Here is a 109,704-nt window from a genome sequence, read left to right as displayed (position 1 = left end):
GACCGCAACATCGCGCTCGTCGGCCGGGTGATCGACGGCATGCCCGCGTTCTCCGCACGGCCACGCGGAACGGGTGGGGGGCTCGGGCTGTACGAGGATGCGAAGGATTATATCGCGATCCGCCGCATCGCGATCGCGAGCGATCTGCCGGCGAGCGAGCGGCCGTCGTTCCAGTACCTCAAGCCAGCCGCACCCGCGTTCGCGCAGACGCTGGAGGCGCGCGCCAATCGCGGCCTGCCGTTCTTTACCGTGCCGGCCGGCGCGGCGGACCTGTGCAACCTGCCGGTGCCCGTGCGCAAGACGCCGGCGCAGTAGTCGCCTCGCGAACGGCGCGGGCGTGGCAAGCCTTCGCAGGTGCAACCGAACGGTAACGCCGGCGTCATGTAGCCGTCGCACATCCCGCCTAGCGCGCCCCCAACGAACATTGGGGGACGCCAACGATGATGAACAAGACCGCGCTTGGCGCGCGCGCCGCCGCGTGTGCGATCGCCGCCGCCAGCTTCGTGCCTGCGCTTGCACATGCCGAATCGCCTGCGGCACCGGCGGTCGATGCGCCTGCCGCCGCCGATGATGCGGGCGCGCCCGACATCGTCGTCACCGGCGCGCGCGCCGGCCAGCGCAAAGCGGTGGCGGAGAAGCGCAACGCCGACAACACGGTCGAGGCGCTCTACGCCAACGACGTCGGCAAGCTGCCCGACCAGAATGTCGCGGAGGCGGTGCGCCGCCTGCCGGGCCTGTCGGTCGCCAACGATCAGGGCGAAGGGCGCTATGTCATCATCCGCGGCATCGACCCCAATCTCGTCAACGTCACGCTGAACGGCCAGACCTTGCCCGCGCCCGAGCCCGATGGCCGCCAGGTGAAACTGGACGATCTGCCCTCGGCGATGATCCAGTCGGTGGTCGTCTCCAAGTCGCTGCTGGCGAGCCAGGATGCGAATGCGATCGGTGGCGAGGTGGCGATCCGCACGCTCACCGCATTCGACCGCGACCAGCGCTTCTTCCTCGATGCGCGCGGATCGGCGGGGTGGAACAAGATGAACGGCAAGACGCCGTGGGAGGCCGATGGTCAGGTCGGCGGCCGGTTCGGCCCCAACGAGGAATTCGGCGCGGTCGTGTCCGCCAACTACTCGCGCCGCCCGATCGAATCGGAAAATTTCCAGGGCTCCGAGGCGTACAGCGCCGCCGGGCTGCCCGACCAGAACGGCCTGCGCGACTATAACCTCGTGCGCGACCGGCTCGGCATCGTCGGCAATTTCGACTATCGGCCGTCGGACAACGTGAAGCTCTACATCCGGTCGAGCTATTCGAAGTTCACCGATCACGAGACGCGCGATCAGAACCGCATCGGCAGCGAGACGGGCATCGTGCCGACCGGCGCCACCACCGGCAGCTTCAAGGCGACCGGCACCATCCTCGTGCGTCGCCGTGAGGAGAATGACAATACCAAGTCGGTGACGCTGGGCGGCGAGTTCAGGGTCGGCGGCGGCACGCTGGAGGCGTCGGGCGGCTATACCAAGGCGGTGAAGACCGACCCGACCCGCAGCGAGTTCACCTTCACGACGCCCAAGAACGGGTTGACGGTCGATTACGATCTCGCGAGCGATCCCTATACCTTCACCGCGCGCGCGCCCGGCTTCACCGACCCGAGCAAATATACGCTGAGCAAGTATAATCTCGATCGCCGTCAGGCGTCGGAGGAGATGTGGCAGGGCCGCGTCGATTATACGCTGCCGATCGCGCTCGGCGATGACAGTTCGATCAAGATCGGCGGCAAGTATCTTAATCGCAAGAAGCTCAACAATCAGGACAAGACCGACTGGAAGGCCGGCAGCACCGTGCTGCCGCTCACCAGTTTCGGTTATGTCGGCGATACCGGTTTCTACGACGGGATGTACACCTTCGGCCAGCGTATCGATTATTACAAGGCGCGCGCCTATGTCGAGGCGAACCCCTCGACGCTGAAGGTCGATGCTGCCGGCACGCTCGCCGATTCCTTGTCGAGCGATTACGATGTGCGCGAGAGCATCGTCGCGGGCTATGCGATGGCGACGCTGAAGTTCGGGCCGGTCACGATCATTCCCGGCGTGCGCGTCGAACACACCGAGGATACGACCAAGGCCAAGGTGGTGAACGACGCTTCCAAGCTGACCGACGGCTACAACAGCTTCGGCAAGAAGCGCTACACCGACGTGTTTCCCGGCCTCAACGCCAAGTGGGACATTGGCGAGAATGTGCTGATGCGCGCGGCGGTGACGACCGCGATCGGCCGCCCGAACTATCCCGATCTCGCGCCCTATGTCGTGGTCGAAGACGATACCGTGCCCGGCATCGCGCTCGGCAATCCCGATCTCAAGCCGTACAGGTCGGTCAACCTCGACACCTCGCTCGAATATTATCCGAGCCCGGAGAGCGTGTTCTCGATCGGCCTGTTCTACAAGCATATCGACAATCCGATCTACACCAGCAACGCGCGGCTGACGAACGTCACCTATGAGGGCGTGACCTATGCGGCGGCGGACGTGTCGCAGCCGATCAACGCCGACAGCGAAGTGGTGTACGGCATCGAACTGAACGCGCAGACGCAGTTCACTTTCCTGCCGGGCGTGCTGAGCGGGTTCGGCGTGTCGGCGAACTATACGCATGTCGAGGGCCATGCCACCGCGCCGGGTATCCGCAGCGGCGACATTCCGCTCGGCTTCCAGTCGCACGATATCGGCACCGCGCAACTGTTCTACGAGAAGTACGGCTTCGCGGCGCGCGTGGCGTACAGCTACCGCTCGGCCTATCTCGACCTGCTCGGCGGCAGCGCGGCGAGCGACGAATATACCGACAACAACGGCCAGCTCGACGTGCACGCCAGCTATCAGATCACGCCGATGGTGACGGTGTTCGCGGACGGCACCAACCTGACCGACGCGCCGTGGCGGCGCTACATCGGCAGCAAGCAATTCCTGGTCGAACGCGAGCGCTACGACTATTCGCTGCGCGGCGGCGTACAGTTGCACTTCTAGCGATTGGATACAAACCCGTTCATCTCGAGTAGCTGTCGAGCGTGTCGAGACAGCGTATCGAGAGACCTGTCGATTGTCTCGATACGGCTTCTCGACAGGCTCGAAGCCTACTCGACACGAACGGACGATGAGGACTGAGGGGGCATAGAATGGTGCATCGGTTCAAGGTTGCTCTCGCGCTTGCAGTCGCTGGCATGGGCACGTCCGCCCCCGCGAAAACCACTCCCGCGCTGAAGCTCGAACGCGTGGTGCTGATGATGCGCCACGGCGTCCGCCAGCCGACCAAGGCGCCGGCGCTGCCGGTGAGCGTCACGCCCGAACGCTGGCCCGACTGGGCGGTGCCGCCGGGCTGGCTCACCGCGCACGGCACCGTGGCGGTAACGGCGCTCGGCACGGCCGATCGTACCGGGCTGGCGGCGGCGGGGCTGCTGCCCGCGAGCGGCTGCCCGGCGGCGGGATCGGTCGCGATCGTCGCCGACAGCGACCAGCGCACCATCGCCACCGCCGATGCCTGGGCGCAAGGCTTCGCGCCGGGCTGCACGCTGCCGAGCGAGCACAAGCCGCAGGATGTCGACGATCCGGTGTTCTCGCCCTTGGGCAACGGCAGCACGCTCGATCCGGTGGCGGTGGACGCGGCGGTGCGCGCCGCGGTCGGGCCGGGTGGACTCGCCGCGCTCGACCGGCAGTACGCGCCGTTGCTGCGCAGGCTCGACCGCATCCTGTGCGGCGGCAGGAGCGCGTGCGGCGTCACGCAGGCGCCGACCGGGCTTGCGCAAGCCACCGCGACCAAGCGCCCCAAGCTGACCGGTGCGCTCGACGTCGCCTCGACGGCGGCGCAGGTGCTGCTGCTCGAATATGCCGATGGCAAGCCGATGGCCGATGTCGGCTTCGGCCGCGCCACCGCTGCCGATGTGACCGCGCTGTCGGCGTTCCATGCGCTCGAATTCCGCGTGCTGGCGCGGCCGCTGCCGGTCGCGCGCGCCAATCTCGCGCGGATCACGCCGACGATACGGTCCGCGCTGACCGATCCTCATGCGCCGCGCGTGACATTGTTCTCCGGGCACGACACGCAGGTCGCGAATCTGGGCGGCTTGCTCGGCGTGCACTGGACGGTGCCCGGTTACGCCGGGGACGATCCCGCACCGGGCGGCGCGCTGGTGATCGCGCAACTGCGCGACGGCGCGGGCAAGACGTTCGTGCGGGTGAGCTACCGCGCGCAGCCGCTTGAGGCCTTGCGAGCGGGCGGCGGCGCGCCGGTCGAGCAGGTGTTGAGCGTGCCGGGGTGTGGGCAGGTGTGTCCGGTCGACACGTTTCTGGCCGTGCTGGGGCAGTAAGGCCGACGCCCTGTCACCGTTCGTGCTGAGCGTAGTCGAAGCACATGTCGCAGGCGCTCCGCTCTGGGCACGCACTTCTTCGCTCAGTGCGAACGGATGGAGCGGCAGCCGCCGGTTGCCTGGAGCACGCCCGCCGCAAGACTGGCATCGTGCCGCCCGAGCCGCTAATCCGGCCGCCATGAACGGACCCAATCGCCTGCGGCTGGATAGCGCCGCGCTCGTCGCCAACTGGCGCGCCCTTGCGGCGCTGAGCGGCACCGCCTGCGGCGCGGCGATCAAGGCTGACGGTTACGGGCTCGGCGCGGTGGACGTGGCGAAGCGGCTCGCCGAGGCGGGGTGCCGCGACTTCTTCGTCTCGAGTTGGGCGGAGGCCGAGGTACTCGCGCCGCTCGGCCTGCCGGTGGCGGTGCTGCACGGCGTCCGCGCCGAGGACATGCCGCGCGCGCGCGAAGGGTTCGCGTGGCCCGTGCTCAACACCGACACGCAGGTCGCGCGCTGGCGCGAGGCGGGGGGCGGGCGCTGCGACGTGATGGTCGACACCGGCATGAGCCGGCTCGGCATCGCGCCCGCAGCCGTCTCGGATGGCACGCTCGACGGCTTGGAGATCGGCACGCTGATGAGCCACCTCGCCAGCGCGGATGAGGATTCGGCCCTCAACGCGCGCCAGCTTGCCGCCTTCACGGCGCTGGCCGGCACGCATACCGCAGGGCGCATGAGCCTCGCCAATTCGGCCGCGATCGGTATCGGGCGCGACTATGCGTTCGATCTCGTCCGCCCCGGCATCGCGCTGTACGGCGGCGTGCCGCGTGGCGAACTGGCGGGCGTGGTGCGGCAGGTGGTGACGCCCGAGGCGCAGATCCTCCAGCGCCGCACGCTCCAGCCGGGCGACGTGATCGGCTACAACGCGCTGTTCACCGCCGACCGGCCGACCGAAGTCGCCATTCTCAACCTCGGCTATGCCGACGGCTATTGGCGCGGCTTCTCCGAGCGTGGCTCCGCCCGAGCGGGCGGTGCGCGCCTGCCGGTGCTCGGCCGCGTGTCGATGGATCTCACCGCGATCCGCGTCGATGCCGCGCCCGATCTCGCCGAGGGTGACTGGGTCGCGATCGATTATGCGCTGCCGGAGGCGTCCGCGCTGTCGGGCATGTCGCAATATGAGCTGCTGACCGGGCTCGGCCGCCGTTACGATCGGGTGTGGAGCGCATAAACAAAGGGGCGCTCCCGCAGGAACGCCCCTCGTTTGACTCAGGCCGGGCGGCTCAGCGTTCGACGCAGACCGCGATTCCCATGCCGCCGCCGATACAGAGCGTGGCGAGGCCCTTTTTGGCGTCGCGCTTCTCCATCTCGTAGAGCAGCGTCGTCAGCACGCGCGCGCCGCTCGCGCCGATCGGGTGGCCGATCGCGATCGCGCCGCCGTTGACGTTGACCTTCTCCGCATCCCAGCCGAGCTCCTTGCCGACCGACAGCGCCTGCGCGGCGAACGCCTCATTGGCTTCGATCAGGTCGAGATCGGCGATCGTCCAGCCGGCCTTTTCCAGCGCGCGCTTGGTGGCGGGGACCGGGCCGATGCCCATGATCGAGGGATCGACGCCCGCCGACGCCCAGCTTGCGATCCGCGCCAGCACGGGGGCGCCGCGCTTCTCGGCCTCCTCGCGGCTCATCAGCACCAGCGCAGCCGCGCCGTCGTTGAGGCCCGAGGCGTTGGCGGCGGTGACGGTGCCGTCCTTCTTGAACGCCGGGCGCAGGCCCGACACCGATTCGAGCGTCGCGCCGGCGCGGATATATTCGTCATCGGCGACCACGACGTCGCCCTTGCGGCCCTTGATCGTGACCGGCGCGATCTCGTCCTTGAACCGCCCGCTCGATTTCGCCGCTTCGGCGAGGTTCTGGGAGCGCACTGCGAACGTGTCCTGCTCGGCCCGGGTGATCTGGTACTGCTCGGCGAGGTTTTCGGCGGTGATGCCCATGTGATACTGGTTGAACGCGTCGGTGAGACCGTCCTTCACCATCGTGTCGACCAGCGCGAGATCGCCCATCTTTTGACCCGCGCGGATCGCCTGCGCGTGCGCGGACATCGACATGCTTTCCTGACCGCCCGCGACGACGATCGTCGCGTCGCCGGTCGCGATCGCCTGCGCCGCCAGCGCCACCGCGCGCAGCCCCGAGCCGCACACCTGGTTGACGCCCCAGGCGGGCACCTCCTTGGGCACGCCCGCCGCCATCGACGCCTGACGCGCCGGGTTCTGGCCCTGCGCGGCGGTCAGCACCTGGCCGAGGATCACTTCCGACACGTCTTCACCCGCGACGCCCGCCTGGGCGAGCGCTGCCTCGATCACCTGACGGCCAAGCTCGTGCGCGGGCACGGCGGCGAACGCGCCGAGGAAACTGCCGACCGGCGTGCGCTTGGCGGCGGTGATGACGATATCGGTCATTATCTTTGGCTCTCCGGTAGGTGAACGGTCGTTGCCGCGCTATTTAGGGCGGGGCAGGGCGCTTAGCCAGCCCGCAAGCGGCTCCCACAGCTCGGTGCGGCGGCGGCTGCCGACGATCATGCCGACGTGGCCCGCCGCGACGTCGTGCCGGTCGGGCAGATCGGCGGCGCTGGCGGCGGGAACGATACGGTCGTTGCGCGAGACGAAATCGATCGCGGGGCACTCGAGCCTTGCCGGATCGGCGACCGTACCGCCCACGCGCCAACCGCCGCTGCCCGGCAGATCGGCGGCAATGAAATCCTCCATCAACTGCCGGCCTGCGGCATAAGGCAACGGCGCGCCGCCGTTCGCCCAGTCCTCGATGGCGATGAACGCCTTTTGCGCGGCGCTGCCCGGCTCCATGCGTGCGAACATCTCGTATTTGGCGATCGTCTTGGCGGGGTCGAGCCGCCAGAAGCCGGTTTGCAACACCTCGATCGGGACCAGCCCCATCAGTTCGCAGGCAGGCTTGGCGGCGTTCCACAAGGCGGCGATGTCGCCGCGCCCCCGCCCGAAACCGGCAAAGCGCCACGGCGCCGCGATCAGCGCCAGCCCCGCCACGCGTGACGCGCAGGCGGCGGCAAGCGCCATCGTGCCGCCCAGGCAATAGCCGGCGAGCACCGGTGGCTCGCCGTAGCGTTCGGTCACTTTCGCGATCAGCGGCAGCAGCAGCCGTTCGACATGCTGCGCCACATCCATGCCGCGATCGCGCGGCGGCGGGCTGCCCCAGTCGACCAGCAACGGGCGCACCCCTTGCGTGGCGAGCCATGCGAGCAGCGACGCTTCCGCCGAAAGATCGAGGATCTGCGCGCCGTTGATGAGCGAGGGCACGACGATGAGCGGACGCACACCCGTTTCTCTTGCGCCGTAATCGCGCAGCCGCACGCGGCCCTTGCGAAAGCGCGCGGGCTTGGGACGGCGCGCCCGCCCACGCGGCGCCTCCTGAAACGCGCGCAGGCCCGCCAGTGCTGCGGCGCGGCGTTCGGGCGATTCCGCGGTTTGCGCTTGCAGCATTTCAAGGAATAGCGGCAGCGGTCGCGGTCCGTGTTGCGATGCAGTAACGAATGGTGTTAGACGCGGATCAACCACTTGGGCGCGGAGCCTTTCGTCATGAAAAAACACAATACGGGCGATGGCCCGGCGATCATCAAGAAGTATGCGAACCGCCGGCTCTATAACACCGAAACCTCGTCCTACATCACGCTCGAACACCTTGCCGCGATGACGCGTGAGGGGCGCGACTTCAAGGTGGTCGACGCCAAGACCGATGAGGACATCACGCACAACATCCTCACCCAGATCATCATGGAGGAGGAAGCGCGCGGCGAGACGATGCTGCCGGTCAATTTCCTGCGCCAGTTGATCGCGATGTACGGCGATTCGATGCAGGCGATGGTGCCGGGCTATCTCGAAGCGTCGATGGACAGTTTCCGCCGCAACCAGCTCCAGTTCAAATCGGCGGTGGAGGGGGCTTTCGCAAACTCCCCCTTCGCCGAACTCGCCAAGCAGAACATGGCGATGTTCGAAGCGGCGACGCAGGCGTTCAAGCCCGGTGCGGCCGGCGCACCCGCCGCTGCCCCGGCCAAGCCGGCCGAAGGCGCCACCGCCTTGAGCAAGGACGAGGAAATCGCCGCATTAAAGGCGGAGCTCGGCAAGCTCAACGAAAAGATCGACAAGCTCGGCGACTGATTTCAGTAGAACTGGCGCAGCGTGACCGGCCGCTGCCGGCCCGCGCAGTCGGTCAGCCGCACGGTGCGTCCGGGGGTTGCCACCGGCCAGCGTGCCATATCGCTCGTGCCGTAACCTGCGCCGATCGCGGCACCGTCGACCGAACAGATCGCGTCGCCTGCGCGCCAGCCTGCCTGTTCGGCCGGGCTGCCGCGCATCACATGCAGCACGCCGAGCCGGGCGGGCTCGACGGCAAGCAGGAAGCCGCTGGTCGAGCGTAGCGGCGGCCGGTCGACATCGCGACCCGGCGCGAGCACCATCCGGCCGGCGCTGGGGTCGAGCAGCACGCGATAGCGTTGCAGCACCTCCGACCCGAGTCGCCCCGACACGTTGGCCGCATCCGCTAGACCGTGCGTCTCGATGCGCAGTTCGACGTTGCGGATCTTCAGCGTGCCGCTGCGCACCTCGGGCAAGATCGCGAGGTCGGCCACCACGGCACCGCCGAGCGCATGATCGAGCGTCGTCGTCCTGGGTATGTCACCAAGGCCCGCCGCCGCCGCGTCCGCCAGGGTGAGGCCGGTGCCGTCGCCGGTATCGACGACGACCGCGCCGATCCGCGCCTGAGCGATCGAGAGTTCGGTGACGTAGAAGCCCCAGTCGCTGACGATTCGCAGCGGCGTCGCGGTGCCGCGAAACGGTAGCCGACCGGACGGCAGCAAGCGGAAGCGGTGCGCGTCATAGTCGATGTCGAGCGCATAAGGCGCGGTCAGGTCCGCGCCGACGAGGAGGTCGATCGCCGCGCCGCCGGTCGCGTCCGGCGGCAGGTCGACCACCGCGAGCCGTGTGGCGTCGTGCGTGAACGATCCGAAACCTACGGCGTGCTGCTCCGTCGAGGCCGCCGCGACCCGTCCGCTCACCGTCAGCGCCGCCGGCCCGGCCTGCACGGACAGTTTCGCCGCGGCGGCAAAGTCGCTCGACACGGTCGACGTGGTGACGCCGGTATCGAGGATCGCGCGCACCGCACGGCCGTCGACCCGCGCGTCGAAACGGATCTGGTTGCCGGGGGTGAGCGTGAACGGCACCCACCGGGCATCGGCGTCCGCGATGGGCGCGGGCGCGGTGAGCAGCAGCAAAGCCATGATCGTTGCCATGTCGTAACGATACCCGAAACAGGTGGCGCGCGAAAGATGGAGAGGCGACGGTTGCGGTGTGTGCCATGCTCTTTCACGCGGCGGTGCGACATGCCGCCTGTGCGCCGTAGCGGCTTTGCGTCTGTCATGAAACTGTCAGAAATCCGCGATTTTCAAGGTTTTTTTGCCGCCGCGTTTTTTCGCCTTGAAGCCCAATATACCCCTGCCTATATTGCGGTTGCGTGGCTTCGTGTCCCCCCTTTCGCGAGGCCATGCGATACGCTTTCAGCGTATCTCCTCCCTGAACCTTGGCCACCGCGTGCTCCGCACGCGGTGGTTTTTTTGTGCGCGCCGGTTATTCCGCGGCGATCGCGGCAGGGCGGGGCAGTGCCTCGTCGGTGATCGCGGCGACGATCCGGCGCAGCAGCGCGGCGGTGCCGGGCAACCCCGGCCCCGGCTGGTCGAGCGCCGCATCGAGGTACAGCGTGCGGTCGAATTCAAGCTGGATCGCGAAGATGCCGGCCGCCGGATTGGCATGCGTCTCGATGATGTGCCCGCCCGCATAGGGTGCGTTGAGCGCGACCGGCACGCCGGCCGCCGCCGCCTCGGCTTCGATCCGCGCGATCATCCGCGCCGGTGCGCTGCGGCCGAAGCGGTCGCCGATCACCAGCCGCGCGGCGTCGCGGCCGAGCGAGGGCATCGAATGCACGTCGAGCAGCACCGCCATGCCGAAGCGTGCCCGCGCCGCCGCCAGCATGCCGGCCAGCGCGGCATGGTACGGGCGGTGATCCTCGACGATGCGCGCCGCGACCTCCGCGCCATCGAGCTTGCGTCGCCAGATTTCGCCGATCGCGCCGGTGCGGCGGGGAATCAGGCCCAATCCGCCGCGCAGCTTGGCCGACGGTGTGGGCGAGGTCTTGGCCGACACGCCCGAGTCGATCGCCGGATCGCGCTCGCTTTCGCTGCGGTTGAGGTCGATCCAGGCGCGCGCGCGGCGCTGCACGATGGTCGGCTCACGCCCGCGCGCCGCCAGCGCCACGGCGTCGATATGCCGATCCTCGAGCGCGGCGAGCAGGTTGAGCGGCGCGCGGATCGCCGCGCGCATCGCCAGCGGATAGTCGCGCCCGGCATGCGGCACCGACAGGATCACCGGCCCCGCCGGCGGGTCTGCGTCGAACAGGTCGAAGGACGAAATCGGCTGCGCCATCGCAGGCAGACTAAGGCCGGGCACGAACCACCGCAATCGCGGCGATGCGGCTGGAAAATGTTAAGGGCTTTGCGCATAGATGCGGGTCTTGAGTTTTGGCGAGACGCGATGATCAGGATCTTGTTGGCGGAGGACGACCGCGTGATGCGCGAGTATCTTACGCGCGCATTGGAACGCTCCGGCTATGCGGTGAGCGGGGTCGATCGCGGCACCGCGGCGATCCCGCTGCTCGAAACCGAGCATTTCGACCTGTTGTTGACCGACATCGTCATGCCCGAGATGGACGGCATCGAACTTGCGCAGCGCGCGGGCGAGATCGCGCCTGATCTGCGCGTGATGTTCATCACCGGCTTCGCGGCGGTCACGCTGAAGGCGGGCAAGACCATGCCGCAGGCGCGCGTGCTGTCCAAACCCTTCCACCTGCGCGACCTGGTGAACGAAGTGGATCGCATGTTCGAGATGGAGCGCGCGAGCGGCGGCTGATTTTTCGTGACAAGCCCGCTTGCGCGAGGGGCAAACCCTCGTTATTGGGCGCGGCTCGCAAGGCTTACGGGCCAAGCGCGTGGGCGTGTAGCTCAGTGGTAGAGCACTGTGTTGACATCGCAGGGGTCGCAAGTTCAATCCTTGCCACGCCCACCATTAAAAGCCCCGCCGGCCAGCAGGTCGGCGGGGCTTTTATGTTCAGGCGCTTCGCTGCCGTGCTGAACTGCGTAACCTGCATCAAGACAGGCGCTTTCCTGCGCCGCGCCGAGGAACCCTGCCGACCGGCACCGGTTCTGCGCGGCAGGATGACACGGAGGCGGCGGGGATGGACATAGCGGCGACATCGGCGATAGAGCGGATCGCGCGGGTGCTGGCGGCGCGGCGGCTCAGCAGCAACGCCGATGGTGTCGATCCGCATGCCGCCGGCCCGGTCAGTACCGCATGGCGCGATCACGTCGAGGATGCGGCTGCGGTGCTCAAGGCAATTCGCGAGCCCGATGCGCAGATGGAGCGCGCCGGCGATATCGCGGTGTGGCAGCGCATGATCGCCGCCGCGCTCGACGGGCACGACGCATGACGGTGCGCTGGCCGGCGCGGCTGTGGCTGGTGCGGCACGGGCAGAGCGCGGGCAATGTCGCGCGGGATCTGGCGCATGAAAGCGGGCTCGCGCGGATCCCGCTCGAGATCCGCGACGTCGACGTGCCGCTGTCGCCGCTCGGCGAGGAGCAGGCGCGTGCGCTCGGCCGCTGGTTCGCCGGCGGGGCGGGGCCGGGGCGTCCCGAGGTGATCCTGTGCAGCCCCTATGCGCGTGCGCAGGCGACCGCACGGCTGTTCCGCGAATCGGGCGGCGCGGCGGCGGACGAGGCGATCTGCTCCGACGAGCGGCTGCGCGAGAAGGAGTTCGGCATCCTCGACGGACTGACCACCGGCGGCATCGCGATCGAGGAACCGCAACAGGCCGAGTTCCGCCGCCTGCTCGGCAAGTTCTACCACCGTCCGCCCGGCGGGGAGAGCTGGTGCGACGTGATCTTCCGCCTGCGCGCATTGCTCGATACCGTGTCGCTCCATTACGGCGGGCGGCAAGTGATGATCGTCGCGCATCAGGTGGTGGTGCTGTGCATGCGCTACATCATCGAGAATCTGTCGGAGGAGGAGATCCTCGCCATCGACCGGGCGGGCGACGTCGCCAATTGCTCCGTCACCGAATATGTCCACGATCCGGCGCTGGGGCGGGACGGTGGCCTCGCGCTGGTGCGCTACAACGTGACCGCGCCGCTTGCGGTTCAGGCCGGCGCACATGTCACCAGCGATCCCGATGCGATGATCGGCGCGCGCGGATGATCGCGCTCGATGCGGCTTGGCGCGCGGCGAACCCGCTCCCGCAACCCGATACCGTCACCGACAAGAATGCGCGCGGGCGACTGTCGATCGTCGGCGGGTCGCTGCGCGTGCCGGGCGCGCTGCGGCTGAGCGGCGAGGCGGGGTTCCGCGCGGGGGCGGGCAAGGTGCAGCTTGCCACGGTCGCACCGGCGGCGTTGCCGCTCGGCATCGCCATGCCCGAGGCGGCGGTGGTGGCGCTGCCCGCCAACGATGCTGGCGAACTGGGTGACGCCGCCTGCGAGGACATCTGCGCGATGATCGGCCGGTGCGACGCACTCGCGATCGGGCCCGGCATGGGAAGTGGCGCGGACGGCGGGCCGATCCTGACCGCGTTGATCGAGCGCGCACCGCGGGTGCCGCTGCTGCTCGACGCGGCGATGCTGCGCTGCGCGGGCGCGCATCATGCCGCTATCAAGGCGCATCCCGGCCCGATCGTGCTGACCCCGCACCCAGCCGAGATGGCGGCGATGATGGGCTGCGACGAGATGCCCGCAAGCGCCGCGCTGGCCGAGGAAGGCGCGGCACGGTTCGGTGCGACGGTCGTGTTGAAGTCGGCCGAGACGTGGATCGCGACACCCGGCGCGCCGACCTTGCACTATGCCGGCGGCGGCCCCGGCCTTGCCACCGGCGGTTCGGGCGACGTGCTCGCCGGCATCATCGGCGGGCTGCTCGCACGCGGCGCGCCTGCGCAGGTGGCCGCGGGCTGGGGCGTGTGGCTGCACGGCGAGAGCGGGCGCGACTGCGCGAGGCGGCTCGGGCGGATCGGCTTCCTCGCGCGCGATCTGCTCGCGGTCATCCCGCGGCTGATGGACGATGCGGAAACCCCTTCGTGTTAGCGCCGCCGGGCGTAGCGACGCCGCTGCCGTGGATCGCGGTAGCCCCCGGATCGCGCTACTTCGTCGACGAGCGCGGCGCGGCATGGACGCCGATCGGCCAGAACGATGCGATCAGTTGGCCCGAACTGGCCGGGCTGTTCCGCCGCCGCGATCTGCCGGGCGTGGAGCGGCACCTGCGCTGGCTTGTGTCGAACGGCGTCACCTGTCTGCGGCTGATGCTCGAATATGCGCAGGTGCGGCACCGCTATTTCGAGCGTCCGGCCGGGCGATTCGTGCCGGCGATGGTGCAATTGTGGGACGATCTGTTCGCCATGTGCGAGCGGGTCGGGCTGCGTATCCTGCTGACTCCGGTCGACACCTTCTGGATGTGGTTGCACTGGCGGCACCATCCCTGGAACCTGACGCAGGGCGGTCCGCTCGATCACCCGTCGCGGCTGCTGTTGTGCGGCGACACGCGCGCGGCGATCAAGGCGCGGCTGGAGTTCGTGGTGCGGCGCTGGGGCGGGTCGGGCGCGCTGTTCGCGTGGGATTTGTGGAACGAGATCCACCCCGCCCAGGCGCAGGACAGCGCCGACCAGTTCGGCGCGTTCATCCACGATCTGTCGTGCCACGTCCGCAAGCTGGAGATGCAACTGTACGGGCGGTCGCACCCGCAGACCGTGTCGCTGTTCGGGCCGGAGTTGATCCTCAAGCCGCATCTCGATCTGCGCGGGCCGATTTTCCGCCACCCGGACCTCGATTTCGCGAGCATCCACATCTACGCGACCGGCACGATCGACCATCCGCGCGACACGGTGCGCCCGGCGCTGGCGATGGGTGCGGTCGTGCGCGAAAGCCTCGCCGAGATCACCGACAGCCGCCCGTTCCTCGACACCGAACACGGGCCGATCCACAGCTTCAAGGACAAGCACAAGACGCTGCCCGAGCCGTTCGACGACGAATATTTCCGACACATGAGCTGGGCGCACCTCGCTTCGGGCGGCGTGGGGGGCGGGATGCGCTGGCCCAACCGCCACCCGCATGTGCTGACCCACGGCATGCGCGATGCGCAACGTGCGATGGCCGCGTTCCTGCCGTTGATCGACTGGACGCGGTTCGCCCCGCGCAACCTCAACGCCGAAGCGAGCGCGCCCGGCTTCCATCTGTTCGCCTGCGCCGACGACGATCAGGCGGTTGCGTGGATGGTCCGGCGGGGCGGTCGTAATGCGCAGGGGATGGTGCCGCAGGACCTGCCGCCGCGCGCGGCGTCGGTCACGCTGCCGGTCGATGGCGAGGCGGAGTGGCGGGTGCGCCTGTTCGATACGCGCAGCGGCGCGGTCAGTGGCGAGCAGCACGTGCGTGCGCGTGGTGGCGCGCTTGTGGTGGCGCTGGGCGCGGTCGGCGCCGACATCGCGATCACGGCGCAGCGGGTGCGCTGAAGACGACAAACGCATGATCTATGTTAAGGCGCTGGTTTCGAAGCGCTTTTCTGGAACCGGCGCGTGACGGCGGAGTTTTGAACTCTGTTCATTCGTCAGCAAGGTTCTTTTCATGAACGATCAGCGCATCGACACATCTTCTTCCCCCGTCGATGCTGTTCGTGAACCCCGGAATCTGCTGCTTTGCTTCAGCCATCTGCGCTGGAATTTCGTCTTCCAGCGGCCGCAGCATCTGATGAGCCGTTTCGCGCGCGACTGGCAGGTGATGTTCTGGGAGGAGCCGCATTATGGCGCCGCCGAGCCGGCGCTGGTCACGACGCCGTGCCCCAAAACCGGCGTCGTCGTCGCGGTGCCGCAGTTGCCGTGGGGCATGGATGCGCAGGCGGAGGCTGCGGCGCTGCGCGGGTTGCTCGACGCCGCCATCGCCGAACGTGCCGCCGCGCAGGTGCTGCGCTGGTATTACACGCCGATGATGCTGCCTTTTTCCGAGCATGTCGCGGCGGAATGCGTCGTGTATGACTGCATGGACGAACTCGCCAACTTCAAGGGCGCGCCGCCGGAACTGCTGCCGCTCGAACAGCGGCTGATCGCGCGGGCCGATCTCGTCTTCACCGGCGGCTACAGCCTGTACGAAGCCAAGCGCGACCGCCACGCGAGCGTGCATCCGTTCCCCTCGGCGGTCGATGCGCGGCATTTCGCGGCGGCGCGCTTCGATGGCGTGACGCCTGCCGATCAGGCGGCAATTCCCGGCCCGCGTCTCGGCTTCTACGGCGTGGTGGATGAGCGCATGGACCTCGCGCTGCTCGCCGCCATTGCGGATGCGCGGCCCGACTGGTCGCTGGTGATCGTCGGCCCCGTGGTCAAGATCGGCGAAGACGACCTGCCGCGCCGCGCCAATCTCCACTACCTCGGCGGCAAGACCTATGCCGAGCTGCCCGATTACCTGCGCGGCTGGGACGTGGCGCTGATGCCGTTCGCGATCAACGAGGCGACCCGCTTTATCAGCCCGACCAAGACGCCCGAATATCTCGCCGCCGGGTGTCCGGTCGTCTCCACCCCGATCGCCGACGTGATCCGCCATTATGCCGCGATCGACGCGGTCTCGATCGCGGATACACCCGAGGCGTTCATCGCCGCGTGTGACGCGGCGCTCGCGCTGGGCGATCGTGACGCGTGGCTTGGTCCGGTGGATGCGATGCTCGCGACGATTAGCTGGGACGCGAGCTATGCGGCGATGGCCAAGCTGATTGCCGGGGTGATCGCCGACACGGCGCCACGCGGCGTGGTCGCGCCCGCGATCTGGACCGGCGAGCGGCCCGCTGCCTATGACGCGATGATCGTCGGCGCAGGCTTTGCCGGCGCTGTGATGGCCGAGCGGCTGGCGGCGGATGCGGGCAAGCGCGTGCTGGTGGTCGATCGCCGTCCGCACATCGCCGGCAACGCCTTCGACCGTCATGACGACGCGGGCGTGCTGATCCACCAATATGGCCCGCACATCTTCCACACCAACTCGGCCGAAGTGTTCGACTATCTGTCGCGCTTCACGCGTTGGCGGCCCTATGAGCACCGCGTGCTCGCTTCGGTCGGCGATCTGCTCGTGCCGATGCCGATCAACCGCACGACGCTGAACCTGCTTTACGGGCTCGACCTCCAGACCGAGGCGGATGCGGCGGCGTTCCTCGCCGCGCGTGCCGAGCCGGTGGAGGTGGTGCGCACGTCCGCCGACGTGGTGATCTCGGCGGTGGGCCGCGATCTCTACGAGACTTTCTTTCAGGGGTACACGCGCAAGCAATGGGGCATGGACCCGTCGGAGCTCGACAAATGCGTCACCGCGCGCGTGCCGACCCGCACGGACACCGACGACCGCTATTTCACCGACCGGTTCCAGGCGATGCCGGCGGAGGGCTATACGCGCATGTTCGAACGGATGCTCGATCATCCGAGCATCGATCTGCTGCTCGGCACCGATTACGAAACCGCCCGCGCCGCGCATCCGCACACGCATCTCGTCTTCACCGGGCCGATCGACGAGTATTTCGGCCACCGTTACGGCAAGCTGCCGTACCGTTCGCTGCACTTCCGCCACGAGAGCGTGGACGCCGTGCAACATCAGCCGGTCGCGGTCGTCAATTTTCCGGCCGAGGACGTGCCCTACACCCGCATCACCGAATACAAGCACCTCACCGGGCAGGTGTGCGATCGGACCAGCATCACCTACGAATATCCGAGCGCCGAGGGCGATCCCTATTACCCGATCCCGCGCGCGGAAAATCAGGCGATGTACAAGCGTTACGAGGCGCTGGCGCTGGCCGAAAGCGACGTCAGCTTCGTCGGGCGGCTTGCCACCTACCGCTATTACAATATGGATCAAGTGGTCGGGCAGGCGCTGGCGACCTATCGGCGGCTCGCCACGCGCTGGGCGGCGCGCGACGGCGTCGGCGAGCCCGAGCCGCGCGCGACGCAGGCCGCCTGAAGCGTCAGAGCGGCGTTCCCGCCACGCAGCGATCGAGTTCGACGGGATCATGCGCGCAGATCACGTCGAGCCGCGGGCGTTCGGCGATCGACAGCGTGCGCAGCCGCGCCTGGTTGGCAAGCCGTTGTTCGCGGCTGACCTCCATCATCGTCTGATAGCCCCGCAACCCCGGCGTGCAGCGCCGCCGCGCCTCGCGCATCTCGCCCCGGTAGAAATAGGCGTCGCCGGCATGGAGCAGCCAGCGGTCGCCGCGATCGATCGCCACGCCGGCATGGCCCCAGGTGTGGCCGGGCAGCGGCACGAGCAGGATCTCGGGCGGCAACCCTTCGAGCCCGCGCACCGCGTCGAAGCCGAACCACGGTTCGCCGGTCGCGCCGTAGCGCTTCCAGTTGCCGATGCCGTCGATCTGCGCCGGGCGATAGCGGTTGCGTGCGACGAAGCCGGTGCGCGGCCCCGTCGCCTCCTGGAACTCGCGGTCGAGCAGGTGGACGCGCGCGTTCGGAAAATCCTCCAGCCCGCCGGCATGGTCGAAATCGAGGTGGGTCAGCACGATATGACGCACATCGTTTGCGGAATAGCCGAGCGCCTCGATCTGCCGGATCGCGGTTTCCTGCTCGCGTAGCTGGATGTTGAGCAGGCCGCGCATGAAGCGGGTGATCCGCGCCGGCGGCGTGTGCGGGCGGTGCACATCCTTGAGGCCGTAGCCGGTATCGACGAGGACAAGCCCGCTCGCGTCGGTTTCGATCAGCAGACAGTGGCAGACCAGATGCCCCAGCACCCCGGCGCTGCGCCCGTCGAACAGCGCGCCGCCGACGGGGCAGTCCGTACCGCAATTGAGATGGTGAATCCGCATGAGCAACTCCCGCGTTCGTGCCGAACCGCTCAACCGCCGCATGACGGGCGCGTTCCGGGCCGTAACCTGCATCAAGACGATTGTCGGTGCGGCCATCGACTTATCTTGCGCGATAGCCGGCTGATCCTGCTCAGGCGCAGCGGACCGCAAGATAAACTTGCATCAATCGCGGCGTTATTTGGCGGGTGAATTGAACGCTATCGCTTTGGACACGTTGACTGCGCACGACACGGTTTCGGGAACGAAGACCATGAACCTTGCAGATCATTTCTGGGCGATCCTTCTCATCGGCGGACCCGTCGTGCTCGTCGTCGCGCTGGTCTGGGCGCGGCTCGCCAACCGCAAGGTGGATCGACGCGACCCTCGTTCGGAAGGGAGCAGCCGCCAACTCTATCGTGAACTCGATGCAGAGGCGCGAGAACACGACGGCCCGCCAGCACCGGCACCGGCACCGGCACCGGCGCCTTTGCCCGCCACCACCGGTGAGCAGCCGAGCCCGAACCTCTCGACCGAGCATCAGCGCCCGGGCGATGCCAAGCGTCCGTCCGACCAGCTCGATCGCGGACAGCCGCCGGCCGCCGATGATGGTGGACGCAAAAGCTCGCTGACGCGCGACACCTGATGGTCGACCGCACGTACGACGTGGCGCTGGTGCTCAGCGGCGGCAACGCGCTGGGTGCCTATCAGGGTGGTGCCTACCACCTGATGCACGAACAGGGGATCGAGCCGGATTGGGTGGTCGGCGCATCGGCAGGATCGATCAACGGTGCGATCATCTGCGGCAACCCGGCCGCGCGGCGGATCGCGCAGCTTCAGGCGTGGTGGCGTGTCGCGGCATCCGGCACCGACCGCCGGGCGCGTGACGCGGATCCGTTCGATCAGGCGCGGCGGACCGGCGCTGCGCTGTGGACGATGGCGACGGGGCGGGGCGGGCTGTTCTCGCCCCGGCATCTGTTCGGGCCGTTGTGGAACCCGTTCGGCAATGCCGAGCCGTCCAGCCTCTACGATACGACGCCGATGCGCGCCTCGCTGGAGGAGGCGATCGACTTCGATCTGCTCAATCGCGGCACGCCACGCTTCTGCGCGACCGCGGTGGATGTGGAGAATGGCGAGGACGTCCTGTTCTGCACCGGTGCGCACCGCATCACTCCCGATCATCTCCGCGCCAGCAGCGCCTTGTTGCCGGCGTTCCCTCCGGTGGAGATCGACAGCCGGTTGCTCGCCGATGCGGGCATCTCCGCCAACCTGCCGCTCGACGTGGTGCTGGGCACACCGCCGGCGCGCCCGCTGCTGTGTATCGCGCTCGACCTGCTGCCGCTGCGCGCACCGCGCCCGCAGACGCTCGGCGAGACGGTGGTGCGCATGCAGGATCTGATGTTCGCGACGCAGAGCCGCCGCGCGATCGCGGCGTGGCAGGCGATCCATGCCCGAAACGCCGACGCCGGAGCACCGGGCATCACGCTGCTGCACGTCGCCTATTCCGGCGCGGCGCGCGAGGTGAGCGGCAAGGCGTTCGACTTCTCGCCCGGGTCGGCCGCCGAGCGCTGGCGCGCCGGCTATGCCGATCTCCGCGCGGCCCTCGCCGCCCTGCCTGCTCTGGAGCCGGTCGTGCCGGGCCTGTCGGTGTTCGCGCTGGACGGGCCGGACCGCACGCTGGCGAAGGTCGAAGCGCGCCTCGCGCCGATGCCGCTCTCCGCCACCATGCCAAGGACCGCAACACGATGATTCACCTCGGCGAGGTTTTGAAAGCAATCGGTCCCAATGCGTCGATCGTGTTCGCCGCATGGATCTTCATGGGGTTCCTGCAACAGCGCTACGATGCCGCGATCGACCGCTACCGCGAGGCGGTCGGCGATTTCCGCTCCAACGACCATGAGGACGAACGCGCCGGCAACCTCAAGGATCAGATCCTCACCTATCTTCAGCGCTGCCGGCTGATGGGGTGGGCGACGTTGCTGGGGCTGATCGCGGCGATCCTGCTGATCGGTTCGCTGATCTTCGGTGCGCTCGACGTGATCGTGCCGCACGTCCCCGTGATCGCGGTGGCGGGGGTGGCGACGTCGCTGGCGGGGTTCGCGCTCGTCATCCTCGCGGCGATGCTGGTGATCGGGGAGGGCTGGATCGTCCACCGCCAGTTGCGCGACGAACTGCGCGACGTGCCGGCGCTGGCGGACCATGCCGGTCCGCGCGGCGGCGGTATCCGCTAGGCGCGACTTCCCCGCTTGCCGCCGCCGTCGCCGACGCTAAACCTCTGCGCGGCAGGGGAGGCGTGCATGGCGACGACGGCAGGAACAGCGGAGGCGGAGCGGCAGCCGACCCGGGGCGAGATTCAACTCGTCATCGCGGCGTCGTCGCTCGGCACCGTGTTCGAATGGTATGATTTCTTCATCTACGGCACGCTCGCCAAATATATCGGGCAGGCGTATTTCCCGACCGGCAACCCCACGGTGCAGATGCTGCTGACCTGGGCGGGATTCGCGGTCGGCTTCGGGTTCCGGCCGCTCGGGGCGATCCTGTTCGGGTTCCTGGGCGATCGGCTCGGGCGCAAATACACGTTCCTCGTCACCATCACGCTGATGGGGCTGGCGACGGCGGGGGTGGGGCTGGTGCCCGCCAGCGTGGCGATCGGCCTTGCCGCGCCGCTGATCGTGCTTGGCTTGCGGATTCTGCAAGGCCTCGCGCTCGGGGGCGAATATGGCGGCGCGGCGATCTATGTCGCCGAACATTCGCCGCCGGGCAAAAGCGGCTTCTACACCAGCTTCATTCAGGCGAGCGTCGTCGGCGGCTTCATCCTCAGCCTGATCGTCGTGCTCACCGCCAAGGCGCTGATGCCTGCCGACGCCTGGGCGGCGTGGGGCTGGCGCGTGCCGTTCGTGTTCTCGCTGGTGCTGCTGTCGATCTCGCTGTGGATGCGGCTGAAACTCGCGGAGAGCCCGGTGTTCAAGGCGATAAAGGAAAGCGGCGAGACCGCGACGAACCCGTTCGTCGAGAGCTTCACCTTCCCCGGCAACCTCAAGCGGCTGTTCGTCGCGCTGTTCGGCATCGCGGCGGGGCTGACGGTGATCTGGTACACCGCGATGTTCAGCGTGCTGGTGTTCCTCGGCACGATGCGCGTCGACGATACCGCCGCGCAGGTGATCGTCGGCATCGGCGCGGCGATGGGGCTGGCGTTCTTCATCCTGTCCGGCCGGCTGTCCGACCGGATCGGCCGCAAGACGCCGATCGTGGTCGGCTATGCGGCGACGTTGCTGCTGCTGTTCCCGATCTACTGGCTGATCGGCAGCGCGGCCAATCCGGACCTTGCCGAAGCCGCACGGCATGCGCCGGTGGTCGTCTCCGGGCCGCACTGCAAATACGATCCGTTCGCCGCAAAACAGCCCGATGCGTGCGGGACTTTGCTCGACTATTTCTCCAAGGAGGGCGTGCCCTATCGCAAGGGCCATACTCCGGTGACGCTGGTGCTGATCGGCGGCGAGGCGGTGCGCGATACCAGCCCGGCCGGGATCGACGCGGCGCTGACCCGCGCGGGCTACCAACTCGACAAGGTGGTGCCCTCGCCCGGCAATACGCTGCTGCTGCTCGCGGGTATCCTCATGCTCGGCGCGCTGGCGGGGCTGACCTTCGGGCCGGTCGCGGCGCTGCTGTCCGAGATGTTTCCGCCGCGCATCCGCTATTCGTCGATGTCGATCCCCTACCATATCGGCACCGGCTACTTCGGCGGTTTCCTGCCGTTCATCAGCCAGTATATCGTCGCGCGCACCGGCAACCCCTATTCGGGCCTGTGGTACACGATGGCGGTGGTGGCGATGGCGCTGCTGGTGACGATCTGGGGCCTGGGCGAAACGCGGACCGGCGCCGCGCAGGTCGACTGAGTTGCGGTAGCCCGCGCCGCTCCCTAGATCGGGCGGCAATGGATGATCCGCAAACCCCGGTCGCCGCAGCGACGCTGGTGATCTTCCGCGAACGCGCGGACGCCGCGCCCGAGCTGCTGATGGTGGAGCGCGCCAAGACGATGGCGTTCGCGGGCGGCGCGACGGTGTTCCCCGGCGGGCGGGTCGATCCGGGCGATCATGCGCTGGCGGCGGCGTTCGCGGGCGATCCCGAGGACATGGCCGCGCGTATCGCCGCGATTCGCGAGACGATCGAGGAGGCGGGGGTGCCGATCGGCCTTACGCCGATGCCCGATGCGACCGCGCTGGCCCGGCTGCGGGCGGCGCTGCACGGCGGGACGACGTTCGGCGCGGCGCTGCACGCGGGCGGCTTCACGATCGATCCGGCCGTGCTGGTGTCGTTCGCGCGCTGGCTCCCCACGCACCGCAAGCGGCGGGCGTTCGACACGCGCTTCTACCTCGCCGTCCTGCCCGCCGAAGCGCCCGAGGCGGTGGTCGACGCGACCGAGAATGTCCGCCTGTTCTGGGCCAGCGCCGCCGCGACGCTGGCGGATGCCGATGCGGGTCGCCAGCACGTCATCTTCCCGACGCGGCGCAACCTCGACCGGCTGGCGCGCTACGCCAGCTTCGCCGAGGCATGCGCGGACGCGGCCGCCTTTCCGGTCCGCACCGTGTTGCCGTGGATCGAGGATCGCGCCGGCGTGGCGCACCTCTGCATCCCCGACGATCTCGGCTATCCGATCACCGCCGAGGCGGTATCGCGCGCGTTGCGCGGCTGATGCACACCCTCCGCAGCGCCGCGCTGGCGGTGCTGATCGCCGCGCTGCTGCTGGTGGTGATCCTCGCCGCGCTGGCGGGCTTGCGCACCAAGCCCGAAGATCTCCCTTGGACGCCGCTCCACCTCAACCAGCCGGTCGGGCTGTTCACCGGCCGCAAGCTGGCGGGGCTGCGCGACACGCCGCCGAAATGCGAGGCGTTGCTGACCGAGGCGGGTGTGCGCTTCGTCGCGGCGCCGCCGGTGCGCGCGGGGGCGTGCGGCTATGCCGACGGATTGCGCTTCGCGGGCGACGGCGCGTTTCGCATCACGCTCGCGCCGGCCGCGCCGGTGATGGCCTGCCCGGTCGCGGCCGGCTTGGCGATGTGGACGTGGAACATCGTCCAGCCCGCCGCCCAGCGCTATCTCGGCGCGCCAGTGGTCGCGATCGAGCAGCTCGGCACCTACAATTGCCGCCCGATCCGTGGCAGCACGCACACGCTGAGCGAACATGCCAGCGCCAGTGCGATCGACGTATCGGCATTCCGGTTGGCCGACGGCACGCGCATCACCGTCAGCGACGACTGGCGGGGCGACGGCCCGCGCGCGACCTTCCTACACACCGTCCGGAACGGCGCCTGCAAGCTGTTCGCGACGGTGCTCTCGCCCGAGTACAACGCCGCGCACCACAATCACCTGCATCTCGACCAGGCCGCGCGTGGCGCAACGGGCTGGCGCGCGTGCCGGTAAGGTAGCGGATCAGTTGCGCAGTACGCTCGGCTCGACCTTCTCGACCCACTTCGGATAGAACGCCGGCTGCCGGTTCGACCAGCCCGATGCGGTCGCTGCCGCCTCGCTGATCGACTGGAGCAGCTTGCGCCGCAGATCGGGGTGCAGGTGGGGCAGCGCCGCCGCCGAGCAGAACGCGGCAGGCAGCCACGGCCGCACCTCGGCGCCAATCAGCCGTTCGTAGAGGAAGCGGTATGCCGAAAAGGTCGTCAGCCGCCCCTGACCGAGATCGAACGCCGTCACCGTCATCAGCGGCGCGAGGAACGGCTCGATCGCGTCGAGCCCGCTGTCGTCGGGGATCATCGCGCGAATATCGGGAAGGCGGGCGTAGAGCCGCGCCTGTGCGCGAATGCTGGCCGCTTCGACCACATCGCGCGACCAGCGGCTCATCGCATCGTCACGATCGAGCCCGATATCGAGCGAGCGGCGCACATAGCGCTGCGTCGCCGACGCGAACCCTGCGAACTCCTTCATCTCCGCCAGCGTCATCGCACCATTTGCCGGCTTCATGCGCGCACCCATAACCCACCCCGCTCAACCGTGTTGATCGGGGTAAGATGCGCTCGCTTGGTTAACACCGCGCTTAACGCTTCGTCGCCCGATATTCACATCGCATCATGAAAGCTGCTGCGATGCAACAAAGGTTGCGACAAACCGTGGCCGACCCGTAATCATACGGTAACGGAAAGAGCGCTTTTCCGCCCCCGCGGCGGTGCTGCGGGGGCGAAAGCGGGTTCAGGCGGACTTTTCGGCCTGCAATTTTCGCTCGGCATCCTCATCGTATCCGGACGATACCGGAGGCGCGTCGCTGCTGCTCGGTTGCGACGTGGAGGGCGGGTCGCTCGCGTCCATCGACTCGTCCAGCCCGCGATCGAGCTTGGCTTCGGGGTTGGCCGGATCGCGTTCGAGTCGGGCGACGATCGACTGATCCTGTCCCGCATCCTGATTGGGGTGGTGTAGCGGCGTGTCCGTCTCTGTCGTTGCGTCGGGTGCCTTGTTGTCCTCGGTCATGGCCATCCTCCTGGCTGTTACGGGGGTAGAACGGCCGAACCGGGGCTTGCGTTCCTGCGGTTCAATCGTCGAGCCGCACGACCGAGACGTGCTGATGGTTGAGCGTCGCGCGCCCGAAGATCGTCATGAAGGCGATGTCGGTGGCGTCGCGCCCGACCGCGATCCGCACCAGATCGCGCGCGCAGGCCATGCCGGTCGCATCGGCGAGCCGCCACACGCCGTCGAGCCATAGTTCGGCGACCGCATGAAAGTCGGGCGGCGACACGTCCGGCGCATAGGCCGACACGCAGCGCGCCGGAATGCCGCCCGCGCGCGCCAGCGCCACGAGCAGGTGCGCATAGTCGCGGCAGACGCCGTGGCGGCTGGCGAAGGTGGTGAGCGCCGTGGTCGCGCCGGTGCTGCTGCCCGGCTCGTAGCTGAGGTGCTCCGCCACCCAGTCGACCAGCGCCGCCGCCAGCGCACCGCCGCGCAAAGCACCGAAGGTCTGCATCAGGAAGCCCTCGAACTGATCCGACTCGCAATATCGACTCGGCAGCAGGTACGGGATGGTTTCGGCCGGCAACAGCCGCGGCGCGGTGTCGCCGAGCGTGGCGAGGTCCACGTCGCTGCGCGTGAGCGCCACCGTCGCCTGATAGGTCGCCTGGAACCAGCCCTCCGCAAGCGTCCAGCAGCGCTGGCCGATGCCGTCGCTGCCCGGCGTGGCGCGCAGCGGCTCGCGGCTGGTGACGACGAGGCTTTCGTGTTCGAGGATCTGGTCGTGAATTGCCGCCGCCTCGACCAGCAACAGCGTGTCGAACGCGCCGTCGATCGCATAGTCCAGCTCGACGTGGATCTTGAGGCGCATGGAGGGTCTTTCGCGGACAGACGAAAAGGCCCGGCAGGTTTCCCCGCCGGGCCTCGCTTGAGGTTGGTTGCGTCGTGCGGCTTAGTTGCGGTTACCGAACAGGCGCAGGATGAACAGGAACATGTTGATGAAGTCGAGGTACAGGCTCAGCGCCGACATGATGATCGTGTGCTGCTCGGCGCCGGTGCCGGCGACCTGCGCGTACAGGCTCTTGGTGCGCTGCGTATCGTAGGCGGTGAGGCCGGCGAAGATCAGCACGCCGACGAAGCTGATGACCAGCTCCAGCGGGCCCGAGCGGAAGAACATGTTGAGCAGGCTCGCCACGATCAGGCCGACCAGACCCATGATGAGGAACGTGCCCATCGCCGACAGATTGCGGTTGGTGGTGTAGCCATAGAGGCTGAGGCCGCCGAACGCCGCCGATGCCGCGAAGAACGCCTGCGCGATCGCGATCGGCGAATAGACTAGGAAGATCGTCGAGAGCGACAGGCCCATCGCCACCGCGAAGCCCCAGAACATCGCCTGCATCGCGCCCGCCGACATGCGGCCGCCGCCGAAGCTCATGCCGAACACGAAGCCGAGCGGGGCGAAGCTGATGACCCACTTGAGCAGGCCCGGGCCGCCGAACACCTGCGCGGCCATGCCGCTGGCGACGAAGCCCAATGCGACGATGCCGCTGAGCAGGACGCCCGAGAGCATGTAGTTGTAAACAGACAGCATATAGCGCCGCAGACCCGCGTCGAACGCGCCTGCGCGCGCCGCCGAGTCCGCCCCGAAGGGGGAGGCGCTGGGACGGGGATCAGACCAGTTGGCCATTGCAATTCATCTCCTTGACCGGCCAGATGCCGGACTGCACATGCGAATATCGGCTTTTGCGTGGGGGTTTTCAAGCAAATCCGCGTGATTCCGATGTCGTTGTCTTCTGTTAATGACGTGTTGCCATGCACAGACTTTTTGTTGCTCTGCGTCCGCCGCGCGCGGTCCGCGCCCTGCTCGCCGAGACGATGGAGGGGGTCGCCGATGCGCGCTGGCAGGACGACGATCAGTTGCATTTGACGATCCGCTACATCGGCGAGGTCGACCGGCGCATGGCCGAGGACGTTGCCGTCGAACTCGCTCATGTCCACGCCGACGCGATCGAGGCCGCCGTCGCGGGCGTCGGTGCGTTCGACCGGCGCGGGCGGATCGACGCGCTATGGGCCGGACTCGCGCCGCACGATGCGCTGGCGGGGCTCCACCGCAAAGTCGATCATGCGCTGGTACGGCTCGGCCTGCCGCCGGAGGGGCGCGCCTATCTGCCGCACATCACGATCGCACGGTTGCCGCGCACCGCCGATCCGCGCGAGATCGAGACGTGGCGCGCCGCGCACGCCGGCCTCGCCAGCGCGCGGTTCCGGATGGAGCATCTCGTGCTGTTCGAAAGCACGCTCGGCAACGACGGCGCGCGCTACGACACGGTGGCGCGCTGGCCGCTCGGCTGACGCGCGGCGTTCAGTTGGTGGGCTGCTCGACCGGGGTCGGGCTCGGGTTCAGATAGGGAAGCAGGCGCACGCGCGGGAACACGTCCTCGAGCGGCTTGGTGTCCGGCAGGATATACACCACGCCGCCCTTCTTCTGGAGCAACGGCACGACCTGCTTGGTATAGAAGCTGGTGCCGACGTTGATGCAGCCGAAGCTGATGCGGTTATCGTCGGGGGTGGGGGAGAGCAGCCGCGCGACGCGGTGCTCCTGTTTGTGGGTGGTGATGACCGCATGGAGCGCCACCGAATTGGCATAATCGACCCACAGCACGCGGGTATGCCCGAAGGCGCGCCCAAACTTTGCGACGAAACGCCCCGCCGGTGTTGTGCGCTCGGCCGGGCCGATCTGTTCGAGCGACTTCGCGCCGACGCCGGGCGTCGAATCATCGCCGACGCCGATGCCGATCAGCACGGGCGTCTGTCCGACCGGCTCGCCATTCGCCTTGAACAGAAACAAGGTCGCGTTCTGCTTGTCGATGACGATGTACGGGAGCTTGCCGTTGTCATGCTCGGCCGCGACCCAGTTGAGGATGCGTGCGGCGGCTTCGGACGGTGGCGCGACGACGACCGGCGGCTTGACGGCTTGCTTCGCCTTGTCGGCCTTTGGCTTGCCGGCTTTCGCCTTGGCTGAGGCTTTGCCCTTGGGCGGCGTCTTGGGCTTGGCCGCGGCGGCCTTCGCCTTGGCGGGAGAGGGAACGGGCGCCGCCACGGCCGAAAGGCCGGGCGACGCCAACATCGCGAACATCACCACCGGCAAGCCGGTGCGACGCGCATTACCAAACAGCTTCGTCACCATGTCAGCCGTGTGCAACGAAGCGTCCCGTCAATGCAATCGCGTTCAGTACCGTGTGACGATCAACCGCGCGGCCGGCGGGCGCGCCGCTGCTGCTGCTGCTGGATCTGCTGGTCGAGACCATCGACGCGACCGTTGAGCTGATCGATGCGCTGACCGTTCTGCTGCGCCTGGCCGGCGGCGGCCTGCGCCTGGGCGAGCGCCTGGCCCGAAGTGCCTTCGACGGTGTGCAGGCGGCCATCGATGCCGTCGATCCGCGAGTTCACGGTGGCGATCTGTTCGTTGACATATCCCTTGGTGGCGCAGCCGCTGAGCGCGACGGAACCGAGCAGGATCAGGGCGGCTGCGGCAGTCTTTGAAGGCATTACGGGCATATACTTACCTCACACGTCGTTGGAGACGCGCCAGCCAAGCGCAGTCGTTACGGCTTGGCAATTTCGAAAGGGTGAGATGTGCGTCGAATGAGATGAAGAACCTTTCATGCATGGGAATCGCGGAGTCGCAGGCCGCTTGACGAACCCGCCGCGTGGCCCAATGCTGCACCTGCAAACATAAAGGGGTAGCGCAATGGCCATTCGCCGGACTCGATTCGTAACCGCGCTGCTCACCGGCGGCGCGCTGCTGTTCGGGGCGGCAGCGCCCGCCGTCAGCAAGAAAGCACCCGCCGATCCGGCACGCGCGATCCACGAGAAGCTGATCGTGCTCGACACGCATTTCGACACGCCAGCCAACCTCGGCCGCCCCGGCTGGAGCATCATGGACCGCCACACGGTCGAAGCCGATGGCGATCAGGTCGATTATCCGCGCATGGTGCAGGGCGGGGTGGATGGCGGCTTCTTCGCGATCTACACGCCGTCGGGTCCGCGCACGCCCGAGGGCGACCGCGCCGCGCGCGATTTCGGGCTGCAACGCGCGGTACAGATCCGCGAGATGGTGGCGAAGCACAGCACCGTGTTCAGCCTCGCGCTCACCGCCGACGATGCGATGGCGGCGGTCGCGGCGGGCAAGCGGTTCGTGTTCATGAGCATGGAGAACGGCTATCCTTTCGAGGGCGACCTCTCGCTGATGCGCACCTTCCGGGGGCTCGGCGTGACGATGATGGGGCTGGTCCACTTCAAGAACAACGATCTCGCCGATAGTGCGACCGACACGCCCGAGTGGCACGGCCTGTCGCCCAAGGGCAAGGAAGCGGTGGCGATGGCCAACCGGCTTGGCGTGGTGATCGACGTCAGCCACGCTTCCGACGATGTGCTGCGGCAGGTCGTCGCGCTGTCGAGCGCGCCGATCATCCTGTCGCATTCGGGGATGCGTGCGATCCACAACCACCCGCGCAACGTGTCGGACGACGACGCCAAGCTGGTCGCGGCCAAGGGCGGGGTGATCCAGGTCAACGCCTATAGCGGCTATATGGTCGATCCCCCCGCCGCGAGCCCCGCGCGCGATGCCGCGCTGAAGGAGTTGATGGCGAGCTACGAGCATGCCGACACGATGACGGTCACTGAACACCGTGCGCTGGTCGCCCGACGCAAGGCGATCGAGGCGCAGTTCCCCGCGCCGCGCGCAAACTTCGACATGTTCATGGCGCATCTGCTGCATGCCATCAAAGTCGTCGGCATCGATCACGTCGGGATCAGCGGCGATTTCGACGGTGGCGGCGGGGTGGACGGCCTCAACGACATCACCGCCTACCCCAAGGTGACGGCGGCGTTGCTCAAGGCGGGCTATGCTCAGGCGGACATCGCCAAAGTGTGGGGCGGCAACGCGCTGCGCGTGCTGCGTCAGGCGCAGTCGCTCGCCGATCCCGCGCTGTTGCCCAAGGTGCCGGTGACGAACTGACGCGGGCGCTGCGCCTCCGGCCCGTTCGCCGGGGGCGCAGCCGTTACGGCCGGTCGAGCAGGTCGCGTACCTTGGCCGCCAGCGTGCGATAGGTGAACGGCTTGGAGATCAAGTCCACCCCGGGCTCCAGCCGCCCGTCACGCATGATCGCCTCGCGCGTGTAGCCCTAAGGTGAACAGCACCCGGATGCCCGGCTGCGTCACCCGCGCGCGTTCGGGATCGAGCGTGAAGGCGCGAAGACGTTCTTCTACGTGCGCGGCGCCTCCCGCGCGCGCGGGCTTGCCGCTGCGATATTCGGCAAGGCGCCGCAGCAACGGCTATGGGTGGCCGCGATGGAAGGCATATCCGCGCGCGTGCGGGCCGCCGGCGGTTGGGCCGGCACGCCCGAGCGTCACCACGATTTCGTGCCGATGCGGTAGGCGCGCGGGGCCCCAACCCGGACGTTATTTCAGGAACGGCTTGCCCTGATGCGCGACGAGCAGATCGTGCATGTCCGACGCGTGATCCTCCTCATCGGCGAGGATATGTTCGAGCATGATCCGGGTGGTGGGATCGTCGTCACCGAAATAGCGGATCAGTTCCTGATAATGCTCGATCACCAGCCGCTCGGCGATGAGATTGTCCTTCAGCATCTGCACCAGATCGCCGCCGTTGCCATATTCGGTGGCGGAGCGGCTGGCGAGGCCTTCGGGGTTGAGGTTGGGCACGCCGCCGAGCTGGTCGATCCGCTCGGCCGCGGCGATCATGTGCTTGTGCTCGACCGAGGCGTGCTCGGCGAATTCCTCCGCCACGCTCTTGCTGTCGATCCCCTCGGCGGCGATCGCGTGCATCTGGTAGCGCAGCACGCACACCAGCTCGGTCGCGACGACGGTCTGGAGCAGTTCGATCGTCTTCTCCACGTCGCCCTTGTACGACGGCATCACCGCGCCGTCGTCGAGCGACTGGCGCGCGCGGGCGCGCAGCGTCTCGACGTCGGAAAGGAAGGCGGTCTTGGTCGGGGCGGCGGTGGCCATCGGCATGCTCCTGTAAGCGGGTGTCGCGGCTGGGACGCCCGGCCACGGCGGGTAGTTCCACCAGCGAATCATTCTCAGCGCGGGGCTCGTGGGGGAACCTCTTGCGCCGCCGCTCGTCCAACGGGTGTCGCTTCGTACTCGTTGCGTAACGAAGTGCCGCTCACACGAAGGAGAACCGGATGTCCGCCGCCACGGACGCTTTGCTTTTGCCCGCCCCGCCGCGCACTCTGCTCGAGTCCGCCACCCTGTTTCTGGATTTCGACGGGACTTTGGTCGATATCGCCGACCGTCCCGATGGCGTCGCGGTCGATCCCGCGCTCGCCGATCTGCTCGCCGGCCTCGCACGTCGGCTGGGCGGCCGCGTCGCGATCGTCAGCGGCCGCTCGATCGCGCAGCTCGACGCGTTGCTCGGCCCCGTCGCGCAGACGCTCGCGGTGTCCGGCAGCCATGGCTGCGAGCATCGTTGGCACGGCATCTCCGCGCATCCGGTCCGCCCGCAGAGCCTCACCGACGTGGCCGAGGCGATGCGCGCGGCCGCGGCAGCCCGCGACGGCGTGATCGTGGAGGAAAAGAGTTTCGGCGTCGCGCTGCACTTTCGGCTCGCGCCCGCGTTCGAGGCGGAGGCGCTCCTTCTCGCCGAGCGGCTGGCGGCGCGCCACGAACTCGCCACGCAGCATGGCAAGATGATGGTCGAACTGCGCGTCCCCGGCAGCGACAAGGGCGTCGCGGTCGCGCGGCTGATGAAGCGGCCGGAGATGGCCGGAACGGTGCCGGTCTTCATCGGCGACGACCTGACCGACGAGACCGCCTTCGTGGTGGTGCGCGAGCAGGGTGGCCACGGCATCCTCGTCGGGGCGCCGCGCGCGACCGCCGCCGACTATGGCCTGCCCGATCCCGCCGCCGTGCGCGGCTGGCTGGGTGAGATCGCCGCATGACCGCAACGCTCGATCTGTGGCCGATCGGCAATTGTCAGGTGTCCGCGCTGGTCGATCGGGCCGGTCGCTATTCCTGGGGGTGCGTGCCGCGCGTCGATGGCGACCCGGTGTTCTGCTCGCTGCTCGATGACGCGCCAAAGGGTGGCGAGAGCGGCGGCGAGCATGCGCGCGGTTTCTGGGAGATCGACCTCGACGGCACCGTCAGGACCACGCAGCACTATCTGCGCAATACGCCGATCCTCGTCACCCGGCACGAGGACGATGCCGGCAACGCGATCGAAGTCGTGGATTTCTGCCCGCGCTATGTGCGCCACAGCCGCACCTACCGCCCGGTCGCGTTCGTGCGCATCGTGCGGCCAGTGGCGGGCAGCCCACGCATCCGCACGCGACTGCGCCCGGCGCGTGACTGGGGCGGCGCCGATGTCGAGACGACGCAAGGCTCGAACCATATCCGCTACCTCAACAACAAAATGACGTTGCGGTTGACCACCAATGCTCCGGTCGGCTGGATCAAGGAGGAACGGCTGTTCCGCGTCGAGCGGCCGCTGTACTTCTTCCTCGGCCCCGACGAGAGCTTCACCGGCGAGATTCCCGCGACGATCGAGATGATGCTCGAACGCACCGCCGACGAATGGCGTCACTGGGTGCGCGGGCTGGCCACGCCGCTCGAATGGCAGGAGGCGGTGATCCGCGCGGCGATCACGCTCAAATTGTGCCAGCACGAGGAAACCGGCGCGATCGTCGCCGCGCTCACCACTTCGATCCCCGAACATGCCGACAGCGGGCGCAATTGGGATTATCGCTACTGCTGGATCCGTGACGCGTATTACACCGTGCAGGCGCTCAACCGGCTCGGCGCGCTCGATGTGCTGGAGGGGTATCTCGAATATCTCCGCAACATCGTCGACGGTGCGGGGGAGGGCGTGCAGGGTGGGCATATCCAGCCGCTCTACGGCGTCGGCGGGGAGGCGACGCTGGAGGAGCGCGTTGCCACCGGCCTCACCGGCTATCGCGGCATGGGGCCGGTGCGCGTCGGCAATCAGGCGTACGAGCAGATCCAGCACGATGCTTACGGCCAGATCATCCTGTGCAACGCGCAGGCGTTCTTCGATCAGCGGCTGTTCCGTATCGGCGGCGTCGAGGATTTCCGTGCGCTGGAGACGGTGGGGGAGCGCGCGTGGGCGGTGTACGACAAGCCCGACGCGGGCCTGTGGGAATTGCGCACGCGCAGCCACGTCCACACCTATTCCGCCGCGATGTGCTGGGCGGCGTGCGACCGGCTCGGCAATGCCGCCGGCGCGCTCGGGCTGGAGGAGCGCCGCCAGTTCTGGTGCGGGCGCGCCGCTGAAATGCGCGCACGGATCGAGGGCGCCGCGTGGCGCGCAGACGTGCGGCACCTGTCCGCCACCTTCGACGGCGACGATCTCGACGCGAGCCTGATCCAGTTGCTCGATCTGCGCTTCCTCGCGCCCGACGATCCGCGCTTCCTCGGCACGCTCGAAGCGGTCGAGGCGGGCCTCAGGCGTGGATCGAACATGCTGCGCTACGATACCGAGGACGATTTCGGCCTGCCCGAAACCGCGTTCAACGTCTGCACCTTCTGGCTGATCGAGGCGTTGCAGGCGACCGGCCGCACCGCCGATGCGCGCGCCTTGTTCGAGGAGATGTTGGCGCGTCGCACCGCCGCCGGGCTGTTGTCCGAAGACATAGATCCCGCAAATGGCGAATTGTGGGGGAATTATCCGCAGACTTATTCGTTGGTCGGGATCATCAACTGCGCTGTCCTGCTCAGCAAACCGTGGAGTTCCGTACGGTGAGTCGTCTCGTCATCATATCCAACCGCGTCTCCGCGCCGAGTGGCGGGGGTGCGCAGGGTGGCCTCGCCGTCGCGCTGTCCGCCGCTTTGCGCGAAAGCGCCGGCATGTGGTTTGGCTGGTCGGGCGAGGAGACCGAAACCTTCACCGGCAACATCAACTTTCAGCGCAACGAAGGCGTCGCCACCGCGACGATCGACCTCGAAGCGCAGGATATCGACGAATATTACAACGGTTTCGCCAACCGGACCTTGTGGCCGCTGTTCCACTACCGCATCGACCTGGCGGAATACGAGCGCGGCTTCGCGGGCGGCTATGCGCGCGTCAACGCACGCTTCGCCGACACGGTCGCACCGCTGATCGAGCGGGACGATCTGGTGTGGGTGAACGACTATCACCTCATTCCGCTCGGGCGCGAGCTGCGCGCGCGGGCGTGCCGGAACCGGATCGGCTTCTTCCTCCACATCCCCTGGCCGCCGACCCGGCTGCTGCTGTCGCTGCCGAGCCACCGCGAACTGGTCGAATCCTTGTTCGCCTACGACGTGATCGGCTTCCAGACCGAGGATTCGCTCGATGCGTTTCGCGACTACGCGCGCACGCAATTCGGTGCGGAGATCGACGCCGAGGGAGTGATGACATACGAGGACCACAGCGTCCGCCTGATCGCCGATCCGATCGGCATCGACACCGCCGACTTCCGTGCCAGCGCGACCAGCGACGTCGCGCGCGAGCGGTTCGCGCGGATGCGCGAGAGCGCCGACGGGCGCACGATGATGATCGGCGTCGACCGGCTCGACTATTCGAAGGGCTTGCAGGAGCGGTTCCTCGGCTACGAGCGCTTCCTGTCCGCCAACCCGGAACAGCACGGGCGCGTCTTCCTCCTCCAGATTGCGCCGCCCTCGCGCGGCGAGGTGCAGAGCTACCAGGAGATCCGCGCAACGCTCGATTCGCTGTCGGGTCGGGTCAACGGCGAGTTTTCCGACGTGGAATGGGTGCCGATCCGCTACGTCAACAAGGGCTATCCGCGCGCCGAACTGGTCGGCATGTACCGCGCCGCGCGCGTCGCGCTGGTGACGCCGCTTCGCGACGGCATGAACCTGGTCGCAAAGGAATATGTCGCCGCGCAGGATGAGGACGATCCCGGTGTGCTGATCCTCTCGCGCTTCGCGGGGGCTGCCGAGCAGTTGACCGACGCGTTGCTCGTCAACCCGCACAGCCCCGAGGAGGTGTCCGACGCGATCGCCACTGCGCTCGCGATGCCGCTCGCCGAACGCAAGGCGCGCTGGCGGGCGATGATGGACAATATCGAGCAGCAGGACGTGTTCTGGTGGCGCCGGCGCTTCACCGACGTGCTCGAGGCGGCGTCGCATCAGATGGCGGAGGATTGAGGCGGGCGAAGCGCGGGCGCGATCTGCTCCAAAACGGGATAGGTATTAACCGTAAGTCGTGGTGGCCGGAATCGTAAACGGCGCGTTAACACTTCGCCATGCAGACATCCTATCGCCTTCCCGCCCCGGCGCCGCGCCATCCCTTCCGCCAATCGATCGCGCTCGCGCAGGCGCTGGAGGCACGGCGTAGCGAGGACACCGACCTGAAGCTCTTCGTGCTGAGCTTCACCGCCTTTTTCATCTGTTTCTACACATTCATCTTCTGACGGCGCGCGCCACGATCGTCACCCCCAGCGTGCGCCGGGGTGACGATATCGCCCGTATCCGCGCCCACGCCTGAGGCGCTCTAGTCGCAGGCGAGGTGCAGTTTCCACGCGAGCAGCGCAGACACCGGCGACATCGCCGCCACCACGAACAGCATGTTCTCGGGCGTGATACCCGTCAGCGCGAGCCCCTGCACCAGCAGCGCGCCGACCACCATCGCGCCCGAGTTGACCACGTTGTTGGCCGCTACGGTGCGCGCGGTCTGGTCCTTTGTGACGGTCGTCGTCAGGAAAGCGTAGAGCGGCACCACGAACATGCCGCCGGTCACCGCGATCGCCATGAGCACAGCGACGATCAGCACGCCGTGCGGCGTTTCAAGAAAGGTCGGCAGATCGTAGAGCGTGCCCGCCGCCGCATGCGGGAAGGTGCGCGTCAGCAGCGAGAAGACGACGATGCACGCGCCCATCGCCAGCACGCAGAACGGCCCGTATTTTGCGGAAGTCTTGCCGCCGAGCATCGCGTTGATCGCCACCGATCCGATCGCCACGCCGACCGAGAACAAGGCGATCACGAAGGTCGACACCTGCTTGTCCGCGGTCAGCACGTTCTTAACCAGCGGCGGGAAGATGATGATGAGGATCGCCCCCATCGTCCAGAAGAAGCTGATCGCGCAGATCGACAGGAACAGGCGCGGGATGTGCATGGTCGCGTTGATGAGCCGCCACGACGAGGTGAACGGGTTGAAATTGACCTTCAGTTCCGGCCCCATGCGCGGCGCGGCCGGCACGAGCAGCCCCATCAACCAGCCCACCCCCGCGACCACCAGCACCGTGATCGCGGTGCCGCGTACCGACAGCAGCCCGGCCGCCACGGTGCCGATCAGGATGGCGAGATAGGTTGCCGCCTCGACCAGTCCGGTCCCGCCGAGCACCTCGTCGTCCTTCAGGTGCTGCGGCAGGATGGCATATTTGATCGGCCCGAAGAACGCCGAATGCACGCCGAGACACAGCACCGCCGACAGCATCATCGCCATGCCGAGCGTCGTCATCCCCGAACTCGCGATCAGCAGACCGCCCGCACCGAGCAGCATGATGCCGACCTCCGCCGTTTTCACGATGCGGATGATGCGTGCCTTGTCGTGCGTGTCGGCCAATTGTCCGGACAGCGCGGACAGCAGAAAGAACGGGATGATGCCGATCGCGGTGGCGAGTGCGTTGAAATTCTGTTCGCCCGACGGATTGTGGTAGATCTGGTAGGTGGCGAACAGCACCATCGCGGTCTTGAACAGGTTGTCGTTGAATGCTCCCAGAAACTGCGTCGTGAAAAGCGGCAGGAATCGGCGCTCCTTCAGTAAGCCGAGCGCGTTGAGCATGTTAGGGTCCGTGGTCTGTGGATGGCGAAAAGATGGCAACGCATAGACGAGCGCGCAAGGCAGCGGCAACCCGCTTGTCATCCGGCGTTCATGCGCAGCGCCTTTCGCCCGGCGCGTGGCGGGGCTAGAGACGGACGATGCTGACGTTGCCCAATCTGCTCACCCTGTCGCGAATCGTCGCGGTGCCGCTCCTTGTGTGGGCCTTGTGGTGGCCGGCGTGGAGCACCGGCTATGCGATCGGCTTCGCGCTCTATTGCCTGATGGGCATTACCGATTATTTCGACGGCTATCTCGCCCGCGCGCAGGGTACGGTCTCGAAACTCGGCATCTTCCTCGATCCGATCGCCGACAAGATCATGGTCGCGGCCGTGGTGCTGCTGCTGGTGGCCGATCACGACATCGCCGGGGTGAACCTGATCGCCGGGCTCATCATCCTTTTGCGCGAGATCGCGGTGTCGGGCCTGCGCGAATTCCTCGCGCAGTTGCAGGTGTCGGTGCCCGTATCGCGGCTCGCCAAGTGGAAGACGACCTTGCAACTGATCGCGCTGGGCGGGCTGATCCTTGCGGGGGCGCTGCCGGGCTGGCCGGTGCTGCACCTGTTGAGCCTGATCGCCTTGTGGGGGGCGGCGGCGCTCACGCTCATCACCGGCTGGGATTATCTCCGCGTCGGCCTCAAGCATATGGACTGACGATGACCGAGATCCTCTATTTTGCCTGGGTGCGCGAGAAGATCGGCACCGGCGCGGAAGTCCTGGACGTGCCCGAGGCGGTGGCGACCGTCGCCGATCTCGTCGCGTGGCTGGCCGGGCGCAGCGCCGGCCATGCCGAAGCGTTCGCGGAGCCGGCGCGGCTGCGTGCAGCAATCGACCAGCGGTTCGTGCCGCTCGACGCCAAGCTCGGCCGCCCGCGCGAGGTCGCGATCTTCCCGCCGGTGACGGGCGGATGATCGCCGTCACGGTCGATCCGGGTGCGATCGAGGTCGGCGCCGAACATGCCGCCATCGCCGCGAGTGGGGCCGGGGGGATCGCTACCTTCACCGGCATCGTCCGCGCCGACGACGGGGTCGCGGCGCTGACGCTCGAACATTATCCCGGCGCGACCGAGGCGGCGCTGGTCGCGCTCGCCGAGACGGCGGTCGCGCGCTGGGATCTGATCGGCGTGCGCATCACCCACCGCGTCGGGCGAATGCTGCCGGGCGATCTGGTGGTGTTCGTCGGCACCGCCGCGCGCCACCGCACCGCTGCGCTTGAAGCATGCGCCTTCCTGATCGACCGGCTCAAGACCGAGGCGCCGTTCTGGAAGAAGGAGACGCTGAGCGGGGCCGAGCGCTGGGTCGAGCCGCGCGACAGCGATGATGCGGCGGCGGCGCGTTGGCAGTCCTGAAACGCGAAAGGCCCGCGACCGCCGGGGCGGTCGCGGGCCTTCCGTCGCGTCTTCGTGCGATCAGCCGAGCTTGGGCAGCAGCACGCCGTTGACGACATGCACGACACCGTTCGACTGCATCACGTCGGCGGTCTCGATATAGCTCTTGTTGCCGTTCACGTCGGCCAGTTCGATCACGTTGTTGTTGACCGTCACCTTGAGCGGCTCGCCTTCGACCGTGGTCAGCGTGGTGCTGCCGCCGCCGGCCTGCGCCTGCGCCTGAAGCTGTGCGATGGTGATCTTGCCGGGAACGACGTGGTAGGTCAGCACCTTGGTCAGCGTCGCCTTGTTGGCGGGCTTCATCAGCGTGTCGACCGTGCCGGGCGCGAGCCGCGCGAACGCGTCGTTGGTCGGCGCGAACACGGTGAAGGGGCCGGGGCCGGACAGCGTCGAGACCAGGCCGGCCGCGGTGGCTGCCTTGACCAGCGTCGACAGGTTGGGCGCGGCGCTCGCGTTGACGGGGATCGGCTTGGTCGCATCCATCGCCGCACCGCCGACGGTCGGGTTCGGCGCGGCGGGCGTCGCAGCCGAGGGCGCGGCGCCGGGCGTCGTGGCGGGGGCTACGGGCGTGCCGGGTGCGGTCGGTGCGGTGGTCTGCGCGACGCCGGCGCCCGCGATCATCAGCGTGGCGATCGCGGCGAGGGAGGCTTTGGTGGTGCGGATCATCGGGTTCTCCTGAGTGTTTCGGGCCGCGCCGATGCGGGCGCTCGCCTGAAATACGGATCAGGGGCGAAATGGTTTCTCGTTAATCGACATCAATGTGACTCGGCGAGCGCGTCGGCGAGCAACTGGAAGTCCTTTTCCCGCGGGGAAGCGCGCCGCCATACCAGCGCGATCTTGCGCGACGGGTTCGCAGCGGCAAGCGGCCGCGCGACGAGGCTAGTATGGTCGAGAATGCCGGCGTCGAGCGCCATCTCGGGCAGCATCGTCACGCCGAGCCCGTTGTCGACCATCTGCACGATAGTGTGGAGCGACGTGCCGAGCATCGTCGCCTCCGCGCGCAATTCGGGCCGGTTGCACGCGGCGAGCGCATGGTCCTTGAGGCAATGCCCGTCCTCCAGCAGGAGCAGCCGCGTCTCGTCGATCGCATCGGCGTTGACGCCCGCGCCGCCCTTGCCGATCTCCGCTTCCGGCCCGGCGAGGAACAGCCGGTCTTCGAACAGCACCTGCGACGAGACTTCGCCGCACGCATAGGGCAGGGCAAGCAGCACGCAATCGGTGCGGCCGTGGTTGAGCCCCTCGCACGCCTGCGCGCTCGCTTCCTCACGCAGGAACAGGCGCAGTTCGGGATAGTCGCGGCGCAGGCGCGGCAGGATGCGGGGCAGCATGAACGGCGCGATCGTTGGGATGACGCTCATCCGCATGTCGCCCGAAAGCGGCCGCCCGGCGGCGCGCGCCATATCGCCAAGCTCGTCCGCCTCGCGCAGCACGCGCCGCGCCTTCTCGGCGATGCGATCGCCGAGCGGCGTGAAGCGCACCACACGCCGCGTGCGCTCGACCAGCACCACGCCGATCAGCGTTTCCAGTTCGCGGATGCCGGCGGACAGGGTGGACTGCGTGACGAAGCACGCATCCGCCGCGCGGCCGAAATGGCCGTGGTCCTGCAACGCGACGAGGTACTGGAGCTGTTTCAGCGTCGGGAGATAGGTGGCGACCAGGGTGCTGCTCCGTCGATCAAATGTGAACGCCCTAGCCGAAAACGTCGCCCCGGCGAAGGTCGGACCGGCTGGGTGTCGAGGCGAGCGGCGAGCCGATCGCGCGGCGCCCCGGACGGCCAACCTCGTCACCCCAGCGCACGCTGGGGTCTTGTGCGTTGAAGGGGTGCGGCCACCGCGGAAGACCCCAGCGTGCGCTGGGGTGACGTGGGGCGGTGGGCGCTCTCGTCATCGCCGGTTCTCCCGCGTGCGCGGGAGCACGGCGTCGCGGGAAACCGCCCCGGCCTGCGCCGGAGCGACGTAGGGGTTTTACTCCGCCGCGACCAGTTCCTGTTCGGCGGCATCGACGGGTTCGTTGCGGATCAGGTAGTCGAACGCCGAGAGGGCCGCCTTTGCGCCATCGCCCGCCGCGATCACGATCTGCTTGTACGGCACCGTGGTCGCGTCGCCTGCGGCGAAGATGCCGGGGCGCGAGGTCTCGCCGCGATGATCGATCTCGATCTCGCCGCGCGGGGAGAGGGCGACCGTATCGCGCAGGAACTCGGTGTTCGGCACCAGCCCGATCTGGACGAAGATGCCTTCCAGTTCGACCTCGTGCAGCGTGTCGTGATTACGATCCTTGTACACCAGCCCCGACACCTTCTCGCCATCGCCGATCACTTCGGTGGTGAGCGCCGAGGTGATGATCTTGACGTTGGGCAGGCTGGCGAGCTTGCGCTGCAATACCGCGTCCGCACGCAGATCGGCGTCATATTCGATCAGCGTGACGTGCGCGACGATCCCGGCAAGGTCGATCGCGGCCTCGACACCCGAGTTGCCCCCGCCGATCACCGCGACGCGCTTGCCCTTGAACAGCGGGCCGTCGCAGTGCGGGCAATAGGCCACGCCCTTGTTCTTGTATTGCTCCTCGCCGGGAACCCCCATCTGCCGCCAGCGCGCGCCGGTCGACAGGATCAAGGTGCGCGTCTTGAGGCTCGCACCATTGGCGAGGCGCACTTCGTGCAGACCACCCACTTCCGTAGCGGGCACGATCTTCTCCGCGCGCTGAAGGTTCATGATGTCGACGTCGTAATCACGGACATGGCGTTCGAGATCGGCGGCGAATTTCGGCCCTTCGGTGTGCGGAACCGAGGCGAAATTCTCGATCCCCATCGTGTCGAGCACCTGCCCGCCGAACCGCTCGGCGGCGACGCCGGTGCGGATGCCTTTCCGCGCTGTGTAGATCGCCGCGGCCGCGCCGGCGGGGCCGCCGCCGACGATCAGCACGTCGAAGGGCGCCTTGGTCTTGATCTTCTCGGCGGCGCGCGTCTCCGCACCGCTGTCGATCTTGGCGACGATCTGCTCCAGCTCCATGCGGCCGGATGCGAACGGCTCGCCGTTGAGGTACACGGTCGGCACCGCCATGATCTTGCGTTCGTCGACCTCGGCCTTGAACAGCGCGCCGTCGATCGCGGTATGCTTGATGCGGGGATTGAGCACCGCCATCAGGTTGAGCGCCTGCACCACGTCGGGGCAGTTCTGACAGGTCAGCGAGAAATAGGTCTCGAAGGTGAAGTCGCCGTCGAGCGCCTTGATCTGCTCGATCAGTTCGGCCGCCGCCTTCGACGGATGCCCGCCGACCTGGAGCAGCGCGAGTACGAGGCTGGTGAACTCATGCCCCATCGGCAGGCCGGCGAAACGCACGCCGATGTCGGTGCCGGCGCGGTGGATCATGAAGCTCGGTTTGCGCGCATCGACGCCGTCGATCACCGCGATCTTGTCGGAAAGGGCGGCGATTTCCGCGAGGAGTTCGCCCATCTCGCGCGATTTGGCGTCGTCACCGAGCGAAGCGACCAGTTCGATCGGCTCCCGGATGTTGACCAGGTATGCCTTGAGCTGCTGCGTCAGATTTGCGTCGAGCATGGGGGAAATCCTCAGGTGTTTACAATAAAATGGCCCGGGGCAGACGATCGTCCACCCCGGGCCACGTGCGACCCTTCAGGGGCTATCGGTTAGATCTTACCGACGAGATCGAGCGAAGGAGCGAGCGTGGTCTCACCCTCTTCCCACTTGGCCGGGCACACTTCGCCGGGATGCGACGCCCAGTATTGCGCGGCCTTGATCTTGCGCAGCAGCTCGGCGGCGTTGCGGCCCACGCCCTCGGGCGTGATCTCGACGAGCTGGACGACGCCATCGGGGTCCGCCACGAACGTGCCGCGATCCGCGAGGCCGACGCCTTCACGCAGGATGTCGAAGTTGTTCGAGATCGTGTGGTTCTGGTCGCCGAGCATGTAATAGTTGATCTTGCCGATCGCGGGCGAGGTGTCGTGCCATGCCTTGTGGCTGAAGTGCGTGTCGGTCGAAACCGAGTACACTTCGACGTCCATCTTCTGGAGCGTCGGGTAGATGTCGGCGAGGTCTTCGAGTTCGGTCGGGCACACGAACGTGAAGTCAGCCGGATAGAAGAAGAACACCGACCACTTGCCCTTCACATCGGCATCGGTCACGTCGACGAACTTGCCTTCCTTGTACGCGGTCGCGGTGAACGGTTTGATCGTCTTGCCGATGATCGACATGCAATATTCTCCTTTGCAGTGAACGAGACGGATATAGGCAAGGCGCCCCGGTCGGGGAAATTGGGAAGTTCGTTCTCGTCGATCGAGTAAAACGATCAATGCAGAGATATTGAGTGATCCGACGCGATCAAGGGTGGCGCGGCGTAGGGGGGATACATGCTGCGGAAGTACCCTCGGAGCGCCGCTCCCCAGCCTTCGCCGGGGAGCATATCAGCGCAGGCCGAGGTGCTTGTGGGTCTGGAGGCTCAGTCGCCACTTCGGGCGTGCCATCGCCAGGGCGATCGCCGCCGCCTGATTCTCGGCGGCATGGGCATCGTCCATTGGCTGGACGAGGAAATTGGCGAAGTCCCACTGTTCCAGCGCCTGCGGATCGCTGCCCGCCTGCGGCCAGACCAGCTTCAGTTCGTCGCCGGAACGCTGCACCACCGCGCTGCCCGCCTTGGGACTGACGCACACCCAGTCGATGCCGGGGTGGACGGGCAGGGTGCCGTTCGTCTCGATCGCGATGGTGAAGCCGCGCGCGTGCAGCGCATCGACCAGCGCATCGTCGACCTGCAACATCGGCTCGCCGCCGGTCAGTACGACGAAGCGGCGTTCGCGGTCGTCGCCCCAGAAGCCCGCCACCGCTGTCGCCAGGTCCCCGGCATCGGCGAAGCGCCCGCCGCCCAGACCATCCATGCCGACGAAATCGGTATCGCAGAATTTGCAGATCGCGGCGGCGCGGTCCTCCTCGCGACCCGACCACAGATTGCACCCGGCGAAGCGGACGAACACCGCGCGGCGGCCGGCATTGACCCCTTCGCCTTGCAGCGTGAGGAACATTTCCTTGACGGCGTAGGACATCAGAAGGGGAACATCAGGCCGCGTAAACGGTCGGGTCGGGCAGGCCGGCGTCGCTGAAGCCCTTTGCGCGCAGCCGGCAACTGTCGCACTGGCCGCAATGCACGCCACCCGGCGCGGGATCGTAGCAGGACCAGCTCATCCCCGCGTCGAGCCCCAGCCGTGCCGCCTCGCGCACGATATCGGCCTTGGTCATGTGCTGGAGCGGTGCCTGGATGCGGAACGGTTTGCCCTCGACGCCGGCCTTGGTGGCGACCTCCGCCATATCCTCGAACGCCTTGATGAACTCAGGGCGACAATCGGGATAGCCCGAATAATCGAGCGCGTTGACGCCGATATACAGATCGCGCGCGCCCGCCGCTTCGGCCCAGCCGAGCGCGAGACTGAGGAAGATCGTGTTGCGTGCGGGCACATAGGTGACGGGAATACCCTCGCCAACGCCGTCTTTCGGTACGTCGATGTCGGCGGTCAACGCCGAGCCGCCGAACGCCGACAGATCGAGCGGCAGCACGACATGGCGTTCCACGCCGAGCGTGGTCGCGATACGACGCGCGGCGGCGAGTTCGACCTTGTGGCGCTGATTATAGTCGATCGACAGGGCGAGCAGCCGGTGCCCGTCCTCTCGCGCGCGCGCTGCCGATACCATCGAATCCAGGCCGCCCGAAATCAGGGCGACCGCTAGAGTGCTGCCGTTTGTCATGATCCGGGTAAGTTTAAGGGGGCGGGCGACCCGGTGCAATGCCGCCCATAAAAAACGGGCCGCCCGAAGGCGGCCCAGTGCTGCCCTGATGGGCGCTATGGGAAAAAGCATGCCGAGAAGCACACTTGCCCGTCTTAAACGCCGATCCTCGCTAAAGGTTTAACGCGATGCGGTGGAGCGTGCGCCGCAAGCGCCCACCCGACGACCCTGGTAGTCCAGGTCGAACGGCGCACCGCCCGAAATACCTTGCGTCTGAAGGTCGAACGACCGTGGCGTCGTGATCGTAACTACGGTTCGGCCGTGGCCGCCGCTTGCGCAACTATAGTTGATCGTCGTGCTGTCCGGCGTATCCGCAACGATCAGCCGCGAGCATGGTGCGCCGGGATGCTGAAGCTGCACCAGCATCGCCGCATCGGCGAGGCAGACCAGCCGCGCCGGCGCGGTCGAGCCGACGATGGTGAGCGCATATTGCCCGGTCTCGAGCCGCGACAGCGCCGCCGACGACGCCGCTTGAGGCGCCGCCGCCGTCGCAATGCCAGCCGCCATAAGCGCGGCGGTCCCCGCGCACATCATCCGCCACACACGCATCATTCTTCCCCAAGCCCCCTGCGAACCGCAGGCGCGACCGCTTGGTACAGAATTTGGGGTTTTCTGTGGCGGGTTTCAATATCGTTCAGGTTTCGCAACGATTCTCGATCGATACCGGGAACTTCTGCGCGCAGAAGGCGCAGTCCACGGTGATGACGCCCGATTCGTTGGCCATCTCGCGTTGTTCCTCGGGCGGAAACTTGGCGAGGACCTGCGCAATATAGTCGGGCGAGCAGCGGCAGCCGCGCACGATCGGCTGGCGCGCGAGGGTGCGCACCTCCGGCTCCTCGTTGAACAGCCGCCACACGAGCGTCTCGAGCGGGAGCGCGGTGTCGGTCAACTCGTCTGCACCCATCGTCTGGCCGAGCAGCGCGACATGCTCCCATTCGGGATGATCTTGCCGGACGTGGAGCCGCTCGCGGCCTTCCTCGCCCTCAGGCAGATGCTGGAGGAACAGCCCGCCGGTCACGCGCCCGTCTCGCGCGCGACCGAGCCGGATCAGCGTGGGGATCTGTTCGGACTGAAGGAAATAGTTCGCCGCCGCATCCGCAATCGAATCGCCGTCGAGCGGGACGATGCCCTGATAGCGTTCGCCCGTGGTCGCCTGATCGAAGGTGATCGCGAGATAGCCGCTGCCGAATAGCGCGAATAGGCTCGGATCGACCGGCGCATCGGCGAGCCGGCCCGCGTCATACTGGACATAGCCGCGCAGCTCGCCGCCGCGATAGTCGCACACCAGCAGGCTGACGATGCCGTTGTCGGTCTGCGCCTGAAGCGTGAGCTGGCCGCCCGCATCCTTTAGCGTCGAGCCGATCAGTGCGGTCAGGGTGAGCGCGTCCGCCAGCAACGCCTCGATCGGGGCGGGGTAGGCGTGCGCGGAGAGGATGCGCTCCAGCACCGGGCCGAGCCGCACGATGCGGCCGCGCGCATGCCGCTCGGGGATCGTGAAGCCGAGCGCGAGGTCGAGATCGGCGGAGGGGAGGTCGGTCATCGCGGTCTTCCAGCACCCAGCCAAAATCGTCACCCCAGCGAAAGCTGGGGTCTTTCGCGGCACGGGCGCGCCGTTCCCCGGGGAGACCCCAGCGTGCGCTGGGGTAACGGGTGTGGCGCTGTAGAGGCGGCTATGTGGGTGGCTGACCGGCGCGGATCAACCGATCTGCCCGAAGCACCAGCGCAGGATCGATTTCTGCGCGTGCAGCCGGTTCTCCGCCTCGGGCCAGATCAGCGATTGCGGGCCGTCGATGATCTCCGCCGTCACCTCCTCGCCGCGGTGTGCGGGGAGGCAGTGGAGAAACTTCGCGTCCGGCTTGGCGTGCGCCATCAGCTCGGCCGTGACCTGATAGGGCATCATCGCGGCGAGCTTGGTTTCGGCATGCGCCTGACCCATCGAGATCCACGTATCGGTGACGACGATGTCCGCACCCTCGACCGCCTCGCGCGGGTTCCCCACTACGCGCGCGCGGCCGAGCCCCAGCGTGAGGTCGCTCTCGGGCGGCATGAAGCCTTGCGGGCAGGCGGCGACCACGTCGAACTGCATCAGCCCGGCCGCCTCGATGATCGAGGCGAGCACGTTGTTGCCATCGCCGAGCCACGCGACCTTGAGACCGGGCAGCGCCTTGCCGCTCTCGATGATCGTCAGCAGATCGGCCATGATCTGGCAGGGATGCGACGTGTCGGTCAGCCCGTTGATGACCGGCACCGAGGCATGATGCGCCATCTCCGCAAGCTTGTCGGGATCGTCGGTGCGCAGCATGATCGCGTCGCAATAGCCCGACAGCACGCGCGCGGTGTCCGCCACCGTTTCGCCGCGACCGAGCTGCGTCGTGCCGCTGTCGAGCACCACCGGCGCACCGCCGAGCTGGCGGATCGCCGCGTCGAAGGACACGCGCGTGCGGGTCGAGCTTTTCTCGAACACCATCGCCAGCGTGTGCCCGGCGAGCGGGGCATCGGCATCGGCCTTGCCCTTGGGCCAGCCGGCGCGTGCCGCCTTGCGGTCGAGCGCATCGGCGAGGATCGCGGCGACGCCATCGGCGCCCGCATCGGTGAGGGAGAGGAAGTGGCGGATGGTCATGGCAGGCCCCCAGACCCGTTCGTGTCGAGGAGAGGCCGAGCGTGTCGAGGACTCGTATCGAGAGACATGTCCCTCGATACGCCGCCTCGGCAAGCTCGACAGCTACTCGGGACGAACGGTGTTGATATCAGTCATCGCTCGCCGGCACATAGGTCCGCGCCGCCTCGCTCAGCTTTTCGATCGCCTCGGCGATGTGGCTTTCCTCGATCACCAGCGGCGGCAGGACGCGCACGACGTTCTCTCCCGCCGAAACGGTGAGCAGCCCGTGCTGGTCGCGGGCATGCGCAACGAAATCGCGCGCCACGACCGCATCTTTCAGCTTGAGGCCGAGCATAAGCCCCTTGCCGCGTACGCTGTCGAACACCGTGTCGTGGTTGGGAATCATCTGCTCGAGCGCGCCACGCAGCCGCTCGCCCATCGCGGTCACATGATCGAGGAAGCCGGGTTCGAGCATCACGTCGAGCACCGCTTCGCCTGCCGCCATCGCCAGCGGGTTGCCGCCGTAGGTCGAGCCGTGGGTGCCGAACACCATGCCCTTCGCGGCCTCCTCGGTGGCGAGGCACGCGCCGAGCGGGAAGCCGCCGCCGATGCCCTTCGCCACCGACATGATGTCCGGGGTGATACCGTAATGCTCATACGCCCACATCTTGCCGGTGCGCCCATAGCCGCACTGGACCTCGTCGAGCACGAGCAGCAGCCCGTGTTCGTCGCACGCCTTGCGCAGGCCCTGGATGAACTCGGGTGTGGCCGCCGAAACGCCGCCTTCGCCCTGGATCGTCTCGACCATGAAGCCGGCGGTGGTATCGTCGATCAGCGCGAGCGCGGCTTCGAGATCGTTGAACGGCGCATAGGCGAAGCCGGGCAGCAGCGGCTCGAACCCGTCGCGCATCTTGGGCTGGTTGGTCGCCGAGATCGCGCCCATCGTGCGCCCGTGGAACGCGTTGTTGAAGGTTATGAGTGTGGTGCGCTCAGGATGGCCGTTCACGAAATGGTAGCGCCGCGCGGTCTTGATTGCGCATTCGACCGCTTCGGTGCCCGAATTGGTGAAGAACACCGTATCGGCGAAGCTGTTGTCGACGATGCGCTGCGCGAGGCTCTCGCCCTGCGGGCTGCCGTAGAGGTTCGAGACGTGCATCAGCGTCGCCGCCTGATCCGCGATCGCCTTCACCAGATGCGGGTGGCCGTGGCCGAGCGCGTTGACCGCGATGCCCGCCGCCATGTCGAGATAGCGTTCGCCATTCTCGCCGATCAGGTAGCAGCCCTCGCCTCGCACCGGGCGCACGCCGCACCGCGGGTACACTGGCATGAGTGGGGTGATCGGCATGACGACGCGCTCCTTGACTGGAAACGAAAAAGGCGGCCCGCAACGGAGCCGCCGGAGAGCGCATTTACTTGGGCGAGCCCCCGAGCGTCAACACTCCTGCGAATCGCATCAGCTCTTGAGCCGCCAGCCCTTCGCCAGCAGCCGGTAGCACACCGCGAACAGCACCGCGTCGACCGCGAACACCACGATGCTGCCGACCAGCACCGGCGAGTCGGCGGTGCCGAGGAAGCCGTAGCGGAAGCCGGAGATGATGTAGAAGAACGGGTTGAAATGGCTGAACGTGCGGAACGCGGGTTCGAGATGATCGACCGAGTAGAACGTGCCAGACAGCAGCGACAGCGGCGCGATGAGGAAGTTCTGAACCGCTGCGGCATGATCGAACTTCTGCGCCCAGATCGAGGTGATGACGCCGAGCAGCGACAGGAACAGCGCACCCAGGAACCCGAACCACAGCACCGCCCACAGGTGCAGCGGCACGACATGCAGCCCCGGATACAGCGCCATCGCCACCCAGCACACGCTGCCGACCATGAACGCGCGTGTCATCGCGCCGCCCAGCAGCGCGGCGAGCAGCTCCAGCGTCGAGAGCGGCGGCATCAGGTAATCGACGATCGTGCCCTGGATCTTGCCGACCAGCAGCGAGAAGCTCGAATTGGCGAACGCCGGGCCCATCATGCCCTGACTGATGATGAGGCCGGGCGCGATGAAGTCCGCGAACGGGATGTCGATGCCGCCGACATGCACCGGCCGTTTCGCGCCGGTCGCGATGGTGAACACGACGAGGAACAGCAATGTGGTGATCGCCGGCGCCCAGATCGTCTGGAGGTGGACCTTGAAGAAACGGCGCACCTCCTTGATATAGAGCGTTCGCAGGCCGCCCCAGTTCACGTCCTTGATGACGGGAACGCCGGGAGCGCTGCGAACCGCCGACTGGATTTCACCGATTGGGGGCTGGCTGCTCATGGCGCGATCGGTTAGTCGCTGCCGCCATCGCCCGCAACCCGGCACGTAGGAAGATTGATGTAATGGCCTGGACCGACGAACGGATCGATACGCTCAAGAAGATGTGGGAAGACGGCCAGACCGCGAGCCAGATCGCGGAGGCGCTCGGTCAGGTCAGCCGTAATGCGGTGATCGGCAAGGCGCACCGGCTCGGCCTGCAATCGCGCCCGTCGCCGGTGAAGCCCAACGAGGCACCCGCTGCCGAAGCCATTGCCAAGCCGGTTGCCGAGGCGCCCGCGCCCAAGCCCGTCGCCGCGCCGCCGGCACCCCCGATCGCCGAAGTCGCCGCCGCGCCGGTCGCTTCCGTGGTGGATGCCAAGGAGGACGAAGACGAGGATCTTGAGGAGGAGGACATCGCGGCCGCGCCGGCGGCGCCTGCCGCTGCGCCGCAGCCGGTGCTGCGTTCGGTCGGCCCCGGCGGCTTCCTGCGCCAGTCCCCCGGCGAGCAGCAGGCCCCGATCACGCCCGCGCCGCCGCGCCGCCTCGTGCCTGCCAAGCCCTCCGCCGAGATGGCGGGCAAGACGACCCTGCTCGATCTCAGCGACCGGATCTGCAAATGGCCGCTCGGCCACCCGGGCGAGCCCGATTTCCACTTCTGCGGCGTGAAGGTGAACCCTGGTTTCCCCTATTGCGTCGAGCATTGCGGCCACGCCTATCAGGCGCAGCTTCCGCGCCGCGATCGCCGTCCGCCGCCGCCGCTGCCGTTCGGCGGCCCGCGCGTTCGCTGAACGCCTGCGCAGATCGCCCGGAACCGACCGGGCGGTCGCGCCGTTGCGCATGTCGGGGGTTTCATGCGCAAAATCTTGATATTGACAGCTCTGTTCGCGGCGACGCCCGCGCTTGCCGAGGAGCGGGACTATTGTCCCGCCCGGCCCGATCTCGGCCGTCCACCCTGTACGATCGCGCCGGGCCGCGTGTCGGTGGAAACCGGTCTTGCCGATTGGACGCTGGAGCGCGATTCCGACGGGCGCACCGACACCGTGCTGATCGGCGACACGCTGGTGCGCGTCGGCCTGACCGATACGATCGAGGCGCAGGTCGGCTGGAAGCCCTATGGCCATGTCCGCATGCGTGACGCCGCAAGCGGCGCGGTCGAGAACCGCGGCCGGGCAGGGGACGTGACGCTCGGCGCCAAGGTCAGCCTCCAGAATCCCGATGGCAAGGGGCTCTCGATCGCGCTGCGCCCGTTCGTGACGGTGCCGGTCGGCCGCGCGCCGGTGGGCGCGGGCGATTGGGGCGCCGGGTTGACGGTGCCGGTCTCCTACGAACTCAGCCAGACGTTCAAGCTGCAAGCCACGCCCGAGGTCGAGGCGGCGGTCGACGAGGACGATAACGGCCGGCACTTCGCGGCAAGCGGGACGCTCGGCCTGAGCGCGGAGCTGACCAAGACGCTCACCGCGACGATCGAGGCGCAGGTGCTGCGCGACGACGATCCGGAGGAGAGGACCACGCAGACCTTCGCCGCGGCGTCGCTGGCATGGATGGTAAGCAAGACCGTGCAACTCGATATCGGCGGTGTCGCGGGGCTCGATCGCAACGCGCCGGATGCGGAACTCTACCTCGGCATTTCGCGGTTGTTCTGATCGCGTGGGATTTGCCAACACTTGGCGGCAGATCCCACCAGTCGGGTGACTACACCTGTAGTCGAATCGACCTTTTCAGCTAAGCCGTTGGAATCGCTGTAGCGAAAAAACTGGCACGGCAGGTGCAATACCTCTGACGCGGCACGGACACGCCGCTCAACAGAGGATTTCGCCATGTTCAAAACCGCTCTTCTCGTCGCCGCCGCTGCCGCCAGCTTCGCCGCCGCACCCTCGTTTGCTGCCCCTGTCGACGGTTCGGCTACCCTGGTCGAAGGCGCAGCCGTCGCGCCTGCCGCTGCGCCGGTGCAGACCACCAAGCGCACGCACGAGACCCGCTATTGCGCGGTCGGCACGATCACTGGTTCGATGATCGCGCACAAGGAATGCCGCACCCGCAAGGACTGGATCGACCTCACCGGTAACGACCCCGTCGCGCAGAACTAAAGCCCGCCGCGCATCGCGCGACCACCTCCCAAATTCAAAGGACTTCGCCATGTTCAAGATCGTTCTGTCTGCCGCCGCCGCCGTCTGCGCGTTTGCCGCAGCGCCCTCGATCGCCGCGCCCGTCCCCGGCGCGATGACCCCGGTCGAGGGTGCCGCGATCGCCCCGGATGCCGCGCCCGCCAAGGCCACCAAGCGTATCCACGAGACTCGCTATTGCACCGTCGGCACGATCACCGGTTCGATCCTCCAGCAGAAGGAATGCCACACCCGCAAGGAGTGGATCGACCTGACCGGCACCGATCCCGTCAAGAACTGAGCCCGCCAGCAGGGTCGCTGCGGCGCCCGGACCGATCCGGGCGCCGCGTCTCTCGCCTCACAGCGTCTTTTCGTACACCTGATAGATCTTGTTGATGTCGCAGTGGATCGTCTCGGCGATCGAACGCATCCCCTGATTGTCATCGAGGATCCAGCCGATCTCGCCGCGCGTCGCGCCATAATGTTTGACCGAGGCGACGCGGATATATTCGATCATCATGAAGGCAAGCTGGCTTGCCATGCGCGACGCCTGCAATTCCTTGACGACGCCCATCAGCGGCACGCGCATCGTCTTCACCTTGGGCTTGCGCAGCCACCACAGCAATTTGATGACGTTGAACGGGAAGAGATTGCCCTTGAACGGCATGATCGCTTCGTTGAGATCGGGCAGCGTAATCATGAAGGCGACCGGCTTGCCGTCCAGCTCGGCGATGCGGATCAGGTCGTTGAACACGATCGGCTTCAGCTTGACGCCGACGTCCTTGATCTCGGGCGGGGTGAGGGGGACGAACCCCCAATTGTCCGACCATGCATCGTTGAGGATGTCGAGGATGATCGCCGCCTCGCGATCGAACTTGCTCTTGTCGACCTCGCGAATGACGATGCGCGGGTTCTTCTCGCCCGATTTGATGATGCGCTGGACGATCGGCGGGAATTCCTTGGTGATATCGAGCTCATAGGTCAGCAACTGCTTGACCGGGTGATAGCCCGCGCCCTCGATCCAGCCGCGATATTCGGGCTTGGCATGCCCCATCATGATCGTCGGCGGATGGTCGTAACCCTCGATCAGCAGACCGGGCTCCTCCCAGATCGACATGCTGATCGGCCCGAGCACGCGGTTCATGCCCTGACCGCGCAGCCAGTCCTCCGCGGTCTTGATGAGCGCGGCGGCGATTTTGCCGTCGTCGGCATCGAGCAGGCCGAACTGGCCGCAACCGGGGCCGAAACCCTGATCGCCGGGCATCTCCAGCGCAAGGGTGTCGATATGCGCGGAGATGCGGCCGACGACCGTGCCGCCGCGCTCGGCAAGGAACAGTTGCGCCCTGGCGTGGCTGAACCAGCCGTTCTTCGCCGGCGTGACCAGCCCGAGTGCCTCGCCCTTCAGAGGCGGCACCCAGTTCGGATCGTCCTTGTAGAGCCGGAAGGGAAGTTCGATGAACTTCTTGCGATCGGTCTTGCTGTCGATCGGCCGGATCGTGAAATCTTGGGTCGCCACGGTGATAATGCCCCTCGCTAAAGCGTCGCGCACTCCCGTCGCGCGGGCCGCACAAGCCGCAGCGCGCGGCTGCCGTCAAGTCGTTACGCGCGTACCCCTGTCGCTGCCATGGTAACGCCACTATGTTGGGGCAATGAACCGCCCCATGACGAGCATGACTTTCGCGCGGCGCGATGCCGCCACCGCGACCGTGACGCGCGCGACGCCGGATCGCACGCTCGACGATAAGGCGATGCTGCGCGCCGCCGCCGATCTCACGCGCGAGCTGCACACGCCCAGCCCGGCGATCTACTGGGGCGATTTCCTCGCCTCCGCTCTGGTCGGCTATGTGGCGCTTGGTGTGGCGATGCTGTGGGTGTCGCCGTGGGCGATCCTCGCCGGGGTGGTGGCGGTGCTGGCGCTGTACCGCGCCGGTAGCTTCGTCCACGAGATCACGCACATGAAGCACAGCGCGGTGCCGGGCTTCCGGCTGGGCTGGAACCTGCTGTTCGGCGTGCCCATGATGGTGCCGTCGTTCATGTACGAAGGCGTCCACAACCTCCACCATGCGCGCACCCGCTACGGTACGGTGGAAGATCCCGAATATCTGCCGCTCGCGCTGATGAAGCCGTGGACGCTGCCGCTGTTCGTGCTGACCGCGCTGCTCGCGCCGATCGCTTTGGTGGTGCGCTATGCGGTGCTGGTGCCGGTCTCGCTGGTGGTGCCGGCGCTGCGCACGTGGCTGGTCGAGCAGGCGTCGTCACTGGCGATCAACCCCGCCTTCCGCCGTCGCCCGGCCGAGGGCGAGGCGCGCACCCGCTGGCTGCGGCTCGAAGCGGCGACGAGCCTGTGGGCGATCACTCTGGTGGCGCTGGTCGCGACGCGGGTCGTGCCGCTGCGCGCGTTCGTGATCTTCCTCGGCATCTATGCGGCGTCGACGTTGCTCAATCAGGTCCGCACGCTCGTCGCGCATCTGTGGGAGAATGAGGGCGAGGCGATGAGCGTCACCGCGCAATATCTCGACAGCGTCAACGTGCCGCCGCCGGGCTACCTGCCGTTCCTGTGGGCGCCGGTGGGCCTGCGCTACCATGCGCTCCACCACCTCGTGCCGAGCGTGCCGTACCATTCACTCGGCGAGGCGCACCGCCGATTGGTGACCGCGCTGGGTGAGGCATCGCCCTATCATGGCGCGAACCACGCCGGGCTGGGCGTGCTGGTCGGGCGGCTGGTGCGCAGTACGATGGGCAAGCGCTGAGCTGACCTTCGACGTGCGCTGGTCTCCGGCGAAGGCCGGGGTCCCGTTGGTGAGGTGGTCGTAGCTGAGCCCCCGCTGTCGCTGGGGAGCGACCTCAGATCGCGCGACCCTCATCAATCTCGTACAGCGTCAGCGCGCGCTCGCCGATGCCGAGTTCGGGCCACGCCGCGCGCCAGGCGGCGATGTGCGGCGCCTGAAAATGCGCGTCGAGCGCGGCCTGATCGCGCCAGCGCTCCTTGATGTGGATGCGCCCCGGTTCCAGCACATCCTCTGCATAGCCATATTCGATACAGCCGTCCTCGGCGCGCGAGGCGGTCGCCATCGCTTCCATCGCTCCGCGCGCGGCGGCGAGGTTTTCGGCGGGCAGGCGGATCGTGCCGATGATCAGCAGCATGAACGTCACTCCTCGGTGCGGATCAGCACGGTTTCGCCGATCATCAGGAACAGCAGGAATGCGCCCCATGCCGCGAGGAACGGCGGGTAGGCGCCCAGATTGCCCATCGCCAGCGCGAAATTGTCGGCGACGAAATACAAAAAGCCGAGCCCCATGCCGATCACCGCGCGCACGAACAACTTGCCCGATCGCGCGATGCCGAACGCCGCCACCGCGCCGAGCAGCGGCATCAGCATCGCCGACAGCGGGCTCGACAATTTGTGCCACAGCGTGCCCTCCAGCGACGCGGTCGGGCGGCCGGCGGCGGTGAGATCGTCGATCGCGGCGTGCAGATCCGAGAAGGACAGGCCATCGGCATCGACGCTCGCCAGCGAGAACTGATCGGGCCGTACGCCATGCCCGATCACGACCGAGCCGAGCGCGGTCACCTTGTCGCCGGCCAGATCGAACCGCGCCGCTGGCCAGATCCGCCAGCCGTCGCCCTCGCGTTTGCCGTGCGCGGCCTTGATGATCGTCGCGAGCGAGCCGCCCTCGCGATCGAACAGCGTCACGTCGCCGAGGATTGCCGCGTTACCGCGCCCCTTGATCTGCCCGACCTGGATGAGATCGTCGCCATCACGCACCCACACGTTCGACCGATCGCCCCGGTCGATCGGCAGCGGGCCGTAATTGACCTTCTGCCATTGGTCGAGCGTGGCGGTCGCGCGCGCGACGATGCGGTCGTTGAAGCTGAACGACAGGATCGCGACGCCGAGGCTCGCCACCATCAGCGGCGCGAGGATCTGATGCGCGGACAGGCCCGATGCCTTCAGCGCGATGACTTCGCTGTTCTGGTTGAGCGTCGTCAGCGTGATGATCGCGCCGAGCAGCACCGAATAGGGCAGGAAGGTCGAGATGATCTGCGGCATGCGAAGGCTGACGTAATGCCAGATCTGCGCGTCGCCATTGCCCTGATAGGCGAGGATCTTGCCCGATTCGGTGAGCAGGTCGAGCGATTGCAGCACGATCACCAGCACGCCGAGGATGGCGAAGGTCCGCACCAGGAACATCTTCGCCATATACAGCGCGATGGTGCGCGACGGGAACAAGGCGGCGGCGCTCATGCCCGCGCCTCCTGCCGACGGCGCGGCAACAGCCGGCCGATCGTCTTGCCGAGCTTGGCCGCACCGCGTTCGAGCGCGCCGATCGGCTGGCCGCCGGGCACGAAAGCAATCGTGTAGAACATCCACACCACCAGGCTGGCGAAGATCAGGAACGGCACCCACAAGGCGAACAGCGGATCGATCTTGCCGAGCCCGCCGACCGCCATGCCGTATTCGTTCACCTTGTGATACGCGACGATCATGACGATGCCGAGGATCACGCCGAGCGCGGAGGAGGATCGTTTAGGCGGCACGCCGAGCGCCAGCCCGAGCATTGGCAGCAGGAACATCGTGCACACCTCGACGATGCGGAAGTGGAAGGCGGCGCGGCTGGTGTCGCGCGTCTCCTTGTCGGCACGCGGGTTGTGGCCGTTCTTGGCGAGCGTGGGCAGCGTCATCTCGAGGTTGCTACTGCCCTGGCTGCGGAAGCTCTCCATCTTGGGCAGCGCGATCGGCAGATCGTGCGAGGTGAAGGTCAGCACGCGCGGAGTCGCGAAATTCGCCGCCTTGTTGACGAGCGTGCCGTGGGTCAGGCGGAAGATGATCTCGTCGGGGTTGTCGGTGGCGAGGAACTGGCCGGACTTGGCCGTCACCGCATACCACGCGCCTTTCTTGTCGGCATATTGCACGAAGATGCCCGACAGCTTGCGCCCGCCGTCGCGGCTGTGTTCGATGCGGACGGTGCCGCCGTTGGGGAAGTGCGTGAACTCGCCCACCTTGATCGACGCGCCGAGTGCGCCGGTGCGCAGTTCGAAGCGCAGTTTTTCATAGGAATAGCGCGCGTCCGGCTGGATGAAGCCGACGATCGCGAAATTCACCGCCGCCAGCGCGATCGCATAGAGGAACGGCACGAACAGCAGCCGCGGGTAGCTCATGCCGACCGCGCGCATCACGTCCAGCTCCGACGTGGTGGCAAGGCGGCGGAAGGCGAGCAGCACGCCCAGCAGCAGCCCGATCGGAATGCCGAGCCCGAGATATTCGGGCAGCAGGTTGGCGAGCATCCGCCACACCACGCTGATCGGTCCGCCCTCGGTCGCGACGAAATCGAACAGCCGCAGCATGCGGTCGAGCACCAGCAGCATCGCGGAGATGACGAGGGTGGAGAACAACGGCACCGCGATCAGCCGGGCCATGTAGCGGTCGATGGACTTCATGGGGCGCTGTGGCGGCCTTGCTGGAAGGAGGGGACCGGAAGCGCTGGGCTATATCGGCCAATCCCACGCGCGTCAGCTACGAAATCACTCCGCTGCAATGCCGGCGGTCGCGCGCGCGGGCGGGGCGGCCGCAGCGTCGTGGATCGCCGCTTCCAGCCGCGCGATCGTGAACGGCTTGCGCAGCACGCCATGCCCGCCGAACTCCGCCTCGTTCGCCTCGCCCGCGAAGCCGGTGACGAACAGGATCGCCAGATCGGCGCGCTGGCGCAGCAGCCCGGCGACCATTTCCGGCCCGGTCTGGCCGGGCATCAACACGTCGGAGATCACCAGCGATACCGCAGGATGTTCGGCAAGGAGGTCAGGGGCGGCAAGCGGATCGCCGCAGGCGACCGCGCGGTGGCCGAGTTCCTCCAGCGCGCCCATCGTCGCGGCGAGAACGCGCGGATCATCCTCTACGACGAGGATGTCGAACGCGGTCGGCGCAAGATCGACCGGGGCGGCGGATACGACGATCGCCGGCGCGGCGGCGGCGGTGTGGCGCGGCAGGTAGAGCGTGACGGTGGTGCCCTCGCCGGGCGCGGAGCGCAGCGCGATCTCGCCCTGCGCTTGCCGCACGAAGCCGAACACCTGGCTCAAGCCAAGGCCGGTGCCCTTGCCGAGCGGCTTGGTGGTGAAGAACGGCTCGAACACGCGCTCCATCACTTCGGGTGTCATGCCGGCCCCCGTATCGGAAACGGCGATGCTGACATATTCGCCCGCCGGGCATGCGCCCACCGCGCCCTCCGACAGCGTGGTGCCTGCGGTGGTGATGGTGAGCTGCCCGCGCCCGTGCATCGCGTCGCGCGCGTTGACCGCGAGGTTGAGCAGCACGTTCTCGAGCTGAAGCCGGTCGACGAAGGTGTGCCAGCCACTGCCGGCATCGCGCACGACGACGGTGATCGCATCGCCGAGCGTGCGGTCGAGCAGATCGGACATGCCCGCGACCAGCGCACCCGGTTCGATCGCCTCGGTGCTGAGCGCCTCCTCGCGCGAGAAGGCGAGCAGCCGCTTGGTCAGTTCGGCGGCGCGGTGCGCGCCTTCGGTCGCACTGTCGATATGACGCGTCGCGGCGGCGGGATCGTCGGCGATCTGGCGGCGGGCGAGTTCGAGCCCGCCGAGCACGACCGCAAGCATGTTGTTGAAATCATGCGCAATGCCGCCGGTGAGCTGACCGACCGCTTCCATTTTCTGCACCTGCCGCAGCCGCGCTTCCTGCACGCGCAACTCCTCGGTCGCAGCCGCTACCGCCGCCTGCAACTCAGCGGTGCGGGCGCGTTCGCTCGCGGTCTCCGCCTGCGCGAGCGCCTCGAAGCGCATCGCCTGCACCATCATCCAGCCGAGCAGCAGCGCGGCGATCACCAGCAGCAGGCCGAACACCACCAGCACCTTGGCGATGTCGTTCGAATGCGCGACCGCCAGCGCGGCCTTGGCGGTGCGCCGATCGAGCAGTGCGTGTTCGTGCGTCGAGATCGTGTCGAGGATCGTGTTGATCCGCGTCAGGGTCGGCGCGGTGCCGGCGCGGTAATAGAGGCCGAGCGCCTGAGTGTTCTTCTTGTAGAGCGTGCTCAGCGCGATCAGGCTGAGCTCGGCGCCGCGCGCGTCATACGCGCTGGCAAGCTGGTCGATAATGCGCGCCTGTTCGGGATTGTCGGCGGTTTCGCGACGCAACTGGTCGATCTGCGCGCCCGCCGCCTGCCAGCGTTCGGAATAGCGCGCGCCCAGCGTACGGTCGCCGCTGATGACGTAGCGGCCGAGCGCGGCCTCCGCATCGGCGATCGTCCCCGCCAGCGTGCGCGCGAGGATCATCACCTCGTAACTGTGGCTCTGCCGCAGCCGCGCCTCGTCGCGCTGGCGATTGGCGGTCGAGAGCGTGACGATCAGCGCGGTGAGTACCGACACGCCGAGCAGCGCGGTCACGATCAGCAGGATCGTGCGCCACACCGCGCCGCGGGCCGGTTCCGCCCCCGTATAGCCTTCGGTCCCGCTCATCGTGTTTATTTACTATGTTGCGTAACCGGGGGGAAGCCGCGACTTCCCTTACGCAATCGCCCCGACCGCTTGCCCCGCCGCCTTGAACATGCCGAGGATCGTCTCGACCTGTTCGGCGCTGTGTTCCGCGCACAGCGAACAGCGCAGCAGATAAGTGCCGGCAGGGGTCGCGGGCGGGCGGGCCATGTTGACGTACAGGCCTCCCTCCAGCAGCGACTGCCACAGCGCCACCGCCTGTTCCTGATCCTTGAGGATCACCGCGATGATCGCCGATTGCGGCGTGTCGGTGCCGAGCGTGTAGCCCATCTCCTTGAGGCCGCCGTGCAGCCGCTTCGAATTGGCCCACAGGTGCGCGCGCTTCTCGCCCGCGTGCATCAGCTTGCGGATCGAGGTGGCGGCGGTCGCCACCACCGACGGCGGCAGCGACGCCGTGAAGACGTACGGGCGGCACACCAGCCGCATCACGTCGAACTTCGGGTGGTTCGACACGCAGAAGCCGCCGACCGTGCCGACCGATTTCGAGAAGGTGCCGACCACGAAATCGACCTGATCCTCGACGCCCTGTTCCTCGTACACGCCGCGCCCGTTGGGGCCGAAGAAGCCCATGCCGTGCGCCTCGTCGACCAGCACCATCGCGCCATGCTTCTTGGCGACCGCGACCATCTCGGGCAGCGGCGCGATATCGCCGAACATCGAATAGACGCCTTCGAGCACGACGAGCTTGCCCGGCTCCTTGGGCAGGCGGCCAAGCCGCTTGTCGAGATCCTCGACCGAATTGTGGCGGAAGCGCACGATCTCGGCATTGCCGAGCGCGCAGCCGTCGTAGATCGAGGCGTGGCTGTCGGCATCGAGGATGATGTACTCGCCCTTGCCGGCGAGCGTGGAGATCATGCCGAGATTGGCCTGATAGCCGGTGGAGAACACCATCGCGTGGCTCGTGCCGTAGAACTCCTTCAGCGCCTCCTCGCAATCCTTGTGCGGGGAGTATGTGCCGTTGAGCACGCGGCTGCCGGTCGTGCCCGATCCGTAATTCTCCAGCGCGGCCTTGCCCGCCGCGACCACGTCCGGGTCGAACGTCATGCCCATGTAATTGTAGGTGCCGAGCAGGATTGTCTCCTTGCCCTTGATCACCGCGAGCGTGGGCGACTTCACCTCGTCCATCACGATCGCGAACGGATCGCGCACGCCGGTCGCCATCAGCGCCTCGCGTTCGGCGATCAGCGCGTCGAACTTGGAGAACAGGTCGCGTTCCGGCTGCACCTCGGCGGGCGAGGCGGGCAGGGCTTCGGCGGTGGCAGCGGCTTCGGTCATTTCAAATCTCCTGCCGTTCGTCCCGAGTAGCCATCGAGCGTGTCGAGATGGCGTATCGAGGGACATGTCTCGATACAGGTTCTCGGCAAGCTCGAACCTTACTCGACACGAACGGATAGTTTAAGCTTTCAGGCTCATCACGGCATCGACCAACTGGCCGACGGTCTCGATCTCGGCCTGCATGTTCATGGTGATGATGATGTCGAATTCGTCCTCGATCGCCGCGACAAAATCCATCACCGTCAGGCTGTCCCATTCGAGATCGCCCTGGAAGGTGGTCGCGTCGGTCAGCGCCACGCCCTTCTTGTTGAATGGCGCGATCTGCGCGGTGACGGTTTCAAAGACTTGGGCGCGGTCGCTCATGGAGATCCTTCAGGGCGTGTGGCCGGGCCGTGTTGCCAAGCAAATACGGCGGCATTCGGACAATTCTATAGCAGGCCGTTCGCGCGATACCATGCCGCAGTCGCGGCCAGCCCGTCGGGCGTCGGGATCTGCGCACGCCACAGCGCTGGGTCGGGCGCGCGGGCCGGGTCGATCGTCCAGTCGGGGTGGCAGAAATAGCCGACCCGGTCGCGCGTCAGCTTGGCCTTGTCGCCGCGCGTCAGCCGGTCGAACTGTGCGGCGGCGAGCATCACCGCTTTGGGCAGGTCGATCGCCAGCACGCGCCGGCCGACCGCCGCGCCGATCGCGCGCGCGAACGCGCGGTGGGTCCAGCCGCCGGGGCGGCCGTCGTCGGCTTCGTAGATGATCGGGCCAGGGTTGGTCGCGACCACCGCGAGCAGCAGCCGCGCGAGATCGTCGACATGGATCACCGCGATCCGCCCCGGCGGCGGCAGCAGCGCGAGGCCGACCTTGGCCGCGCGGAACATGTCGAGCCAGTCGGTGTCGCCGGGGCCGAACACGCCGGAGGGGCGCACCATCGTCCAGTCGAGTCCGGAGGCGGCGACCACCTCCTCCGCGCCGTGTTTCGACCAGCCGTAGGTGGACAGCGCCGGCTCGCGCGCGGCGAGTGAGGAGACGTGGACGAAGCGCTGCACGCCGGCCGCACGAGCGGCATCGACCACGGCCTGCGTGCCGGTGATGTTGCCCGCGACGAACCCCTCGCGCGTCGGCGTGTTGACCACACCCGCGACGTGGACGACGACATCCGCCCCGGCGACCAGTGCGGCAAGCGCGGGCGCGTCATCGAGCGCGCCGGCGACCCATGTCACGCCCGTGCGGCTCGGCTGCGCGCGGCGGGTGAGCGCGCGCACCTGATAGCCGGCGGCGAGCGCCTGATCGATCAGCCGCTTGCCGACGAAGCCCGTGCCGCCGGTGATGGCGAGAGTGGTCATGGCCGCATCACCTCCACAGCCCCACCCAAATCCGTTCGGTTCGAGCAGTTTCGAGCGAAGCCGAGACCCTCCGCTAGAAGCGAACGGACGGGAAGGAGCGCCATCATGTCCCTCACAACAGCGCCATATGATTGCGGTGCACCAGCGCCGCGCGCGGAGCATAACCGAGGATATCCGCCAGCTCGCCGCTGCGCCGCCCGGTGATAGACGCGACCTCCTCTGCGTCATACTCCGCCAGCCCGCGTGCGAGCGTGCGACCGTCGGCGCCACAGATTGCGACCAGATCGCCGCGCCGGAAATCGCCCTCCACCCGCGTCGCCCCCGCCGCGAGCAGGCTCGCGCCGCCTTTCAGCGCGCGCGCCGCGCCGGCATCGACATGGATCGATCCACGCGCGGTCAGCCCGCCCGCCAGCCACGCTTTCCGCGCGGGCGCGGCTTTCTCCGCCACGAAGATCGTGTGCCGCGCCTCCGCCGACAGTGGCCGGTCGATCCGCCCACTCGCGATCGCGAGGTTGGCGCCCGCCGCGTTGGCGATGCGCGCGGCGGCGATCTTCGAGACCATGCCGCCCGATCCCATGCCCGAGGCCGAGCCGCGATCCGCCATGCCTTCGATCCGGTCGTCGATCCGTTCCACACGCGCGATATGCACCGCGCCGGGCAGCGCCGGGTTGCGATCGTACAGCCCGTCGATATCCGACAGCAGCACGACGCCCTGCGCCCCCGCCGCCTGCGCGACGCGCGCGGCGAGCCGGTCGTTGTCGCCGAAGCGGATCTCGGCGGTGGCGACGCTGTCGTTCTCGTTGAGGACGGGCACCACGCCCAGCCCGAGCAGCCGGTCGAGCGTCGCGGCGGCATTGAGATAGCGGCGGCGATCCTCCAGATCGTCGAGCGTGACGAGGATCTGCGCGGCGGTCAGCTCTTGCGCGCCCAACGTCTCCGCCCACACCTGGCTGAGCGCGATCTGCCCGACGGCGGCGGCGGCCTGCGCGTCCTCGAGACTGGCGCGGCCGCCCTTGGCGAGGCCCAGCCGCCGCGCGCCCAACGCGATCGCGCCCGAGGATACCACCGCGACCTGCTGCCCGGCGCGGCGGCGCTCGGCGATATCGGCTGCGATCCTCGCCAACCAGTCACGCCGTACGCCGCCATCGGGATCGACGAGCAGCGCCGAGCCGATCTTGACGATCAGGCGCGGGCAGGCGGCAGGCGGAAACAGATGCATTGCGCCGCCGCTTAGCGCGCTGGTTCGCGCTTGTCTCCCCTTTGGGGTTCGCGCGCCCAGCCGTTCGAGCCGAGCGACGTCGAGACACTGCGCCGCACGCCCGAGGCTTGCCCCTCGACTTCGCTCGGGGCGAACGGGTGTTGGCGGGGAATTCTCTAAACCCCCGAATCGAGCGCATAGCCGGCCGAGCGCACCGTGCGGATGATATCCGGCCGGTCGTCGCCGTTGATCGCCTTGCGCAGCCGGCGGATATGCACGTCGACGGTGCGGCTCTCGATATCCGAATCATGCCCCCACACCGCATCGAGCAGCCGCTCGCGCGAGAACACCCAGCCGGGATGTTCGAGGAAATGCTTGAGCAGCCGGAACTCGGTCGGCCCGAGCGGGATCACCTCGCCCGCGCGGCGCACCTTGTGGCCGACCGTGTCCATCTCGATGTCCGAATAGGTGAGCTGCTCGCCCGCCAGCGCCGGACGCACGCGGCGCAGCACCGCGCCGACCCGCGCGACCAGCTCGCGCGGGGAGAACGGCTTGGTGACGTAATCGTCCGCGCCGGTCTCCAGCCCGCGCACCCGGTCCTCCTCCTCGCCGCGTGCCGTCAGCATGATGATCGGCACGTTCGCCGTCTCGGGCATGCGGCGCAGGCGGCGGCACACCTCGATGCCCGACAGCCCCTCGACCATCCAGTCGAGCAGCACGATATCGGGCGTCGCCTCCTTGGCGAGCAGCAGCGCCTCCTCGCCATCCGGCGTCTGCTTGACGTCGAAATCCTCGCGCTTGAAATGCCAGCTCAGCAGTTCGGCAAGCGCGGCATCGTCTTCCACCAGCAACATCTTGGCCCGGGCCATGTGCTTACTCCCCTTGAGAGGTTACGAAGGCGCCGCGATCGCGCTCGGCCATGTGCGTGCCGGTCGCGGCGAAATAGACCATCTCGGCGACGTTGGTCGCATGGTCGCCGATCCGCTCCAGATTCTTGGCGATGAACAGCAGGTGCGTGACCTGGCCGATCGTCGCGGGATTTTCCATCATGTGCGTAACGAGCACGCGGAACAGGCTGTTGTAGAAATCGTCCACCGCGCGATCGCGCGCGCAGACCTGTTGCGCGGCCGCCGCATCGCGCGCGGCGAACGCGTCGAGCACGTCGTGCACCATCTCGATCGCCAGCGCGGCCATTGCGGGCAGGATCGACAGCGGCTCAATATCGCCGTGCGATTCGATCAGCGGGGTGCGCTTGGCGATGTTCTTGGCGTAATCGCCGATCCGCTCGATCACCCCGGCGATTTTCAGCGCGGCGACCACCTCGCGCAGATCGTCGGCGAGCGGCGCGCGCAGCGCGATGATCCGCACGGCCAGTTCCTCGGCCTGATGTTCGAGCGCATCGAGCTTCTTGTCGCCCCGCACGATCTCGGCGGCGGTTTCGAGGTCGTGGTTCTTGAGCGCCTCGATCGCGTCGCCGATCGCCTGTTCGGCAAGCCCGCCCATCTGCGCGATGAGGCCGCGCAACTGGCCGATCTCGTCGTCGAAGACCTTCATCGTATGTTCGTACGTCGCCATTATCCGTCCCTCAGCCGTACCGGCCGGTGATGTAATCCTTGGTGCGTTCCTGCCGCGGATTGGTGAAGATGTCGGAGGTGGTGCCCGCCTCGACCAGCGCGCCGAGGTGGAAGAAGGCGGTGCGCTGCGAGACGCGCGCCGCCTGCTGCATGTTGTGGGTGACGATCACGATCGCGTAGCGGCCCTTCAACTCGTGGATCAGTTCCTCGATCTTGGCGGTGGCGATCGGATCGAGCGCGCTGCACGGCTCGTCCATCAGGATCACTTCCGGATCGACCGCGATCGCGCGGGCGATGCACAGCCGCTGCTGCTGGCCGCCCGACAGCGCGGTGCCGCTGTCGGACAGGCGATCCTTCACCTCGTCCCACAGGCCGGCGCGCTTCAACGAGCGCTCGACGATCTCGGCCAATTGCGTGTGGTTCGACGCGAGCCCGTGGATGCGCGGACCATAAGCGACGTTCTCGAAGATCGACTTGGGGAAGGGGTTCGGCTTCTGGAACACCATGCCGACGCGCGCGCGGAGCTGCACCACGTCCATGTCGGCGGCGTAGATATCCTCACCGTCGAGCGTGACGTCGCCCTCCACCCGCGCGGTCGGGATCGTGTCGTTCATGCGGTTCAGCGTGCGCAGGAAGGTCGATTTGCCGCAGCCGGACGGGCCGATCAGCGCGGTCACCACGTCGCGGTCGAAGTCGATCGACACGTCGCTGATCGCCCGATTGTCGCCGTAGAAGACGTTGACGCGGCGTGCGGAAATCTTGTGGCCAATGCCAGGATATGGAGCGTTCACCAGCGGGTCTCGAATGTGTTGCGGAGGTAGATCGCGACGCCGTTCATCGCGAGCAGGAAGACGAGCAGCACGAGGATCGCCGCGCTGGTCTTCTCGACGAAGCCGCGGTTGATCTGGTCGGACCACAGGAAGATCTGCACCGGCAGCACCGTGGCGGGATCACGCAGACCACCCGGCGGCGCGGTGATGAACGCGCGCATGCCGATCATCAGCAACGGCGCGGTCTCGCCCAGCGCGCGCGCCATGCCGATGATCGTGCCGGTGAGGATGCCGGGCAGAGCGAGCGGCAGGACGTGGTGGAACACCACCTGCACGGGACTTGCGCCGATGCCGAAGGCGGCGTCGCGGATCGAGGGCGGCACCGCCTTGATCGCGTTACGGCTGGCGATGACGATCACCGGCATCGTCATCAGCGCGAGCGTCAGCCCGCCGACGATCGCGGCCGAGCGCGGCAGGTGGAAGGTGTTGAGGAACACCGCGAGCCCGAGCAGCCCGAAAATGATCGAAGGCACCGCTGCAAGGTTGTTGATCGACACTTCGATCAGGTCGGTCCAGCGGTTCCGGGGCGCATATTCCTCAAGGTACAAAGCGGAGAACAGCCCGACCGGAAAGGCGATCAGCAGCGTGACGAGCATCGTGTAGAGCGAGCCTTTCAGCGCACCCCAGATGCCGACCATCGTCGGATCGGTCGAATCCGAACTCGTCAGGAAGAAGCTGTTGAACCCGGTCGAGAGCGCATGCGCGGCGGTGAGTTTCGCGACGATCGCCTCGTCGGCGGGCGCGCCCTCGCGCTTGACGGCCATGTCGATGCGGTCGGCGGCGGGCACCCACAAAGTCGCGCGGCGATGGAGCAGCGACGGGTCGGCCTTGAGCTGGTCGCGCACGCGCGTCCAGGCTCCGTCCGACAGCAGGGCGTCGCCGCCGGGGCCATAAGCGGCGACGGCGGCGGCATCGGTCGCACCGGCGAGATCGGCACCCGCGAGCGCGAGGTCTGCGCCCGGTCCCTTCAGCGCGGCCGGTGCGATCGCGAGGTGCGCGTGCGCGAAGTCGATCGGCAGCGCGATCTGCGTCTGCACGAACCCGCCGAGCCCGCCGGCCAGCATCGAGACGAGCAGCACGACGAGGAACCCCGCCGACACCACCACCGCGCCCAGCCCGAACCAGCGGAAGCGCAGTTCGGCGGCATAGCGCTTGGCGACGCGGCGCTGGTGCGCGGGCGCGCGCCAGTCGGTCGGCGCGGGGGTAAAAGGTTCGGCTTTATTCATGCTTCGCGCCCCGGGCCCGCTCGCCCTGAGCTTGTCGAAGGGCGTGCCACGGACGTCCGCGCCTGCGGCACGTGCTTCGACAAGCTCAGCACGAACGGTGAGAGGGGCATCGTCCCGCATGCGATGGCCGCCTTACTCATACGCCTCCCGATACCGTTTCACGACCGTCAGCGCGACGATGTTGAGGAGCAGCGTGATGACGAACAAGGTCAGCCCGAGCGCGAACGCCGCCAGCGTCTTGGGGCTGTCGAACTCGGCCTCGCCGGTGAGAAGGTCGACGATCTGCTTGGTGACGGTGGTGGCGGGCGCGAACGGGTTGAGCGTCAGCGTCGCCACGCCCGATGCGGCCATCACCACGATCATCGTCTCGCCGATCGCGCGGGAGACCGCGAGCAGCACGCCGCCGACCACGCCGGGAAGGGCTGCGGGCAGCAGCACGCGGCGGATCGTCTCGGACTGGGTCGCGCCCATCGCGAGGCTGCCGTCGCGCATCGCCGCAGGCACGGCGGTGATCGCATCGTCCGCCATCGAGGAGACGAACGGGATGATCATGATCCCCATTACGAGCCCGGCAGCGAGCGCGCTTTCCGAACTCGCCCAACGCACCCCGATCGCCACCGCGAAGTCGCGCACCAGCGGCGCCACCGTCAGCGCGGCGAAATAGCCGTACACCACGGTCGGCACCCCGGCGAGCACCTCGATGATCGGCTTCATCCACTTGCGCACACCGCTGCGCGCATATTGGGTGAGGTAGATCGCGCTCATCAGCCCGAGCGGGATCGCCACGATCATCGCGATCACCGCGCCGATGAAGAACGTGCCCCAGAACAGCGGCACCGCGCCGAGCGACGCGCCGGGATCGCGCGGGTCGATCCCCTGCGGGCTCCAGTGTGTACCGAACAGGAATTCGCCGACCGGCACCATCCCGAAGAAGCGCGCCGATTCGAACAGCAGCGAGACGACGATCCCCATCGTCGTGACGATCGCGACCAGTGCGGCGGCGAGCAGCAGCGCCATGATGAGCCGTTCGATCTGGGTGCGCGCGCGGAAATCGGGGCGGACGCGGGTGAACGTCCACAGCCCGAACGCGAAGGCGAGCAGCAGCGCGACGCCACCGCCGATCCAGTCGGCGCGGGTCTGCGCGGCGGCATAGGCGGGGGCGAGCCGCGCGGCGAGCGGGGAGGGCGCGCCGAAGCCGTTGCCGCGCGCCAACTCGCGCGCTTCGGACAGGATCGCGGCGCGCTCGAACCCCGGCGGGGGCAGGTGGATGGCGGCGGGATCGGTCAGCACCCGATCGGTGACGAGGCCGGGCGCGCACGCCGCCCAGATCGCGAGGAAGATCGCGGGCGGCAGCACCGTGCATATCGCGACGAAGCCGCCGTGATGCGAGGGCAGCGAGCTGAAGCGCGCCTTGCTCGCACGGCGGAAGCGCGTGGCGCGCATCCGCGCCGCCAGCCAGGCGATCAGGCCGAGCCCGGCGATGAGGAAGACGAGGACGAGGAGGGACATGCGCGCGCCGTTCAAAGCAGCCGGCGCGGGTCGAGCGCGGTTTCGCCCGCGATCGCGGCGGCGGCGGTCTTGCGCACATCCGCAGGCGCGGCGATCAGCCCTTTGGCGACGAGCGGCCCGCCCGGGTTCCAGGCGGCGGCAAAGCGATCGAGGAAGGCGCGCAAGCCGGGGATCGCGGCGAGATGCGCCTTCTTGACGTAGAGGTAGAGCGGCCGCGCGCCGGGATAGAGGTTCTGCGCAATCGTTTCATAGGTGGGCGCTACCCCGTCGATAGCGATGCCGTTCAGCTTGTCGCGGTTCTGCTCCAGATACGAATAGCCGAAGATGCCGATCGCATTGGCGTTGGACTGGAGCTTCTGGACGATCAGATTGTCGTTCTCGCCCGCGTCGATATAGGCGCCGTCCTCGCGGATGCGCGTGCAGCGCCGCGCGAAAGCGTCGGGGTTCCGCTCCTTCAGCACGGCCAGCGCCGGACGCACCGCCTCGCAGCCGCGCGCGAGGATCAACTGGGCGAGCGCGTCGCGCGTGCCGCTGGTCGCGGGCGGGCCGTACACTTGGATCGGTGTGGGGGGCAGCGCGGGGTTGACGTCCGCCCAGGTGCGCGCGGTGTTGGGCCGGCCATCGGGCGCGGTCGCCAGCGCGCGGAACAGGTCGGCGACGGTGAGCCGCATGCCGGGGCCGTTCTTCGCTTCGGCGAAGGCGATGCCGTCGAGCCCGATCTGCACCTCGATCACCGCATCGACGCCGTTCGCCCGGCACGCCTGATATTCGGACCGGCGCATCCGGCGCGAGGCGTCGGCGATATCGGGATGCGCCGCGCCGAGGCCTGCGCAGAACAGTTTGAGGCCGGCGCCGGTGCCGGTCGATTCGATCACCGGCGATTTGGCGCCGGGCGTCTTTTCGACGAACTGCTCGGCGACGATCGTGGTGAAGGGGAAGACCGTGGAGGAGCCGACCACCTTGATCTGATCGCGCGAGCCCATGCCGCCGCCGTCCGCCTGGTCGGTGCAACCGCCCAGCGCGCACGCGAGCGCTGACGCGGTGAACAACGCAACCCTTCCGTGCATGAGGACTTCTCCAGGCGGGTCGGTGATCGCCCCCAGATCGCGCTAACACCCGCAAAACCAGCCTGTGTGACGGTTTAGTTACCGTTTTATGACGGTGTTCCCGTGCGCGGGAATCAGCACCGTGACGGTGGTGCCCTTGCCGAGCGTGCTCTCGATATCGAGCCTTCCACGATGCCGCTCGACGATATGCTTGACGATCGACAGGCCGAGCCCGGTGCCGCCCGCCGCGCGGCTGCGCCCGGTATCGACGCGGTAGAAGCGTTCGGTCAGGCGCGGGATGTGTTCGGCGGGGATGCCGTCGCCCTCGTCGCTGACGCCGAAGCGCACCATGCCGGTGGCATGGCGTTCGAGCGTGATGGTAACGGGCGCGCCCTTGCGGCCGTATTTGATCGCGTTGTTGACGAGGTTGTGGAGCACCTGGCTCAACTGCGCGCGATCGCCCGAGACGGGCGGGATATCCTCCGCCACCTCGGCGCGGATCGCGGGGGCGTTCTCGCCCTGCGCATCGAGGATGCTGCCGCGCACCTCCGCGATCAGCCCGGCGAGATCGACCGCGCGGTCGGGCAGGCGGTATTTCTCCGCCTCGATCCGCGACAGCGAGATGAGATCCTCGACCAGCCGCTGCATCCGCCGCGCCTCGTCGAACATGATCTTGAGGAAGCGTTCGCGCAGGTCCTTTTCCTCGCCGGCCTCCTCGCTCAGCGTCTCGATATAGCCGAGGATCGAGGCGAGCGGGGTGCGCAACTCGTGGCTGGCGTTGGCGACGAAATCGACGCGCATCCGTTCGGCGGCATAGCTGCCGGTCTGATCGACCAGGTGAACGACGCGCCGCCCACCCGCGGCATCGCCGATCCGCATCTCCCAGCGTTGCTCGCGCGCGCCCAGTCCGACGAGGTTGACCGGCGGCTGCGCGCCCGCGCCCGGCGGGCTCATCAGCCGCTCGGCAGCCCCTGGATGGCGAATTGCCAGCCGCACGTCCTGCCCGACGATATGCTGGCCGAGCAACGCGCGGGCGGCGTCGTTGGCATGGCTGACCTGACCGGCCGAGACGATCAGGATCGGTTCGGCGATCGCGTTGATGATGGCATGGACCGGATCGGGTGAGTCGAGCGGATCGGCGGCGGGCGGCAGCGGCTGCGCGCTCTCCTCCGCCTCACCGGTGCCGGCGGCGGCGAGCACGGCGGCGATCCCGCCGACCAATGTGACGAGCGACGCCTGCACGTCGCCCAGCAGGAACACCGCGCAGCCGGCGACGACGATGATGGCAAGCGCCGCGAGCGTGCGAAGACCGAAGCCGTTTACCATGCGCCTCCCTTGCCCAATCTGTCCGCTCCCAAACCCATTCGCTCGGCGTAAGAGCGGGTCGGCATTCAGATCATGACGAGCCGAAAATGGTGGTTTGCTGCGACCCGGAGCGCAGCGGCCTAATGGCCGTGAGCACCGGAAGCGCGGCAAAGCGCCATTTGCAGGCCGTCAGGGCTGAATGCCGGCCCGCTCTAGTCGAAACGTCGTTAACTGCGATAGCCTTGCTTGCCAGCGATTTGCGAATGTGAAAGGGCTTGGGCGTAAAGGACAGGTGATGAGCGAAGACGCCGATCAGCATAGCGACGTGCCCGAAGCGACCGGCAGCACCAGCCGCCGCGCGCTGATGCTCGGCGCGATCGGCGCGAGTGCGGTCGTCTCGATCCGTCCGGCATTGGCGGCGACGGCGGTGTCGATCGTGCATTGTTCGATCCCCGTGCCGGACCCCGGCCGCGGCGCGGGCTGGATCGCCGCCGACGGATCGGTGGTGGCGAGCGGCACCGCCGGAGCGTTCGCGCCGCCGACCCGGCCGCTCAAGGGCGAGGAGGTCAAGCAGGCGCTTGCCGGCGGCAACCTGCCGGGCGTCGAGTACGAACGCAGCCAGGCCTATATGAACTACGTCCGCAATCTCCATTCGGGGACGAGCGGCTTCACCTGTTTCGCATCGTTGCAGATGCCGCGCGGCTAAAGGCCGTGGGTGAGCCGGTCTATCGCGCCGCGCGGGGGCAGGCGTTGCGGATCGTGCCGCTCGATGCATTCACCGCCATTTATCACCGCGCCTCGGGCATTACCCATCTCGTCGCGCCCCCCGCGCCGGAGATCCTCGCCGCCTTGGGCGAGGCGGGGCTGACGCTTGCCGGGCTGACCGCACGGCTGGCCGAGACCTACGATCTGCCCGATGCCGACGCGGCGGCGCTGACCGCTCGGGTCGACGAGCTGGTCGTCGCGGGGCTGGTCGAGCGGCTATGAGGCACGTCTTCTCGGTGCGGATCGGGCCGGTCGGCTTTCGGGTCGGCTCGGACTGGCGCGCGCCGATCCGCCAGCTCGAGACGCTGTACGCTGGCTATCCCAAGCCCGACGACGGCGTTCCGGACTTTACCGTGCGGCTGTTCGCCGCGCGCCCGTGGCGGCGGGTGATCCGCCCGGCGGTGATGCTCGGCGGCGATTTCGTGCTGCCTGATGCGGCACCCTTGCCGCTCGCGCAGGGGCTGCTCGCCGCCGAGATGGCGATGAACCTGCAATTGGCGCTCGGCCAGCGCCGTTACCTGCTGCTCCATGCCTCCGCCGTCGAGCGCGACGGGCGGGTGCTGCTGATGACCGGCGAATCGGGCTCGGGCAAATCGACACTCGCCGCGTTGCTGTCGCGGGCGGGCTGGCGGCTGATGGGCGACGAATTCGCGCTGATCGACCCGGCGACCGGGCTCGTCCATGCCTTTCCGCGCCTCGTCAGCCTCAAGAACGCGGCGATTCCGGTGGTCGAGGCGGCGGCGCCGGGCGCGCGGTTCGGGCCGCTGCTGGCGGGCACGCCCAAGGGCGCGATCCGCCATCTCGTGCCCGATGCGGCTGCGGTCGCGGCGATGGACCTGCCCGGCACGCCGGCGCTGCTGCTGTTCCCGCGTTACGGCTTCGCGCCCGACGTACGCCCGGTCGCGCCCGGCGAGGTGTTCGTGCGGCTGACGCAAGCCTCGACCAATTACGTCGCGCTCGGCGAACGCGGGTTCGATGCGCTGACCCGGCTGGTGCTGAGCATTCCCGCACGCGCGATCGACTATCCTGATACTGCTAGCGCGCTCGCGCAAGTTGAAGCCTTGTGGAGCGCGGCGTGAGCGACGGCTGGCTGCTCGCGCGGACACTGCGCAACCCCGGCGATGCGGCGGCGCTCGATGCGAACGGCTGGACCGCGCTGCTCGCGATCGCGCGTGCGGAACAGATGATCGGCACACTCGCTTGGCGGCTGGACGGCACGCCGATGCCGCAAGCGGTAGCGCGCATCCTCGCCGATGCGCGCGCCTCCGCCGATCATGGCCGAACGCTCGCCTTATGGGAGGCGGAGGCGGCGCGGCGCGCGCTTGCACCGCTCGGGCTGCCGGTGGTGCTGCTCAAGGGCACCGCCTTCGTCGCGGCCGGGCTGATGGCGGGGCAGGGCCGTTCGATCGGCGATCTCGACATCCTCGTGCCGCGCGACCGGCTCGATGCGGTCGAGCAGGCGCTGCTCGCCGCCGGCTGGGAATGGGTCAAGCCCGACCCGTATGACAACGCCTATTATCGCCGCTGGATGCACGAGTTGCCGCCGCTCATCCACCGTGATCGCGACCGGATGATCGACGTCCACCACACCATCCTGCCGCTCACCGCCCGCATCACGCCCGATGCGGATGCGCTGCTGGCGGATGCGGTGCCGCTGCGGGCCGGCCTTGCGATGCTGTCGCGCACCGACGTGATCGTCCATGCCGCCGCGCATCTGTTCGCGGATGGCGATCTGGCGGGGGGCATGCGCAACCTCTGGGACGTGCACTGCCTGCTCACCGAGTCTGGTGTCGAGGGGCTGGTCGAGCGTGCCGAGCATCACGGCCTCGCCGATGCGGTCGGCCGTGCGGTGCGGCTGGCGGCGGCGCTGTACGGCGAGGGTGCGACGCTGTCCCCCGGCGATCGGCTCTGCCTGCGGCGGGTAACGGCGCGTGAAGGCTGGGGGCGGGCGACGCGGCCCTTCACGCGGCTCGGGTTCTACGTGCGCTCGCACTGGTTGCGCATGCCGCCGGCGATGCTCGCCCGGCATCTGTGGATCAAGTGGCGCGGCAAGGCCGGCTAGGGGACCGGCCGCGATCGCGCGGCCGGTCCGACCTGATCAGCTACCCGGCGGTCAGCGCGAGCACCGGCGTCTGCTGATGCTGCACCACACGCCACACCTCGTGCTCGAGCCGGCGGATGGTGGAGGTGCAATGCGCCTCATACGCCTCGCCGTCGCGGCTTGCCCTGACGCGGTAGCCGATCACGATCAGCCCTTCCTGCGGACGCGAGACCTGACGCTCGCTCAGCTCGGCCTGCGCCCACACCGGCGTCGCGGCCACCGCCGCGATCGCCGCGTCGGCGCGATAGACGAACGGTGGATGCGGCAGCACCATCACCACCTCGGGATCGACCTTCTCGCGATAATTGTCGGGGCCTTCGGTCCACAGGCTCTGCTCGAAGCTCCACAGGCGGTCGTCGTCCATTCATCATCTCCCGGGGTTACGGGGAGACAATCGGCGGGCGCGCCGCATGTTCCGCCGCAAAGCGGCGAAGCGGCCTAGCGACGCCGCCAGCGCAGCCGGAACAGCCCGGCGATCAGCAGCACCGCCGTAATCGATAGCGTGTCCGCCACCCAGTCGCGGATATCACAATCGCGGTGCAACTCGGGAATCGACTGCACCACCTCGATCAGCGCGCCGAGGAACGACAGCCGCTCGCCGATGCGCAGCAAGGGCACGCGCGGATAGGCCGCCGCCGCCAGCGCCGACATGGTCGCGAACGCCAGCATATGCTCGAACTTATCGCCGAACTGGTCGATCGGCATGTGCGGCGGGTGCGGCAGCACCGCCATCGTCGCCGCGAACAGCGTCGCCGCCCAGAACAACAGCCGCAGCGCCAACGTCTGCCGGGTCATGCCAGCGCCTCCAGCGCGGGGATCAGCGCATCGAAATGGTCGATCACCGCCTCCGCGCCCGTCACCGTGGCCGAGCCGTGACCGAAGGCGACCGCGATCACCGGGATGCCCGCCGCGCGCGCCGCATCCACATCGAACATCGTGTCGCCGACGAAGGCAGCGCGACCCCCGCCAAGCCGACGGATCATCTCCACCACCGGCATCGCGTCGGGCTTGCGCCGTGCGGTGGTGTCGCCGCCGATCACGGTGTCGAACAGGTCGGTAAGGCCAAGTTCGCCGAGCAGCTTGACCGCGAGCGCCTCGAGCTTGTTGGTGACGACCGCGATGCGCACGCCGCGTGCCCGGAGCGCTTCCAGCGCCGCGACCATGCCCGGATACGGTCGCGTCTCGACGGCGATGTGCGCGGCATAATGGTCGAGCATCACCGTTTTCAACCGCTCGGACTCGGCGTCGCTCGCGCCGCCGGTCGCATCGAGCGCGCGTTGCACGAGTTGCGAGACGCCCGCGCCAGTCATCGCCACAACCTCGGGCACCGCGAGCGTCGGGCGGCCGTCGCTCGCCAGCATCGCGTTGACGGCGGCGGCGAGATCGCCGCTGCTGTCGACCAAAGTACCGTCGAGATCGAAGCCGACCATGTCGAAGGAAAAATCTGTCATGTCGGCGCGCGTGGCACCGCCGCTATGGAATTGGCAAGCCTCTGATGGCAGGAGGGCAATTATGGACGCGAAAATCTCCGCTTCGCCGCTCGCCGCGATCGTTCTTGCCGCCGGCAAGGGTACGCGGATGAAGTCCGATCTTCACAAGGTGCTGCATCCGATCGCCGGGCGGTCGATGCTGCTCCACCTGCTGGCGAGCGTCGACGCGCTCGCACCCGAACGGGTGGTGGTGGTGACCGGCGCGGGCCGCGAGCAGGTCGAGGCGGCGGTCGCGCCGCTGGGCGCGACGACCGCGCTCCAGGCCGAGCAGCTCGGCACCGGCCATGCGGTCGCGCAGGCGGAACGCGCGCTCGCGGGGTTCGATGGCGCGGTGCTGATCCTCTATGGCGACGTGCCGCTGGTGAGCGCCGCGACGATGCAGCGGATGCTCGACCGGCTGGCGGGTGAGGATGCGCCCGCAAGCGTGGTGCTCGGCTTCCGCCCGGCCGATCCGGCGGCGTACGGCCGCATCATCGCCGCGGCGGACGGGCGCATTGAAAAGATGGTCGAGTACAAGGACGCCACCGCAGAGGAACGCGCGGTCGATCTGTGCAACTCCGGGCTGATGGCGGTGCGCGCGGCCGATCTGTTTCCGCTGCTCGCCCGCGTCGGCAACGACAATGCGGCCGGCGAATATTATCTGCCCGATATCGTGATGCTCGCCGCCGCCGACGGGCGCGCGTCGGTGGTGATCGAGACCGGCGCTGCCGAAGTCGCCGGCGTCAACAGCCGCGCCGAGCTGGCCGGGGTAGAGGCGGCGTGGCAGCAGGCGCGCCGGGCACAGGCGATGGCGGATGGCGCGACGCTGATCGCACCCGAGACGGTGTGGTTCGCGCACGACACGGTGATCGGCCGCGACGTGGTGATCGAGCCCAACGTCGTGTTCGGCCCCGGCACCACCATTGCCGACGGCGTCACGCTGCGGGCGTTCAGCCATATCGAGGGCGCAAGCGTCGCGCGCGGCGCGATCGTCGGGCCCTATGCGCGGCTGCGCCCCGGCGCGGTGGTGGGCGAGGAGGCGCATGTCGGCAATTTCGTCGAGATGAAGAAGGCGGTGCTCGGCAAAGGCGCCAAGGCCAACCACCTCACCTATCTCGGCGATGCCGAGGTCGGCGCGGGCGCGAACATCGGCGCGGGTACGATCACCTGCAATTACGACGGCTATAACAAGTCGCTGACGCGGATCGGCGCGAACGCGTTCATCGGCTCGAACAGCGCGCTGGTCGCACCGGTGTCGATCGGCGACGGCGCGCTGGTGGCGGCGGGGTCGGTCATCATCGACGACGTGCCCGCCGACGGCTTCGCGATCGCACGCGGGCGGCAGGAGACGCGCGAGGACTGGGCGCCCCGGTTTCGCGAAGCGGCCAAGGCCAGAAAAGCCGCCAAATAGTTCAAGCATCCTGCCCGGTATTCGGGTGCCGTACAGCTTGCCTCATTAAGGACTGACAGCATGTGTGGAATCGTTGGAATCGTCGGCAAGGAACCCGTTGCGGATCGTCTGCTCGACGGCCTGCGCCGGCTCGAATATCGCGGCTATGATTCGGCAGGCATCGCCACCGACTTCGAAGGCGCGATCGAGCGGCGGCGTGCGTCGGGCAAGCTCGTCAACCTCGCGCGTGAGCTGGCCGAGCATCCGCTACCAGGCGAGACCGGCATCGCGCACACGCGTTGGGCGACGCACGGCGGCCCGACCACCAACAACGCGCACCCGCATGCGACCGGCGAGGTCGCGCTGGTGCACAACGGCATCATCGAGAACTTCAAGAGCTTGCGCGACGAACTGATTGCGCGCGGCCGCGAGTTCACCAGCGAGACCGATACCGAGGTGGTCGCGCATCTCATCAGCGAGAAGGTCGAGGCCGGGCTCGCCCCCGCCGATGCGGTGCGCGAGGTGCTGCCGCGCCTGCACGGCGCGTTCGCGCTCGCCATCCTGTTCCGCCAGCACCCCGATCTGCTGATCGGCGCGCGATTGGGCTCGCCGCTGGTGGTCGGTTATGGCGACGGCGAGACCTATCTCGGCTCGGACGCGCTTGCGCTCGCGCCGTTGACGCAGCGTATCGCCTATCTCGACGAGGGCGACTGGGTGGTCATCACCAAGGATGGCGCGGAGATCTTCGACAAGGACAACAACCCGGTCGAGCGCGCGGTCACCATCTCGGGCGTGACCGGGGAGCTGATCTCCAAGGGCAACCACCGCCACTACATGCTCAAGGAGATTTACGAGCAGCCGATCGTCGTCGCGCAGACGCTGCGCTCGTACCTCCAGCGCATGGAGGACAAGGTTACCCTGCCGATCCCCGATTTCGATCTCGGCAGCATCAAGCGGGTGACGATCGTCGCGTGCGGGACGAGCTTCTATGCAGGGATGGTCGCCAAATACTGGTTCGAACAGTTCGCACGGGTACCGGTCGATCTCGATGTCGCCTCGGAGTTCCGCTACCGCCAGCCCGTGATGGAAGAGGGCGGTCTGATGATCGTCATCAGCCAGTCGGGCGAGACCGCCGATACGCTGGCCGCACTCCGCCACGCCAAGGCCGAGGGGCAGAAGATCGCCGCCGTCGTCAACGTGCCGACCAGTTCGATGGCGCGCGAGGCGGATCTGCTGCTGCCGACGCACGCCGGCCCGGAGATCGGCGTCGCCTCGACCAAGGCGTTCACTTGTCAGCTTGCGGTGTTGGCGGCGCTGGCCGCGAACCTCGCGCGCGCCAAGGGCAAGCTCAACGCCGCCGAGGAGAAGGCGATCGTCCGCCATCTCGGCGAAGCGCCCGCCGCATTGAACGGCGCGCTCGCCTATGACGAGACGATCCAGGCGATGGCGCATGTCATCGCCAGCGCGCGGGACGTGCTGTATCTCGGGCGCGGCACCGATTATCCGCTCGCGCTCGAAGGTGCGCTAAAGCTCAAGGAGATCAGCTATATCCATGCCGAGGGTTATGCGGCCGGCGAGATGAAGCACGGGCCGATCGCGCTGATCGACGATGCCGTGCCGGTGATCGTGATCGCGCCGTCGGGGCCGTTGTTCGACAAGACCGTCAGCAACATGCAGGAAGTGCAGGCGCGCGGCGGCAAGGTGGTGCTGATTTCGGATTACGACGGGGTGCAGGCGGCGGGTGAGGGCTGTCTCGCGACGATCACCATGCCCAAGGTGCATCCGCTGATCGCGCCGCTCGTCTATGCGGTGCCGGTGCAGTTGCTTGCGTATCACGTTGCGGTCGCCAAGGGCACCGACGTCGATCAGCCGCGCAATCTCGCCAAGTCGGTGACGGTGGAGTGACGGCTTAGCATACAGACAAAGCAAAACCGTTGGCCCGGAACGAAGTCGAAGTGCATGCCGGGCACGTCGTCGCGTGAGGCACGTCCTTCGACTTCGCTCAAAACCAGCGGCTATGTGACTCAATGAGGGGCGCATCATGCGCCCCGTCAAATCAGCAACCGTTCTTGCGATTCTGCGCACGATCGTGGTTCTTGTCGAGCGTGCGGCCGACCAGCGCGCCGCCGACGCCGCCCGCGACCGTGCCGAGAACGCCGCCGCCCAGTACGTTGCCGAGCACCGCGCCGCCTACGCCGCCGGCGACCGTACCGGTGGTGCCGCTGCTGCGCTTGCAATCCTGATAATAGCGGCGATCGTTGTTGCGATAGTCACGCCCGCGATAGTTGCGGCTGTTGTAGTTCGCATCGCGCTCCGCCTGATCGCGCTGCCACTGGCTGCCGTGATCGTAATCCTGGCCACCGGCGAAGGCGGTGGTGGGAACCGCAACCGTGGCGATCAGGGTTGCCAAGGCAAGTTTCTTGAACATCGTCTAATCCTTCGTTTGATCCCTGTCCTGGACCGAAGAACCAACGAAGCCTGCGCAAGTTCAACGCAAACGTGAGGCGTTCGTAACCTGCATCAAATTTCCCCATCGTTGGCGTCGGCGACATCTCTGCTTTCGGAGGCGTGACGTAACAGTGTTTACGGCGCTTTAACCGTGCCTGCTTACCTCCGTTCGGAAGGGGGGAGCGAAACGCTTCCCGTCATGCTTTGGGGCGGTACTGGTATGCGGATTCTGATCGTCGACGACGAACCGGCAATGCATGACAGCTACCGGCGCAGCTTCTCGACCGACCATGTGGCGGAAAGCGGCGCGCTCGACGCGATGGCGGCCGAACTGTTCGGCGACGATGCGCCGTCGGGCGATGCGGCGCCCACACACGACTTCGCGCTGACGCACGCCTCGCAGGGGCTCGACGGCGTGGCCGCGGTGGCGGCGGCGCTTGCGGAGGGCGATCCGTTCGCGGTCGCGTTCATCGACGTGCGCATGCCGCCGGGCATCGACGGAAAGGAAACCGCGACGCGCATCCGCGCGCTCGATCCGAACATCAACCTCGTGATCGTGACCGGCTATTCCGACTTCTCGCCGCTCGAGATTTCGCGCGCGGCGGGTCCGGCCGACAAGATCTTCTATATCGCCAAGCCGTTCGAGGTCGCCGAAGTCACGCAGATGGCGAGCGCGCTCGCCAACCGCTGGCGGGTCGATCAGGAGATGGCCGAGATGCGCGACGCGCTCGCCCGGCAGGTGGTGCAGTTGGAGGAGCAGGGGCTCGAACTCGCCGCCAACGAGAGCAAGGCGACGCACATCGCGAACCACGATTCGCTCACCGATGCGCCCAACCGCCTCGCCTTCATGCGCGCGCTCGCCGACCGGGTGCGCCAGCCCGACAGCTTCGCGGTGGCGATGGTCGACCTCGACCGGTTCAAGATCGTCAACGATACGCTCGGCCATGTCGCCGGGGACGAGCTGATCCGGCAGATCTGCGGCATCCTCCACGCCTCGGTGCCCGAAGGCGGCATGGTCGCGCGGCTCGGCGGGGACGAGTTCGGGCTGCTGTTCGATTCGCCCGGTGCGGAGGCGGCGGTGATGGCGTGCGAGCTGGTGATCCGCAAATGCTCGACCACGTTCAAGCTGTTCGGCCATTCGGTGCAAGCGGGCGCGTCGATCGGTCTCGTCCATGTCGAGGGAAGCGGCCACCGCGATCCGGTCGACCTGATCCGCCGCGCCGATCTCGCGCTTAACGACGCCAAGCACGCCGGGCGCGGCACCGCGCGGCTGTTCGACGATACGATGGACGAATCGATTCGCTTCCGCCGCCAGATCGAAGGCGGGCTCGGCCAGTCGATCGCGCGCGGCGAGCTGAGCCTCGTCTATCAGCCGATCGTCGCGCGCGAGGGGCTGGAAGTGGTCGGCTTCGAGGCGCTGCTGCGCTGGAACACCGCCGAGTTCGGGCCGGTCAGTCCGGCGCTGTTCATCCCGATCGCCGAGGAATCCAACCTTATCCACGAACTCGGCGACTGGGTGCTGGCCGAGGCGCTGGCCGTGCTGAAGGACTGGCCGGGCCAGTATGTCTCGGTCAACTTCTCGCCGCGCCAGTTCCGCCGCCACAATTTCGTCGGCCATATCGTCGAATGCGTCCAGCGCGCGGGAATCGAACCCAATCGTGTGCAGATCGAGATCACGGAGACCGCGATCTTCGACGATGCTGATCGCGCCGCCGAGACGCTCTACAAGCTGCGCCAGATGGGCTTCCGGATCGCGCTGGACGATTTCGGAACCGGATATTCGAGCCTGTACAACATCCGCAAGTTCGCGCTCGATTGCCTGAAGATCGACAAGAGCTTCATCGACGGCATGGGCCGTGAGCGCGAGAGTGCGGCGATCGTCCACTCGATCGTCCACCTCGGCCGCTCGCTGGGCCTGGGCGTGGTGGCAGAAGGGGTGGAGACGGCGGCGCAGGTGCAGGCGCTGCGGCTGGCAGGCGCCTCGCACCTCCAGGGCTATTATTTCGCGCGGCCGATGGCGGCGGCGGATGCGCGTGCGGCGGCGCACCGGCGCTTCATGGTCGATCCCGCCGAGCCGGTGGCGACGCTCGGGAACGGGACGCACGGCTGATGCGCACCCGGTTCCGCGCCGCGCGCAGCCGGGTCGAGGCGCTCCGCAACCCGCGCTCGCTCGGCGCCAAGCTGGTGCTGATCCTCACCGCGATCGGGGTGACGGGCTCGATCGCGATCACCTTGCTGCTGGCGGCGGTCATCACGCCCAGCTTCACGCGGCTGGAAGCCAAGTCGATCGACGGCCATGTCGAGCGCACGCGCGCGGCGTTGCACGAATATGCCTCCAAGGTCGAAAGCGCGGTGCGCGATTACGGCGACTGGAACTCCAGCTACGACTATATGGGCCACCCGACGCCTGCGTTCGAGGCGGAGAGCTTCTCGCCGCTGGCGATGGAGAACCTCGGCGTCAACGGCATGGCCTATGTGGCGAAGGATGGCCGCATCGTCATAGCACGCTGGCGCGGCGCGGGGCGGGAAGACGACGCCATGCGCGCCGCGCTGATCGCGCAGATCGCCCATATCGACTTCCGCCGCGTGCTCGCCGGCAACAACTCGTCGAGCTTCTACGTGCGGCTCGGGCAGGCGGTCGCGGCGGTCGGCATCGCCGAGGTGCGGCGCAGCGACGGCTCGGGCACCCCGCGCGGCTTCGTGCTGATGGCGCGGCGGATCACCTCCGGGCAACTTTCCGCGCTGCTGCAACTCGGCGCGAAGCTCGATCTCGCCGGCGTGGCGGATCGTGACCGCATCACCACCAGCCAGTCGACCATGCGGATCGCGGTGCCGATCTACGGCGCGGACGGCCATTCGGTGGCGAGTGCCGCTTTCACCGTGCCGCGCGACATCTCGGTGCTGGGGCGGCGGATGCTGCTGCTCGCGGTGTGCGGATCGACGTTGCTGCTGCTGATCGTGCTGCTGATGCTGCGGCGGATGATCGACCGGCTGGTGCTGCGCCCGCTCGCGCGCGTGGAAAGCCATATGCAGATGGTGCGTGCTTCGGGTTCGCTCGGGCAATTGGCGGACGAAGGGCGGCAGGACGAGATCGGCTCGCTCGGCACCAGCTTCAACGCGATGCTGAGCCAGTTGAAGGACTTGCGCGAACAGATCGAGGCGCAGAGCTTCGCGCTCGGCCGCAGCGAAAGTGCGGTCGCGGTGATGCACAACGTCCGCAACGCGCTCAACCCGATCAGCACGATCCTGTCGCAGGGCATCGCGCAGGCGCCGCCCGTCGACCGCACGATGCTGGAGCGCGCCGTCGCCGAACTCGCGCGGGGCGATCTGCCCGAGGCGCGGCGCGACAAGCTCGCTGCCTTTGTGAGCGCGGCGGTCGAGGCGGAGGCGAACGACCGCGCGCGCCGTCGCGAACAGCTCGGCATTGGCCGCGAGGCGTTGGCGCATGTCCTCGAGATCATCGGCGCGCAGCAACACGCCGCGCACGAGCGGCCTGATCTGGAGGTGTGCGACGTCAGCGAGATCCTCGCGCGCAACGCCACCATCGCGCGCTATTCGGGCGACCTGTCGATCGCGTTCGAATTCCCTGCCGCGCCGCATCCGGTGATGGCCAGCCGGGTGATCCTCAGTCAGGTGATCGGCAATCTGCTCGGCAATGCGGCGGAGGCGATCGCGGCCAAGGGCACGCGCAGCGGCACGATCTTCGCCAGCGTCAGCACGGAAGGGCACACCACCCGCATCGCGATCCGCGACGACGGCGAAGGCTTCGACCCCGCCGACGCACCGACCTTCTTCCAGCGCGGCTTCTCGACGCGCGCGCACAAATCGGGCGGTCTCGGGCTGCACTGGTGCGCCAATGCGATGGGCGCGATGCGGGGCGGGCTGCGGCTGGAGAGCGAGGGACGCGGGCACGGCGCGGTGGCCGTGCTGACGCTTGCGAGCGCGGAGGAGGCGCGGGCGGCGGCGTGAACGCGGTTGCCGTGAAGCATTGATGTGCGCATCGTTTGATGCGATCAGCCGTGCTCAAGGAGCATCTGTCATGCGGACCACACTCGCGCTCGACGACGATCTTATCGCCAAGGCGCAGGCCTTTACCGGAATTACCGAAAAGTCGTCGCTGGTGCGCGAGGCGCTAAAGGCATTGATCGCCCGCGAAAGCGCGTTGCGCCTTGCTCGGCTCGGCGGCACCGAGCCGGATCTTGCGGCAGCGCCGCGGCGGCAAACCGACCCCGCGTGATTCTGGTCGACACGTCGGTCTGGGTCGATCATCTGCGGAAGGGCGAGCCCGCGCTTTCGCATCTGCTCGCCGGAAGCGATGTGATGATCCACCCGTTTGTGATTGGCGAGCTGGCGCTCGGCAGTCTCAGACAGCGGGATACCGTCCTGCGGGCACTGGAAGGCCTGCCGCGCGCACGGGGCGCTGCGAACGACGAGATTATGCCGTTCATCGATCAGCATCGCTTGTTCGGGCTGGGGATCGGCTATGTCGACGTTCACCTGCTGGCATCGGCGCTGCTGACCGGCGTGCGACTATGGACGCGTGACAAGCGGCTCCGGGGCGCGGCCATGCGCCTCTCCGTCGCTGCCGATCAAATCTGAGGGCGGCCGAACTCCACAAACGGCAGCATCCCCTCGTAAACCTCGCGCTCCGGCGCTCCGATCACGCGGCCGCCGCTGCGCAGCACGAAGGCATGCCGCACGATCTCGGCCTGTTGCTCGATGCCGTAGCCGGTCAGCGCCACGCCCGGGCGGATCGCATAATCGTATCGCGAGAAGGGGTGGCGCCGGATCGGCAGGAAAACCCCGCGCTGGTGCTGCCAGACGTGGGTCATCTCGTGGATGAACAGTCCCTGCGCAGCCAGTGGCGCGACGGAGAAATCGTCGCGATAGGCGGTGCCCTTGGGATGAAAATGGATGTTGCCGCGCGGCGCCATCACCGTATCGCGCGGCTGGAAGAACGCCCATTTGCCGAGCACGATCCGCACCGCCGCATAATCGATCGCGTCGCCGAACATGCCGCGGGCAAGCGCGATCTCGCCGGGTGTCAGCGGCCGTGCGGTGCGCGTCAAAACTTTGGCGCAGGGTCGCCGGGGGCGATCACCAGCGCATCATATTCGTAGCGGCTGCTATCGGCGAAGGTGAAGTTGAGCGTGGTGGTCTTGCCAGGCTTCACTGCCGGATTGACGTCGAACAGCATGACGTGCAGCCCGCCGGGCTTGAACGCCACCGTGCCGCCTGCGGGCAAGGCGACATGATCGACCGGCTTCATCGTCGCCATGCTGCCGCTCATCTCGGATTGGTGGATTTCCGATTTGATGGCGAGTTCGCTGCGTACTGCGATCAGCGTCATGTCGGCCGGGCCGCCGTGCAGCGTGAAATAGGCCACCGCCGGCCGTCCGGGCGCGGCCGCGAGCCGGACATAGCCGTGATCGATATAGAATTGCCGGGGCTGGCTACACCCGCTCAACCCCAACAGGATCGCGAACAGAAGGCCGAGGATACGCATGCATGCTCCCACTTCGGGAAAGGAACCTTTCCTCTAGGCGCGCGCAAATCTTGCGACAAGCGAAAGCCCCCCTATATCGCTCGAGTAGAGCGCGGTGTCGCCCAATCGGGGGCGCCGCTTATGTGTTGCTAACTTGAACATGACGGGGGCCGTAGAGGACCAATGGCAAAAGTAATCGGTATCGATCTGGGCACGACCAACAGCTGCGTCTCGGTGATGGAGGGCGGCAAGCCCAAGGTCATCGAAAACGTCGAGGGTGCCCGCACCACGCCGTCGATCGTCGCGTTCGCCAAGGATGGCGAGCGGCTGGTCGGCCAGCCGGCCAAGCGCCAGGCGGTGACGAACCCTGAGAACACCATCTTCGCGGTGAAGCGCCTGATCGGCCGCCGCTTCGACGATCCGATCACCAAGAAGGACACCGAGCTGGTTCCTTACAAGATCGTGCGCGGCAACAACGGCGACGCATGGGTCGGTGCCGGCGGCAAGGACTATTCGCCCTCGCAGATCTCGGCCTTCACGCTCCAGAAGATGAAGGAAACCGCGGAGGCGTATCTCGGCGAGACCGTCACGCAGGCGGTCATCACCGTGCCGGCGTACTTCAACGACGCTCAGCGCCAGGCGACCAAGGACGCCGGCCAGATCGCCGGCCTCGAAGTGCTGCGCATCATCAACGAGCCGACGGCGGCGGCGCTCGCCTACGGGCTCGACAAGGACACCAACAAGACCATCGCGGTCTATGACCTTGGCGGCGGCACGTTCGACATCTCAATCCTCGAGATCGGCGACGGCGTGTTCGAGGTGAAGGCCACCAACGGCGACACCTTCCTCGGCGGTGAGGACTTCGACAACAAGCTGCTCAACTTCCTGGCGAGCGACTTCCAGAAGGCGGAAGGCATCGATCTCACCAAGGACAAGCTGGCGCTCCAGCGTCTGAAGGAAGCGGCCGAGAAGGCGAAGATCGAGCTGTCGTCGGCGGCGACCACCGAGGTCAACCTGCCGTTCATCACCGCCGATCAGAACGGCCCGAAGCATCTCGTCAAGGCGATCACCCGCGCCGATCTCGAGCGACTGGTCGAGGATCTGATCCAGCGTACGCTGGAGCCGTGCAAGAAGGCGCTCAACGATGCCGGCGTGAAGGCGGCGGACATCAGCGAAGTCGTCCTCGTCGGCGGCATGACGCGCATGCCCAAGGTCCGTCAGGTCGTGAAGGACTTCTTCGGCAAGGAGCCGCATTCGGGCGTCAACCCCGACGAGGTCGTGGCGATGGGTGCCGCCATTCAGGCGGGCGTGCTCCAGGGCGACGTCAAGGACGTGCTGCTGCTCGACGTGACGCCGCTGTCGCTCGGCATTGAGACGCTGGGTGGCGTGTTCACCCGCATGATCGACCGCAACACGACGATCCCGACCAAGAAGTCGCAGACGTACTCGACGGCGGACGACAACCAGAATGCCGTGACGATCCGCGTCTTCCAGGGCGAGCGCGAAATGGCGGCGGACAACAAGCTGCTCGGCCAGTTCGATCTCGTCGGCATCCCGCCCGCTCCGCGCGGCGTGCCGCAGATCGAGGTGACGTTCGACATCGACGCCAATGGCCTCGTCAACGTGTCCGCCAAGGACAAGGGCACGGGCAAGGAACAGCAGATCCGCATCCAGGCCTCGGGCGGTCTGTCGGATCGCGACATCGAGCAGATGGTGCGCGATGCCGAGCAGTTCGCCGAAGACGACAAGAAGCGTCGTGAATCGGCTGAGGCGAAGAACAACGCCGAAAGCCTCGTCCACACGACGGAGCGTCAGCTTGCCGAGAACGGCGACAAGGTCGATGCCTCGCTGAAGGGCGAGATCGAGGACGCGATCGCCGCGACCAAGACTGCAATCGAGGGTGGCGATGCCGAGGCGATGAAGGAGAAGGCGGCGACGCTCGCGCAGGTCGCGATGAAGCTCGGTCAGGCGATCTACGAGAAGCAGGCGCAGTCGGAAGCCTCGCCGCAGGCGGGCTCGGAAGCGCCGCATGAGGACGTGGTCGACGCGGAATTCTCCGAAGTCGACGATAGCAAGGCGTAATCTGTTGCGCTTGCCCGGCCGTCTCCGCATCGTGCGGGGGCGGCCGGGGGGCGGGGGCCATATATGACCACCGAAGTCGATTTCTACGAACTGCTCGAATGCGAGCGCACCGCGGACGACGCCACCATCAAGGCGTCGTATCGCAAGCTCGCGATGAAATTCCACCCGGATCGCAATGCCGGGTGCAAGGACAGCGAAGGCCGCTTCAAGGCGATCAGCGAGGCCTATGACTGCCTCAAGGACCCGCAGAAGCGTGCAGCCTATGATCGCTTCGGGCACGCGGCATTCCGTAACGGCGGACCGGGCGGCGGTGGCGGCGGCGCGCAGGATTTCGGCGCGTTCAGCGATATTTTCGAAAACATCTTCGGCGAATTCATGGGCGGCGAGCGTGGCGGCGGTGGCCGCAGCGGGCCGCGACGTGGCGCGGACCTGCGCTACGACATGGAAATCAGCCTGGAGGATGCGTTCAACGGCCGCTCGACCGAAGTGACGGTCGACGTGTCGGCGGTGTGCGACACCTGCGAGGGCACCGGCGCCAAGCGCGGCACCAGCGCCAAGACCTGCACCACCTGCGCCGGCCACGGCAAGGTGCGCGCGCAGCAGGGCTTCTTCGTGGTCGAGCGGACCTGCCCGTCATGCCACGGCGCGGGCCGCGTGATCGCCGATCCGTGCGGCACCTGCCACGGCGAGGGCCGTGTCGAGAAGACCAAGACGCTCACCGTCAACGTGCCCCCCGGGGTCGACGAGGGTACGCGCATCCGCCTGACCGGTGAAGGCGAGGCGGGCTTGCGCGGTGCGCCGGCCGGTGATCTCTACATCTTCCTGCATGTCGCGCGGCATGCGCTGTTCGAGCGCGAGGGCACGACGTTGCTCGCGCGCGCGCCGATCAGCTTCACCACGGCGGCTCTGGGTGGCGAGATCACCATTCCGGGGCCGGACGGCGAGCAGCATCACATCAAGATTCCGGCGGGCACGCAGCACGGCCGCGAACTGCGCCAGCGCGGTGCGGGCATGCCGGTGCTGCAAGGGCGCGGGCGCGGCGATCTGGTGGTGCGGATCGAGGTTGAGACCCCCACCAAGCTGAGCGCGCGCCAGCGCGAGCTGCTCGAGGAACTGCGCGCCACCGAGACGGGCGCGGAGACGCCGCAGAGCGCCGGGTTCTTTCAGAAGATGAAGGGCGCCTGGGGGTAATAGCCCGAAGACGTTGTTTAGGTGTTCCCCGGCGAAGGCCGGGGTCCAGTTGCGGAACGAATGTGCTGGAGCGATGCGCTCCCCCACAGTGTCCGTTCGAATTGGACCCCGGCCTTCGCCGGGAATCATTTTTCTAGGAAAAAGACGCGCCGCGCTATGGCAGGCCGTCGAACCGTCAGAAATTCGTCGATCCCGCCGGCCGTTCCGCCCCTCGTGAAAGGGGCGGGGTCGGCCGATGGATCAGAGGATGAGGACCTCGACCACCAGCGCGATACCCGCGACAGCAAAGATGCCGCCGGCAAGGTTCTGGAAGATGCGCATGGTAGGGTCTCCAGCCGGGCTATTCCGGCTTGGCGCTCATTTGGAGATTATTGCGTTTCTGCGCAATTTTATTACTCGCATTCGCAAGTGCAGCATTTGCACGCTGAACCGTGCATTCAGCGCGATGAACCGTTTATCGGAGCGAAAGTAGGTTGCTCTGCACGGCGTATCGTCACCCCAGCGAAAGCTGGGGTCTCTCGCGGAGAGGGCGCGCCCTCTCGCCGGGAGATGCCAGCTTTCATTGGCATGACGATTGTGGGGAGAGGGCGGCGCGACCGTTCATTCGCCGAACACCCGCGCGAAGATCGTGTCGACGTGCTTGAGGTGGTAGCCGAGATCGAACTTGTCCTCGATCACCTCGGGCGAGAGCGCCGCCGTGACCTCGGGGTCTGCCTTGAGCAGCTCGAGCAGCGACAACTCGCCGTCGCTCTCCCACACCTTCATCGCGTTGCGCTGCACGAGCCGGTACGAATCCTCGCGGCTCACCCCCGCCTGCGTCAGCGCCAGCAGCACGCGCTGCGAGTGGACGAGGCCACCCATCTTATCGAGGTTCTTCTGCATACGCGCCGGATAGACGAGCAGCTTCTCGATTACGCCGGTCAGCCGCGCCAGCGCGAAGTCGAGCGTGATCGTCGCGTCGGGCGCGATGTAGCGCTCGACCGAGGAGTGGCTGATGTCGCGCTCATGCCACAGCGCCACGTTCTCCAGCGCGGGCGTGACATAGCCGCGCACCATGCGGGCAAGCCCGGTAAGGTTCTCGGTCAGCACCGGGTTGCGCTTGTGCGGCATCGCCGACGAGCCCTTCTGACCGGGCGAGAAATACTCCTCGGCCTCCAGCACCTCGGTGCGCTGAAGGTGGCGCACCTCGACCGCGAGCCGCTCGATCGAGGAGGCGATCACGCCGAGCGTCGCGAAATACATCGCGTGGCGGTCGCGCGGGATCACCTGTGTCGACACCGGCTCGACCGCGAGGCCGAGCCGCTCGGCGACATGCGCCTCGACCGCCGGGTCGATGTTGGCGAAGGTGCCGACTGCGCCGGAGATCGCGCAGGTGGCGATATCCTCGCGCGCGGCGACCAGCCGTTTGCGGCAGCGCGCGAACTCGGCATAGGCCTCGGCCATCTTGAGGCCGAAGGTGACCGGCTCGGCATGGATGCCGTGGCTGCGGCCGATCGTCGGCGTCATCCTGTGCTCGTAAGCACGCGTCTTGAGCGCGGCGAGCAGCCGGTCGAGATCGGCGAGCAGGATGTCGGTTGCGCGCGCGAGCTGCACCGACAGGCAGGTGTCGAGCACGTCCGACGAGGTCATGCCCTGGTGCATGAAGCGCGCCTCGTCACCGACCTGTTCGGCGACCCAGGTGAGGAAGGCGATGACGTCATGCTTGGTGACGGCCTCGATCGCGTCGATCGCGGGCACGTCGATCGCAGGATTGGTCTTCCACCAGTCCCACAGCGCGATCGCGGCGGATTTGGGGACGACACCATGCTCGGCCAGCGCATCGGTGGCATAGGCTTCGATCTCGAACCAGATGCGGAAGCGCGCCTCGGGCGTCCAGATCGCGGTCATCTCGGGGCGGGAATAGCGGGGGACCATTGGACTTCCTTTGCGCTGGACGGCTCATGTCGTCGCAGAATCACCACGGATTCGCGGTGAGCTGCGCGTTAGCAGGGACGAGGCGAGGCTTCAAATATCGTTACGGTGAACCATCTTGTTGGACAAGGGGTTGTAACGATGTGAGCGCCGCCAGTGATGGCAGAGCGCATATCACAAGAGTTTCAGTAAGGATAAGGAGAGAAACGATGAAAAAAGCCATTCTTCTTTGTGCCGCAATGGGTCTTGCTGCTCCCGCATTTGCGCAGACCACAGCGCCGGCCGATCAGGCCGCACCGATGACACAGTCCGCGACACCGCAGACTGGTGCGCCGGCGCAGGCCGCCCCCGCTGCGGCCGCGCCGACCGCGCAGCAGCCGATGGCGCAGACGCCGGCCCCGGCCGACACCGCGCAGACCGCAACCGCCGCACCGGCGCAGACCACCGGTCAGCCGGCATCGGGCGGCTCGCAAGTCGCGCAGGTGGTCGACAGCGAGTTCGCGTCCTACGACAAGGACAAGAACGGCGTGCTGAGCAAGGCCGAGTTCGCCGACTGGATGGTCGCGCTCAAGACGGCGAGCGACCCCAGCACCAAGGCCGAAGCGCCCGCAACCAAGACTTGGGTCGGCCAAGCCTTCGCCAGCGCCGACAAGGATAAAAGCAAGACCGTGTCGAAGACCGAACTGACCGGCTTCCTGTCGCAAGGTAAATCGTAATCCCCGAGGGTCGCACCGCAGGCGGGCAGGGGCCGCCGGATCCGAAAGGGTCCGGCGGCCTTTTTTGCGTTCGGCACGCAGGACGCAAATGTTTGTAGGTCCGCCACGACCGTTCGTGTCGAACGCTTCGGCTGGCCGGCAAGCCGCCGCTCAGGATAAAGTTCGGCCCTGCGGGTCGAAGTCGGGGCACCTGCGCGCGGTCGGCCCCTCGACTTCGCTCGGGACGAACGGTTGTTTGCGCGAAAGACCCCGTTCGTGCCGAGTGGGGATCGAATTACCCGTCGGGCGTGTCGACAGCGCGTATCGAAGCACGGGTAATGTGCGGGGCGGTCCCTCGACACGCGGCCTCGGTGCACCGACTGCGTTGACTACTCGGCCGCTACTCGGGGAGGTGTTCGCTGGCGCTTCATCGCCCGATGCCGTGGTGCCTCGCCTCCTCGGCGATGTCCGGGGCGATCGCGAGCGCGGCGGCCTTGTCGGCCTCGCCCGCCTCCTTTTGCCCCAGCGCGATCTTCGCCAGCCCGCGCCCGTAGAGCGACCATGCCAGCTCCGGCTCGGCCGCGAGCGCGGCGTCATAGTCGGTGATCGCGGCGGCATATTGGCCCTGCCGCAGATGGACGAGCCCGCGGCTGTCGAGAAACGCCGGTTGCCCGCTCGCGCGCTTCAGCGCGCGATTGCAATCGTCCAGCGCGGCGTCGAGCTCGATCCCCGCCTGCGCGCGCATCCAGCACCGTGCGTTGAGCAGCCGGGCGAGGTTGCTGTCCTGCTGGTGGCTGGCGATGACCGGGCCGAGCATCGCGATGCCGCGCGCAGGCTGGTCGAGCCGGGCGAACAGGTTGGCGATCGGCACCGCCTCCAGCGAAGCGGGCGGGGTGGTGCGCGCCGCCGCTTCGGTATCGGCAAGCGCGCCGGCACGGTCGTGTTCGCGCAGCCGCAGCATCGCGCGCGCGCGCAGCAAGCCGCCGTCGCCGGGCGCGAGATCGATCGCCTTCTCGATATCGGTGCGGGCGAGGCCGCGCTGCCCGGTCGCGCCATAAGCGAGCGCGCGGTCGCGGTAGAAGCCTGCGGTGGCCGGCGCGAGCGCGATCGCCTTGGTAAGATCGGCGATCGCGTCCGCATAAGCGTTCTGCGCCATGCGGGCGCTGGCGCGACGGGCGAATTCGTCGGCGGTCTTCGGCACCGCGTCCGCGTTCGTCACCGGCGCGACGCGCTGGACGTTGGCGGGGAGCGCCGCGCCGCTCGCCCCCGAAGGTGCGCCGGCCGACGCCCGGAACACCTTGCCGCCGCTGTACGTGAAGTAGATGCGGCGCTGGCTGCGTGCGACGTAGATATGGTGGGCGAGCATGTAATCCGCGCCGATCAGCATGTCCGGGCCGTTCTCGACAATCACGCCGTCGATCACGTCGAGCCGGGTCTTGAGCACGGTCTCGTCACCGATCGCGACGCTTTGCACCGGCACCGACCAGCCGGGCCTGGAGCGCTGGCCCAGGCCGCCGATGCCGTCGATCGGCACCGCACCCGGCCCGTCGAGCGCGATCCCCGCCTTTTGCGCCGCCCGGCGCGTCAGCAGCGTGGTGGGTGCGCCGCTGTCATATTCCGCTGTGATCTCCACGCCGTTGATCTTCACCGGCACCTGGAACTGGTGGTTCTGCGGGTTGTCGCCGACGTCGAGCGTTGCCGTGAAGAACGGCTTGCCCTTCGCCCAATAGGCGATCGCCACGTTGGTGCAGTCGTGCGGGCGCACCAGCTTGACCGAGCCGCCGGCGAGATCGAACTCGGTATCTGCCATGGCGAGCAGGTTGCGCCCGATCAGCCCGTTGCCGACGTCGCTGCCGCCGACCAGGAACTGCACGTTATCGAGCGACTTGTCGGCGATGCCGAACTTTTTGACGGTGACGAGATCGGTCGAAGAGGAGCCGCCGACACCGACCAGATACAGGCCGAACGGCGCCGAGCCGATCTTGAGGCCAAGCTCCATCGCCTTGGCGCGCGGCATCAGGCTGAAGAACGCGCCACTGTCGAGCCAAAGCCGCGTGTCCTTCCCGTCGATCTTGACGGGTACGCTGGCGCGCAAGCCCTCCATCGTCACCGGCAAGTCGGCCATCACGCCGAGCTTGCATTCCGCTGCCGCCGCAGGTGCCGCGTGGAACGCCGCAAGAGCAAGGGGCGCGGCCAACAAGCGGATCGAAAAACGCGTCATGCCGTGCGGCCCCCGGGTCGAGTCGATCAAATCCTGTCAGATCAGGCCCATCGCGCGCAAGCTGGAATGGCCCTCGCTGCCGATTATGATATGGTCATGAAGCGCGATGCCGAGCCGCTTGCCTGCCTCGCCGACCTTGCGCGTGATCTCGATGTCGGCGCGGCTGGGCGAGGGGTCGCCGCTCGGGTGGTTGTGGACGAGGATGATCGCGGCCGAGCCGAGGTCGATCGCGCGGCGGATCACCTCGCGGGTATAGACCGGCGCCTCGTCGACCGAGCCTTCGTTCATCACCTCGTCGCGGATCAGCATGTTGCGCGCGTTGAGGTGCAGCACGCGCACGCGTTCGATATTGTGGTGCGCCATGTCGGCGCGCAGATAGTCGAGCAGCGCCTGCCAGTTCGCCAGCACCGGCCGCGCCGCCACCTCGGCCTTGACCAGCCGGATCGCGGCGGCATGCGCGATCTTGATCGCCGCGACCGAGGTTTCGCCCATGCCCGACACGCGCGACAGCGCCTCCGGGTCGGCGGTGAGCAGCCCGCCGATGCCGCCGAATTCCGCCAGCAGCGCCTTGGCGAGCGGCTTGGTGTCGCGGCGGGGAATCGCCAGCGCGAGCAGATATTCGATCAGCTCATGGTCGAGCAGACCCTCGCCGCCCTGCTCGGTGAGCCGCTTGCGGAGCCGGGCGCGGTGGCCGCTATGGTCGGGTTCGGGAACGCTCATCGCCGCTGTCACGACTAAGGTGTTGCGCGCGCGCGTGCAATCGCTGGAAAGCCGGCCTAAAAGGTCCGGCATGGACGGGAGTGCGGACGCGGCGTGACGGCAGGAGAGACTGTAGAACCTGCGGAGCCCGCCCCGCCGCGCACCGGCTTCGCGCGATTGCGACGCGTGTTGCTGGTGGTGGCGTGTCTGCTGCTGGTCGCGCTGATTGTGCTGTGGAGCCAGCGCAAGCAGATCGCGCGCGGCTATGCCGATCGGTATCTCGCCGCGCACAAGGTGCCGGGGCGGTACGAGATCGCCGATCTGGGCTTCAACCGCCAGCGGCTGACGAACGCCGTGCTGGGCGACCCTGCGCACCCCGATCTCGTCGCCGACTGGATTGAGATCGACACCGCGTTCGCCAGCGGCGGTGTGCGCGTGACAGGGGTGCGCGCCGGGCGGGTGCGGGTGCGCGCGCGGCTTGTCGATGGGCGCGTGTCCCTCGGCACGCTCGACCGGCTGATCCCCGCGTCGGGCGGCGGCGCGCCGTTCGCCCTGCCTGCGATCCGGCTTGATCTTGCCGATGTCCGCGTCCGGATCGAGACGCCGTATGGCGTGGTCGGCGCCAAGCTGTCCGGGCGCGGGCGGCTCGACGACGGATTCGGCGGGCAGGTCGCGGCGGTGAGCGAGCGGCTGGCGCAGGGCGGCTGCACGCTGTCGCACGCGGTGCTGGCGCTGACGGTATCGACGCGCGGCGGGCGCTCGACGTTCGCGGGGCCGATGCGCGCGGGCGGCATCGCGTGCGACGGCGTGGCGGCGACGCGGCTGGCGACAACGATCAAGGCGACGCTCGGCGCGCATCTCGAACGCTGGGGCGGCGACGTGCGGCTTGGGGCGGAGGCGGCGACGGGGGGCGGCGCGCGGGCCGAGGCGGTTGGCGGTCTGGTGAGCTTCGACGGCACCGCGCGCGGCACCAGCGGCACGGCGGAGCTGCGCAGCGGCGTGGCGACGCTGCCCGGCGCGGCGGCGCACGCGCTGGGCTTCGCCGGGCGCTACGCGGTGGCGGGGGCGCAGAGCCGGATTGCAGGCACGGTGCGCGGCACCGGCATTGTCGCGGGCGAGGCGTTGCGCCGCCAGCTCGCCGCGTATCGCAAACCCGATCCGAGCACGCCTACCGGCCCGATCCTCGCCGGGCTCGCCACGGCGGGCGAGGCGGCGTTGCGCTCGATCGACGGCGAGGCGGACATCGCGGCCGTGCTGAACGGTGCGACCGGGCGCGTATCGCTGGCGCGGCTCGATGCACGCAGCCAGTCGGGCGCGCGGCTCGATGTGTCGGGCGGGCGGGGCATCGCTTTTGGCTGGCCGGGCGGTCGCGCGCTGATCGACGGCAATGCGACGCTGCAAGGCGGCGGCTTTCCGACCGCGCACGTTGCGCTCACGCAGGCGCAGCCGGGCGGCGCGATCACCGGCACCGCCACGCTGGCCGACTATGCGACGGGCGGCGCGACGCTTGCGCTCGCGCCGGTGCGCTTCACCGCGACGCCGGGCGGCAACACGCATGTCGAGACGCGGGTGACGCTGTCCGGGCCGCTGGCGGGCGGTCGTGTCGAGCGGCTTGCCGCGCCGCTGTCGCTCTACTGGAACGGGCGCGACCGGGTGATCGTCAATCCGTCCTGCACCCCGCTCGCCGTCGCGCGTGTCGCGGTGTCGAGCCTCGCGCTTGATCCGACGCGGCTGACCTTGTGCCCGACCGGCGCGGGGCTGGTGACGCTGGCCGGCGGGCGGCTCGGCGGCGGGGCGCGGCTGGCGGCGACCACCCTGCGCGGCACGCTCGGTGGCACGCCGCTGTCGATCGCGGCGAGTGGCGGCAGCGTGCGGCTCGGCGACACCGGCTTCACGCTGGCGGGCGTGTCGGCGAAACTCGGCCCGGTCGAGCGCCAGACCCGGCTCGATTTCGCGACGCTCGACGGACATGCGGCAGGCGGCGCGCTCGGTGGCGCCTTCGCAGGTGGCGGCGGGCAGATCGCCAACGTCCCGCTCGCGCTGTCCGCCGCAGGTGGCACATGGCGTTTCGCGGGCGGCACGCTTGCGCTCGACGGCGCGCTGACGGTGGGCGACACCGCCGCGAGCCCGCGCTTCAGGTCGCTCGCCGCACGGAACGTCGCGCTGACGCTCGCGGGCGGCAGGATCACCACCACCGGCACGCTGGTCGAGCCGACCAGGCAGGTCAAAGTCGCCGATGTCAGCATCGTCCACGACCTCGGCGATGCCTCGGGCCACGCCGATCTGGCGGTGGGCGGGATCACCTTCGGCAAGCCGTTCCAGCCTGATCTGCTGACCCCGCTCACCTTCGGCGTGATCGCCGACGTGGCGGGCACGGTGAAGGGCGAGGGGCGCATCCGCTGGAGCAAGGCCGGCGTGTCGAGCGACGGCGTGTTCTCCACCGCGGGCATGGACCTCGCCGCCGCCTTCGGTCCGGTCAGCGGCATTGCCGGCACGATCCGCTTCACCGATCTGCTCGCGCTCGAAAGCGCGCCCGGGCAGGTGGTGACGGTCAAGACGATCAACCCCGGCGTGCCGGTCAACGACGGGACGATCCGCCTGCAATTGCGCGCGGGCACGCAGGTGATGGTGGAGGACGGGCGCTGGCCGTTCGCGGGCGGCGCTTTGGTGCTGGAGCCGACGCTGCTCGATTTCTCGCAGCCGGTCGAACGCCACATGACCTTCCGCGTCACCGGCATCGACGCCGCGCAGTTCCTCCAGCAATTCGACTTCAAGAACCTGGACGCGACCGGCACGTTCGATGGCGTGCTGCCGATGATCTTCGACGCGACCGGCGGGCGTATCGAGAACGGCCGCCTCACCGTGCAGGGCGAGGGCGGCACGATCGCCTATGTCGGCGAGATCAGCCAGAAGGACCTCGGCACCTGGGGCGATTTCGCGTTCCAGGCGCTCAAGTCGCTGCGCTACCGCAGCCTTGGCATCGTCATGAACGGCCCGCTTGCCGGTGAGATGATTACCGAGGTCAAGTTCGCCGGTGTCGGGCAGGGCAAGGGGGCCAGGCGCAACTTTCTGTTCGACCGGCTCCAGAAGCTGCCGCTCGTCTTCAACGTGACGATCCGCGCGCCCTTCCGCCAGTTGATCGATTCGGCGCAGTCCTTTTACGATCCCAAGCGGTTGATCGAGCGCAACCTGCCCGCGCTGATCGAGCAGCAGAAGAAAGCGCAAGCAACGCCACCCGTTCAGCCTCCCGCAAGCGACAAGGTGCCATGACCGAAACAGGATTGACGAAAGCCAAGCGGAGACCGACGAGTCGCCCGATGCAGAGATGGATGATGATCGCCGGCGCGATGGTGCCGATGCTGGCCGCAGGGTGCGTCAACGTCACCGCGCCCGACAAGCCGATCGTCATCAACCTCAACATCAACGTGACTCAGGAGGTCGTCTATCGTCTCGATGGCGAGGCGAAGTCGTTGATCCAGTCGAACCCGGGGATTTTCTGATGAACACCGTTCGTAGCCTCGTCCTGATCGCCGCCGGCCTCGCGGCCGCCACCCCCGCCGTCGCGCAGCGCGACCCTGCCTATCAGGCGGCACGCTCGGCCGGGCAGATCGGCGAGCAGCCCGACGGCTATCTCGGCGTGGTCGGTGGCGGCACGCCCGAGCTGCGCGCGCTGGTCAGCAGCATCAACATTCAGCGCAAGGCGAAATATACCGAAAGCGCGGCGGCCGGCGCCACGGTCGAGCAGATGGCGTTCACCTCCGGTTGTCGCCTGATCGCGGCGACCGCGCCGGGCGAGAAGTACAAGACGCCCGGCGGCAGTTGGGCGACTCGCACCGCCGCCGCGCCCGAACGCGATTCGCGCTGCGTCTGAACGGCGGAGATGCCACGCGTGTCTGCGAGCGCTACCACAGACAAACGCGGCGCCGCTTGCCGGTAAACGGTACTGCAAGCCGGCGTAATTGCGCGCTTTCCGACTGCCTGCGTCGCGGTTGACTTGGCTGCACCCCTTTTCTAAACGCACCGGCAACGGGGGTGATGCCCCATGTTTCGTCGTCGCGCCAAGCGCGGCGGCGTTTTCTTATCAGGGTGCTTGGGTGTTGGCCGAACTTCGTCACGATGACGATCTTGATTACCGTATCGCGAAGGCGAAGGCGGCTGACGAGGCGCGTGCGGCGAAGCCGGTCAAGCCGCAGCCCAAGGGCTATGCGCAGGGTACGCGCGTGCTGATGGAGCTGATCGGCGCGCCGGCGGGCGGGGCGATCCTGGGTCTGGCGATCGACCATTGGTTCGGCACCGGCCCTTGGGGTTTCCTGATCCTGTTCGTGCTCAGCATCATCGTCGCTTTCCGCAACATCTACCGTATTTCGAAGGAGCGCGCCGAATGAGCGCCGGCAGAATCGACCCGATGGAGCAGTTCCACGTCGCGCCTTTGACGCGACCGATCCATCTCGGCGGTTTCGATATCTCGTTCACCAATTCGGCGCTATTCATGGTCGTCGTCGGCGCGCTGCTGGCGGTGCTGGTCAGCGGCGGATTGAAGCGGCAGCTCATCCCCGGCCGTTGGCAGGTGATGGTCGAGATGATGGTCGGCTTCATCGACAACATGGTCGACACCAGCATCGGCAAGGGCGGCAAGAAGTTCGCACCCTATATCTTCTCGCTGTTCTTCTTCATTCTGATCTCGAACCTGATCGGCGTACTGCCGCTGGCGATCGTGCCGGGGCTGCACACCTTCGCGGTGACGAGCCACATCACGGTTACGGCGGTTCTGGCGTTCTTCTCCTTCGCGATTGTGCTGGTCGTCGGGTTCGCCAAGCATGGCCTCAAGTTCTTATCGCTGTTCGTGCCGCATGGTGCGCCCGCGTGGCTGATGCCGGTCATCATCCCGGTCGAGTTCGTCTCGTTCATGGTGCGCCCGTTCTCGCTCGGGTTGCGACTGTTCGTCGCGATGACGGCGGGGCACATCCTGCTCGAAGTGTTCGGCAGCTTCGTGGTGCAGGGCCTCAACGCGGGCGGCGCGCTCGGACCGGTGGTGGCGATCCTCAGCTTCGTCATGATCGTCGGGGTGAGCGCACTCGAACTGCTGGTCTGCGCGATCCAGGCGTATGTGTTCGCGCTGCTGACGTCGCTCTACCTTCACGACGCGGTGCATCTGCACTAGGTTTTCAATCACTTACCTTTCGTATTTCTCAGGGAGTTCAACATGACTGATCTTGGCGCAATGTACATCGGTGCCGGCCTCGCAGCGATCGGCGTCGGCCTTGCCGCGCTCGGCGTGGGCAACGTGTTCGGTTCGTTCCTCGAAGGCGCGCTGCGCAACCCGGGCGCGGCAGACGGCCAGCAGGGCCGCCTGTTCATCGGCTTCGCGGCTTCCGAGCTTCTCGGCCTGATCGCGTTCGTCGTCGCGATCCTCATCCTCTTCGTCGTCAAGTAAGCGAAGAGACGGAACGATGCCGCAGCTATCCCAGATCGGCGAGATCTACGCCTCGCAGCTTTTCTGGCTCGCGATCGTGTTCGCGCTGATCTACTTCGGGATCGGCAAGGCGATGGTCCCCAAGATCGAGCGCACGGTCGATGACCGTAACGCCCGCATCTCGGCGGACCTCGCCGCAGCGGCGGCCGCGCGGGACACCGCGCGCGCCGACGAGGAACGCTATCAGGCGGGCCTCGACACGGCCCGTTCGCAGGCGGCCAAGGCGGTCGCCGAGGCCAAGGCCAGCGCCACCGCCCACGCGGAGACCACGCTGAAAGCGGGCGACGCTGCGGCGGCGGAGCGGCTGGCGCGGGCGACGGATGCGGTTGCCGCATCCAAGCAGACCGCCGTGGCCGAGATTGAAACGGCGACGGTCGACGCGGTGGGGTCGATCCTCGCCAAACTGTCGGGCGTGACGGTCGATCGCGCCCGGATCGAGAGCCAGGTGAAGACGGAATTGATGCATGGCTGAAGCGCATCCCACCATGACGGCGAGGACCGGGACCGTGGAACTGCACCATGAACTGAACTTCCTCGGCGTCACGCCGCCGATGTTCGTGGCTTTGTCGATGCTGGTCGTGGTTGCGATCATCATCGCCGCCAAGGTGCCCAAGGCGATCGCCGGGATGCTCGACGCGCGCATCGCCACGATCCGGACGCAGCTGGACGAAGCCTCCAAGCTGCGGGCCGAGGCCGAGGCGGCGCTCGCGCAGGCCAAGGCACGCAACGCCGCGAGCGAGGGCGACGCCGCGGCGATCGTCGCGCATGCACAGGCGGAAGCCAAGGCGACGCTCGCCAAGGCCGAAGCCGACGCTGCCGAACTCGTCAAGCGCCGTCAGCAGATGGCGGAGGACAAGATCGCCGCTGCCGAGCGCAGCGCGATTGCCGAGGTCCGCGCGATCGCCGCCGATGCGGCAACCCGCGCTGCCGCGACGATCCTCGCCGAGCGGCATGGTGCCGACGCCGACAAGGCGCTGGTCGACCGCACGATCGCGGGGCTCGGCCGGCTCAACTGACGCAAGTACGGTCGTCGCGGTCGGTTTGCCGCGACGCCGTGGCGTTTTGTGAACATGATCTTGGCGCGGTAAACCGGGTGTGACGGCGAATCGCTGTCGTTGCCCCTGAGGTTGCGATGACGTTCGCCGCGCGGGTCTTGGCTGTCCTCGCCACACCTGCCTTCGCGCACGTCGCGCCCGAGACTCCCGCGCCCGCTGGAGCGCCGGCGGCGACATTGAAATTCACACTCAGCACGCCGATCGAGACGATCGCCGCCGATCCCGCCGGCAAGACGGTGCTCAACGCCGACATCCCCAGCCTGCTCTCCCATCCGACATGTGGGAGCTTCAAGAGCCTGCGGTTGCTCGATCCTGAGGGCATGTCCGGAGGCAAGCCGACCGACACGATGCTCGCCGCGATCAGGTGCGATCTTGCCGCGCTTAAACAGGCGCTCGCTGGATACGCGTCGACTAAGCTGGTGTCGGGCGGCCGGAATCCCTAGATCAGCCGCATCATGTCCACGCCCAACGCACCCGATCGCTTCAACGAAGAAAAGAACACCTTCACCGTCCGCGGCAGCGACGCGCCCGATCTCGAAACGGGTGTCGCTGCGATCCGTAACGTGCTGAAAACGCTGCCGGTCCGCCCGGGCGTGTACCGCATGCAGGATGCGAAGGGCGATGTGCTGTACGTCGGCAAGGCCAAGGCGCTCAAGAACCGCGTCACCAACTACACGCAGATCGACCGGCTCTCGAAGCGGCTCCAGCGCATGGTCGCGCAGACCCGATCGATGACGATCGTGACGACCAACAACGAGGCCGAGGCGCTGCTGCTCGAAGCGCAGCTCATCAAGCGCTATCGCCCCGCCTACAACGTGCTGCTGCGTGACGATAAGAGCTTCCCGTTCATCCTGCTGCGCGCAGATCACGACTATCCGCGCGTCCAGAAGCATCGCGGCGCGCGCCGGGCGAAGGGCGACTATTACGGCCCGTTCGCGAGCGCCGGATCGGTCAACACCACGCTCAACGCGCTGCAAAAACTGTTCCTGCTGCGCTCCTGCACCGACGGCTTCTTCAAGACGCGCGACCGGCCATGCCTGCTCTACCAGATCAAGCGTTGCTCGGCGCCATGCGTCGGGCGGATCGAACAGGACGCCTATCTCGAGCTGGTATCGGACGCGAAGGCGTTCCTCGCCGGGAAGTCGACCGAGGTGCAGGCCAAGCTGGGCGCGCAGATGCAGGTTGCGGCCGAGGCGATGGACTTCGAGCTCGCCGCGATCCTGCGCGACCGGCTGCGTGCGCTCACCTTCATCCAGGGCAGCCAGGCGATCAACGCCGAGGGGGTGGGGGACGCCGACATCTTCGCGATGGCGTGCAAACAGGGCGTGATCGGCATCCAGGCGTTCTTCATCCGCGGCGGGCAGAATTGGGGCCACCGCAGCTTCTTCCCCGCGCACACCGCCGACGTGCCGGAGGACGAGGTGCTGACGAGCTTCCTCACCCAGTTCTACGAGGAAGTGCCGCCGGCCAAGACCGTGTTCGTCGATCGCGAACTGCCCGAAGCAGGGCTGCTCGCCGAGGTGATGGCCGCGCAGGCGGGGCGCAAGGTCGAGCTGTCGGTGCCGCAGCGGGGGACGCGGCGGCGGCTGCTCGATCAGGCAAAACGCAACGCCGAGGAAGCGCTCGACCGCCGCCTTGCCGAGAGTACCACGCAAGCCAAGCTGCTGCGCGAGGTGGCGGATCTGTTCGGTTTGGGTGAGCCGCCCGACCGGATCGAGGTGTATGACAACAGCCATATCCAGGGCACCGCCGCGCTCGGCGCGATGGTGGTCGCCGGGCCGGAGGGGTTCCGCAAGAGCCAGTATCGCAAGTTCAACATCAAGCAGGCCGCGACCAACGACGATTTCGCGATGATGCGCGAGGTGTTCCAGCGCCGCTTCGCCCGCGCGCAGTCGGACGATCCCGATCGCGATGCCGGCGATTGGCCCGATCTGGTGCTGATCGACGGCGGCAAGGGGCAGCTCAACGCGGCCCGCGAGGTGCTGGAGGAGATGGGGATCGAGGACGTATGCCTCGTCGGCATCGCCAAGGGCCCGCACCACGGCCGCGACGGTCGCGAGGTGTTCCACATGCTCGACGGGCGCGAGTTCCAGCTACCCGTCAATGCGCCGGTGCTGTTCTACCTCCAGCGGCTGCGCGATGAGGTCCACCGCTTCGTGATCGGCGCGCACCGGGCGAAGCGCAGCAAGGCGATCGTGACGAGCCCGCTCGACGAGGTGCCGGGCATCGGGCCGGCGCGCAAGAAGGCGCTGCTGATGCACTTCGGCACGGCTCGGGCGGTGCGCGGCGCGAGTCTGGAGGATTTGCAGAAGGCGCCGGGGGTGTCGGCGGCGGTGGCGCAGCAGGTGCACGACTTCTTTCATGCGAAGTGAGCCCTCATCTCAGTCGCTTCGCGGGCCGGCACTGCCTTCGCACAGGACTGGGGCTACCTTGAGCCACCCGCCCGACCCAGTGGGATCTTTCAACGGCACAGGGTGGCCGGTTTCCGAAACTTTTAAGCAGGAGAAGCCATCGGTGATCGTAATCAGGCGATCATCGATCTTATGAGGAACGGCGTACAATTTGGCACCATCCTTGTCCGCGACCTTCAGATAATCGCCGATACGGATATCTTTATATTGCCGCCGATCAGGGTCCAATGCGTAGAGACGTCCATCGGGGGGTGCCAAGCGGCCGTTTTGATCGACTTGATAGAAGGTATAGCCGGACATCTTCGCTAGCTCGATATCCGTGTTCTTTATCAGCACCAATCGAACCAGATAGATTGTGCTGGCGAGTATCAGTATGAACAACAGCGCTTTCAGATAAGGCGATGCCTTGTAGAATATGAAGTATAGGGCGACCATGCAAATGATGACAAGAGACGCGACGAACGCGTTGGGATTGTCTTTCAAAGAATCAAAAATCTTGGGAAGATTGTTGATCAAGTTGTCGAGACTAATGCCTCCGATCATCTAACTGCCACTCCCCCCCCCCAGACTAGCGTTGATGTCCTGTACGCCTCTCATCGCCCTTGCGCAATGTACTTGCCGTCGTTGTTTACTCCATTAAGGTTGAAATCGTTGTGCGCCGTTGGATATCAGCCGCGGCCCTTCAACAGATCGCGATATTGGCGCGGCTGCGAGCGCAGATACTGGTTCGGTGCCGTCACCTGTGCGCCGAGTGCCGCCGCCGCGTGCCAGGGCCAGCGCGGATCGTAGAGCATCGCGCGGGCGAGCGCGATCATGTCGGCATCGCCGGTGGCGACGATCGCCTCGGCCTGTTCGGGTTGGGTGATGAGGCCGACCGCGACGATCGGCATGGCGGTCGCCTGCTTCACCGCGCGGGCGAGCGGCACCTGATAGCTCGGCCCGACCGGGATCGCCTGACGCGGATCTAGCCCGCCGCTGGAGACGTGGATCGCCGCGCAGCCGCGTGCTTCCAGCGCCTGTGCGAAGGCGACGGTCTGCTCAGCGTCCCAGCCGCCCGACACCCAGTCGCTGCCTGAGGCCCGCATCGTCACCGGCCGATCGGCGGGAAAGGCTTCGCGCACCGCGTCGAACACTTCGAGCGGAAAGCGCATGCGGTTCTCGAGGCTGCCGCCATAGTCGTCCTCACGGCGGTTGGAGAGCGGCGAGAGGAACTGGTGGAGCAGATAGCCGTGCGCGCCGTGGAGCTGCACCGCGTCGATGCCGATCCGCGCCGCACGCCTGGCGGATGCGGCGAACGCATCGCGCAGCCGCTTGAGATCGTCGCGGCCGAGCGCCTGCGGGGCGTTGCCGCCGGGTGTGAAGGGCAGGGCGGACGGCGCGAAGGTCTGCCAGCCGTTGTCCGCACCGGGCGCGATCTGCTTGCCGCCGAGCCACGGCAGCTCGATCGAGGCCTTGCGCCCGGCGTGGGCGAGCTGCACCGCCACCGGTATGTCCGAATGCCGCCGCACGCTTTCGAGCGTGCGCGCCATCGCCGCCTCGGTCGCCTCGCCCCACAGCCCGACATCGGCGTAGGTGATGCGCCCCTCCGGCACCACGGCGGTCGCCTCGATCGTCAGCAGCCCCGCGCCCGACAGCGCGAGGTGGCCGAGGTGGATGACATGCCAGTCGTTCATGCACCCGCCCACCGCCGAATATTGGCACATCGGCGCGATGACGATGCGGTTGGGCAGGGTGAGCCCACCCACGGTGACGGGTTCGAAGAGTTTGGGGTCGCTCATAACGTGTCTCGTTGATTGAAAGGGACGGCGTTCAGTAAAAGCGCGGGATCGGCCCGCGCTGCGGCGTCTGGTCCGGCAGGTCGATCTCGATCTCTTCGACATAGCACCAGCCCCATCCTTCGGGCGGATCATAGCCTTCGATCACCGGGTGATGGCTGGCGTGATAATGTGCGGTGGCGTGCCGGCCCGGCGACTGGTCGCAGCAGCCGACATGCCCGCAGGCGCGGCACAGCCGCAGGTGCAGCCAGACGTCGCCGGTTTTGAGGCAGTCTTCGCAGCCCTTTGCGCTCGGCGTCACCTGATTGATCGTCGCGCTGTGCTTGCAACTGGTCATGCCGTGCCTCCTCGGATAGTGCGCTGCGTACCCAAACGTCCGGGATGCAGAAAGGGTGTCGATGCCGACTTTTCCTCACGATGTCTTCACCGCGCCTGATCGCCGGCGGCTGGGAAGCCGATGAGCGACCGCATCCTGATCCTGTACGGATCGTACCGTGCCGACCGGCAGGGCATCAGACTCGCGCGGTTCCTCGTCAACGGCTTCACGGCGCGCGGCGCCGATGTGGAACTGATCGACGCCAAGGCGATCGGCCTGCCGATGCTCGACCGTATGTACAAGGAACATCCGGCCGGCACCGCGCCCGAGGCGCTGGAGACGCTGGCGCGCAAGATCCGCGCGGCGGATGCGTTCGTGTTCGTGACGGGCGAGTATAACTGGGGCGTTCAGCCCGGCCTCAAGAACCTGACCGACCATTTTCTGGAGGAATGGTATTGGCGCCCCGCCGCGATCGCCAGCTATTCGGCCGGGCGCTTCTCGGGTGTGCGCGCGGCGACCGCTTGGCACGGCATTCTCTCCGAAATGGGCATGGTCGTCACGTCGAGCCCGCTCGCGGTCGGCGGGATCGGCAAGGCGTTCGATGCCGACGGCGCGCCGGAAGGGGAGGGCGGCGCGGCGGCGGCACGTGCCTTCCCGCGCTTCGCCGACGATCTCGCCTGGTGGACCGAGGCGGCGAAAGCGCAACGCGCGCGGCGCGATCCGCCATATTGATCGCGCGCGCGACCGCGCCGACATAGCGCGCCAACGACTCGGGAACGCCTGCCATGTATGACTTCGCCGTCGACGCCACTTCGAAGACCGACCTCTACCGTGATCTTGCCGCGGCGCTCGACGCGCTGACCGCGGATGAAACCGACCCGATCGCCAACATGGCCAACATGGCGGCGCTGCTGTGGGAATATCTGCCCGATCTCAACTGGGCGGGCTTCTACCGGCTGGTCGAAGGCGAACTCGTGCTCGGGCCGTTCCAGGGCAAGGTGGCCTGCATCCGTATCCCTTTGGGCAAAGGCGTGTGCGGCACGGCCGCCGAAACGCTGCAAACGCAACGGGTTGCGGATGTGCATGCGTTTCCCGGACATATCGCTTGTGACGCGGCGAGCCGGTCCGAGCTGGTCGTGCCGATCGTCGATCAGGGCCGTTTGATCGGCGTGCTCGATCTCGACAGCCCGCTGCCGTCGCGGTTCGACAGCGGCGATGCGGCCGGTTGCGAGGCGCTGGTGAGGCTGATCGCGCCACGATTGGGCGGGGGACTCGGGGTCGGCGGCTGATCCCTTTTCGGCACAGTATTTAACCACGCCTCCCGCTGGCGACGATGGCACCAATTTGGTAGCCAAGTCGTTAATCAATCGAAGCGGTGCGCGGGGTTTGCAGCGCCCGCAACGGGAGTGTTTACAGCATGCGACACCAGACCTTTGCCGCTCTGGCGCTGATCGGCGCCGCGATCGCGATGCCCGCCGATGCACAGCGCTTTGGCGGCGGAACGCCCGGCCATGCCGCGCCCGCCATGGGTGGCGCGGGTCCGCGCCCGACCATCCCGGCGCCCCAGCAGGGGCATTGGAATGGCGGCGGTCAGTCGGGCTGGAACGGCGGCGGCACGCGCCCGCACTGGAACGGTGGTGGTCAGCAGGGCTGGGTCGGTGGCCAGCATGGAAATGGCGGCGGTCAGCATGGCGGCGGTCAGGTCGGCTGGAACGGCAACGGCACCGGCGGGCGCCCCGGCGGCTGGAATGGCAATGGCGGTCGTCCGGGTGGCTGGAACGGTAATGGCGCACGCCCCGGCATCGGCTATGGCGGCGGTTTCGCCGGCGGCTCGCGCTGGGGCGGCCGTAACGGGGGGCGTTGGGTCGGCGGGTGGAACGCGCCGGGCGGCTGGAATGCTTATCGGCACCCGTCGCGCGGCTGGCGCCTGCCGAGCTACTGGTTCACCCCCGATTTCTTCATCAGCGACTATGGCCTCTACGGCCTCGCCCCGCCGCCTTACGGCTATAGCTGGAGCCGCTATTACGATGATGCGGTGCTGGTCGACGGGTCGGGCCGGGTGCGTGATTATGTCGATGGCGTGAACTGGGACCAGTATGACAACGCCTATGACGGCGGCTACGATGACGGGCCTGAGGCTGGCTACCGGAGCGGCAGCAGCTACGGCGCATCGTACGCGCCGCCGCCCGCGGGTGGCCCCGGCTATGCCGGCCCGCCGCCGGTCTCGGCCGGCAGCGGCGTGACCACCTATTCGTCCGGCGGCTATTACGCCAACGGCTATTATTATCCGGGCGCGACGACCACCACCGTCACCGTCCAGACCGCGCCGTCGGTGACGACCACCACCACCGAATATGTCGAGACGACCAAGACGCGTTACGTCGCACGCAAGGCATGGCGGCCGAAATGGCATCCCAAGCCGAAGTGGCATCCCCGGCCCAAGGTCGACTGCGGTTGCGGTAGCTGATCGGCACATCGACCGGCTGAGCTTCGATATCGGCCCGCGTCCCCGCAACCGGGGGCGCGGGCCGAACCCGTTTGGGGCGCCCCGGTATGAAGCGTTTCCGCCCGGCGGCGCTTGCCCTATCGTGTCGCGATGCAGTTTCGCGCCGAAGCCCTTATCCTCGCCGTCCGTCAGCATGGCGAGCATGGCGCGGTGGTGCGTGCGCTCACCGCCGACCATGGTCTCCAGCCCGGCTATGTGCGCGGCGGGCGGTCGCGGCGGTTGCGACCGATCCTGCAACCCGCCAACCTTGTCGCGGGCGAGTGGCGCGCACGGACGAACGATCAGCTCGCGCAACTTTCGGTCGAACTGGTCGAGAGCCGCGCCACGCTCCATGCCGAGCCGCTGCCCGCCGCCGCGCTGGAATGGGTGACGGCGCTGACCGCCACCGCGTTGCCCGAGGCGCAGCCCTATCCCCGGCTGTACGCCGCGCTGGGCGGGGTGATCGGCGCGATCGCGGCGGCGCCGGCGGCGCGCGGCTGGGCGCTGGCGCTGGCGCGTTACGAGCTGCTGCTGCTCGCCGAGCTGGGCTTCGGGCTTGATCTCACCGCCTGCGTGGCGAGCGGCGCGACCGGCGATCTCGGCTTCGTCAGCCCCAGGAGCGGCGGCGCGGTGAGCCGGGGCGCGGCGTTCGGCTACGAGGATCGACTGTTCGCGCTGCCGCCTGCGCTGCTCACCGGTGAGGAAGCGGAGTGGGATGATATCTTCGCCGCCTTGCGCATCACCGGCCACTTCCTCGAACGCGACATCCTCGCCAACCTCCGCACCGATCCGCGCGACGCGCGCACGCGGCTGATCGACCGGCTGAAAAGGGCGGTTGCGTGAAGCGCAAGGCGGCGGCAAGAGCGGCGGCGCAGGACAGCAGCCCGAATGGAAATCCCATGAAGACGATCGCGATTCTCGCCGGCGACGGCATCGGCCCCGAAGTGACCGCGCAGGCGCGGCGCGTGCTCGAGGCGCTCGATCTCGATCTCGCCTTCGAGGAGGCTCCGGTCGGCGGTGCGGCCTATTTCGCGGCCGGCCATCCGCTCCCGCCCGAGACGCTCGAGGTGGCGAAACGGGCGGATGCGATCCTGTTCGGTGCGGTCGGCGATCCGCGCTGCGACGCGCTCGATCGTGCGTTGCGGCCCGAACAGGCGATCCTGGGCCTGCGCGCCGCGCTCGGCCTGTTCGCCAATCTGCGGCCCGCCACGCTGTTCCCTGGCCTCGAAGATGCCTCGGCGCTGCGCCCCGAGGTCGCGCGCGAGATCGACATGGTGATCCTGCGCGAGCTGAACGGCGACGTCTATTTCGGGGAGAAGGGGTTCAGAACCGCTGCCAACGGCACGCGCGAAGGCTATGATATCATGTCGTATAACGAAGCCGAGGTGCGCCGCATCGCCACCGTCGGCTTCGAGATGGCGAAGCGCCGCAAGGGCAAGCTCTGCTCGGTCGACAAGGCCAACGTGCTCGAAACCTCGCAGGTGTGGCGCGACGTCGTGACCGAAATGGGCAAGGACTATCCGGAAATCTCGCTGACACACATGTATGTCGATAACGCCGCAATGCAGCTCGTTCGCAATCCCGGCCAGTTCGACGTGATCGTCACCGGCAATCTCTTTGGCGACATCCTCTCCGATCAGGCGAGCATGTGCGCCGGCTCGATCGGCATGTTGCCTTCGGCCTCGATCAGCGCGTGGACCGGCGCCAACGGCCTGTACGAGCCGATCCACGGCTCCGCGCCCGATATTGCCGGGCAAGGCAAGGCCAACCCTTGCGCCGCGATCCTGTCCGCGGCGATGCTGCTGCGCCACTCGCTCGGCGAGGAAGCTGCGGCGGCGCGGGTCGAGGCGGCGGTGTCGGCGGCGCTGGTCGGCGGCGCGCGCACCCCGGACCTTGGCGGCACGATGACGACGAGCGCGATGGGGGACGCGGTACTGGCGGCGCTGGCGTGAGCCAATTGCTCGAGGTCGCGGTCGTCATCCCGACCTTCAATGAAGTCCGTAACGTCCCCACGCTGATCGCTCGGCTCGACATGGCGCTGGCCGGGCGCGCGTGGGAAGCGATCTTCGTCGATGACGACAGCCCGGACGGCACCGCCGACGCCGCGCGCGAGATCGCCCGCGTCGACAGCCGCGTGCGCGTGATCCAGCGGATCGGCCGGCGCGGGCTGTCCTCGGCGTGTATCGAGGGGATGTGCGCCACCGCCGCGCCTCTGGTCGCGGTGATCGACGGCGATCTCCAGCATGACGAGACGATCCTGCCGGCGATGGCGGACGCGCTCCACGCCGATGACGGACTCGACGTGGTGATCGGATCGCGCTTCGTGAACGGCGGTGGCACCGGCGACTGGGACAGCGACCGCGTGGCGAAATCTGCTTTCGCCACAAAGCTTTCGCGGCAAGTGCTCAAAGCCGATCTCAGCGATCCGATGAGCGGTTTCTTCATGATTCGTGCGAAGATCGTGCGCGATCTCGCGCCGCATCTCGCCGCGATCGGCTTCAAGATCCTGCTCGACATCATGACCGGCAGCCCGCGTCCACTCCGCTTCCTCGAACTCCCCTATACCTTCCGCGTCCGTACCGAGGGCGAGAGCAAGCTCGACCATGTCGTCGCGCTCGAATATCTTATCGCTTTGTACGATCGCATGTTCGGCCGGTTCGTGCCGGTGCGGTTCGCGATGTTCTCGGCGATCGGCGTGATCGGCGTGGGCGTGCATATGGGCGTGCTGACGCCGATCCTGCTGGTGTGGGGCGACAATGCCTTCCTGCTGGGGCAGGTGATCGCGGCGGTGGTGGCGATGACGGTGAACTTCTTCCTCAACAACGCGCTGACCTATCGTGATCGCCGGCTGAAGGGCTGGCGGCAGTTGCTCGACGGGTGGGTGTCGTTCTGCCTCGTCTGCGGGATCGGGCTGGTCGCCAATGTCGGCGTCGCCGGCTTCCTGCACGAAGCGCGCGAGGGCACCTGGGCGACCGCCGCGCTGGTTGGCGTGCTGATCGGTGCGGTGTGGAATTACGCGCTTTCCTCGCGGTTTACGTGGGGTCGTTACTGACGTTTGTAAAAGGTGAAGCCATGCCGTCCGAGATCCTGCCAGAGGTCCTGATCGCCGCGCCGATGCCGCCTGCCGTTGTCGCCGCTCTGGAGGCGGCCTTCACCGTCCACAAACTGTGGGAGGTCTCGGATCAGGACGGCTTCTTCGCCGATGCCGGCCGCCGTGTGCGGGCGCTCGCCGCCAATACGCTGGCGGGCCGCATCGATGGCGCGCTGATGGACAGGCTGCCCGCGCTGGAGATCGTCGCCAGCTTCGGCGTGGGCTACGACAATGTCGACGCGGCGGCGGCGGCGGAGCGCGGCGTGATCGTGACCAATACGCCCGGTGTGCTCGACGACGAGGTGGCGGACCTCACGGTCGGCCTGCTGCTCGCGACGCTGCGCCATTTTCCGCAGGCGGACCGGTTCGTTCGGGAGGGCAAGTGGCCGCAGGGCGCCTTTCCGCTCTCGCCCACGCTGCGCGGTCGTAAGATCGGCATCCTCGGGCTCGGTGCCATCGGCAAGGCGATCGCGCACCGGCTGGAGGCGTTCGGCGTCGAGATCGCCTATCACACCCGCTCGCGGCAGGACGTCCGCTATCCCTATCACGAGACTTTGGTCGGGCTGGCCGAGGCGGTGGACGTGCTGATCGCGATCGTGCCGGGGACCGAATCGACACGCCACATCGTCAATGCCGAGGTGCTGGCGGCGCTTGGGCGGGACGGCGTGTTCATCAACGTCGCGCGCGGCAGCGTCGCCGATCAGGCCGCGGTGATCGCCGCGCTCGAGGCGGGCACGATCCTCGCCGCCGGGCTTGACGTGTACGAGGACGAACCGAATGTGCCGGACGCGTTGATCGCGCTGCCGAACGTCGTGCTGCTGCCGCATGTCGGTTCGGCTTCGCAGGCGACGCGGGCGGCGATGGGGCAGTTGGTGGTCGATAACCTCATGGCGTGGTTCGACAGCGGCAAGCCGCTCACCCCGGTCGCGGAGACGCGGCACCTCGTCGCGGACTGAGGGGCAGGGGGGAGGGAGCGGCTGCTCGCGCTTCCCCCGTTCGTCCCGAGCGACATACCCGAAGCGCAAGTGTCTCGACTTCGGCCCTGCGGGCTGGAGTTCATCCTGAGCGGCTGGCTTGCCAGCCAGCCGAAGGGCTCGACACGAACGGTGGGTGCCGGTGCGCGGAAGCGCGCCTCAGCGTACGCCGCGCGTAAG

Annotated in this window: 115 protein-coding genes and 1 tRNA gene (1 of these 116 running past the window's edge); 62 read left to right on the top strand and 54 right to left on the bottom strand. The window is 67.6% G+C overall.

The genetic code is table 11. The annotated features are described in order from the left end of the window. The 4 genes from AC3ANX_RS14455 to AC3ANX_RS14440 all read left to right on the top strand — a co-directional run. Positions 1-315: the 3' portion of a peptidylprolyl isomerase gene (locus AC3ANX_RS14455; RefSeq protein ID WP_488333960.1), read on the top strand. It extends 570 nt beyond the left edge of the window; 315 of the gene's 885 nt are visible here — the last part of the coding sequence; its start codon lies off the left edge, out of view; it ends in the stop codon at positions 313-315. Positions 316-440: 125 nt separating this feature from the next. Next, positions 441-3,011, top strand: a complete 2,571-nt coding sequence (locus tag AC3ANX_RS14450; protein WP_488333959.1) for a TonB-dependent receptor — start codon at positions 441-443, stop codon at positions 3,009-3,011. 194 nt (positions 3,012-3,205) lie between these two features. Next, positions 3,206-4,345, top strand: a complete 1,140-nt coding sequence (locus tag AC3ANX_RS14445; protein WP_488333958.1) for a histidine-type phosphatase — start codon at positions 3,206-3,208, stop codon at positions 4,343-4,345. Positions 4,346-4,523: 178 nt separating this feature from the next. Further along, on the top strand, positions 4,524-5,552 hold the full coding sequence (locus tag AC3ANX_RS14440) for an alanine racemase (RefSeq protein WP_488333957.1): 1,029 nt from the start codon (positions 4,524-4,526) through the stop codon (positions 5,550-5,552). 52 nt (positions 5,553-5,604) lie between these two features. On the opposite strand, the gene AC3ANX_RS14435 is transcribed toward AC3ANX_RS14440, so the two are convergent. Next, a complete protein-coding gene (locus AC3ANX_RS14435; RefSeq protein WP_488333956.1) occupies positions 5,605-6,777 on the bottom strand; it encodes an acetyl-CoA C-acetyltransferase in 1,173 nt (390 codons plus the stop codon). Positions 6,778-6,816: 39 nt separating this feature from the next. Then, entirely contained in the window at positions 6,817-7,830 is a 1,014-nt protein-coding gene (locus tag AC3ANX_RS14430) for an alpha/beta fold hydrolase (protein WP_488333955.1), read from the bottom strand. A 96-nt stretch (positions 7,831-7,926) separates the two neighbouring features. Here AC3ANX_RS14430 and phaR point away from each other — a divergent pair, with 96 nt between their 5' ends. Then, positions 7,927-8,505: a polyhydroxyalkanoate synthesis repressor PhaR gene (gene phaR, locus AC3ANX_RS14425; RefSeq protein ID WP_488333954.1), complete on the top strand. Its 579-nt coding sequence runs from the start codon at positions 7,927-7,929 to the stop codon at positions 8,503-8,505. A 2-nt stretch (positions 8,506-8,507) separates the two neighbouring features. Here the strand turns inward: phaR and AC3ANX_RS14420 are convergent, their stop codons facing one another. Next, on the bottom strand, positions 8,508-9,623 hold the full coding sequence (locus AC3ANX_RS14420) for a retropepsin-like aspartic protease (RefSeq protein WP_488333953.1): 1,116 nt from the start codon (positions 9,621-9,623) through the stop codon (positions 8,508-8,510). A 346-nt stretch (positions 9,624-9,969) separates the two neighbouring features. Beyond that, positions 9,970-10,821 carry an N-formylglutamate amidohydrolase gene (locus AC3ANX_RS14415; RefSeq protein WP_488336960.1) on the bottom strand — a complete coding sequence of 284 codons (852 nt, stop codon included), beginning with the start codon at positions 10,819-10,821 and terminating at the stop codon, positions 9,970-9,972. A 108-nt stretch (positions 10,822-10,929) separates the two neighbouring features. Here AC3ANX_RS14415 and cpdR point away from each other — a divergent pair, with 108 nt between their 5' ends. The 6 genes from cpdR to AC3ANX_RS14385 all read left to right on the top strand — a co-directional run bounded on the left by cpdR (position 10,930) and on the right by AC3ANX_RS14385 (position 14,938). Then, entirely contained in the window at positions 10,930-11,304 is a 375-nt protein-coding gene (gene cpdR, locus AC3ANX_RS14410; RefSeq protein WP_488333952.1) for a cell cycle two-component system response regulator CpdR, read from the top strand. An 81-nt stretch (positions 11,305-11,385) separates the two neighbouring features. Next, a tRNA-Val gene (locus AC3ANX_RS14405) sits at positions 11,386-11,460 on the top strand. 169 nt (positions 11,461-11,629) lie between these two features. Next, on the top strand, positions 11,630-11,881 hold the full coding sequence (locus tag AC3ANX_RS14400) for a hypothetical protein (RefSeq protein ID WP_488333951.1): 252 nt from the start codon (positions 11,630-11,632) through the stop codon (positions 11,879-11,881). After that, positions 11,878-12,645 carry a histidine phosphatase family protein gene (locus tag AC3ANX_RS14395; RefSeq protein ID WP_488333950.1) on the top strand — a complete coding sequence of 256 codons (768 nt, stop codon included), beginning with the start codon at positions 11,878-11,880 and terminating at the stop codon, positions 12,643-12,645. The genes AC3ANX_RS14400 and AC3ANX_RS14395 overlap by 4 nt, the downstream gene beginning before the upstream one ends. After that, positions 12,642-13,520, top strand: a complete 879-nt coding sequence (locus AC3ANX_RS14390) for an NAD(P)H-hydrate dehydratase (protein ID WP_488333949.1) — start codon at positions 12,642-12,644, stop codon at positions 13,518-13,520. Before AC3ANX_RS14395 ends, AC3ANX_RS14390 begins: the two co-directional genes overlap by 4 nt. Beyond that, the gene (locus AC3ANX_RS14385) at positions 13,514-14,938 is read left to right on the top strand and encodes a glycoside hydrolase 5 family protein (RefSeq protein WP_488333948.1); all 1,425 of its coding nucleotides are present in this window, start codon (positions 13,514-13,516) and stop codon (positions 14,936-14,938) included. The genes AC3ANX_RS14390 and AC3ANX_RS14385 overlap by 7 nt, the downstream gene beginning before the upstream one ends. Positions 14,939-15,026: 88 nt before the next feature. On the opposite strand, the gene AC3ANX_RS14380 is transcribed toward AC3ANX_RS14385, so the two are convergent. Further along, on the bottom strand, positions 15,027-15,170 hold the full coding sequence (locus AC3ANX_RS14380; RefSeq protein ID WP_488333947.1) for a hypothetical protein: 144 nt from the start codon (positions 15,168-15,170) through the stop codon (positions 15,027-15,029). Between the two features lie 3 nt (positions 15,171-15,173). Between AC3ANX_RS14380 and glf the strand changes: the two genes are divergently transcribed. Beyond that, positions 15,174-17,411 carry a UDP-galactopyranose mutase gene (glf, locus tag AC3ANX_RS14375; RefSeq protein WP_488333946.1) on the top strand — a complete coding sequence of 746 codons (2,238 nt, stop codon included), beginning with the start codon at positions 15,174-15,176 and terminating at the stop codon, positions 17,409-17,411. A 4-nt stretch (positions 17,412-17,415) separates the two neighbouring features. On the opposite strand, the gene AC3ANX_RS14370 is transcribed toward glf, so the two are convergent. After that, positions 17,416-18,264, bottom strand: a complete 849-nt coding sequence (locus tag AC3ANX_RS14370) for an MBL fold metallo-hydrolase (protein WP_488333945.1) — start codon at positions 18,262-18,264, stop codon at positions 17,416-17,418. Between the two features lie 157 nt (positions 18,265-18,421). On the opposite strand from AC3ANX_RS14370, the gene AC3ANX_RS14365 reads away from it, so the two are divergent. From AC3ANX_RS14365 to AC3ANX_RS14340, 6 genes are all read left to right on the top strand, one after another. Continuing rightward, complete coding sequence (locus tag AC3ANX_RS14365; RefSeq protein ID WP_488333944.1) at positions 18,422-18,886, top strand: hypothetical protein; 465 nt, start codon at positions 18,422-18,424, stop codon at positions 18,884-18,886. After that, on the top strand, positions 18,886-19,989 hold the full coding sequence (locus tag AC3ANX_RS14360) for a patatin-like phospholipase family protein (protein ID WP_488333943.1): 1,104 nt from the start codon (positions 18,886-18,888) through the stop codon (positions 19,987-19,989). The genes AC3ANX_RS14365 and AC3ANX_RS14360 overlap by 1 nt, the downstream gene beginning before the upstream one ends. Then, positions 19,986-20,471 carry a DUF2721 domain-containing protein gene (locus AC3ANX_RS14355; protein ID WP_488333942.1) on the top strand — a complete coding sequence of 162 codons (486 nt, stop codon included), beginning with the start codon at positions 19,986-19,988 and terminating at the stop codon, positions 20,469-20,471. The genes AC3ANX_RS14360 and AC3ANX_RS14355 overlap by 4 nt, the downstream gene beginning before the upstream one ends. A gap of 66 nt (positions 20,472-20,537) precedes the next feature. After that, positions 20,538-22,136 carry an MFS transporter gene (locus tag AC3ANX_RS14350; RefSeq protein WP_488333941.1) on the top strand — a complete coding sequence of 533 codons (1,599 nt, stop codon included), beginning with the start codon at positions 20,538-20,540 and terminating at the stop codon, positions 22,134-22,136. A 38-nt stretch (positions 22,137-22,174) separates the two neighbouring features. Then, positions 22,175-22,933: an NUDIX hydrolase gene (locus tag AC3ANX_RS14345; protein WP_488333940.1), complete on the top strand. Its 759-nt coding sequence runs from the start codon at positions 22,175-22,177 to the stop codon at positions 22,931-22,933. After that, positions 22,933-23,658, top strand: a complete 726-nt coding sequence (locus AC3ANX_RS14340) for an extensin-like domain-containing protein (protein ID WP_488333939.1) — start codon at positions 22,933-22,935, stop codon at positions 23,656-23,658. Before AC3ANX_RS14345 ends, AC3ANX_RS14340 begins: the two co-directional genes overlap by 1 nt. A gap of 9 nt (positions 23,659-23,667) precedes the next feature. On the opposite strand, the gene AC3ANX_RS14335 is transcribed toward AC3ANX_RS14340, so the two are convergent. From AC3ANX_RS14335 to AC3ANX_RS14320, 4 genes are all read right to left on the bottom strand, one after another. Beyond that, a complete protein-coding gene (locus AC3ANX_RS14335) occupies positions 23,668-24,219 on the bottom strand; it encodes a hypothetical protein (protein ID WP_488333938.1) in 552 nt (183 codons plus the stop codon). 213 nt (positions 24,220-24,432) lie between these two features. Then, positions 24,433-24,708: a hypothetical protein gene (locus tag AC3ANX_RS14330; RefSeq protein ID WP_488333937.1), complete on the bottom strand. Its 276-nt coding sequence runs from the start codon at positions 24,706-24,708 to the stop codon at positions 24,433-24,435. Between the two features lie 61 nt (positions 24,709-24,769). Next, positions 24,770-25,552 (bottom strand): transglutaminase-like domain-containing protein, encoded by a 783-nt coding sequence (locus AC3ANX_RS14325; RefSeq protein WP_488333936.1) that lies wholly within the window; start codon positions 25,550-25,552, stop codon positions 24,770-24,772. An 81-nt stretch (positions 25,553-25,633) separates the two neighbouring features. Beyond that, positions 25,634-26,368, bottom strand: a complete 735-nt coding sequence (locus tag AC3ANX_RS14320) for a Bax inhibitor-1/YccA family protein (protein ID WP_488333935.1) — start codon at positions 26,366-26,368, stop codon at positions 25,634-25,636. A 125-nt stretch (positions 26,369-26,493) separates the two neighbouring features. Between AC3ANX_RS14320 and thpR the strand changes: the two genes are divergently transcribed. Next, positions 26,494-27,033, top strand: coding sequence for an RNA 2',3'-cyclic phosphodiesterase (gene thpR, locus AC3ANX_RS14315; protein ID WP_488333934.1), 540 nt, complete (start codon positions 26,494-26,496; stop codon positions 27,031-27,033). Positions 27,034-27,043: 10 nt separating this feature from the next. On the opposite strand, the gene AC3ANX_RS14310 is transcribed toward thpR, so the two are convergent. Together AC3ANX_RS14310 and AC3ANX_RS14305 are read right to left on the bottom strand one after the other, a co-directional pair. After that, on the bottom strand, positions 27,044-27,868 hold the full coding sequence (locus tag AC3ANX_RS14310; protein WP_488336959.1) for a L,D-transpeptidase: 825 nt from the start codon (positions 27,866-27,868) through the stop codon (positions 27,044-27,046). Positions 27,869-27,927: 59 nt separating this feature from the next. Beyond that, positions 27,928-28,239 carry a hypothetical protein gene (locus tag AC3ANX_RS14305; RefSeq protein ID WP_488333933.1) on the bottom strand — a complete coding sequence of 104 codons (312 nt, stop codon included), beginning with the start codon at positions 28,237-28,239 and terminating at the stop codon, positions 27,928-27,930. Between the two features lie 193 nt (positions 28,240-28,432). Here AC3ANX_RS14305 and AC3ANX_RS14300 point away from each other — a divergent pair, with 193 nt between their 5' ends. After that, the gene (locus tag AC3ANX_RS14300; protein ID WP_488333932.1) at positions 28,433-29,701 is read left to right on the top strand and encodes a dipeptidase; all 1,269 of its coding nucleotides are present in this window, start codon (positions 28,433-28,435) and stop codon (positions 29,699-29,701) included. Between the two features lie 137 nt (positions 29,702-29,838). Here the strand turns inward: AC3ANX_RS14300 and AC3ANX_RS14295 are convergent, their stop codons facing one another. Both AC3ANX_RS14295 and AC3ANX_RS14290 read right to left on the bottom strand, forming a co-directional pair. After that, positions 29,839-30,015, bottom strand: a complete 177-nt coding sequence (locus tag AC3ANX_RS14295) for a hypothetical protein (protein WP_488333931.1) — start codon at positions 30,013-30,015, stop codon at positions 29,839-29,841. Between the two features lie 129 nt (positions 30,016-30,144). After that, on the bottom strand, positions 30,145-30,714 hold the full coding sequence (locus tag AC3ANX_RS14290; protein ID WP_488333930.1) for a ferritin-like domain-containing protein: 570 nt from the start codon (positions 30,712-30,714) through the stop codon (positions 30,145-30,147). Positions 30,715-30,893: 179 nt separating this feature from the next. Between AC3ANX_RS14290 and otsB the strand changes: the two genes are divergently transcribed. The 4 genes from otsB to AC3ANX_RS14270 all read left to right on the top strand — a co-directional run bounded on the left by otsB (position 30,894) and on the right by AC3ANX_RS14270 (position 35,117). Then, a complete protein-coding gene (otsB, locus tag AC3ANX_RS14285) occupies positions 30,894-31,649 on the top strand; it encodes a trehalose-phosphatase (RefSeq protein WP_488333929.1) in 756 nt (251 codons plus the stop codon). Next, positions 31,646-33,466, top strand: coding sequence for a glycoside hydrolase family 15 protein (locus AC3ANX_RS14280; protein WP_488333928.1), 1,821 nt, complete (start codon positions 31,646-31,648; stop codon positions 33,464-33,466). Before otsB ends, AC3ANX_RS14280 begins: the two co-directional genes overlap by 4 nt. Continuing rightward, positions 33,463-34,851, top strand: a complete 1,389-nt coding sequence (gene otsA / locus AC3ANX_RS14275; protein ID WP_488333927.1) for an alpha,alpha-trehalose-phosphate synthase (UDP-forming) — start codon at positions 33,463-33,465, stop codon at positions 34,849-34,851. Before AC3ANX_RS14280 ends, otsA begins: the two co-directional genes overlap by 4 nt. A gap of 98 nt (positions 34,852-34,949) precedes the next feature. Continuing rightward, positions 34,950-35,117, top strand: a complete 168-nt coding sequence (locus AC3ANX_RS14270; protein WP_488333926.1) for a hypothetical protein — start codon at positions 34,950-34,952, stop codon at positions 35,115-35,117. An 80-nt stretch (positions 35,118-35,197) separates the two neighbouring features. Here AC3ANX_RS14270 and AC3ANX_RS14265 read toward each other — a convergent pair whose 3' ends face one another. Continuing rightward, positions 35,198-36,487, bottom strand: a complete 1,290-nt coding sequence (locus AC3ANX_RS14265) for an MFS transporter (RefSeq protein WP_488333925.1) — start codon at positions 36,485-36,487, stop codon at positions 35,198-35,200. 137 nt (positions 36,488-36,624) lie between these two features. On the opposite strand from AC3ANX_RS14265, the gene pgsA reads away from it, so the two are divergent. From pgsA to AC3ANX_RS14250, 3 genes are read left to right on the top strand one after another with little or no spacing between them, the layout of a single operon-like run. Further along, a complete protein-coding gene (pgsA, locus tag AC3ANX_RS14260; RefSeq protein ID WP_488333924.1) occupies positions 36,625-37,176 on the top strand; it encodes a CDP-diacylglycerol--glycerol-3-phosphate 3-phosphatidyltransferase in 552 nt (183 codons plus the stop codon). A gap of 2 nt (positions 37,177-37,178) precedes the next feature. After that, positions 37,179-37,433 (top strand): molybdopterin converting factor subunit 1, encoded by a 255-nt coding sequence (moaD, locus tag AC3ANX_RS14255; RefSeq protein ID WP_488333923.1) that lies wholly within the window; start codon positions 37,179-37,181, stop codon positions 37,431-37,433. Then, entirely contained in the window at positions 37,430-37,870 is a 441-nt protein-coding gene (locus AC3ANX_RS14250) for a molybdenum cofactor biosynthesis protein MoaE (RefSeq protein WP_488333922.1), read from the top strand. Before moaD ends, AC3ANX_RS14250 begins: the two co-directional genes overlap by 4 nt. Before the next feature lie 60 nt (positions 37,871-37,930). Here the strand turns inward: AC3ANX_RS14250 and AC3ANX_RS14245 are convergent, their stop codons facing one another. The 11 genes from AC3ANX_RS14245 to AC3ANX_RS14195 form a co-directional block, all read right to left on the bottom strand. After that, positions 37,931-38,575: a fasciclin domain-containing protein gene (locus AC3ANX_RS14245; RefSeq protein WP_488333921.1), complete on the bottom strand. Its 645-nt coding sequence runs from the start codon at positions 38,573-38,575 to the stop codon at positions 37,931-37,933. Between the two features lie 89 nt (positions 38,576-38,664). Further along, entirely contained in the window at positions 38,665-39,567 is a 903-nt protein-coding gene (locus AC3ANX_RS14240; protein WP_488336958.1) for a hydrogen peroxide-inducible genes activator, read from the bottom strand. A 306-nt stretch (positions 39,568-39,873) separates the two neighbouring features. Beyond that, a complete protein-coding gene (ahpF, locus tag AC3ANX_RS14235; protein ID WP_488333920.1) occupies positions 39,874-41,466 on the bottom strand; it encodes an alkyl hydroperoxide reductase subunit F in 1,593 nt (530 codons plus the stop codon). Between the two features lie 89 nt (positions 41,467-41,555). Continuing rightward, positions 41,556-42,119: an alkyl hydroperoxide reductase subunit C gene (ahpC, locus tag AC3ANX_RS14230; protein WP_488333919.1), complete on the bottom strand. Its 564-nt coding sequence runs from the start codon at positions 42,117-42,119 to the stop codon at positions 41,556-41,558. Positions 42,120-42,329: 210 nt separating this feature from the next. Then, on the bottom strand, positions 42,330-42,962 hold the full coding sequence (gene queE / locus AC3ANX_RS14225) for a 7-carboxy-7-deazaguanine synthase (RefSeq protein ID WP_488333918.1): 633 nt from the start codon (positions 42,960-42,962) through the stop codon (positions 42,330-42,332). A 13-nt stretch (positions 42,963-42,975) separates the two neighbouring features. After that, complete coding sequence (gene queC / locus AC3ANX_RS14220) at positions 42,976-43,659, bottom strand: 7-cyano-7-deazaguanine synthase QueC (RefSeq protein WP_488333917.1); 684 nt, start codon at positions 43,657-43,659, stop codon at positions 42,976-42,978. Positions 43,660-43,818: 159 nt separating this feature from the next. Continuing rightward, on the bottom strand, positions 43,819-44,250 hold the full coding sequence (locus AC3ANX_RS14215; RefSeq protein WP_488333916.1) for a DUF3617 domain-containing protein: 432 nt from the start codon (positions 44,248-44,250) through the stop codon (positions 43,819-43,821). A gap of 82 nt (positions 44,251-44,332) precedes the next feature. Then, on the bottom strand, positions 44,333-45,238 hold the full coding sequence (gene hslO, locus AC3ANX_RS14210; RefSeq protein ID WP_488333915.1) for an Hsp33 family molecular chaperone HslO: 906 nt from the start codon (positions 45,236-45,238) through the stop codon (positions 44,333-44,335). Positions 45,239-45,394: 156 nt separating this feature from the next. Then, positions 45,395-46,318, bottom strand: a complete 924-nt coding sequence (gene argF / locus AC3ANX_RS14205) for an ornithine carbamoyltransferase (RefSeq protein WP_488333914.1) — start codon at positions 46,316-46,318, stop codon at positions 45,395-45,397. 127 nt (positions 46,319-46,445) lie between these two features. After that, entirely contained in the window at positions 46,446-47,642 is a 1,197-nt protein-coding gene (locus AC3ANX_RS14200) for an acetylornithine transaminase (protein ID WP_488333913.1), read from the bottom strand. A gap of 108 nt (positions 47,643-47,750) precedes the next feature. Further along, entirely contained in the window at positions 47,751-48,605 is an 855-nt protein-coding gene (locus tag AC3ANX_RS14195; RefSeq protein ID WP_488333912.1) for an ABC transporter permease, read from the bottom strand. 62 nt (positions 48,606-48,667) lie between these two features. Here AC3ANX_RS14195 and AC3ANX_RS14190 point away from each other — a divergent pair, with 62 nt between their 5' ends. From AC3ANX_RS14190 to AC3ANX_RS14175, 4 genes are all read left to right on the top strand, one after another. Next, entirely contained in the window at positions 48,668-49,372 is a 705-nt protein-coding gene (locus AC3ANX_RS14190) for a GcrA family cell cycle regulator (protein WP_488333911.1), read from the top strand. Between the two features lie 81 nt (positions 49,373-49,453). Next, on the top strand, positions 49,454-50,227 hold the full coding sequence (locus tag AC3ANX_RS14185; RefSeq protein WP_488333910.1) for a transporter: 774 nt from the start codon (positions 49,454-49,456) through the stop codon (positions 50,225-50,227). Between the two features lie 174 nt (positions 50,228-50,401). Next, positions 50,402-50,671: a hypothetical protein gene (locus tag AC3ANX_RS14180; RefSeq protein WP_488333909.1), complete on the top strand. Its 270-nt coding sequence runs from the start codon at positions 50,402-50,404 to the stop codon at positions 50,669-50,671. Positions 50,672-50,720: 49 nt separating this feature from the next. Continuing rightward, entirely contained in the window at positions 50,721-50,987 is a 267-nt protein-coding gene (locus tag AC3ANX_RS14175; protein WP_488333908.1) for a hypothetical protein, read from the top strand. A 57-nt stretch (positions 50,988-51,044) separates the two neighbouring features. Here the strand turns inward: AC3ANX_RS14175 and AC3ANX_RS14170 are convergent, their stop codons facing one another. Then, on the bottom strand, positions 51,045-52,202 hold the full coding sequence (locus AC3ANX_RS14170) for an N-acetyltransferase (RefSeq protein ID WP_488333907.1): 1,158 nt from the start codon (positions 52,200-52,202) through the stop codon (positions 51,045-51,047). A gap of 145 nt (positions 52,203-52,347) precedes the next feature. Here AC3ANX_RS14170 and AC3ANX_RS14165 point away from each other — a divergent pair, with 145 nt between their 5' ends. Further along, positions 52,348-53,436 carry a fatty acid desaturase family protein gene (locus tag AC3ANX_RS14165; RefSeq protein WP_488333906.1) on the top strand — a complete coding sequence of 363 codons (1,089 nt, stop codon included), beginning with the start codon at positions 52,348-52,350 and terminating at the stop codon, positions 53,434-53,436. 94 nt (positions 53,437-53,530) lie between these two features. Here AC3ANX_RS14165 and AC3ANX_RS14160 read toward each other — a convergent pair whose 3' ends face one another. The 15 genes from AC3ANX_RS14160 to AC3ANX_RS14090 all read right to left on the bottom strand — a co-directional run bounded on the left by AC3ANX_RS14160 (position 53,531) and on the right by AC3ANX_RS14090 (position 69,508). Then, positions 53,531-53,830: a putative quinol monooxygenase gene (locus tag AC3ANX_RS14160; protein ID WP_488333905.1), complete on the bottom strand. Its 300-nt coding sequence runs from the start codon at positions 53,828-53,830 to the stop codon at positions 53,531-53,533. A gap of 5 nt (positions 53,831-53,835) precedes the next feature. Continuing rightward, the gene (gene lptG, locus AC3ANX_RS14155) at positions 53,836-54,933 is read right to left on the bottom strand and encodes an LPS export ABC transporter permease LptG (RefSeq protein WP_488333904.1); all 1,098 of its coding nucleotides are present in this window, start codon (positions 54,931-54,933) and stop codon (positions 53,836-53,838) included. Then, complete coding sequence (lptF, locus tag AC3ANX_RS14150) at positions 54,930-56,126, bottom strand: LPS export ABC transporter permease LptF (protein ID WP_488333903.1); 1,197 nt, start codon at positions 56,124-56,126, stop codon at positions 54,930-54,932. The genes lptG and lptF overlap by 4 nt, the downstream gene beginning before the upstream one ends. A gap of 84 nt (positions 56,127-56,210) precedes the next feature. After that, on the bottom strand, positions 56,211-58,154 hold the full coding sequence (locus tag AC3ANX_RS14145) for an ATP-binding protein (RefSeq protein WP_488333902.1): 1,944 nt from the start codon (positions 58,152-58,154) through the stop codon (positions 56,211-56,213). Positions 58,155-58,202: 48 nt separating this feature from the next. Then, positions 58,203-59,465: a serine palmitoyltransferase gene (gene spt, locus AC3ANX_RS14140; protein WP_488333901.1), complete on the bottom strand. Its 1,263-nt coding sequence runs from the start codon at positions 59,463-59,465 to the stop codon at positions 58,203-58,205. 120 nt (positions 59,466-59,585) lie between these two features. Then, a complete protein-coding gene (locus AC3ANX_RS14135) occupies positions 59,586-59,828 on the bottom strand; it encodes an acyl carrier protein (RefSeq protein ID WP_242146848.1) in 243 nt (80 codons plus the stop codon). Positions 59,829-59,893: 65 nt separating this feature from the next. After that, positions 59,894-60,799, bottom strand: a complete 906-nt coding sequence (locus AC3ANX_RS14130; protein WP_488333900.1) for an SDR family oxidoreductase — start codon at positions 60,797-60,799, stop codon at positions 59,894-59,896. Between the two features lie 112 nt (positions 60,800-60,911). Then, on the bottom strand, positions 60,912-62,018 hold the full coding sequence (proB, locus tag AC3ANX_RS14125) for a glutamate 5-kinase (protein ID WP_488333899.1): 1,107 nt from the start codon (positions 62,016-62,018) through the stop codon (positions 60,912-60,914). Between the two features lie 155 nt (positions 62,019-62,173). Next, entirely contained in the window at positions 62,174-62,866 is a 693-nt protein-coding gene (gene phoB / locus AC3ANX_RS14120; protein WP_488333898.1) for a phosphate regulon transcriptional regulator PhoB, read from the bottom strand. A gap of 4 nt (positions 62,867-62,870) precedes the next feature. Further along, complete coding sequence (gene phoU / locus AC3ANX_RS14115) at positions 62,871-63,572, bottom strand: phosphate signaling complex protein PhoU (protein WP_488333897.1); 702 nt, start codon at positions 63,570-63,572, stop codon at positions 62,871-62,873. 10 nt (positions 63,573-63,582) lie between these two features. After that, entirely contained in the window at positions 63,583-64,362 is a 780-nt protein-coding gene (gene pstB, locus AC3ANX_RS14110) for a phosphate ABC transporter ATP-binding protein PstB (protein ID WP_488333896.1), read from the bottom strand. Beyond that, the gene (pstA, locus tag AC3ANX_RS14105; protein ID WP_488333895.1) at positions 64,359-65,627 is read right to left on the bottom strand and encodes a phosphate ABC transporter permease PstA; all 1,269 of its coding nucleotides are present in this window, start codon (positions 65,625-65,627) and stop codon (positions 64,359-64,361) included. The genes pstB and pstA overlap by 4 nt, the downstream gene beginning before the upstream one ends. A 132-nt stretch (positions 65,628-65,759) precedes the next feature. Further along, positions 65,760-67,136: a phosphate ABC transporter permease subunit PstC gene (gene pstC / locus AC3ANX_RS14100; RefSeq protein WP_488333894.1), complete on the bottom strand. Its 1,377-nt coding sequence runs from the start codon at positions 67,134-67,136 to the stop codon at positions 65,760-65,762. Positions 67,137-67,147: 11 nt separating this feature from the next. Then, positions 67,148-68,203, bottom strand: coding sequence for a substrate-binding domain-containing protein (locus AC3ANX_RS14095; protein WP_488333893.1), 1,056 nt, complete (start codon positions 68,201-68,203; stop codon positions 67,148-67,150). A gap of 78 nt (positions 68,204-68,281) precedes the next feature. Further along, on the bottom strand, positions 68,282-69,508 hold the full coding sequence (locus AC3ANX_RS14090) for an ATP-binding protein (RefSeq protein WP_488333892.1): 1,227 nt from the start codon (positions 69,506-69,508) through the stop codon (positions 68,282-68,284). Positions 69,509-69,782: 274 nt separating this feature from the next. Between AC3ANX_RS14090 and AC3ANX_RS14085 the strand changes: the two genes are divergently transcribed. From AC3ANX_RS14085 to AC3ANX_RS14070, 4 genes are read left to right on the top strand one after another with little or no spacing between them, the layout of a single operon-like run. Further along, a complete protein-coding gene (locus AC3ANX_RS14085; protein ID WP_488333891.1) occupies positions 69,783-70,193 on the top strand; it encodes a hypothetical protein in 411 nt (136 codons plus the stop codon). A 5-nt stretch (positions 70,194-70,198) separates the two neighbouring features. Next, a complete protein-coding gene (locus AC3ANX_RS14080) occupies positions 70,199-70,474 on the top strand; it encodes an HPr-rel-A system PqqD family peptide chaperone (RefSeq protein ID WP_488333890.1) in 276 nt (91 codons plus the stop codon). Further along, complete coding sequence (locus AC3ANX_RS14075; protein ID WP_488333889.1) at positions 70,471-71,331, top strand: HprK-related kinase A; 861 nt, start codon at positions 70,471-70,473, stop codon at positions 71,329-71,331. The genes AC3ANX_RS14080 and AC3ANX_RS14075 overlap by 4 nt, the downstream gene beginning before the upstream one ends. After that, on the top strand, positions 71,328-72,314 hold the full coding sequence (locus AC3ANX_RS14070) for a nucleotidyltransferase domain-containing protein (RefSeq protein ID WP_488333888.1): 987 nt from the start codon (positions 71,328-71,330) through the stop codon (positions 72,312-72,314). The genes AC3ANX_RS14075 and AC3ANX_RS14070 overlap by 4 nt, the downstream gene beginning before the upstream one ends. Positions 72,315-72,354: 40 nt before the next feature. Here the strand turns inward: AC3ANX_RS14070 and AC3ANX_RS14065 are convergent, their stop codons facing one another. From AC3ANX_RS14065 to gph, 3 genes are all read right to left on the bottom strand, one after another. Beyond that, positions 72,355-72,717 carry a DUF4440 domain-containing protein gene (locus AC3ANX_RS14065; RefSeq protein ID WP_488333887.1) on the bottom strand — a complete coding sequence of 121 codons (363 nt, stop codon included), beginning with the start codon at positions 72,715-72,717 and terminating at the stop codon, positions 72,355-72,357. Between the two features lie 74 nt (positions 72,718-72,791). Then, positions 72,792-73,148 (bottom strand): VanZ family protein, encoded by a 357-nt coding sequence (locus AC3ANX_RS14060; RefSeq protein WP_488333886.1) that lies wholly within the window; start codon positions 73,146-73,148, stop codon positions 72,792-72,794. Next, positions 73,145-73,804, bottom strand: a complete 660-nt coding sequence (gene gph / locus AC3ANX_RS14055) for a phosphoglycolate phosphatase (RefSeq protein WP_488333885.1) — start codon at positions 73,802-73,804, stop codon at positions 73,145-73,147. Before gph ends, AC3ANX_RS14060 begins: the two co-directional genes overlap by 4 nt. Positions 73,805-73,865: 61 nt before the next feature. On the opposite strand from gph, the gene glmU reads away from it, so the two are divergent. After that, positions 73,866-75,233, top strand: a complete 1,368-nt coding sequence (glmU, locus tag AC3ANX_RS14050; RefSeq protein ID WP_488333884.1) for a bifunctional UDP-N-acetylglucosamine diphosphorylase/glucosamine-1-phosphate N-acetyltransferase GlmU — start codon at positions 73,866-73,868, stop codon at positions 75,231-75,233. Positions 75,234-75,293: 60 nt separating this feature from the next. Next, positions 75,294-77,117 (top strand): glutamine--fructose-6-phosphate transaminase (isomerizing), encoded by a 1,824-nt coding sequence (gene glmS / locus AC3ANX_RS14045; protein WP_488333883.1) that lies wholly within the window; start codon positions 75,294-75,296, stop codon positions 77,115-77,117. A gap of 151 nt (positions 77,118-77,268) precedes the next feature. On the opposite strand, the gene AC3ANX_RS14040 is transcribed toward glmS, so the two are convergent. Further along, positions 77,269-77,640, bottom strand: a complete 372-nt coding sequence (locus AC3ANX_RS14040) for a hypothetical protein (RefSeq protein ID WP_488333882.1) — start codon at positions 77,638-77,640, stop codon at positions 77,269-77,271. A gap of 240 nt (positions 77,641-77,880) precedes the next feature. Between AC3ANX_RS14040 and AC3ANX_RS14035 the strand changes: the two genes are divergently transcribed. The 4 genes from AC3ANX_RS14035 (at position 77,881) to AC3ANX_RS14020 (ending at position 82,259) form a co-directional block, all read left to right on the top strand. Then, entirely contained in the window at positions 77,881-79,770 is a 1,890-nt protein-coding gene (locus tag AC3ANX_RS14035; RefSeq protein WP_488333881.1) for a putative bifunctional diguanylate cyclase/phosphodiesterase, read from the top strand. Next, positions 79,770-81,629, top strand: coding sequence for a CHASE4 domain-containing protein (locus AC3ANX_RS14030; protein WP_488333880.1), 1,860 nt, complete (start codon positions 79,770-79,772; stop codon positions 81,627-81,629). The genes AC3ANX_RS14035 and AC3ANX_RS14030 overlap by 1 nt, the downstream gene beginning before the upstream one ends. Positions 81,630-81,699: 70 nt before the next feature. After that, positions 81,700-81,897, top strand: coding sequence for a type II toxin-antitoxin system VapB family antitoxin (locus AC3ANX_RS14025; RefSeq protein WP_488333879.1), 198 nt, complete (start codon positions 81,700-81,702; stop codon positions 81,895-81,897). Further along, positions 81,894-82,259, top strand: coding sequence for a type II toxin-antitoxin system VapC family toxin (locus AC3ANX_RS14020; RefSeq protein WP_488333878.1), 366 nt, complete (start codon positions 81,894-81,896; stop codon positions 82,257-82,259). Before AC3ANX_RS14025 ends, AC3ANX_RS14020 begins: the two co-directional genes overlap by 4 nt. Here AC3ANX_RS14020 and AC3ANX_RS14015 read toward each other — a convergent pair. Both AC3ANX_RS14015 and AC3ANX_RS14010 read right to left on the bottom strand, forming a co-directional pair. Then, on the bottom strand, positions 82,250-82,675 hold the full coding sequence (locus AC3ANX_RS14015; RefSeq protein ID WP_488336957.1) for a vgr related protein: 426 nt from the start codon (positions 82,673-82,675) through the stop codon (positions 82,250-82,252). The two genes, AC3ANX_RS14020 and AC3ANX_RS14015, sit on opposite strands and share 10 nt — an antisense overlap. Before the next feature lie 50 nt (positions 82,676-82,725). After that, on the bottom strand, positions 82,726-83,166 hold the full coding sequence (locus tag AC3ANX_RS14010) for a copper chaperone PCu(A)C (RefSeq protein WP_488333877.1): 441 nt from the start codon (positions 83,164-83,166) through the stop codon (positions 82,726-82,728). A gap of 162 nt (positions 83,167-83,328) precedes the next feature. Here AC3ANX_RS14010 and dnaK point away from each other — a divergent pair, with 162 nt between their 5' ends. Continuing rightward, complete coding sequence (gene dnaK / locus AC3ANX_RS14005) at positions 83,329-85,227, top strand: molecular chaperone DnaK (protein ID WP_488333876.1); 1,899 nt, start codon at positions 83,329-83,331, stop codon at positions 85,225-85,227. 63 nt (positions 85,228-85,290) lie between these two features. After that, positions 85,291-86,418 carry a molecular chaperone DnaJ gene (gene dnaJ / locus AC3ANX_RS14000; RefSeq protein ID WP_488333875.1) on the top strand — a complete coding sequence of 376 codons (1,128 nt, stop codon included), beginning with the start codon at positions 85,291-85,293 and terminating at the stop codon, positions 86,416-86,418. 600 nt (positions 86,419-87,018) lie between these two features. Here the strand turns inward: dnaJ and purB are convergent. Continuing rightward, positions 87,019-88,332 (bottom strand): adenylosuccinate lyase, encoded by a 1,314-nt coding sequence (gene purB / locus AC3ANX_RS13995; RefSeq protein ID WP_488333874.1) that lies wholly within the window; start codon positions 88,330-88,332, stop codon positions 87,019-87,021. Positions 88,333-88,538: 206 nt separating this feature from the next. Here purB and AC3ANX_RS13990 point away from each other — a divergent pair, with 206 nt between their 5' ends. Then, a complete protein-coding gene (locus tag AC3ANX_RS13990) occupies positions 88,539-89,045 on the top strand; it encodes an EF-hand domain-containing protein (protein WP_488333873.1) in 507 nt (168 codons plus the stop codon). 406 nt (positions 89,046-89,451) lie between these two features. On the opposite strand, the gene AC3ANX_RS13985 is transcribed toward AC3ANX_RS13990, so the two are convergent. Further along, a complete protein-coding gene (locus AC3ANX_RS13985; protein ID WP_488333872.1) occupies positions 89,452-91,221 on the bottom strand; it encodes an aspartyl protease family protein in 1,770 nt (589 codons plus the stop codon). Between the two features lie 60 nt (positions 91,222-91,281). Beyond that, complete coding sequence (gene radC, locus AC3ANX_RS13980; protein WP_488333871.1) at positions 91,282-91,965, bottom strand: RadC family protein; 684 nt, start codon at positions 91,963-91,965, stop codon at positions 91,282-91,284. A 93-nt stretch (positions 91,966-92,058) separates the two neighbouring features. Between radC and AC3ANX_RS13975 the strand changes: the two genes are divergently transcribed. The 10 genes from AC3ANX_RS13975 (at position 92,059) to uvrC (ending at position 100,844) form a co-directional block, all read left to right on the top strand. Then, positions 92,059-95,214, top strand: a complete 3,156-nt coding sequence (locus tag AC3ANX_RS13975; RefSeq protein ID WP_488333870.1) for an intermembrane phospholipid transport YdbH family protein — start codon at positions 92,059-92,061, stop codon at positions 95,212-95,214. A 59-nt stretch (positions 95,215-95,273) separates the two neighbouring features. Continuing rightward, positions 95,274-95,444 (top strand): YnbE family lipoprotein, encoded by a 171-nt coding sequence (locus tag AC3ANX_RS13970; protein ID WP_488333869.1) that lies wholly within the window; start codon positions 95,274-95,276, stop codon positions 95,442-95,444. After that, a complete protein-coding gene (locus tag AC3ANX_RS13965) occupies positions 95,444-95,815 on the top strand; it encodes a YdbL family probable chaperone protein (protein WP_488333868.1) in 372 nt (123 codons plus the stop codon). The genes AC3ANX_RS13970 and AC3ANX_RS13965 overlap by 1 nt, the downstream gene beginning before the upstream one ends. Positions 95,816-96,038: 223 nt before the next feature. After that, positions 96,039-96,329 (top strand): AtpZ/AtpI family protein, encoded by a 291-nt coding sequence (locus tag AC3ANX_RS13960; RefSeq protein WP_488333867.1) that lies wholly within the window; start codon positions 96,039-96,041, stop codon positions 96,327-96,329. Next, complete coding sequence (locus tag AC3ANX_RS13955) at positions 96,326-97,105, top strand: F0F1 ATP synthase subunit A (RefSeq protein WP_488333866.1); 780 nt, start codon at positions 96,326-96,328, stop codon at positions 97,103-97,105. Before AC3ANX_RS13960 ends, AC3ANX_RS13955 begins: the two co-directional genes overlap by 4 nt. Positions 97,106-97,165: 60 nt before the next feature. Continuing rightward, positions 97,166-97,378, top strand: a complete 213-nt coding sequence (locus tag AC3ANX_RS13950) for a F0F1 ATP synthase subunit C (protein ID WP_010164404.1) — start codon at positions 97,166-97,168, stop codon at positions 97,376-97,378. A 16-nt stretch (positions 97,379-97,394) separates the two neighbouring features. Continuing rightward, positions 97,395-97,889 carry a F0F1 ATP synthase subunit B family protein gene (locus AC3ANX_RS13945; protein WP_488333865.1) on the top strand — a complete coding sequence of 165 codons (495 nt, stop codon included), beginning with the start codon at positions 97,395-97,397 and terminating at the stop codon, positions 97,887-97,889. Continuing rightward, complete coding sequence (locus AC3ANX_RS13940; RefSeq protein WP_488333864.1) at positions 97,882-98,433, top strand: F0F1 ATP synthase subunit B family protein; 552 nt, start codon at positions 97,882-97,884, stop codon at positions 98,431-98,433. Before AC3ANX_RS13945 ends, AC3ANX_RS13940 begins: the two co-directional genes overlap by 8 nt. 116 nt (positions 98,434-98,549) lie before the next feature. Beyond that, positions 98,550-98,915: a hypothetical protein gene (locus tag AC3ANX_RS13935; RefSeq protein WP_488333863.1), complete on the top strand. Its 366-nt coding sequence runs from the start codon at positions 98,550-98,552 to the stop codon at positions 98,913-98,915. A gap of 12 nt (positions 98,916-98,927) precedes the next feature. Beyond that, a complete protein-coding gene (gene uvrC, locus AC3ANX_RS13930) occupies positions 98,928-100,844 on the top strand; it encodes an excinuclease ABC subunit UvrC (RefSeq protein WP_488333862.1) in 1,917 nt (638 codons plus the stop codon). Between the two features lie 9 nt (positions 100,845-100,853). On the opposite strand, the gene AC3ANX_RS13925 is transcribed toward uvrC, so the two are convergent. From AC3ANX_RS13925 to AC3ANX_RS13915, 3 genes are all read right to left on the bottom strand, one after another. Continuing rightward, complete coding sequence (locus AC3ANX_RS13925) at positions 100,854-101,426, bottom strand: hypothetical protein (protein ID WP_488333861.1); 573 nt, start codon at positions 101,424-101,426, stop codon at positions 100,854-100,856. A 125-nt stretch (positions 101,427-101,551) separates the two neighbouring features. Continuing rightward, the gene (locus AC3ANX_RS13920; RefSeq protein ID WP_488333860.1) at positions 101,552-102,661 is read right to left on the bottom strand and encodes an NADH:flavin oxidoreductase/NADH oxidase; all 1,110 of its coding nucleotides are present in this window, start codon (positions 102,659-102,661) and stop codon (positions 101,552-101,554) included. Between the two features lie 31 nt (positions 102,662-102,692). Beyond that, complete coding sequence (locus AC3ANX_RS13915; protein ID WP_488333859.1) at positions 102,693-102,995, bottom strand: UBP-type zinc finger domain-containing protein; 303 nt, start codon at positions 102,993-102,995, stop codon at positions 102,693-102,695. A gap of 120 nt (positions 102,996-103,115) precedes the next feature. Between AC3ANX_RS13915 and AC3ANX_RS13910 the strand changes: the two genes are divergently transcribed. From AC3ANX_RS13910 to AC3ANX_RS13880, 7 genes are all read left to right on the top strand, one after another. Next, positions 103,116-103,706, top strand: coding sequence for an NADPH-dependent FMN reductase (locus tag AC3ANX_RS13910; protein WP_488333858.1), 591 nt, complete (start codon positions 103,116-103,118; stop codon positions 103,704-103,706). A gap of 53 nt (positions 103,707-103,759) precedes the next feature. Then, complete coding sequence (locus AC3ANX_RS13905) at positions 103,760-104,263, top strand: GAF domain-containing protein (protein ID WP_488333857.1); 504 nt, start codon at positions 103,760-103,762, stop codon at positions 104,261-104,263. A gap of 128 nt (positions 104,264-104,391) precedes the next feature. After that, the gene (locus tag AC3ANX_RS13900) at positions 104,392-105,441 is read left to right on the top strand and encodes an RcnB family protein (protein ID WP_488333856.1); all 1,050 of its coding nucleotides are present in this window, start codon (positions 104,392-104,394) and stop codon (positions 105,439-105,441) included. Between the two features lie 129 nt (positions 105,442-105,570). Beyond that, positions 105,571-106,302, top strand: coding sequence for a DNA repair protein RecO (recO, locus tag AC3ANX_RS13895; protein ID WP_488336956.1), 732 nt, complete (start codon positions 105,571-105,573; stop codon positions 106,300-106,302). A gap of 56 nt (positions 106,303-106,358) precedes the next feature. Continuing rightward, on the top strand, positions 106,359-107,411 hold the full coding sequence (gene leuB / locus AC3ANX_RS13890) for a 3-isopropylmalate dehydrogenase (RefSeq protein ID WP_488333855.1): 1,053 nt from the start codon (positions 106,359-106,361) through the stop codon (positions 107,409-107,411). Beyond that, positions 107,408-108,511 carry a glycosyltransferase family 2 protein gene (locus AC3ANX_RS13885; RefSeq protein ID WP_488333854.1) on the top strand — a complete coding sequence of 368 codons (1,104 nt, stop codon included), beginning with the start codon at positions 107,408-107,410 and terminating at the stop codon, positions 108,509-108,511. Before leuB ends, AC3ANX_RS13885 begins: the two co-directional genes overlap by 4 nt. Positions 108,512-108,531: 20 nt before the next feature. Then, entirely contained in the window at positions 108,532-109,506 is a 975-nt protein-coding gene (locus tag AC3ANX_RS13880) for a 2-hydroxyacid dehydrogenase (protein WP_488333853.1), read from the top strand. Positions 109,507-109,704: the final 198 nt, after the last annotated feature.

This window comes from Sphingomonas sp. BRN-1R, from assembly GCF_057748035.1.
This window is presented reverse-complemented; position numbering and strand designations above follow the sequence as displayed.

Bases quoted from the DNA above. Each gene is read 5' to 3' on its own strand.
- AC3ANX_RS14305 (WP_488333933.1), bottom strand. From the start codon at position 28,239: ATGCCCGTAATGCCTTCAAAGACTGCCGCAGCCGCCCTGATCCTGCTC.
- AC3ANX_RS14450 (WP_488333959.1), top strand. From the start codon at position 441: ATGATGAACAAGACCGCGCTTGGCGCGCGCGCCGCCGCGTGTGCGATC.
- AC3ANX_RS14420 (WP_488333953.1), bottom strand. From the start codon at position 9,623: ATGGCTTTGCTGCTGCTCACCGCGCCCGCGCCCATCGCGGACGCCGAT.
- AC3ANX_RS14060 (WP_488333886.1), bottom strand. From the start codon at position 73,148: ATGACCCGGCAGACGTTGGCGCTGCGGCTGTTGTTCTGGGCGGCGACG.
- AC3ANX_RS14085 (WP_488333891.1), top strand. From the start codon at position 69,783: ATGAGCGAAGACGCCGATCAGCATAGCGACGTGCCCGAAGCGACCGGC.
- AC3ANX_RS14250 (WP_488333922.1), top strand. From the start codon at position 37,430: ATGATCGCCGTCACGGTCGATCCGGGTGCGATCGAGGTCGGCGCCGAA.
- AC3ANX_RS13950 (WP_010164404.1), top strand. From the start codon at position 97,166: ATGTACATCGGTGCCGGCCTCGCAGCGATCGGCGTCGGCCTTGCCGCG.
- AC3ANX_RS14310 (WP_488336959.1), bottom strand. From the start codon at position 27,868: ATGGTGACGAAGCTGTTTGGTAATGCGCGTCGCACCGGCTTGCCGGTG.
- purB (WP_488333874.1), bottom strand. From the start codon at position 88,332: ATGGTCCCCCGCTATTCCCGCCCCGAGATGACCGCGATCTGGACGCCC.
- gph (WP_488333885.1), bottom strand. From the start codon at position 73,804: ATGACAGATTTTTCCTTCGACATGGTCGGCTTCGATCTCGACGGTACT.
- AC3ANX_RS14195 (WP_488333912.1), bottom strand. From the start codon at position 48,605: ATGAGCAGCCAGCCCCCAATCGGTGAAATCCAGTCGGCGGTTCGCAGC.
- AC3ANX_RS13910 (WP_488333858.1), top strand. From the start codon at position 103,116: ATGAGCGACCGCATCCTGATCCTGTACGGATCGTACCGTGCCGACCGG.
- radC (WP_488333871.1), bottom strand. From the start codon at position 91,965: ATGAGCGTTCCCGAACCCGACCATAGCGGCCACCGCGCCCGGCTCCGC.
- AC3ANX_RS14430 (WP_488333955.1), bottom strand. From the start codon at position 7,830: ATGCTGCAAGCGCAAACCGCGGAATCGCCCGAACGCCGCGCCGCAGCA.
- AC3ANX_RS14130 (WP_488333900.1), bottom strand. From the start codon at position 60,799: ATGACCACTCTCGCCATCACCGGCGGCACGGGCTTCGTCGGCAAGCGG.
- AC3ANX_RS13990 (WP_488333873.1), top strand. From the start codon at position 88,539: ATGAAAAAAGCCATTCTTCTTTGTGCCGCAATGGGTCTTGCTGCTCCC.
- AC3ANX_RS14355 (WP_488333942.1), top strand. From the start codon at position 19,986: ATGATTCACCTCGGCGAGGTTTTGAAAGCAATCGGTCCCAATGCGTCG.
- AC3ANX_RS14030 (WP_488333880.1), top strand. From the start codon at position 79,770: ATGCGCACCCGGTTCCGCGCCGCGCGCAGCCGGGTCGAGGCGCTCCGC.
- AC3ANX_RS14300 (WP_488333932.1), top strand. From the start codon at position 28,433: ATGGCCATTCGCCGGACTCGATTCGTAACCGCGCTGCTCACCGGCGGC.
- AC3ANX_RS14400 (WP_488333951.1), top strand. From the start codon at position 11,630: ATGGACATAGCGGCGACATCGGCGATAGAGCGGATCGCGCGGGTGCTG.
- AC3ANX_RS13945 (WP_488333865.1), top strand. From the start codon at position 97,395: ATGCCGCAGCTATCCCAGATCGGCGAGATCTACGCCTCGCAGCTTTTC.
- phaR (WP_488333954.1), top strand. From the start codon at position 7,927: ATGAAAAAACACAATACGGGCGATGGCCCGGCGATCATCAAGAAGTAT.
- proB (WP_488333899.1), bottom strand. From the start codon at position 62,018: ATGCATCTGTTTCCGCCTGCCGCCTGCCCGCGCCTGATCGTCAAGATC.
- AC3ANX_RS14330 (WP_488333937.1), bottom strand. From the start codon at position 24,708: ATGACCGAGGACAACAAGGCACCCGACGCAACGACAGAGACGGACACG.
- AC3ANX_RS14445 (WP_488333958.1), top strand. From the start codon at position 3,206: ATGGGCACGTCCGCCCCCGCGAAAACCACTCCCGCGCTGAAGCTCGAA.
- AC3ANX_RS13925 (WP_488333861.1), bottom strand. From the start codon at position 101,426: ATGATCGGAGGCATTAGTCTCGACAACTTGATCAACAATCTTCCCAAG.
- AC3ANX_RS14075 (WP_488333889.1), top strand. From the start codon at position 70,471: ATGAGGCACGTCTTCTCGGTGCGGATCGGGCCGGTCGGCTTTCGGGTC.
- phoB (WP_488333898.1), bottom strand. From the start codon at position 62,866: ATGGCCCGGGCCAAGATGTTGCTGGTGGAAGACGATGCCGCGCTTGCC.
- AC3ANX_RS14245 (WP_488333921.1), bottom strand. From the start codon at position 38,575: ATGATCCGCACCACCAAAGCCTCCCTCGCCGCGATCGCCACGCTGATG.
- phoU (WP_488333897.1), bottom strand. From the start codon at position 63,572: ATGGCGACGTACGAACATACGATGAAGGTCTTCGACGACGAGATCGGC.
- AC3ANX_RS13900 (WP_488333856.1), top strand. From the start codon at position 104,392: ATGCGACACCAGACCTTTGCCGCTCTGGCGCTGATCGGCGCCGCGATC.
- AC3ANX_RS14270 (WP_488333926.1), top strand. From the start codon at position 34,950: ATGCAGACATCCTATCGCCTTCCCGCCCCGGCGCCGCGCCATCCCTTC.
- AC3ANX_RS14340 (WP_488333939.1), top strand. From the start codon at position 22,933: ATGCACACCCTCCGCAGCGCCGCGCTGGCGGTGCTGATCGCCGCGCTG.
- queE (WP_488333918.1), bottom strand. From the start codon at position 42,962: ATGTCCTACGCCGTCAAGGAAATGTTCCTCACGCTGCAAGGCGAAGGG.
- argF (WP_488333914.1), bottom strand. From the start codon at position 46,318: ATGACCATCCGCCACTTCCTCTCCCTCACCGATGCGGGCGCCGATGGC.
- leuB (WP_488333855.1), top strand. From the start codon at position 106,359: ATGAAGACGATCGCGATTCTCGCCGGCGACGGCATCGGCCCCGAAGTG.
- AC3ANX_RS14265 (WP_488333925.1), bottom strand. From the start codon at position 36,487: ATGCTCAACGCGCTCGGCTTACTGAAGGAGCGCCGATTCCTGCCGCTT.
- glmS (WP_488333883.1), top strand. From the start codon at position 75,294: ATGTGTGGAATCGTTGGAATCGTCGGCAAGGAACCCGTTGCGGATCGT.
- recO (WP_488336956.1), top strand. From the start codon at position 105,571: ATGCAGTTTCGCGCCGAAGCCCTTATCCTCGCCGTCCGTCAGCATGGC.
- AC3ANX_RS14010 (WP_488333877.1), bottom strand. From the start codon at position 83,166: ATGCGTATCCTCGGCCTTCTGTTCGCGATCCTGTTGGGGTTGAGCGGG.
- AC3ANX_RS14160 (WP_488333905.1), bottom strand. From the start codon at position 53,830: ATGCTGCTGATCATCGGCACGATCCGCCTGCCCGCCGAAAACCTCGCC.
- hslO (WP_488333915.1), bottom strand. From the start codon at position 45,238: ATGACCGACCTCCCCTCCGCCGATCTCGACCTCGCGCTCGGCTTCACG.
- AC3ANX_RS13880 (WP_488333853.1), top strand. From the start codon at position 108,532: ATGCCGTCCGAGATCCTGCCAGAGGTCCTGATCGCCGCGCCGATGCCG.
- AC3ANX_RS14090 (WP_488333892.1), bottom strand. From the start codon at position 69,508: ATGGTAAACGGCTTCGGTCTTCGCACGCTCGCGGCGCTTGCCATCATC.
- pstC (WP_488333894.1), bottom strand. From the start codon at position 67,136: ATGTCCCTCCTCGTCCTCGTCTTCCTCATCGCCGGGCTCGGCCTGATC.
- AC3ANX_RS14370 (WP_488333945.1), bottom strand. From the start codon at position 18,264: ATGCGGATTCACCATCTCAATTGCGGTACGGACTGCCCCGTCGGCGGC.
- AC3ANX_RS13905 (WP_488333857.1), top strand. From the start codon at position 103,760: ATGTATGACTTCGCCGTCGACGCCACTTCGAAGACCGACCTCTACCGT.
- AC3ANX_RS14350 (WP_488333941.1), top strand. From the start codon at position 20,538: ATGGCGACGACGGCAGGAACAGCGGAGGCGGAGCGGCAGCCGACCCGG.
- AC3ANX_RS14415 (WP_488336960.1), bottom strand. From the start codon at position 10,821: ATGGCGCAGCCGATTTCGTCCTTCGACCTGTTCGACGCAGACCCGCCG.
- AC3ANX_RS14345 (WP_488333940.1), top strand. From the start codon at position 22,175: ATGGATGATCCGCAAACCCCGGTCGCCGCAGCGACGCTGGTGATCTTC.
- AC3ANX_RS13935 (WP_488333863.1), top strand. From the start codon at position 98,550: ATGACGTTCGCCGCGCGGGTCTTGGCTGTCCTCGCCACACCTGCCTTC.
- glmU (WP_488333884.1), top strand. From the start codon at position 73,866: ATGGACGCGAAAATCTCCGCTTCGCCGCTCGCCGCGATCGTTCTTGCC.
- AC3ANX_RS13955 (WP_488333866.1), top strand. From the start codon at position 96,326: ATGAGCGCCGGCAGAATCGACCCGATGGAGCAGTTCCACGTCGCGCCT.
- uvrC (WP_488333862.1), top strand. From the start codon at position 98,928: ATGTCCACGCCCAACGCACCCGATCGCTTCAACGAAGAAAAGAACACC.
- AC3ANX_RS14215 (WP_488333916.1), bottom strand. From the start codon at position 44,250: ATGATGCGTGTGTGGCGGATGATGTGCGCGGGGACCGCCGCGCTTATG.
- AC3ANX_RS14175 (WP_488333908.1), top strand. From the start codon at position 50,721: ATGTTCAAGATCGTTCTGTCTGCCGCCGCCGCCGTCTGCGCGTTTGCC.
- AC3ANX_RS14135 (WP_242146848.1), bottom strand. From the start codon at position 59,828: ATGAGCGACCGCGCCCAAGTCTTTGAAACCGTCACCGCGCAGATCGCG.
- AC3ANX_RS13965 (WP_488333868.1), top strand. From the start codon at position 95,444: ATGAACACCGTTCGTAGCCTCGTCCTGATCGCCGCCGGCCTCGCGGCC.
- AC3ANX_RS14325 (WP_488333936.1), bottom strand. From the start codon at position 25,552: ATGCGCCTCAAGATCCACGTCGAGCTGGACTATGCGATCGACGGCGCG.
- AC3ANX_RS14440 (WP_488333957.1), top strand. From the start codon at position 4,524: ATGAACGGACCCAATCGCCTGCGGCTGGATAGCGCCGCGCTCGTCGCC.
- AC3ANX_RS14035 (WP_488333881.1), top strand. From the start codon at position 77,881: ATGCGGATTCTGATCGTCGACGACGAACCGGCAATGCATGACAGCTAC.
- AC3ANX_RS14025 (WP_488333879.1), top strand. From the start codon at position 81,700: ATGCGGACCACACTCGCGCTCGACGACGATCTTATCGCCAAGGCGCAG.
- pgsA (WP_488333924.1), top strand. From the start codon at position 36,625: ATGCTGACGTTGCCCAATCTGCTCACCCTGTCGCGAATCGTCGCGGTG.
- AC3ANX_RS14290 (WP_488333930.1), bottom strand. From the start codon at position 30,714: ATGGCCACCGCCGCCCCGACCAAGACCGCCTTCCTTTCCGACGTCGAG.
- AC3ANX_RS14165 (WP_488333906.1), top strand. From the start codon at position 52,348: ATGACGAGCATGACTTTCGCGCGGCGCGATGCCGCCACCGCGACCGTG.
- queC (WP_488333917.1), bottom strand. From the start codon at position 43,659: ATGACAAACGGCAGCACTCTAGCGGTCGCCCTGATTTCGGGCGGCCTG.
- ahpF (WP_488333920.1), bottom strand. From the start codon at position 41,466: ATGCTCGACGCAAATCTGACGCAGCAGCTCAAGGCATACCTGGTCAAC.
- thpR (WP_488333934.1), top strand. From the start codon at position 26,494: ATGCACAGACTTTTTGTTGCTCTGCGTCCGCCGCGCGCGGTCCGCGCC.
- AC3ANX_RS14280 (WP_488333928.1), top strand. From the start codon at position 31,646: ATGACCGCAACGCTCGATCTGTGGCCGATCGGCAATTGTCAGGTGTCC.
- moaD (WP_488333923.1), top strand. From the start codon at position 37,179: ATGACCGAGATCCTCTATTTTGCCTGGGTGCGCGAGAAGATCGGCACC.
- AC3ANX_RS13915 (WP_488333859.1), bottom strand. From the start codon at position 102,995: ATGACCAGTTGCAAGCACAGCGCGACGATCAATCAGGTGACGCCGAGC.
- AC3ANX_RS14190 (WP_488333911.1), top strand. From the start codon at position 48,668: ATGGCCTGGACCGACGAACGGATCGATACGCTCAAGAAGATGTGGGAA.
- ahpC (WP_488333919.1), bottom strand. From the start codon at position 42,119: ATGTCGATCATCGGCAAGACGATCAAACCGTTCACCGCGACCGCGTAC.
- pstA (WP_488333895.1), bottom strand. From the start codon at position 65,627: ATGAATAAAGCCGAACCTTTTACCCCCGCGCCGACCGACTGGCGCGCG.
- glf (WP_488333946.1), top strand. From the start codon at position 15,174: ATGAGCCGTTTCGCGCGCGACTGGCAGGTGATGTTCTGGGAGGAGCCG.
- AC3ANX_RS14435 (WP_488333956.1), bottom strand. From the start codon at position 6,777: ATGACCGATATCGTCATCACCGCCGCCAAGCGCACGCCGGTCGGCAGT.
- AC3ANX_RS14095 (WP_488333893.1), bottom strand. From the start codon at position 68,203: ATGCACGGAAGGGTTGCGTTGTTCACCGCGTCAGCGCTCGCGTGCGCG.
- AC3ANX_RS14040 (WP_488333882.1), bottom strand. From the start codon at position 77,640: ATGTTCAAGAAACTTGCCTTGGCAACCCTGATCGCCACGGTTGCGGTT.
- AC3ANX_RS14145 (WP_488333902.1), bottom strand. From the start codon at position 58,154: ATGAGCGGGACCGAAGGCTATACGGGGGCGGAACCGGCCCGCGGCGCG.
- cpdR (WP_488333952.1), top strand. From the start codon at position 10,930: ATGATCAGGATCTTGTTGGCGGAGGACGACCGCGTGATGCGCGAGTAT.
- AC3ANX_RS14335 (WP_488333938.1), bottom strand. From the start codon at position 24,219: ATGGGTGCGCGCATGAAGCCGGCAAATGGTGCGATGACGCTGGCGGAG.
- AC3ANX_RS14395 (WP_488333950.1), top strand. From the start codon at position 11,878: ATGACGGTGCGCTGGCCGGCGCGGCTGTGGCTGGTGCGGCACGGGCAG.
- AC3ANX_RS13970 (WP_488333869.1), top strand. From the start codon at position 95,274: ATGATGATCGCCGGCGCGATGGTGCCGATGCTGGCCGCAGGGTGCGTC.
- AC3ANX_RS14380 (WP_488333947.1), bottom strand. From the start codon at position 15,170: ATGCTGCGGCCGCTGGAAGACGAAATTCCAGCGCAGATGGCTGAAGCA.
- dnaJ (WP_488333875.1), top strand. From the start codon at position 85,291: ATGACCACCGAAGTCGATTTCTACGAACTGCTCGAATGCGAGCGCACC.
- AC3ANX_RS14200 (WP_488333913.1), bottom strand. From the start codon at position 47,642: ATGCCGATCACCCCACTCATGCCAGTGTACCCGCGGTGCGGCGTGCGC.
- dnaK (WP_488333876.1), top strand. From the start codon at position 83,329: ATGGCAAAAGTAATCGGTATCGATCTGGGCACGACCAACAGCTGCGTC.
- AC3ANX_RS14015 (WP_488336957.1), bottom strand. From the start codon at position 82,675: ATGTTCGGCGACGCGATCGATTATGCGGCGGTGCGGATCGTGCTCGGC.
- AC3ANX_RS14390 (WP_488333949.1), top strand. From the start codon at position 12,642: ATGATCGCGCTCGATGCGGCTTGGCGCGCGGCGAACCCGCTCCCGCAA.
- spt (WP_488333901.1), bottom strand. From the start codon at position 59,465: ATGACCGAAGCCGCTGCCACCGCCGAAGCCCTGCCCGCCTCGCCCGCC.
- AC3ANX_RS13920 (WP_488333860.1), bottom strand. From the start codon at position 102,661: ATGAGCGACCCCAAACTCTTCGAACCCGTCACCGTGGGTGGGCTCACC.
- AC3ANX_RS14320 (WP_488333935.1), bottom strand. From the start codon at position 26,368: ATGGCCAACTGGTCTGATCCCCGTCCCAGCGCCTCCCCCTTCGGGGCG.
- lptG (WP_488333904.1), bottom strand. From the start codon at position 54,933: ATGAGCGCCGCCGCCTTGTTCCCGTCGCGCACCATCGCGCTGTATATG.
- AC3ANX_RS14065 (WP_488333887.1), bottom strand. From the start codon at position 72,717: ATGGACGACGACCGCCTGTGGAGCTTCGAGCAGAGCCTGTGGACCGAA.
- AC3ANX_RS13940 (WP_488333864.1), top strand. From the start codon at position 97,882: ATGGCTGAAGCGCATCCCACCATGACGGCGAGGACCGGGACCGTGGAA.
- otsB (WP_488333929.1), top strand. From the start codon at position 30,894: ATGTCCGCCGCCACGGACGCTTTGCTTTTGCCCGCCCCGCCGCGCACT.
- AC3ANX_RS14180 (WP_488333909.1), top strand. From the start codon at position 50,402: ATGTTCAAAACCGCTCTTCTCGTCGCCGCCGCTGCCGCCAGCTTCGCC.
- AC3ANX_RS14360 (WP_488333943.1), top strand. From the start codon at position 18,886: ATGGTCGACCGCACGTACGACGTGGCGCTGGTGCTCAGCGGCGGCAAC.
- lptF (WP_488333903.1), bottom strand. From the start codon at position 56,126: ATGAAGTCCATCGACCGCTACATGGCCCGGCTGATCGCGGTGCCGTTG.